This window comes from Antribacter soli, from assembly GCF_021568775.1.
Classification (GTDB): Bacteria; Actinomycetota; Actinomycetes; order Actinomycetales; family Cellulomonadaceae; genus Antribacter; species Antribacter soli.
The window spans coordinates 1-113895 of the sequence record NZ_JAKGSG010000022.1; the positions used below are offsets into that span (position 1 = coordinate 1).

The window sequence follows — 113895 nt, forward strand, 5'->3', positions numbered from 1 at the left end:
CGCGCCCCCCCCCGCCCCCCCGGCGGGGGGGCCCCCCCCCCCCCGGGCGCCCCCCCCCCGGGGGGGGCCCCCCGCTTCCCTGACGCTGTCAGCGGGCCGGGTCAGCCCTCGATGGTCTCCTGGCGCTTGGGAGAGCTCTCGATGGTCTGCGTGCCCTGGGTCGAGCCCGCGATCTGCGACATGGACCCGGAGTGCGACACCTCGATCTTGCGCGGCTTCGCCTCCTCGCTCACCGGGATCGTCAGCGAGAGCACGCCGTCCGCGTACGACGCCGAGATCTGGTCGAGCGCGAGGCCGCGACCCACGGTGAGCTGCCGGGCGAACGTGCCCGTCGGCCGCTCGCGCACCAGCCACTGCATGTCGCTGCTGGAGCGCTGCGTGCGCTCGGCTCGGATCGTGATGGTCTGGTCCTCGCAGGACACGTCGATCGTGCCCGGGTCCACTCCCGGCAGGTCGAGGGAGAGGACGTAGTGGTCGCCCGTCCGGAAGAGGTCCATCGGCATGGCGCCCGTCTCACGTGCGCTCATGGCCAGAGTGCTGAGCAGCCGATCCATCTCCTGGAACGGGTCCCAACGGGTAGCCATCGCGCATCACCTCCTTTGACGATGCAGCCCCGGCCTGTCCGAGGCCGTCGCGCTCGACGACGGCCGCGGCCGTCGTCCGGCTACATCTCTTTTCTAGCACTCGCGTCGCCCGAGTGCCACCTCCCGATCGCTCGCCGCGAACCCGTCCGACGGCGGACGTGGGGGAACGCGCGAGACCGTCTCCACATCGCTTTCGTGGTCGTTCGAGCGACCGGGAGACGGTCTCGCCTGATCCCTCGCCGGCAGGTGGCTGCGTGCGTCCGGCCGCCGGGGTCAGGCAGCCGTGCGGGCGAGGAGGCCGACGCCCTCGAGGAGGTCGAGTGCCGGCCGGTGCTTGTTGAACGTGTAGACGTGCAGGCCCGGGGCGCCCGCGTCGAGCACCTCGCGCGCGAGGCGTACCGAGTACGCGATGCCGTGCGCGTGCTGGGCTTCGGGGTCGTCCAGGTTGTCGAGCTCAGCCAGGAGCCGGGTCGGCGGCGTCACGCCCGTCAGCTCCTCGACCCGACGCAGGCGACGCGGCTCCGTCGTGGGAAGGACGCCGGCGAGGATCGGGATGGTCACCCCGGCGGCACGCGCGGCCGCGACGAAGTCCGTGTACGCGGACGCCTCGTAGAAGAGCTGGGTGATCGCGAAGCTCGCCCCCGCCTCCTGCTTCTCGACGAGGCGCCGCACCTCCTGCTCGCGCGTCGTCCCCGCGCCGGGGTTGCCGGTGGGGAACGTCGCGACCGCGATCGTCAGCGGGCGGGCCGCACCCCGCAGGGCAGCGCCGGGATCCGCCTCGCAGCGGGCGTTCTCGACCTGCCGCAGCAGCCGGACCAGCTCGATGCTCGAGTGGATGCCGTCCGACGCCGGCCGCCAGTCCGGCTGGTCCCGCGGCGGGTCTCCCCGCAGCGCGAGGAACGAGCGCACGCCCGACTCGAGGAAGTCGCCGATGACCTCGGAGACGTCCTCGCGCGACGCGCCCACGCAGGTCAGGTGGGCGACGGGCAGCACGGGCGTGCCGGCGAGGAGCGTGCTGAGCACCTGCTGGGACGTCGCCCGGTCGCCGCCGCCGGCGCCGTACGTCACCGAGACGAAGTCGGGCCGGGCAGCGACGAGCTTCTGTGCCGTCTCCCAGAAGTTCGGGGCCGCGTCGGGGCGACGCGGCGGCATGAGCTCGAACGAGACCGTCGGACGACGGTGCCCGTTGTGCCGGGGGTTCGGATGTGCCTCTGCGACCATGGTGTCTGCTCCATCGGACCTGGCGTTAGCACCTTTGTCCTCGGGAGGCTTCCGTCGGCGGGTTGCTGCGGTGTCGACGAGCCAGGACTCTCGACCGCTCTGGATGGTTGATCCGATCGTACAGCCGCCCACCATGCGGTCCAGATATCGTCCGCACGTCGAGACGACGCGATGTCGGCGCCGGCGGACCTGACCGGTCCCTGACGGTGCGGGCGTGCCGGTCCCGCCCGGACCTGCCGCCTCGCTACCGTGCGACCCATGAGCGAACCCATCGGGATCATCGGCGGTTCCGGGATGTACAGCCTGCTGACGGACGCGGAGACGGTGCCCGTCGAGACGCCGTACGGCCCGCCGTCGGAGGCGCCCGCGCGGGGCGTGCTCGGTGGTCGTGAGGTCGTGTTCCTCCCGCGGCACGGCGCCGACCACCGGTTCCCGCCGCACCTCGTCCCGGCCCGCGCGAACCTCTGGGCGCTGCGCGCGCTCGGCGTTCGGCAGCTGGTGACGACGTGCGCGGTCGGCGGGCTGGTTCCCGAGGCGCCTGCCGGGACGGTCGTGATCCCGGACCAGGTGATCGACCGGACGTGGGGCCGCGAGCACACCTACTTCGACACGCTCGGTCCGGTGGTGCACGTCCCGTTCGCCGACCCGTACTGCCCGCGGGGCCGTGTCGCGGCGCTCGCGGCCGCGCATGCGGGTCCGCTGCCGGTTGTCGACGGCGGCACCATCGTCGTCATGCAGGGGCCGAGGTTCTCGTCGCGGGCCGAGTCCGCCCGCAACGCCCGCGACGGCGGCACGATCGTCAACATGACAGCGATGCCGGAGACGGTCCTGGCCCGCGAGCTCGCCCTGTGCTGCACCACGCTCGCGCTGGTCACCGACGCGGACGCCGGGGTCGACGGCGGTGAGCACGTGACGCAGGAGGCCGTGTTCGCGGCGTTCGCCCGCAACGTGGCTGATCTCGCGAGGGTCGTCGAGTCAACCGTCGCGGCCCTGCCCGACGACGACTGCGACTGCCGTCACCTGCTCGACGGGCTCACGCTCCCGATCGAGCTGCCGTAGGAAACGCGACGGGGGCCGACCTCGTGCTGTCGCGGCTCAGGCGGCCGTCACGAGGTAGTCGTCCGCGGCGTCGTCCCAGGCCATGCTCACAGCTCCGGCGGCCTGCGCCGCCTTGCAGAACTGCAGGAACCCGCGGTAGCCCAGTGCTTTCTCGGAGAAGTCGGGTCGCTTCTTGCGGACCGCGTTCTTGAGCCCGGAGAGCACGGCGGACCCGCCCGACTCCTGCACGACCGCCCGCAGCAGCGCGAACGCCGCGTCGGTGCTGCCCTGCTCGGGCAGCGAGACCTCCGGGTCGCCGGCGGACGGCCCGGTGGCCAGCACGAGGAAGCCACGGTCCGCCAGGTAGCCGAGGAACTCGCCGAACGTGCGGAAGCCGTAGTCGGACTCGCTGAACGTGGGGTCCTTGCGGAGGAGGGTCCGCTTCAGGGCGGACGCGGTGACCGGCCCGCTGGTCGACCCCTGCAGGTCTGCGAGCGTCTGCGCGACGCGCACCTCCATCGTGGGCGGCTCGGCCTCAGCCGGCTCGACCTCCTCGGTTGCCTCCTGGACGACGCCGGCGGGCTCCTCGGGCGGCGGCGTCGCCTTGGCCCGGCGGCGCTTCGGCGCGGCGGCCGGCTCCTCCGCGGGCGCCGGCTCCGGTGCCGGCGCCGGCGTGGCGGGTGCTTGGGCGACCGCCTCGGCGGGTGCGGCCGGCGCGGCGGGGCCGCGCCGTCGGGCACCGCGCTTCGCGGTCGTGGCGCGTTCCCGGCCGGGCTCCTCGTCGGGCACGTCCACGCCCTCGAGGCGGTCGTAGAAGAGGAACTCGTCGCACGCCGGCGGCAGCAGGCGCGACGTGGACTTTTCCACACCCACGCCGATGACCCGCTTGTTCAGCTCGCGGAGCTTGTGGACGAGCGGCGAGAAGTCGCTGTCACCCGTGCACATGACGAACGTCGAGATGTAGTCGCGCTCGAACGCCATCTCGATCGCGTCCACGACCATCTTGATGTCCGCCGCGTTCTTGCGGGAGGCGCCCATGCGCTGCGGCATCTCGATCAGCTCGACCTGGTGCCGGGTCAGGGCGCGGCGGTCCTCGTCGAAGTACGACCAGTCCGCGTACGCGCGCCGCACCACGACCCGTCCGCGCACCGCGAGGGCGTCCGCGATCGGCCCGAAGTCGAACTGCATGCCGCCCAGGTGCTCCCGGGCGCCGAGCGCCAGGTTCTCGTAGTCGATGAAGACGGCGAGGCGCTCTTCGTTGTCCATGCCGCCACCCTACGGGGCGCCTCTGACAACCACCGACCCGTTCGGTTTGTCCGCTCTTGGCGTTTCAATGAGACATGTTCCACTCTCACGCCACGGGTGCCTGCAGTGCACAATGACCTCGTGACGTACCGCATCCTCAAGCTGTTGTTGTCGCTCGTGACTCTCGTGCTGCTCCGGCCGCGCATCACCGGGCTGCATCACATCCCGCTCCGCGGGCCCGTCATCATCGCCAGCAACCATCTGTCGTTCATCGACTCGCTGATCATCCCGATCGTCACGCCGCGGCACGTCACCTTCCTCGCGAAGGCCGAGTACTGGACAGGCACGGGGATCAAGGGCCGGGTGTCCCGCTGGTTCTTCACGACCATGGGTCACATCCCCGTCCAGCGCGACGACCCGCGTGCCGGTCAGCGCTCCCTGGAGGACGCGCTCGAGGTGCTGCAGCGCGGGGGAGCCTTCGGCATCTACCCCGAGGGCACGCGCTCGCGCGACGGCAAGCTCCACAAGGGGCACACCGGTGTCGCGTGGCTGTCGCTCGCCGGCGGCGTCCCGGTGGTGCCGCTCGCCCTGACGGGTACCGACAAGGTCAAGCCCGTCGGCAAGATGATCCGGTTCGCGCGCGTCGAGGTGAAGTTCGGACCGGCCATCGACCCGACGAGGCAGATCGCCACCGGGACCAAGCCCGCGCTCGCGCGCCGCGAGCTGACCGACGAGGTCATGGCCTCGATCCACGCGTTGAGCGGCCAGGAGCGCGCGGACAGCTGACGGCGCTCACCCTTCGCTGCACTTCGCGTCCAACCGGGGTTGGTGGCGCGCTTGGACGCTGCGTTCCGCTGCGGGCGAGTGCCTCGTTCCTCGGCCCTCACCCTTCGCTGCACTTCGCGTCCAACGCGTCGAGCCGCTCCTTCCAGAACGCACGCAGCGTGTTCGCGTCCTCCGACGACGTGAGTCCGGCGTGCGTGATCGCCACCCGGACCTTGCCGGCGGGCGCGCCCGTCACGTCGGTGGGCTGGAAGAACGTCACGACGACCCGGCCGGTGCGGTCGTCCGGGGCTCCGACGGCGCCGGTCGGCCACGCCAGCCGCACCGACTTCGACGGGGTCGAGGCCAGCACCTCGGACCGGTCGCCCGCACGGACCTCGAAGAGCGCGGGGTCGAGCCAGTCGGCGCGCTCGGCGTCGTCGGCGACGAGCTCGTAGGCGCGCACCAGCGTGCAGTCGAGCGACTTGGAGGGGCTCACCTCGAACGTGCCGTCCTCCCGCTGCCCCGGCTCGCGCCGGCCGCGGGCCTGCTCGTACGAGACCGTCAGCGACTGGGCCCACCAGCCGTCGACGCCCTGCGCGGAGAGGAGCCAGGTTGCGATGTCGCTGTGCGGCCACGTCATCGCGTCGTGGGCGTCGAGCAGCTCGAACCAGTAGGCGCGGGGCTGGCCGGTCGCTGCGACGACGGCGTCGTCGCCCACGGCCTCGTCGCTGGAGCGGACCATGCCACCAGCCTAGGTCGGTGGCGCTGCATCCGCCCGGTGCAGGCCGGAGGTTACGGCGCGCTCGAGGCCCTGCCCAGGACACGCTCCAGCGCGTGCGCCAGGGCCTGGCCGTCCGGGCCGGACACGGTCGGCACGTCCGGATCAGGGGACCCACCCTCGTCGGGCAGCGGCGCGGGTGCGCCGTGCGAGAGAACCTGCTGTGCCGCGGTGAGGCGGCGGATAGCGACGGCGAGGAACCGATCGGGGTGCCGCTGCACCGCGCGGCGGTAGATGTCGGGGTCGTGCTGGCCGTCGTCACCGACCAGGAGCCACGTGACCTGCGGGAACATCTCGACGAGCCGGTCGATCGACGCGTCCTTGTGGGCGGGGCCGCTGCGGAACCAGCCCGTGTTCGTCGGTCCCCAGTCGGTCAGCAGCAGCGGGCCGGAAGGGAAGCCGTGCCGGGCGAGGAATCGCCGGAGCACCGAGGAGGTGTTCCACGCGCCCGTCGACACGTACACGAACGGGGCCGCAGGGTGGCGAGCATGGATGTCGCGGTACAGCGCGGACATGCCGGGCACGGGGCGCCGCGAGCTGGTGCGCAGCAGGAAGGTGTTCCACACGGCGAGCAGCGGGCGGGGGACGGCGGTGACCATCACCGTGTCGTCGATGTCGCTCACGACGCCGAAGGTCGCCTCGTCATCGATCACGACCACGCTGCCCGACGTCGTACCGCCCACCTCGGGCGCGAACGTCACCTCCCGGACACCGGGTGCGAGCGCGACGTCGATCTCGGCGTCCACGTAGCCGGCGCGGTCCGCGACGACGTCCGCCGTCGTGCCGCCGATCGTGACCCGGACCGGCTCGCCGGGGGCCGGGATGCCCAGATAGTTGCGAAAGCCGCGCCGGTCCGCCTTCGGCGGGGCCCAGTTGCGCGGCGCGAGCAGGACGCGGGCCAGGACCCGTACCCGGGTGGTCGTGCCGTACCCGGTGTACGCGTCGACGTGCGGGGTCCAGCCGAAGCGGCGGAGCGGGGCGGCCAGCATGGCGAGCACGCGGTCCTCCACGACGGCCGCGACGTGCGGCCGCTGCGTGTCAGGGTGCTCCGGGGCTTCGGCACCGTCCGGGACGGGCGCGTGCTCGGGCGAGTTCTGCGATGACATCGGCTCCAGCCTGGCACATCGGTCGACGCCCGTCAGTCGTCCGACGGCAGCTCGGCGACGCGCGCCACGGCCGGCGCCACGGCGTCGCGCACCCAGGCGGCGAGCGGCGTTGCCGGCGGGCGCAGCATGACGGTGTCGACGCCGGCGGCGGCATAAGGCCGCATCTCCGCGACGAACGCGTCGACGTCGCCCGCGATCAGCGCGCCGCCGTTGTGCACCATGGTCACCCGGATCTCGGCGGGGTCGCGGCCGACGTCCTCGCAGTGCCCGTGCAGCACGTCGAGCTTGTGGCGCAGCACGTCGGGGCTGTTCGCGTACTGGTTGAGGTTGCATGCGTCGGCGTACTGCGCGACGAGGCGCAGGGTCTTCTTCTCTCCGGACCCGCCGATCATGATCTCGGGCCGCGAGAGCGGCATCGGCGAGCACACGGTCTCGGCGAGCCGGTAGTGCTTGCCCTCGTACGGGCCTGTGCGCTCCGGGTCGTACATCTGCTTCGCGATCTGCACGGCCTCCTCGAGCATCTCGAACCGCTCCCGCAGCGGCGGGAACGGCACGCCGAACGCCTCGTGCTCGCGGCCGTACCAGGCCGCGCCGAGGCCGAACGTCGCCCGACCCCCCGAGAGCACGTCGAGGGTGGCGACGATCTTGGCCAGGAGGCCGGGATATCGGTACGTCACGCCGGACACCAGGACCCCGAGCTGCACCGTCTCCGTGCGGCCGGCCAGGTAGCCGAGGGTGGTGTAGGCCTCCAGCATGGGGTCGTACGCCGGGAACCCGGCCGGTTCCATCTGGAACCAGTGATCCATGACGGACAGCCAGCCGAGCCCAGCCTCCTCGGCCGCGGAGGCGGTGTCCGCGAGCTCCTGGCGGAGCTGCGCGGGCTGGACGGAGTCGAAGCGCATGAGGTGGGCACCGAGTCGCATGGTTCGATCCTCCACCCCCGGTTGCCCCCGTCAATCTCAGGAGTTGATGCGCGTCTTCCCCGCAGCCGAGGGGCACGTCGCCAGGTGGTCGTCCACCACGCCGCACGCCTGCATCGCCGCGTACATCGTGGTGGGGCCGACGAACCGGAAGCCCGCCTTCTTGAGCGCCTTGCTCAGCGCGAGGGACTCGGGCGTGGTGGCCGGGACGTCCGTCCAGGTCGCGGGGCGGGCGGGACGGCTCGCTGGGTCGGGAGCGAAGGACCAGAACAGCTCGTCCAGGGTCTGCCCCGCGTCGCGGAGCGCGACGAGGGCGCGGGCGTTGTCGATCGTCGCCTCGATCTTGCGCCGGTTCCGGATGATCCGGGCGTCCTCCAGGAGCCGCGCCACGTCGGCCTCGCCGAAGGCCGCGACGGCCTCGGGCTCGAAGCTCGCGAAGACCTCGCGGAAGGCCGGTCTCTTGCGCAGCACGGTGATCCAGGCGAGCCCGGACTGGAAGCCCTCCAGCGCGATGCGCTCGAACAGCGCGCCGTCGCCGTGCACGGGCAGGCCCCACTCGGTGTCGTGGTACGCCTCGTACATCGGGTCGCCGTCGCCGAAGCAACGGGCGCCCGGCGCCGGTGCGCCCAGCGGCTTCGGCTCGCCCGCGCCCTCGGCCGGCGTGCTCGCGTCGATCGTCTCCGTCGTCATGGGACCACTGTGCCCCCTGCCACCGACACGCCGCGCCCGCCGTGCACCAGGCTGGGGACAAGTCCGTGGGCAGACAGCTTGTGGTCGGAACCCCGGCCGCCCGCCGGCGTCAGGAGTGCCGGTGCGGCTGCGGCCGGGAGCCTCACCGGGAGCCCTCGTCAGGATCGCGCTTGCGGGCGATGTAGGCCTCGATCCCGTCGAGGAGGATCCCGACGGAGAACCCGACATCGTCCACGAGGACGGGGTCGTCCTCGGTCGGGCGGGGCGCGCCGGCGTCGTTGAACAGGCGGAACACCGCCGGGTAGTCGGCGGGCCGGGCAACGCGGGCGAGCAGGGCGCCGAAGTCGGCGTACGGGTCGGCCGCGCGCACCGCATCGGGGTCGAGCTCCTCGTCGGGCGTGCCGTCGGGCACGTCGCCCGAGGCCCGGACGGATGCCAGGGCGGCAAGCCGCGTGGAGGTGCGGACGGCGCTGACGGCGCCGGCGAAGTCCGATGACCATGTCGGTGGCCCGCGGCAGACTGGCCGGCATGGACGACGACGCCGGACGGTACGACGAGAAGACGATCCTCAAGCGGTACCTGCAGCGGGCCCGCGAGGCGCTGCTGTGGAAGGTCGAGGGTCTGCCGGAGCGTGAGGCGCGGCTGCCGCGCACGCCCACCGGCACGAACCTGCTGGGCATCGTCAAGCACGCCGCGACCATCGAGATCGGGTACTTCGGCGACACGTTCGGCCGCGCCTGGCCCACGCCGGAGGAGATCCCTTGGTACGACAGTCTGGAGGAGGACCCCCAGGCTGACTGGTACGCCACCAAGGACCAGTCGATCGAGCAGATCACGGGTCTGTACCGGCGCGTGTGGGCGTTCGCCGATGCCACGATCGACGAGCTCCCGCTCGACGCCCGGGGCCACGTCCCGTGGTGGGGCGAGAACGGTGACGTGTCGCTGTTCTGGATCATCCTGCACGTCACCGCCGACCTGACGCAGCACGCCGGTCATGCCGACATCCTGCGGGAGCTCGCGGACGGCAGCGCCGGCCTGCGGGCGGACGCGTCGAACCTGCCCGGCTGGGACGAGGAGGAACGGCTCGCGTACCTGGGGAAGCTTCAGGGGATCGCGGAGGCGTTCCCCGGGCGCTGACCAGCGCACCCACCGCCGCGGTGACCCCCACGGACGCCGCCGCGGCAGCCTGACGAACGGCGTCATGGCGGGCGTCGTGGCAGGCGTCCTGACGGCCGACACGCCGGGCCGACCCGACCGGCGTGTCGGCGGTCCGCGTGCAGAGCGGTCCGCGGCAGACGAGACTGCCGGTTGTGATCTCCCAGGACACTGCTCGTCCGGGACCGTCGGATGCTTCCGCCACGGCCGGCGCCGGCGGACCGGCTCCGACGTCCACACCGGGCGAGCCCTCACCGCCTCGACGCGCGGCGCACCGTGGGTCCCGGCGTCCGGCACTGTCGGTCGTCACGCTGGTCGGCGCGCTCGTGCTCGGCCTCGTCGCCGTCGCAGCCGTGCGGGGTCTTCGAGAGCACCGGGCGAGCGAGCTGCGAGAGGCGCGCTCCGCTGTCGGGCAGATGCTTGACGAGGCGACCCGCGCGCAGGAGGCCCTGCGTGAGCAGGTGGCGGCCGGCGAGGAGCTCCTCGCGGCGTCGGAGGGCCACGTGGCCGACGACGCGGGCCGGGTCGCGCTGACCGTCGCCCTCGACGCGGCCGCGCCGTTCCGGGAGGCCGTGCCGCCCGCGGTCCCGGCGCCGGGCACCGACGAGGAGACCCTGGACGGCCTGCGCGAGGCCGCGGACGAAGTGTCCGCCTGGGCAGGCCAGGTGGCGTTGGCGACGAGGGACCTCGTCGCCGGCGTCGGCCGGGTCCGCGCTTCCCAGGAGGCGTGGCAGCTCGCCCGGTCCGTGGCGGCGCTCGACGCTGCGACCGCACGGCTCGACGGCTCCGTCGAGGGCGCGGGGTGGACGCTGCGGTGGGCGGACCGGGCCGGTGCGCCCGACGACGCCCGGGCCTCCCTCGCGGCCGCCATCGACTCGGGCGAGGCGCGCCTCGGCGAGGCCGTCGACCGGATCGACCGCGAGGCCGTCGACGCGGCGGTGAGCACCCTGACCGCGACGCGCGACGAGCTCGAGCGGGCCGCCTGGTCTGCTCGCGACACGCTCGCGACCGGCGGGAACGGGAGGTACGACCGCTCCGAGCTGTGCTCGCTGGGTCTGAACCAGGACGCGCAGGAGCAGTTCCTGCGGTGCGGTGCCGCCGAGGCGTGGGGGCGGATGTCGGAGGAGTTCGCGGAGGAGTTCGGGCACCCGATCCCGGTCGAGTTCGCCTACCGGCCGTACGACGTGCAGCTGTGGGCGTTCGCCGAGTACGGGGCGGGGCGGGCCGCCGAGCCCGCCACCTCGCAGCACGGCTGGGGCGCGGCGGTCGACCTGCCGGAGTACGGCGAGTACGACTACGGACAGCCGAAGCGCGAGTGGATCGCGGCGAACGGTCCGCGCTTCGGGTGGGACGCGCCCGGGTGGGCGCAGGAGGACGGCGGCCGCGAGGAGCCGTGGCACTTCGAGTTCACCGGGTGAAATCGACGGGAAGACCGCCCGCTTAACGTCTTGTAACACGCGGGTGTTGTTTACGTGACATCAGTACGGATACCTTCTGAGCGCTATGTGCCCATATTTCACAGTGTGGGCACACACCGATCTCATACGCGCCTCAGAAGGGCAATCCATGCGCTTGAGCAGACATCCCCTCACCCGGCTCGCGGCCGTCACCTCGTGCACCGCGCTCGCCCTGACCACTCTGGCCTCCACGGCTGCCGCGGCACCGTCGCCGCGCCCGACCGACTTCGCCGACGCGTCGGACGAGATCGTCTCGGTCACCGACGGCACCAAGTCGCCCACCAGCGCGTTGGCGCAGACGCCCGACAGCCTGCTGGGTCTGACCTCCGGCAACCCCGTCGACGTCATCGTCAAGTACGACTACGACGCCGTGGCATCGTACGAGGGCGGCGTCGCGGGCTACTCCGCGACGAGTCCCAAGGTCACCGGCAAGGAGCTCTCGACGAAGGACACCGCGACGAGGCGGTACGAGGCCTTCGTCAAGGGCCAGGAGAGGGACATCACGGCTGACGTCAAGGCCGCGGTGCCCGGCGTCACGGTGCACGAGAGCTTCACCACCGTCTACGGCGGCGTGGCCGCGACGGTCCCGGGCGACAAGATCGACGAGCTGCTCGCGGTGCCGGGCGTGGTCGCCGTCCAGGAGGACGTCCTCAACCAGCCGCTGACCGACTCGAGCATCGAGTTCATCAATGCACCCGCCGCGTACGAGGCGCTGGGCACGGACAGCCTCGCCGGTGCCGGTGTCGTGTACGCGAACCTGGACACCGGCCTGTGGCCCGAGCACCCGTCCTTCACGGACGACGGCGCGCTGCCGGACTACACCGGGCCGGCGATCCCCTGCGAGTTCGGGGACAACCCGCTCACGCCGGAGGCCGACCCCTTCGAGTGCAACGACAAGCTCATCGGCGGTCGCCACTTCACCGACTCGTACGACCGCGCCTACCCGCCGGGCACCCCGGAGGCGGACATGTACGCCGGTACGGCGCGTGACGGCGACGGCCACGGCTCGCACACCGCGTCGACGTCGTCCGGCGTGATCGTCGAGCACCCGCAGCCGTTCGGGCCCGACATCGCGAAGATCCAGGGTGTCGCCCCCGGCGCCCAGATCATCGAGTACAAGGTGTGCGGCCCGGAGGGCTGCCGCGGCGCCGACACGATGTCGGCCACGCAGCAGGCGATCCTCGACGGCGCCGACGTGCTCAACTACTCGATCTCGGGCGGCACCAGCCCGCTGACGGACCCGACCGAGCTCGCGTTCTTCGACGCCTACAACGCCGGCGTCTTCGTCGCGGCCTCGGCCGGCAACAACGGCCCGGCCGCGGCCACGGCGAACCACCTCTCGCCGTGGGTCACCACGGTGGCGGCCTCGACCCAGAAGCGCACGTTCACCTCGTCGTTCACGCTGACGGCCGACGACGGCACGACGTTCACCGGCACGGGCGCCTCGCTCACCGCCGGTGTCGAGACGCCTGCCCCCGTCGTGCTCGCGTCCTCGTTCGACGACCCGCTGTGCCAGAACCCGGCCCCGGCCGACGTCGTCGCCGGCAAGATCGTGCTGTGCCAGCGCGGCGTGAACGCCCGCGTGGCGAAGGGCTACAACGTCTCGCAGGGCGGTGCCGCCGGCATGATCCTGTTCAACGCGACCCTGGCCGACACCGCGCTGGACAACCACTACCTGCCGACGGTGCACGTCGCGGACGGCACGGAGCTCAAGGCGTGGGCGCTGGCCCACTCCGGCATCACGGGCTCGTTCACCGCGGGCGTCCAGGCGGAGGCCACGGGTGACGTCATGGCGGCGTTCTCCTCGCGCGGCCCGGCCGGCGCGTTCATCAAGCCGGACATCACCGCCCCGGGCGTGCAGATCCTCGCCGCGGCGACCCCGACGCCCCAGTCGACCGACGGCGGCCCCGCGGGGAACTACTACCAGGCCATCGGCGGTACCTCGATGTCGTCCCCGCACATCGCGGGCGTCGCCATCCTGCTCAAGGCCGTGCACCCGGACTGGACGCCCGGCGAGATCAAGTCGGCGATCATGACGCAGTCGACCACCGCGGTCGTCAAGGAGGACCTCGTCACGCCGGCCGACCCGTTCGACATGGGCGCGGGACGCGTGGACGTGGGCGCCGCCCTCGACGCGCCGATCACGATCTCGGACGACGCGCTGGACATGTTCCTCAAGACCGGCGACCCGGTGCACGCGGTCGACATCAACCTCCCGTCGATCAACGCTCCGCTCCTGCCGGGCCGCCTCACCACGGTCCGCACCCTGAAGAACATGACCGCGGACGAGATCGTGGTCCAGCCGAAGGCGACGGTGCCCGCGGGCTCGTCGATCACCTTCAACCGGAGGTCGTACACGATCCCCGCCGGCGGCACCGCCGACGTGGCGATCACGATCTCCACGTCGGCCGCCGAGGGCGTGCAGCAGTTCGGCCAGGTCGTGTTCCACACGAACAAGGGCGACTCGCACATCCCCGTCGCGTTCGTCCCCGGCCAGGGCGGCGTCACGCTCGACCAGAACTGCGACGCGACCGAGCTCCGCAGGGGCGCCACGACGACCTGCACGGTCACCGCGACGAACACGACGTTCACCGACCAGGAGGTCGACGTCGACACGTTCGTCAGCCGCGGGTCGGTCGCTGTGGGCGGCCAGACCTCCGCCTCGGGCGACCTGTCGGCCGCCGCGGAGGGCACCCCGTCGATGGTCGACACCGGCTCGCCGGCGTTCGTCGACCTCGGTGCGTTCGGCATCCCCGCGAACACGATCGGTGACGAGCAGTTCCTGAACTGGGACGTCCCGGCGTTCACGTTCAACGGTCAGACCTACACGCGCCTGTCGATCAACTCGAACGGCTACATCGTGGCGGGGCCGGCCGGGTCCACGGACAACAACTGCTGCAACCTGCCCGGCGGCCCGTCGCCGGACCGCCCGAACAGCGTGATGGCGCCGTTCTGGACGGACCTCGACGGCACCGGCGCGCCCGGCATCCGCATCGCGTCGTCCGGTCCGTACCGGATCGTCCAGTGGGAGGTCTTCGACTGGGGAACCCAGCACCTGCGCAAGTTCCAGGTGTGGGTCCTCACCGGGACGACCCAGGAGATCACGTACTCCTACTCCGAGCCGCAGGTGGCGTCGCTGGCCGGCGACTTCCTCGTCGGTGCGGAGAACGGTGCCGGCCTCGGCGACATGCGGGCGATCCTCCCGGCGAACGACATCCTCGTCGAGTCGAGCCCGGCGATCCCGGGCGGGTCCCTGACGTACTCGTTCACCCTGACGGGCATCAAGGCCGGAACGACGGCGACGGTGCGCACGGAGATGACGTCGCCGACGATCTCGGGCGTCACCGTGGTCCAGGACCGCATCCGCGTCGTGCGGTAGTCGTCGTGCGGTAGTCGCGACTCCGCCCGGGCGTGGCCCGGGCACCCGTAGCACCCCGGGCGCCGGGTCCTCCACGGAGGGCCCGGCGCCCGGGCTCGTCCCGGGCTGTCTCGGTGGCGGGTGCCATGCTGGAGCCGGAGGTGATGACCGTGCCCGTTCCCCGCATCCGCCAGGTCGTCCTCGACACGACGGACGCCCGCGCCCTCGCGGAGTTCTACCGCGAGCTCTTCGGTCTCTCCTACCGGCCCGGCGACGAGCCGCCGGCCCCTGGCGAGCCCGACCCGAACGGCGAGGACTGGCTCGTGCTGCGCAACGAGGACGGCATGCCGCTGGCGTTCCAGCAGGTCGAGAGGATCGCGCGGCCGACGTGGCCGGATCCCGCCGTGCCGCAGCAGCTCCATCTGGACACGACGGTGCCCGACGTCGCAGCCCTCGACGAGGCGCACGCGCGCGCCCTCGCCCTCGGCGCCACCCTGCTGCACGACCGGTCCGACGATCCCCAGGAGCCGCTGCGGGTCTACGCCGACCCGCAGGGCCACCCGTTCTGCATCTTCGTGGGCTGATAATCGACGGGTGCAGTGCCACCACTTCGACGCCGGCCGCTGCCACTCCTGCACCCTTCTGGAGATCGCCTACCCCACCCAGGTGCTCGACAAGGAGCGGCACGTCGCCGCACTCCTCGCCCCCTTTGCCGGCACCCTGACCTGGCTGCCGCCGGTCACGGGCGCGGAGTCGGCCTTCCGCAACAAGGCGAAGATGGTCGTGAGCGGCACCGTCGACGAGCCCGTGCTGGGCATCCTGGACAGGGAGGGCCCCACGGGCGGCCACGGCATCGACCTCACCGACTGCGGCCTCTACCCGCCGGCCCTGCAGGCCGCCTTCCCTGCCCTCGCCGCGTTCGTCACGCGGGCCCGCCTCGAGCCGTACACGGTCGCGGAGCCGCCGGCCGCCATGTCCCCGGTCGCGTCGGCCGAGCCCGGACGTCGGGCAGCAAAGGCGGCCCGCGCCGCGAAGCGTGGCGCACACCGCGGGGAGCTCAAGTACCTGCTGGTCACGCTGTCGCCCGACGGCGAGCTGATGGTGCGGTTCGTGCTGCGGTCCCAGGAGCCGGTGGCCCGGATGCGCAAGCACCTGCCGTGGCTGCAGGCGGAGCTGCCGCAGCTCGCGGTCGTGACGGCGAACATCCAGCCCGCCCACGCGGCGGTGCTGGAGGGCGACCTCGAGATCCCCCTCTCGGAGCGCACCGCCCTGCCGATGCGGCTCGACGGGATCACGCTCAACCTGCGCCCGCAGAGCTTCTTCCAGACCAACACCGAGGTCGCGGCCGCGCTGTACCGGCAGGCGCGCGAATGGGTCGACGCGGTGGACCCGGCGTCACTCTGGGACCTGTACTGCGGCGTGGGCGGGTTCGCGCTGCACTGCGCCGCGCCGGGCCGGTCCGTCACGGGTGTCGAGATCAGCGCCGAAGCGATCGCCGCGGCGTGGGAGTCGCGGGACGCGCTCGTCGCGTCGAGCCCCGAGGGCGCGGCCAGGTTCGGTGGTGTGCGCTTCGCCGCGGGCGACGCGACGGCGGTCGGGGCGCCGGCCCTTGCCGGTCACGACCCTGACATGGTCATCGTCAACCCGCCGCGGCGCGGGATCGGTGCGGACCTGAGCCGCCGGCTGGAGCACGCGACGGGGGTGCGGCACGTCCTGTACTCGAGCTGCAACGCGACGACGCTCGCGAAGGACCTCGCCGCGATGCCGTCGTTCGTGCCGCGCCAGGCTCGCGTCCTCGACATGTTCCCCCAGACCTCGCACTACGAGGTGCTGGTCCTCCTGGAACGTGCCTGACCCAGGGCCGAGGCTGCTAGCCCTGGCCCCGCAGCGTGCCCGCCAGCTCCGCCAGGGTGGTCGTGGTGCCGGTCAGCGTGCCGGTGAGGCCGTCGACGGTGTCACCGATCAGGCCGCCCAGGGGGCCGAGAAGGCCGGTCCATTCGGACGTCCCGTCGCCCGTGCTGCCCAGCAGGCTGGTGAGCAGCTCCGTGAGGGCGCCCTGTTCTTCCTGGGAGGCCGGGACGAGGTCCACGGATGCCTCGACGTCCACGGAGGCGCCCTGCGGGCTGAGCACCGTGACCGTGGCGCTCACGTCGATGGGCACCAGCGCGGTCGTCAGCGGGATGACGTAGAAATGGTCGTCGAGCCGGGTGATGGCCGCCAGCTCCTCGTCGACGGTGACGGCCGTGATCGTGATCTCGTCCGAGAGGGGCACGATCTTGTAGGCCGCCTCGAGCAGCGTGCCGCCCGCCGTGACGTTGACCTGCGCCTCGACGGCGCCGTCATCGAGCGAGAGGCCGACGCCGGCTCCGGCGTCCACGACGCCCGTCCCGAGGTCGGCCCTGAGGGACGCCCCGACCTCGGGCACGACGGCCTGGCCCGCCGGCAGTGCCACGCTCGGGGCGGCGAGCTCGGGCGATGAGAGAGACGTGTCAGCGGGGGCGTAGACCTGCGGCGCGGCCGACGTCTTCGCGACAGCCCGCGGCTCGGCCGACACCTCCACGGCGGGCTCCAGGAGCGGGAGGGCGCCCGCCTGGTACGCCACGCCCGTCGCGGCGGACGTCGCGACCAGGCCGCCCACCACTGCGGCGGTGAGGCTCAGCGGGTCCATGAGCAGCGAGCGGACGAGCACGGCGATCTTCTGACCGAGGCCGGCGACGGCCGAGCCGGCCGTGCTCGCGTGCGCAGCCGCAGCCCCGACGGCCGCGCCACCGGCCCCGGCCGCGACGAGGGCGGCCGCCTTTCCCCCGAGCACAGTGCCGAGCAGCAGGATCGGTGCGGCCGCGCGCAGCATCCAGTACGACTCGCGGACGTCCACGAACGCACGCGTGCAGCCGGCGCAGCTGAGCATGTGGTCCTCGAAGCGGCGCCGGTGGCGAGGCATGAGGTGGTGCCGGACGTAGTCGTGCATCGAGGCCCGCGTCGTGCGGCACACCTCGTCGACCGCGGCGGCGGCATGCACCTCGGCGAACCCGGACGCGAGCTGGTTCTCCGCACGGCGCAGCCGACGTCGGGCCGCGTACGGAAGGACGCCGATCTGGCCGGCGATCTGTGCCACGGGCGTGTCGTTCACGTGCCGGTCCCAGAGGAGCTGCTGCTCCTGGGTCGGCAGCTTCTCCATCGCGGTGTGCAGCCGCTCGAGGTCGAGCGCGCGCTGGACGGGCTCGGCGACGGGCGGCACCACGCCGGAGCGGGGCCGCGCGGTGGCCGCGTCCGCGGTGGCACGGGTTGAACCCGACGTCACGACGCCCACGAGCGCCGGGACAGCGGCCTGGGCCGTGCGGGCGTGCCGCGAGGTGGCCTCGCCGGCCATGGCGAGCGCGGCCCTCACGGCGGCGTCGCTCCAGAAGGCGACCGGCTCGTCGACGGCGCCGCGGGCGACGATCGCTCGGACCAGCGCCTCGAGCCCGCGGGCAGCGGCGAGCTCGGGATCAACCCCGGGGACACGTCGCGACACCGTGAAGACGACCGCGCGCCGATGTGCAGCCCACTCGCTGAGATCGGTGCTGAGTGCGGTCACCTGTCCTCCTCCTCGCGCGTGCGACGCCGCGTGATATGTCAGTAATTGGTGCCTCGGACATCTTTTCACTCGGTTCGGGCGCACGGAAGCACCGGACGAATCACGTCTGTGAATCTGGGCAGGCGCCCAGATGAGGTATGCGGACGCCCTCGGTGAGGGCGTCCGGAGGGCTGCTGTGGGTCAGTGCTTGGAGGCGTCCTTGAACGGCACGGGCGTGTCCCCACCCCCACGACCGAGCTCGTCGCCGGGGTTCCGCGCGCCGCCCACGCCACCGACAGCACCCGGTGTGCTCTTCACGATCTCAGCGGCCGAGCCTGCCGGGCCGGTCAGCGTCACGACGACGGAGGTGTCCGCAAAGGTCTCCTGCTCCGGCCGCCAGCGCGTGCTCGGGTAGGCGATCACGAACCACGAGCCGTTCTCCTCGTCGAAGATCACCAGGTCCTCGCTGCTCGACGACTGGACGCCGGTGACCGTGGCACCACCGCTCGGCACGATCTGGAAGACGGCGAGCGCGCTCGGCGCGCTTGCCGAGAGCGGGACCGTGAACTCCTGCGGCACGACCGGCGACGGTGTCGGTGTCGGTGCGAGCGGTGCCGGCGCGAGCGGATCCGGCAGCGAGGCGGGCTCCACCGGGCCGGCGATCACCGGTGCTTGTGGTGGCGTCGTCTCCTGCGTCGCCGGCTGGTCGACCTGCGCGGCCGCGTCCGGGAGCGCCGGGGGCTGCGCCGCCTGGGTAGGTGCCGCCTGGGTCGGCACAGGTGTGGCGGCGTGCACGGTGGGCGGGGTGTGCTCCCCGACGCCGATCTCCGGCCCGTTCAGCAAGAGCGCCACCGTGCCGCCGATGGCGGCGACGGAAGCGACCCTGCGGGCGGCGGTCACGGCGTGCCTGCCGGCCGACGTCGGCCTCCATACGGCGCGGAAGAGGGCGACGACCCCATGGGTCGCGGCACTCGTCGTCGCGGCGGCCGCCACGGCACCCGTCGCCAGGCCGGCGACGACGACGACCTGGCCGGCGTCGCGGAGCATCCACGAGACCTCGCGGACGTCGATGAACGCGCGGGTGCAGTCCGCGCAGCCGTCGAGGTGTGCCTCGAGGCGCTTCTGGCGGCGCGGCAGGAGCCGTCCCTTGAGGTAGTCGTGCATGGCGGCGCGCGTGGTGCGGCACTCGGGCGCGCTGACCTCGCGGGCGTGCGCGGCGGCGAACCCGGCGGCGAGCCGCTCCTCCGCCCGGCGCAGTCGCATCGTCACGGCGTGGGGGCGCACCCCGAGGTCGTCCGCGATCGCGCTGACCGCGCGGTCGTGCACGTGCCGGTCGAACAGCAGCCGGCGGTCGTCGTCGGCCAGGGCCGCGAGGGCCGACCGGAGCATCTTGACGTCCTCGGCGCGCTCCGCGGAGAGCTCGGCGCCGCCGACAGCGGGCGTCATCCGGGCGAGCGCCCGGTCCTCGACGGGGTGGGCACGGCCCGCCTCGCGCGTCATCGAGATGGCCTCGTTGACGGCGGCCCGGCGCCAGTAGGGGGCAGGATCGTCGATGGTCCCGCCCGCCGAGAACAGGCGGATCATCTTCTCGAGCGCGCGGCTGGCCGCCTCCTCGGCATCCACCCCCGGCACCCGAGCAGCGACCGAGCGCACGACGTTGGGTCGATGGATGACCCAGTCGCCGAGGTGCACGTCGGTCCGTGCCACCCGCGCCGCCCTCCCCGTGCTCGGTGGTGCGCCCATGTCCTCTGACTCGATGGTCCATGATTCAACCACGGTGTCTGGATTGTGCAAATCTCCCTCGTGGTTTGCAATGGCCGGCGCCCGCACGGTGGCCGTCACCTCCGTGAGCCGTCGAAGGCCTCGGACACGACGTCGAGACCACGGGGACCGGCCGTCGCATGAATGACGGCGAGGGCGACCTCACAGGCTGCTGCGCACAGATCGGCCGCTCCCCAGGCGTCCGCCAGACGGTACAGGTTGACGGCGTCGCCGTCCGCGTACGCGCGCAGGTACTGGGCGCCCAGTCGGACCAGTTCCGGATGCTCGGTGTGAGTCATGCCCCATAGACGCTCGAACCCGGCGGATGTCACACCACTTCGGGCACCTTTTTGGGGAGGTTCCGTCCGGTTCGCGTGGCCCGACGTCGGCGCCGCCCCACACTGCGCTGCACCTCGGGCTCAGGCGGCGTTTTCTTGTTCGCCTGAGCCTGCGGTTCCGCTCCGGGCGGGTGCCTCGTCCCTCGGCCCCCACCCTGCGCTGCACCTCCGGCTCAGGCGGCGTTTTCTTGTTCGCCTGAGCCTGCGGTTCCGCTCCGGGCGGGTGCCTCGTCCCTCGGCCCCCACCCTGCGCTGCACCTCCGGCTCAGGCGATCAGGTCGCGGGGCTCCTCGCGCAGCTCGGCGACCTCCGCCCGCAGGGCGCGCAGCTCGGCGAGGATCAGGTCGTCCTTCGTGCCCACGGCCTCCAGCTCGTCCTGGACCTGGTGCTCCATGCCGCTGACGATCACGGCGATGAACAGGTTCAGTACCGCGAAGCTGACGACGAGGATGTAGACGACGAAGAAGACCCACGCGCCGGGGTGGCTGTCCATGACCTCGGCCGCGATGTCGGGCCACGCCTCGCCCGTCATGGTCTGGAACAGGGTGAACAGGGTGGTGCCCAGGTTGCCGAAGCGGTCCGGCGACGTCGCGCCGAACAGGTTGGTCGCGATGACCGCCGACACGTAGATCACGAGCGCGAGGAGGGCCCCCACCGACGCCATGCCCGGGACGGCCGCGAGCAGACCGGCGACGACGCGCCGCAACGACGGCACGGCGGAGACGAGGCGCAGCACCCGCAGGATCCGCAGCGCGCGCAGCACGGCGAGCGGCCCGGCCGCCGGGAGCAGCGAGATCCCGACGACGACCAGGTCGAAGACGCTCCAGGGGTCGCGGAAGAACCGCGGCCCGTGCGCGTACAGGCGCAATACCAGCTCCACGACGAAGAACGCGAGCATCGCGTGGTCCAGGACGTGCAGGGTCGACCCGGTGGCGCTCATCAGAGACCGCGACGTCTCCAGCCCGAGCAGCGCCGCGTTCGCCACGATCACCCAGATGACGATCATCTGGAACCGCTCGTGCTCCACGAGCGTGCGAACCTGCCCCCGGAACCCCACAGAACCCTCCTTCGCGCGCCCGCTTGACGAACCGGCAGCGTAACGCGGGCTTCCGGAGGTGAGTGACGCAGATCGGTGCCAATGTAGGTCTTGTAAGTATCGGACAGATCCACCGGACAGGAGGAACAACCCCATGGGGTTCTTCGCCTTCATTCTGCTCGGCCTGATCGCGGGCGCCATCGCCCGCGCCATCCTGCCGGGCCGCCAGCCGGGGGGCTGGTTCGTCACCCTCATCCTCGGCGTCCTCGGAGCCTTCCTCGGGGGCTGGCTCGGCGGTCTGATCTTCGACGTCGACTTCGATGAGTTCTTCTCGATCACCACGTGGCTCTGGGCGATCATCGGCGCCCTGATCGTCGTCTTCGTCTATCAGGCGATCCGTAACCGGGCGAGGGCCTGAACCTCGCCCGACAAGGGCTCGTCTCATGCACCAGAGGTGCCGTTCCTTCGGGGACGGCACCTCTGGTGCTCTCACGCGCGGGCTCTCACGCGCCGCGTTCCCGCGTGACCGCGTCGCCCAGGTCCGCCGAGTGGCGCCGGCCCCAGGCGGCGAGCGGCTCGAGGGCCGCCATGAGCTCGGCGCCGGCAGGGGTGGGCCGGTAGAGGATCTGGACCGGCATCGTCGGCACCACCTCGCGCTCGATGTAGCCCTGCCGTTCAAGCTCCCGGAGCCGGGCGGTGAGCAGCTTGTCGGAGATGCCCGGCACCGCGCGCCGGTACTCGCCGAAGCGACGGGCGCCGGCGACGCCCGCGAACAGGATCGCGCCCGACCAGCGTCGCCCCACGCTCTCGAGGGTCCTCTGGAAGGTTGTGCACTCGTCGTGCGAGATGGGCTCGCTGGTCTCGGAAGTCACTTACCCATGGTGAGTTGCTCACCCGGCATTTGGCAAGGTGGACGGCGGGACCGGACACTTGCGCCGGGTCGCCCCGCCGGGGCCGGCCCCCCGTCACCCAGGCCACCCCGCCCAGCCCTTGGAGCTCCCGTGCTCGTCGCCTCCGTCGTCGTCTCCGCCCTGCTCGCCCTCGTCACGTTCGCGTCGGGCGGCAACAAGATCGTCCGCAACAAGACGTTCGTCACGCAGCTCACCGGGCTCGGTGTCCCCGAAAAGTACATCCCGGTGCTCGGGACGCTGCTCGTGGCCGGCGGCGCCGGACTGGTCCTGGGCATCTGGTGGGCGCCGCTCGGCATCGCCGCCGCGGCAGCGCTCGCCCTGTACTTCCTCGGCGCGGTCGTGACGCACCTGCGGGCGGGCGACACGAAGGGCGTCGTCCCCGTCGTCGTGCTGACGCTGCTCTCGGCCGCCGCCCTGGTGCTGCGGGTCCTGTCGCTCTGACCTGGCCTTCCGCCGGCGTGTCGGTGCCCGTCACTATGGTGACCTGGTCCCGACACACCGTCCCGGAGGTCCCGTGGCTGCCGCCACCCTGATCCTGCCCGTGCTGCTCGCCGTGATCACGCTCGGCTCCGGCCTGGCGATCCTGCGCGGTACGGACCCTGCGGGCACCTCCGGGCGGGAGCAGGTCCTCGGCGGGCTGCTTCTCGCCGGTGCAGCCGGGCTCGTGCTCGGCTTCGCCTGGCCGTGGATCGGTGTGGTCGCCGCCGCCGGCCTGGCCGCGTACTTCGTCACCACGGTCGTCGGCCGGGTGCGCCGAACGGCCGTCGGCGTCGGCCAGGCCGCCCTCGCCGCGGTCCTGGCGGTCGCGGTCCTCGCCCTGGGCGTCGCCGGCATCGCCCGCGCCGGCGGTGCGGCCGGCTCGGGCGTCGCGACGCCGGACGCGCCCGGTCCGGTCAGCACCCTCGGTCCGGTGCCCGACGACGTCCTGGCCGCCCTTCGCGTCGAGCTGCGCCAAGGCCGGACCCAGTACGCGGGCCGCGAGGCCGTCCTGCACATCACGAACGACTCCGCGGAGACCCTCACCCTTCTCGACGGCTCGCTCGACGCCGAAGGCTTCGGCCCGTCGACGCCCACGAAGCCGGGCCGCGAGCTCGTCCTGCGCCCGGGTGCGGGACGCGACGTCTACCTGCGGCTCGGCGACCCGGTCTGCGCTCCGGGCGACGGGGCAGCCGACGCGGGCGAGCCGGCTCCGAGCACCCCTCCGGCAGCCACGGTGACCGTGGCCCTGGGTGACGGGGAGGGCCGGGGCGACCCGACCGCCGTCGGGCACCCGGTGGACGACCCGAACGGTCACCTGGCCCGCAACCATGCCGTCGACTGCGCCGTGACCGCGCTGGCGGCCGGCGCCACCCTGACCGTCGCGGACACGGTGCGGACCGAGGTCGGCGCCGGGGAGCCGGTCGCCGTCGTGACGGTGGACGTCTCGCCCGTTCCCGGCGGGCCCGAGGTCAGGGTGACGCGCATCGCCGGGACGACGCTCATGTCGGCGCCCGGGGGCATCGCCGCGTGGGAGGGCGCCGCGCTCGCCGGGCAGGACGCGGGCCGGATCGAGCTGTCCGTGGTGCCGACGCGGTGCGACCAGCACGCCGTCGCGGAGGACAAGCGCGGCACGTTCGTGCCGGTGCACGCGACGGTCGGCGGGGTGGAGCAGCACGTCGTCTACCTGACGATGCCCGATTCGGCGCGCGGCGACCTGTACGACTTCATCGGCGTCGCCTGCGGCTGGCCGGCCGCAGGCTGACCGACGACGACGGCCGTTGGGGCGGCCCCCGGGGGGGGGGCGGGCCCCGCCCCCGACCGGGGGGGGGGCCCCCCGCCGGCCCCCCCCCCCCCCCCGGGCTGGCCCGCCCCGGGGGGGGGCGCCCCCCCAACGGCCGCTACGTGCGTGGAGAGATCAGGCGACCCGGACGAAGACCGGGTTGTCCTGCCACATCTCGGTGTACCGGACGGGCTTGCCGGCCTCGTACGCCTCGATGACCATGCCGTTGCCCGCGTAGAGCGCGACGTGACCGGGCGTCCACACGATGTCGCCGGCCCTGGGGGTGCTGACGACGGTGCCGGAGTAGCGGAGGTCTGACGACGAGTGCGGCAGCGAGACGCCGAGCTTGCCGTAGACGTACTTGATGAGGCCGGAGCAGTCGAAGCCCTCGGCCGGGGTGTCGCCGCCCAGCACGTAGATGATGCCGACGTACTGGAGGGCGATGCTCACGGCGCGGTTGCCGATCGGGACCACCGGCTTGGGGGCCGGGGCCGGCGTCACGCTGACGGCGGCCTGCTCCACCGAGAAGGTGGCGTCGGACGCGACGGTGATGATCGGTGCGGCAGCGACCGCGGTCCGGGCAGTGGACGAGATGGCGTCGAGGTCCATCATCGTGACGCGGGTCTTGACGTCGGTCGCCGGTGCGGCGTGCGCCGAGGTGGCGAGCGTCGAGACGAGGACACCTGCTCCGGCGGCGGCGATGGCGCCCTTGCGGGCGAGCGCCCCGGCGTTCTCGGCCGCGGCGCGAGCGACGATGGTGATGGGGGTCGTGATGGGTCGGTCCGCCCGATGGCGGCCTCGAGGGGTGGCAGTCGTCACCTGATTGTCTCCTGTGGCCGCCTGCGAGGTGAGCTGTCGGGTTCGGGTGGGAGATGCTGGCACCCGGCCGTACGGTCACTGGGGTTCCCGTCCGGCTTCACCCCGAGGACGCCGTCTCCGGCGCCCGGTGGTGGTTCCCCCGTCCCTGTCATGTCTTCCTGGTCGTGGGGCGGTGACAGGGCTCGGCGGCCGTCCCACGACTTCGCCGGGCGGCGAAGCGAGACCGAACGTACACTGTGCGGCTCGCATTGTCACGATCGGGTCACGGGGGGCGGCGCGGAGGGTGTACGTTCGGGCGCCATGGCCGACACCGAGTCCCGGATCCCCGCGTGGGGAGCCCTGCCGCTGTCCGCGCTCGCCTGGTGGGTGGGCGGGTTCCTGCCATGGCTCCTCCAGGAGGTGTACCGGCTGGAGGGCTTCGACCCGCTTCCGGTCGCGCCCGGTGCGGCGGTGGCCGGGGTGGCGTCGATGGGGCTGCTGGGCGGCGTTCTCGCCGGGGCGTGCGCCCGCCGGGCGGAGTCCCGGCTGTGGGGCACCGTGGCCGCGGCGGTCAGCACCGTGGTGACGTTCGCCGGCGTGACGTGGTGGCAGTCGGTCACGGTGGGAGTCGAGCGGGACGCGGTGCTCCTGGCCGGTACGGCGACGGCGGTCGGCCTGGCGCTCGGCCTGCTGGTGGCGACCGGCCCCGTGTGGCTGCGCGGCACGGCCCTCGCCCTGCCCGTGGTCCTGCTGGACGGGTGGGTCCGGGGTCTGGTCCCCGACGCCGCCGTGGAGCCGCACGGCACGTGGTGGGTGCTGGCGATCGGACTGGGCGTGGCGCTCGGCCTGACGGCGGGCACGCGGCCCCTGCAGATCCTGGGCTGGATCCCGGCCGCGCTCGCGGTGTGGGTTGCGCAGGCGTACGTCGCCGCGCTGCAGGACGCGCCGTTCCTCCTCACGGAGCCGGGCAGCGTGCTGGACGCGCTGGGTGGTCTCGTGCGGAACCTCGGCACCGACGGCGCGGAGCACCAGCTGCTCGGCTGGGTGGCGGGCCTGCTCCTGGCCGGGGCGATCGCGGCGCTGCGCCTCTCGCGGGGCGCAGCGCCGGAGACGGACGAGACGGAGGACTACCCGGCGTTCCGGGCGGAGGGCGTGAGCCTGTAGACCGCCGTCGGGCGGAGCTCGAAGCCGGCCCGGCGGTTGAGCACCTGCGCCTCGGTGCGGGACATCCGGGACGCGAGGTCGATGTCGTGGGCGCCCCGGGCGGCGGCGTGCCGGATCGCCGCCACGACGAGCACCTCGGCCACGTTCCGTCCTCGGGCGTCCTCGTCGACGACGAGATCCTCGATCCAGGCGCGGCGCCCGCTGGCGAGCGGGAAGACCGCGATGGTCACGGTCCCGACGATCACGCCGTCGACCTTCGCGAGGAGCATGGTCGTGGCGTCGGAGGTGACGATCTCCTTCAAGGTGGCCTCGGCGACCTCTTCGGGGGCGCCCGGGACGGCGACGGCGAGCTGGGGGGCGAGCCGTGCCCAGGCCGCGACGAGCTCGGGACCGACGGTCTCGGCGACTTCGACGGTGACCTCGGTCGATACTGCAGCAGCATCCATGGGCGCTGAGCGTAGTGGGCGAGATCGAGTCGTTCTGCACATGTCGCCCGGCGTGAGACGGCGGCCGGCTGCGGCCAGGCCCACCGCGTGGAGCGGACGGGCGCGAAGAACCTGCCGAAGCAGAACGGGCCGGGTGCGTCGCACCCGGCCCGGTCAACCGGCGCCAGGCGCCGGGATGTCTCAGTAGACGCGGAGGACCGTGTAGCTGTCCTGCCAGATCGGCGCGTAGCGCGAGGCCGTGCCCGCGTAGACCGCCTCGACCTGCATGCCGTCGCCGGCGTAGATCGCGATGTGGCCGGGCGACCAGAGGAGGTCGCCGGGGAGCATCTCGGACGCCGGGATCACGGTGCCCATGTCGCGGATCGCCGACGACGAGTGCGGCACGTAGATGCCGAGCTGTGCGTAGACGTAGCTCACGAGGCCGGAGCAGTCGAAGCCCTCCGCCGGCGAGGAGCCGCCGGAGACGTAGCGGATGCCGGTCAGCTGGAGAGCCACCGACACCGCGCGCGCCCCGATGGAGCCGTCCGTGGACACGGTCACGCTCGGGACCGCCGTGCGCTCGGTGGTGCGGGACGTGGCCTCGGTCCGCGACACCGTCTCCGCCGCGCCAGCCGGCGCCGTGACCTGCACGGCCGCCGACTCGACGGCGAACGGCGCATCGGACGCCACCGCGATGACGGGTGCCGCCGCGAGGGCCTCGCGGGCCTGGGAGGTCAGGGCGTCGAAGTCGACGGTGCTGATCTTCGCGGGTTCGCTGTGGGTGGCCGCCTGCGCGCCCGGTGCGAGCGCGGTGGCGACGAGGCCGGACGATGCGGCGGCGACGAGCACGCTCCTGCGAGCGGCGGCGCCTGCGGTCCGGGACAGCGTGGTGAGAGGGGTGATGGGCGCTCGGTCGGCGCGATGTCGTCCGCGTCCGTCGGTATAGCTCACCAAGGGTCTCCAGTCAGTTCCGGGGAACGTGGTCCCGGTCCGCCGAGGTGGCGTTCCGTGGCCGCGGCTGCGCTTTCCGGGGAGCGTAGCGAGACCGACGGTACAAGGACCATCGCCGGTTGTCACAATGTGATCACGGAAGGCACACACTATCTTTTTGCAGGCGCCTCGTGAAAATTCGTGACACCGCAGGTGGCGCGCGACGGAGGGCGGGCCGGGACGGAGTGTCGCACCCCGCCCCGGCCCACCCGTGTGTCAGCACCGGGTCAGTACCGGCCCGACCTTGGCATCGGACGTGACGCGGATCGTCACCGTCGTCGCAGCCGCCTCCACTGCCGCGTCGCCGAGGTACCGGACCTCGATCGCGACCGTGCCCTTCCGGAACGGCCCGACCCGCAGCTCGGCCGCGCCGTCGGCCAGCTCCGCCGAGTCCAGGACGACCCCGTTGACGACCGCCTCGACGGTGCCCGTCGGGACCAGGCCGGCGGCACCGACCGTGACGTCCAGCGTGGCGACGTCCTTCTTGTGCTTGATCGTGGCGGGCGCCTCGACCGCCAGCGTCGGGACCGCCTGCACGACCGTCACGGGCACGACCGTGCTGGTGCCCGTGGCAGCGCCGGTCAGGACCAGCTCGGCCGGGCCGACCGGCGTGCTCGCCGGGAGCACGACGTCCACGGAGGCAGTGCCGTAGTCGTCGAAGGTCGCGGTCCCGATCGTGGTGTCCACCGGGAAGGTGCCGAGCTCGGCGCCGCCGAGCGACACCGTGACCGCCGTGTCCTTGACGTCCGAGGCGCCCGACATCGTCCATGAGGACACCCCGAAGGCCACGTGCGCGCCCGGCGTGTAGGTCGCCGGAGCGCCCGCCGGGAACGACACGCCGACCGCGCGCTGCGTGTAGTCGACGGGCAGCGCCTTCAGACTGGCGAACTCGTCGAGGTAGTCCACCATCGCGGTCAGGTCGATCTTGCCGGTGTCGCGCTTGCCGGTGCCGCCCGCGAAGGCGCGGAAGTTGTCGCCACCCGACGCGAGGAACGAGTTCACCGTGACGGAGTACGACGCCGTGAGGTCGAGCGGGGCGCCGTCGAGCCACATGCCGGTGATGCGGTCACCCTCCGGCCGGGCGGCGTCGAACGTGTAGGTGAAGCCTTCGGACACACCCAGCCGCAGGAACGGACGCGTCGGCACGTTGCCGGCGCTGTCCCGCTGCCACTGCTGCTCCAGCGCGCTCTTGACCTGCGCCCCGGTCAGGGACATGTTCACCAGCGTGTTCGCGAACGGCTGGACCACGGCCGCCTGCTTGTAGGTCAGGGTGCGCGGGAACGGGCCCGTGCCGGTGCCCGCCATGTCGGCACGCAGGCCACCGGGGTTCATGAACGCGATCTGCGCCGCGCCCGACTCCGGGGCCGACGTCGCCCACTGCTGCACCTCGGCGACCAGGTTGCCCAGAGTGGACTCGCCGCCGCGGTTCTCGGAGCCGCTCGCGAGCTTCGCGCGGTCGAACGAGCCGGCGATCTGGCCCAGCGGCTGCGCGCCGAGCACGCCGGCCTGCGCCACGGCGTCGCTGACCAGCGACGTGACGGCCGGGTCCGCCGGGTACCGGCCGGCGAGCGCCAGCAGGGTCTGCGTCTTCCCGACGACCTCGCCGGTCTCCGGGTCGACCGAGAAGACGAGCTGGTTCAGGTTGTAGCCGTACTGGCCGGCCGAGACGACGGGACGCTCGGTGACCGCGCGGCCGGACCACCCGGCGACGGGGAACGCGCAGTTGTAGGCGAGGTGCGTGTGCCCGGACACGATCGCGTCCACGTCGGCGCTCGTGTCGTTGACGATGTCGGCGAACGCGCCGGAGTCGTCCATCGTGGCGCAGTCCGTGGAGGGGGCGCCTTCGTGCACGAGCAGCACGACGACGTCGGCGCCCTCCGCCTTCAGGATGCCGGCCTCCTCGTTCACCGAGGTCACGATGTCGGTGACCTCCAGCTCGGCGATCCCGGCCGGGCTGACGAGCGCCGGCAGCTCCTCGGTCACGGCGCCGACGAAGCCGACCTGGACGCCGCCCATCTCCTTGATCCAGGTGGCGGGCACGGCGTCGTCCCCGGTGGCGCGGAACTTCACGTTTGCGCCGATGTACTGCCACTGCGCGCCGCCGAACGGGTTCGTGACGGGGTCGTAGGGGGCCATGACGCGGTTCACGAGGTCCGCGTAGCCCTGGTCGAACTCGTGGTTGCCCACGGCCGAGACCTCGAGGCCCGCCGCGTTGAGGGCGTCGATCGTCGGCTTGTCCTGCTGGATGAAGGACTCGAACGTCGAGGCGCCGATGAGGTCGCCTGCGGCCGCGAAGACCGTGTTCGGGTTCGCGGCACGTAGCTGCTGCACGGCGCCGGCGAGGACGGCCGCGCCGGCCTCGGAGCCGCTGGCCTGGATGCGGCCGTGGAAGTCGTTCGTGGCCAGGACCTGGATATCGACGGCGTCGGCCGCCTGGGCCGGGGCCAGCGCGAGGCCGCTCAGGCCGCTCACCGTCAGGCCGAGGCAGACCGCCCCGGCGAGACGGGTACGAGCTGGGGACATGGTGGTGCTCCTACCGGGAAAGGGGAGGGAGATGAGGGGGTCGAGCGACCACACCGTACCGCCGGATTGTTGCGAATAGTCGCTCTTAGCGGGCGGAATTTGAGCCGTGTTCAGTAGATGTTCAGACCGGTGAGCCCGACTAGCCTCGGTGCCATGGCCACGATCCGGCTCACCCGGCAGGAGGCGCGGCGCATCGCGGTGCGCGGGCAGCTCCTGGACGCCCGGCGTCCGACGGACCTGATCGCCATGGTGGAGCACCTGACGTTCCTGCCGGTGGACCCGACGAACGCGATCGCGCCCGCCGTCGACCTGCTGTCCTGGTCCCGGATGGGTCGGGCGTACTGGCCGGGCGCCGTGGACGACGCCGTCTCCGACAGGATGCTGTACCAGCTCGTCGGGACGGTCCGCTCGATGGCAGACCTGCCGCTTTACCTCGCCGAGATGGCGGCCTGGCCGCCCCCGGAGCAGCCGCACGGGCAGCGCTGGCTGGCGGCGAACGACGCGTTCCGGCGGGACGTCCTCGCCCGCATCGCGGCCGAGGGGCCGCTGCTGTCCCGGGAGATCCCTGATACGGCAGCGGTGCCGTGGGAGTCGAGCGGGTGGACCGGCAACCGCAGCGTCAACCTCATGCTCGAGCTGCTGAGCGTGCGGGGTCTGGTGGCGATCTCCGGCCGCGCCAAGCGCGAGCGGCTCTGGGACCTCGCCGAGCGGGTGTACCCGCCGATGGAGGCCGTACCGCTGGAGGAGGCCAGGGCCGAGCGCGCCCGGCGCCGGATGCAGGCCCTGGGGATCTCGCGCCCGAAGATTCCGGCGAACGCGGCGGGCGAGGGCTGGTACGCCTTCCCTGCGGGCGCGCCGGCTGAGGTCGAGGGGGTCGACGGCGCCTGGGTGGTCGACCCGGACGCGGTCGCGGCCCTCGACGAGTACGAGCCCCGTACGGCGCTGATCTCTCCGTTCGACCGCCTCGTCCACGACCCGGCCCGTCGCGCCGACCTCTTCGACTTCGACTACGTCCTCGAGATGTACAAGCCGGCCGCGAAGCGCCGCTGGGGCTACTTCGCCCTGCCGATCGTGCACGGGGAGCGCTTCGTGGGGAAGGTGGACGCGACGGCCGACCGCAGGTCCGGCGTCCTGCGGGTCACGGCGATCCACGAGGACCTGCCGTTCTCGGCGGAGGTGGGCGACGCGGTCGACGCCGAGCTGGCGGACCTCGCGCGCTGGCTCCACCTCGACCTCGACCGATAGTCCGCCTCGAGAACACCGTCCGGTATCGCGGAGCTGGCCCGAGCGATGCCTGTTCTCGAGGCGGACCCAGCGTCACGGCACGAGGACGACCTTTCCGCCCGCGTGACCGCCGCCGACGAGGCGGTGCGCCTCGGCCGCCTCCGTGAACGGCAGCACGGCCGCGACGGGGACCGACACCTCGCCGCGGGCGACGCGGCCGAGCAGGTCGGCCAGGTCCGCGGCAGACGGCTCGCTGCGTTCATTGAACTCGACGCCCAGCTCGTGGGCGGCCGGGTCGGCGATGGTCAGGACGCGGTCGGTGCCGCCGCGCAGCGTGATGCTGTCCGGCAGCGCGCCGCGGCCTGCGGCGTCGAACACCGCGTCGACCCCCTGCGGGGCGAGGGCACGGACCCGCTCGACGAGGCCCTCGCCGTAGGTCGTGGGCGTGGCGCCGAACGCCGCCACGCGCGACTGGTTGCCCGCCGACGCCGTGCCGATCACGGTGACGCCGTCCGCGACGGCGAGCTGGGTCGCAACTCCGCCCACACCGCCGCTCGCTCCGTGCACGAGCAGCGTCTCGCCCGGTAACACCGCGAGGAGGCGCAGCGCACGGCGGGCGGCCTCACCCACCACGGGCAGCGCTGCCGCCTGGGAAGCGTCGAGGCCGTCAGGCACCGGTGCACACAGGTTCAGGAGCGCCAGCTCCGCATAGCCGCGGCTCGTCCACCCGGCGACGCGATCGCCCGGGGTGACGCCCTCGACGCCCTCGCCGACCTGGTCGACGACGCCCGCGACCTCTACCCCGAGGACTGCCGGGAGCTTCGTGCGGAACACGCCCTCCATGGCGCCCGACCGGACCTTCCCGTCGAAGCGATTGACCGCGGCGGCCTCGACCCGGACGCGGACCTGGCCGGGTCCGGCCTCCGGCTCCCGCACCTCGCCGACGTGCAGGACCTCCGGTCCGCCGAACTGGTCGATGACGACTGCTCGCATGGTGCCATCTCAGGCGTTCACTGGTTCGTGGTCAAGAGAGGGATGGTCGCCGTGGCCGCGCGGCCGCGTGCGAGTGGCGGCTCACGCTCCTAGCGTCAAGGGGACGTCGCTCCCGTTCCGGCGAACGACCCGATCCGGAGGTGAGTGATGAACACGAACGAGATGCTCAAGGCGTACCCGCACGAGGTAGAGACCGACGTGAATCTCGTCGCGCGAGTGGTCGACGCCCTCAACGAGTGCGCCGAGGCCTGTACGGCCTGCGCCGACGCGTGTCTTGCGGAGGTCTACATCGGCGACCTGCGCCTGTGTATCCGCACCGACCTCGACTGCGCCGACAGCTCCATGGCGCTCGCCCGCATGCTCACCCGCCGGCTCGGGTTCCCGGGTGCCGTGATCATGGCGCACCTGCAGGCCACCATCGTCGCGTCCAGCACCTGCGCGGTCCAGTGCGAGCAGCACGCCGAGATGCACGACCACTGCCGGCTCTGTGCCGAGGCGTGCCGCACGGCCGAGGCGGCGTGTCGCGAGCTGCTGTCCGCGATGGAGTCGGCCGCGAAGGTGGTGCCGGCCTGAGGCCCTCCCGGGTACCCGGCGGGCAACCGGGAGGGCGCCGGGTACCCGGCAGGTCAGCGTCCGGGGAGCGTGACGAAGGGCTCCAGGAAGGCCCGGGCCGACGGGCTGTCGAGGCGGTAGGCCACGTTGGTGGCGTAGCACGGAGTGTCGCCCGTGATGGTGGTGGCCGCGAGGACGAGCTCGCCGTCGAGCTCGACGAAGTTCGGGCCCCCCGAGTCGCCGTAGCAGGCGCCGCCGTTGCCCTGCGGTGCGGTCATCGCCAGGCGCACCCACGTCTTGTTGAGGGCGTCGAAGTCGACGGGCGCCTTGAGGCGCACGCCGCCGCCCGGGTGCGTCTGGCCGCCCGGCTGGCGCACCGCCTCCTGGGTGCCGTACCCGGCGACGGTCCACTCGGCCGCGTCGAGCGCGCGGCTGCCGAGCGCGTCCAGCGCGCCCGCGGCGGGAAGCGTGGCGGGCACGAAGTCCCAGACGTCGGCGGGCGTCACCGAGCGGGCCGCGAAGTCGATGACGCCGATGTCGTGGGAGTCGGACGCGGTGCCCGGGTAGGCGGCATCCTGGAACGTGTCGCCCTCGACCAGCTTCCCGGCGGCGAGGAGGGTCGCGGCCTGCTCGTCCGGCGTTCCCGACGTCGTGTCGAACAGGGCCTGGACGTCCTGCTCGAGCGAGACGAAGAAACGGGTCCCGGCAGGCCAGTCGTCGGTGCAGTGCGCGGCCGTGAGGTAGGTGTCGGCGTCGATCATCGTGCCGCTGCACACCCAGTCGAGGCGGTCGGCGACACCGTCGTCGGTCCGGTCCCAGAGGGCGACGAACGCGCCGGTCTCGGTGCGCTCCGGTGCCGGGGACGCGTTGTACGAGTTGATCGCGGAGGCCTGGCCCGCGGTGAGGGCGGTCGCGCCGAGGGCGACGGCCGTGCCGAGAAGGAGAGCTGCTGGACGGGGTGTGCGCATGGCTCGTGGCCTTTTGTCGGTTCCGGTGTGGTTGCCCGGATCCTAGGGGCGCGGGTGAAGCGGGCGGAAGGGCTGTGCCCGCGAGGCGCGCGCGTAGCGAGCGGCCAGCTCCCGGACGTGGTCGACGAGCTCCGGAGGTTCCTCGATCGTGAAGTCGAGGCCCAGCATGCTGGTCCAGACGGCGACGATCTCCAGGCTGTCCCCGCCTGTGACGAGCACGCAGCGGCCGTCGGGCAATGGCTCGACCGTGCCGACGGTGGGGTTGATGCGGGCGAGGACCTCGTCCGCCGCGGCGTCCAGCACGATGCGTGCGTGCACGGCCCACCCGGTCCGCGCCACCTCGCGCACCACGAACTCCGTCAGGTCACCGGGGAACGGCTGCGGCACGAACCGGCCGCCGCCGGGGGTCTTGAGCCGCAGCCAGTCGACCCGGTACGGCGCCCACTCGCCGGTGGTCCGGTCGCGACCCACGAGGTACCAGCGGCGCTGCCAGGCGACCACCTGGTACGGCTCGATCTCCGCGCGCTCCCCGCGGAAGTCGCAGCGGACCGTCTGGTGGTCGCGGATCGCCGCGGCCAGCTCGTTGAGGACCGCTGCCTCGACGACGGGGTCCTCCACGTTGGAGTCGGTGTTGACCGGGCCGGCGCTCGTCGCGTCGCGGAGCGCGGTCAGACGCCGGCGAAGCCGGTCGGGCAGCACCTGCTCCAGCTTCGTGAGGGCCCGGGTGCCGGTCTCCTCGAACCCCGCCATCCCCGTGGCGGCCCGCAGCCCGACCGCGACGGCGACCGCCTCGTCGTCATCCAGGAGCAGCGGAGGCAGCTTGGCGCCGGCGCCGAGCCGGTAGCGGCCGCCCGGCCCGCGCACGGCGTCCACCGGGTAGTCCAGGTCGCGCAGGCGCGCGACGTCGTTGCGGATCGTGCGGTCCGTGACACCGAGGCGTTCCGCGAGCTCGGCACCGGACCAGTCGGCGCGCGACTGCAGGAGCCCGAGCAGTGCGAGCAGACGCGCGGAGGTCGTCGACATTCGTCGAGAATAACGGAAAGAACCGTTCCTGAATGATTCGTAGCGTTGTTCTCAGCAGCCCGCACAGGAGCTGGTCCACAAGGAGGAGCACCATGAACGCCACGACCGACATCCGCCCGTTCACCGTCGCCGTCCCGCAGAGCGACCTGGACGACCTGCAGCGGCGCCTCGAGCAGACCCGTTTCGCCCCCGCAGCGCCCGGCGACTCGTGGGACTACGGCACGCCGGAGTCGTACCTGCGCGAGATGGTCGGCTACTGGAAGGACGGCTTCGACTGGCGCGCGCAGGAGGCGCGGATCGACGCGTTCCCGAACTTCCTCACCGAGATCGACGGGCAGACGATCCACTTCCTGCACGTGCGGTCCACGGTGCCCGGCGCCAGGGCCCTGGTGCTCACCCACAGCTACCCCGGTTCGATCATCGACTTCCTCGACGTGATCGGGCCGCTCACCGACCCCGTGGCGCACGGTGGCCGGGCGGAGGACGCCTTCGACGTCGTCGTCCCGTCGATCCCCGGGTTCGGCTTCAGCACCCCGCTGGCCGACGGCGGCTGGACCATCGCCCGCGTGGCGCGCACCTGGGACGTCCTGATGCGCCGTCTCGGATACGACTCCTACGGCGCTCACGGCAGCGACGCGGGCGCGATGGTCTCGCGCGAGCTCGCCGTGCTGGACCCCGAGGGCTTCCTCGGAGCGCACGTGCTGCAGCTCTTCTCGTTCCCGAACGGCACGCCGGGCGAGATGGACGGGTTCGGGCCGAAGGAGTTCGCGGCGCTGGGGCACCTGCAGTGGTTCCAGAGCGTGGGCGGCTACAACTCGATGAACGGCACCCGTCCGCAGACCGTCGCCGCCGGCCTCACCGACTCGCCAGTCGGCCAGCTCGCCTACAGCGAGCTGTTCGAGAACTTCGGCAACGGCACCAGCCTGGTCACCCGCGACCAGGTCCTCGCCCAGGTGAGCCTCTACTGGCTGACCAGCACGGCAGCGACGTCGGTGCGGTACCACTTCGAGGACCAGCGGTCCGGCGCGGAGCCGGTCGTGAGCACGGGGCGCATCGGCGTCGCGGTCTTCAAGGACGACTTCCAGACGATCCGGGCCTTCGCCGAGCGCGACAACGCCAACATCGTGCACTGGGCCGAGTACCCGAAGGGAGGGCACTACGCGGCCATGGAGGCGCCGGAGGACCTGGTCGCGGACCTGCGGGTGTTCTTCGCGGGGGTGTGACGACCGGAACGGACGACCACTGGCGACCATGGACGGGCCCACTACCTCGGCATCGAGATGGTGCCGAGGTAGTGGGCCCGTCGGACGGCACCCCTACCTCGCGGGCCCGGGCCGGCTGTGCCGGCGCACAGTCAATGAATCTCTTCATGGGCGCCCGTGGCGGTCCGCAGCTATTTCTCGGGGCAAGTCTCGACGTGGTCGCATTGATTTCGACGACGACGGCCCGTGATCCCAGGAAATGCTCCGGAGTGCGTCAAACACTTCCCCGTTGCGGGGTGTCTCACCAGTGCTTATGTTGGCGGGGCGCTGCCGATCCAGAAGCATCGGCAGGCATTCCGCCGCTATGCCACCGGGGGTCGGCGAGCGGAGATCCGTGGCAATTCCTGTCAGGGAAAGTGTATATCACAGGGGGTAATGTGAAGAGCGCGCTCACCCGTGCAATCATCGGCCGGGCCATTGCTGTCACGGCGGCTGCGGGGGCAGTCGTCCTGGCGGTCTCGCCGGCGACCGGGGTCGCGTTCGGCGACCCCGCGGCAGTCCCGTCGGGCGCCGCCGACGTCGTCTCCGCCGGGGTGGACGTCGCGGCGGCACCGCCCCTCGAAGCGGCCGGCGCCGGAGCACCCGGGGACGGTGCCTACACCGCGATCCTCGGCCTGCGGTACGCGGACCTGCCCGGCAACGCGGGCACCGTCGACCTCTTCGTGCCGACCGGCGTCCACGGCAAGGTGCCCGTCGTCGTGTGGTCGGCCGGCTCCGGCTTCATGGCCGACAACGGCAACCGGGGCGGCGAGCGGATCGCGCAGGAGCTCGCACCGCACGGCTACGCCGTCGCCGCCGTCGCCGTGCGGTCCAGCAGCCAGGCGGTGTTCCCGGCCCAGGTCAACGACGCGAAGGCCGCCGTGCGGTGGCTGCGCGCCAACGCCGTCGAGTACCGGCTCGACCCCGGCCGCTTCGCCGCGATGGGCAACTCCTCGGGCGGCTGGGTCGCCGCCATGCTCGGCGTCACCGGCAACGACCTCGGGCTGGAGGGCTCGGTCGGCGTGACCCGCGGCCGGAGCGACGTACAGGCCGTGGTCGACCTGTTCGCGCCGACCGACTTCCTCCAGCAGGACGCGCACATGCTGCCTGGCGGGTGCGACATCATCAACCGCATGGGCGGCGGGACCGACTGCCACGCCGACGCCCTGAGCCCCGAGTCGCGCCTGATCGGCATGCCGATCGAGGAGCAGCCGATGATCACAGCGCTCGCCGACCCGGTCTCGTACATCGACAAGCACACGCCGCCGTTCCTCGTCGCGCACGGGACGGACGACCTGCTCGTGCCGACGCACCAGAGCGAGCTGCTGTTCGAGGCGCTCAGCGCGGCGGGGGTGCCCGCGACGTACTCCGCCGTCGGCGGCTACGGCCACGACATGTCGTTCCTCGACCGGACCGGCTTCGACCCGACCGCCGCGGAGACCGTCCTGGTCAGCGACGGGCGCGGGGACGTCACCCCGCTCGACGGAGGGCACGTGACGTGGGAGTCGGTGGCGGACTTCCTCGACGCCGCGCTCGGGGCTCGGGCGAGCGGCGTCACGGGATCGTGAGCGCCTCCAGCTCGCCGAGAGCTCCCGCGAAGACGTTCAGGTCGATGTACTGCTCGGCGCCGTCGTAGCCGGGTAGCCGGTCGCGGTTCGAGTACTGCCAGAACGCCCACTCGCGGCCGTCGGGCAGCGACGGCGGCGTGGCGACAGACCGGATCCAGATCGGGTTGTCCGGGTAGGCGTCCCGCACGTAGGCGTCGTAGGCGTCCTCGGTGGTGTAGATGACCGGCGGCACTCCGTAGTGCTGCCCGAGGCCGACGAGGAGCGGGTCCAGGATGTCCCGCACGGTGTCCGCCGTCGGCGGGTCGTCGAAGTAGCCGCCGTAGTACTCCAGGTCGACGACCGGCGGCAGCGTCCCCGGCGTCGCCGGCACGTGGTCGACGACGCTCTGCGCCTGGGTCTCGCCCGAGCTCTCGAAGCTCATGAAGTGGTAGGCGCCGACGAGGAGCGACGTGCTCGTCGCGCCGGCCCAGTTCGCCTCGAACCGCTCGTCCACGTGCGAGGACCCCTCGGTCGCCTTGATGTAGGCGAACCCGATGTCCTGCTGGGCCAGGACGTCCCAGTCGATGGTGCCCTGGTACCTCGACACGTCGATCCCGCGGACCTCGTACCCGGCGGCCGCGAGCCGGTTGGGCCACAGGACACCTGACCAGACCAGCAGTGCGAGGACGGCGGCGGCGGCCGCGGCGCCGGCCGCCCACGGCCACCGGCGCCGGCGGGTCAGGCGGGGCGGCGGCTGCGGGCCGGTGGGAGGGGTCACGCGGGACAGTCTCCCGGACCCCGTGCGTCCCGACGCTCAGCGGCCCGACGTCAGTACCGCGGTGCGGCCCACCCAGCTGCCCGCGACGGCCGAGTCCAGGAGGAACGTGGCGACGTCGGCACGCGAGACCATCGGCACGCCAGGGAGGCGCTCCAGGTCGGTCAGGTCGATCGCGCGGGCGCCCGTGCCGGAACCGTTCTTCAGAAGGACCGGGTACGCGAGCGTCCAGTCGAGGCCGGACGCGGCCAGGACGCTCTCGCCGGCCGCCTTGTCGGCGAACGTCACCGTGCCGCCCTTGTACAGCTGCCGCGCGAGCCATGAGGCCTTGCGAGGGAGTCCCCGACCCCGAACGCCGACATGATCAGTACCCGCCGCACTCCCACCCTGCCGGCGGCGTCGACGATCGCGCGGGTGCTGTCGAGGATCAGGTCGTCCGGGTCCTTTGCCCTGCCCAGCCCCAGCGTGCTCACGACCGCGTCCACGCCGTCCATCGCCTTGGCGAGTCCGTCGGCGTCGCGCACGTCTCCTCCGACGGCGGTGACCCCCGGCCGTGGTGCGAGCCGATCGGGGTTGCGCGCGTAGGCGACCACGTCGTGGTCGTTCTCCAGGGCCTTGTCGATGAACAGCCCGCCGGTAGCGCCCGTGGCGCCCAGGACGAGGAACTTCATGGGATTCTCCGATCTCAGTGGAGCTGCGCCGTGCGGTCGGCGGCGTGTCCGACCGGATGCTGTCGCAGACGTTGCAGCGGCTGGAGGCCGACGGCCTCGTGTCACGGACGCAGCACGCGACGATCCCACCCCGGGTCGACTACGAGCTCACCGAGCTCGGGCGTCCGATCGCGGAGCGGATCGGCGACCTCATCGAGGCGATCTACGCCCAGCTGCCGGGCATCGTGGCCCACCAGCGGAAGCAGGGACGCTCGCGGGACGCGCAGTAGGCAACCGCCGCGCGCCCGACGAATTGCCGCCTGAAGTGCTGTGACATCCCGGCTCGTCGCTCGTCGGTGATGCATCCGCAGGTCGACGAGGCCGACGACCTCGCCCTCGGTGCGTCTCGCGTGGCCGACATGGACAAATCGGTCGGCGTTTTTCCGCTACCGTACGGATCGGTCCATCAGGGGGACACGCAGTGCTGTGCCCTGGCGCACAAGGAACGACGAGGTGGCCCCATGGTGATGGATGAACGGCAGGTCTCGCCGCAGGCGGTCGGGACCCCCCTCGCGCTGGTCGCGCTCGACATCGACGGGACGTTGCTGGGGCGGGACATGGTGATCCCGGCGGTGACGATCGAGGCCGTGATGCGGGTCCGCGCGGCCGGCCACCACGTCGTGCTCGCGTCGGGTCGGTCCCTGGTGGGGATCCTGCCGGTGGCCCGGCTGCTGGGGATCGACCGTGGGTGGGTCGTGGCCTCGAACGGAGCCGTCGTGGCGCGCGTGTCACAGGAGCTCCCCGGCGGGTATGCGCTCGTCGACGTGCGGACGTTCGACGTCGAGCCGGTCGTCCGCCTGGTGCGCGCGGCGATGCCCGGGGTGCTGATCGGCGTCGAGGAGATCGGGTGGGGCTACCGGGTCACCGAGCGCTTCGCCGACGGGCTGGTGAACGGCGAGCAGCGGGTGGTGCGTGACGAGGGGCTGTGGGGGATGCCGGTCTCCCGGGCGATCCTTCGCGGCGACGGCGTTCTGGACCTCCTGGGACCCCTGCGCTCGCTCGGGGTCACGGCCACGCCGGCGGGGCCGGACTGGATCGACGTCACGCCGGTGCACCTGAGCAAGGCCACCGTTCTCGAGCGGGTGCGCGTCCTGCTCGGAGTCGAGGCGGCCCGGACGGTTGCCGTGGGCGACGGCGTCAACGACCTGGAGATGATCGCCTGGTCCGCGCGCGGGGTCGCGATGGGGCACGCGCCGGCCGCGGTCCGCGACGCGGCCGACGAGGTGACGGGCACCATCGACGAGCACGGCGTCGTGAGCGTGCTGCACTCGCTCCTCTGAGCTGCGCCTCGCCTCATCGCAGGATCAGGGCCAGGTATGCGCGCACGTGAGCGGCCATGTCGACGCGCTCGGACCGCGGGCCGTCGAAGGACAGCAGCCATTGGACCTGCAGGCCGTCCATCAGGGCGATGATCGAGCGAGCGGCCTGTGCAGGCTCGACCCCGGGGGCGAGCCCGCCCCCGGCGGCCCGCTCGGTGAGCTGCTCGGTGCTCTCCCGCACGAGGCGGTCGTACCGACGGCTGAAGAACTCGTGCGCCGGGTGCTCCGGCGTCGTCGCCTCGGTCGACAACGCCGCGAAGAGCTCGACGAGCGGCCGGCGCACCTGGTTGCGCTCGACGATGCGCACGAGCGCCTCGAAGTAGTCGGTGCCGCGCGCGCGGTCCTCGCGGAACGCCTCGCCGTCGACGGTGTCGCGGTACTCGAGCACCGCCTCCAGGAGCGCGGCCTTGGTGGGGAAGTGGTGCAGCAGGCCCGGGTGCGAGATGCCGGCCCGGGCGGAGATGTCGCGCAGCGAGGCGCCGTGGTACCCCACCTCGGCGAATGCGAGGATCGCGGTCTCGATGATCTCCGACCGCTTGGCGCGGCCTTTCGCGTACCTGCCGCGTGCCGGCCCGACCGCGGGGCCGTTCACCGCCTCCGCCGTCGTCTTCGCGGGCATGGCGCCCCCTTACCTGGCCGCCGCGAGCAGGGCCGTCAGGCGCTCGTGGTCGAAGCCGGCCATGCCGAAGTCGGCGACGACCGCCAGCGGCATGTCGCCGATCATGCCGAGCATGTCGTCGGCCACGCCGCCGCCGTAGACGAACTCGCGCACATGCTCGCCCACGCGCGGGTCGTCGAGCGCCTCGGCCACGGTGGACAGCGGCTGCAGCGGCGAACGCACGTCCTCCCCCTCGACCTGCGCGGACACCGAGCCGCGCAGGTCGCGCGACGACGCGCCCACCGACACGATGAACTCCCCGCCCTCGACCGCCCAGCGGCGCAGCACGGGGTGCCAGTAGGCGAGGTCGCGGGCGTCGAGGTCGAACGCGACCTCGCGCGACTCGCCCGCCTCCAGGTGAACCTTGGCGAACGCCTTGAGCTCGCGCTCGGGGCGCTGCACCTGGGCCTGCGGGTCGGCCACGTACACCTGGACGACGTCGGCCCCCGCGCGCTCGCCCGTGTTGGTCACGCGGACGGTGACCCGCACGCCCGCCTCGGCGCCCGCACCGGTCACGACCGCGTCGACGTCGTCGTACGCGAACCGGGTGTACGACAGGCCGTGGCCGAAGGGGTAGGCGACCTCGACGCGACGGGCGTCGTACCAGCGGTAGCCGACCAGGACGCCCTCGCCGTAGCGCACGTGGCCGAGCTCGCCGGGGAAGTTGCCGTAGGACGGGTTGTCCTCGAGGCGCAGCGGGATCGTCTCCGCGAGGCGTCCGGACGGGTTGACGGTGCCGAGCAGCACGTCAGCGATGGCGGAACCGCCCGCCTGGCCGCCGAGCCAGCCCTCGACGATCGCGGGCGTGAGCTCCCGCCAGGGCGCGACGGCCACGGCCGAGCCGTTCGACAGGACCGCCACGACCCGCCGGTTCACGGCGGCGACGGCGTCGAGCAGGAGCACCTGCTCGGCGGGCAGGTCCAGGTGCTCGCGGTCGTAGCCCTCGGACTCGTACGACGCGGGCAGGCCCAGGAACACGACGACGGTCTGCGCGGCCTCGGCCACCTCGACGGCCTCGGCGCGCAGCGCCTCGGCGTCGGTGCCGGAGCCGTGGTCGGCGCCGTCGACGGTGTAGCCCGCCGCGAACGGGACGTCGGTGCCGGTGGCTTCGCGGAGCGCGGACAGCGCGTCGTCCAGCCGGGTGGGGTTGACCTGCGAGGAGCCTGCCCCCTGATAGCGGGGCGTGCGGGCGAGCTCGCCGATCACGGCGAGCCCGTCGCCGCCCGCGAGCGGCAGCAGCGGGGCACCGTCCACGGGCTCGTTGCGCAGCAGCACCGTTCCGGCCGCCGCCGCCTCGCGGGCAAGGGCGTGGTGGGCTTCGGCGTCGTACGAGCCGGGCTCGGCCAGGGCCGGCTGCGCCTGCGCGACCAGGCGCAGCACGCGGCGCGCGGCCTGGTCGACGACGGCCTCGTCGAGGCGGCTCTCGCGGACGGCGGCCATGACGTCCGCGTCCGAGCGTCCGCCGGTGGCGGGCATCTCGAGGTCGAGCCCGGCGGCGACGGCGGCGACACGGTCGCGGACGGCGCCCCAGTCCGAGACGACCATGCCTTCGAAGCCCCACTCGTCGCGCAGTACCTCGGTGAGCAGCCAGCGGTTCTGCGAGGCGTAGACGTCGTTCACCTTGTTGTACGAGCACATGACGGTCCACGGCTGTGCCTTGCGCACGACGCGCTCGAACCCGGCCAGGTAGATCTCGCGCAGGGTGCGCTCGTCGACGTCGGCCGAGACGCGCATGCGGTCGGCCTCCTGGTTGTTGGCCGCGTAGTGCTTGAGCGACGTGCCCACGCCCTGCGACTGGATGCCCTCGACCAGGGCGGCGCCGAGCTCGCCGGAGATCACCGGGTCCTCGGAGAGGTACTCGAAGTTGCGGCCGCACAGCGGCGACCGCTTGATGTTGATGCCCGGGCCCAGCAGGACGGCGACGTCGTTGGCGCGGGTCTCGCGGCCGAGCGCCTCGCCGACGCGGCGCAGCAGGTCCCGGTCCCAGGTGGAGCCGAGAGCGGCGGCCGTCGGGAAGCAGGTCGCGGGTACCGAGACGCCGAGACCCAGGTGGTCGGGCGTCTCGGCCTGCTTGCGCAGGCCGTGGGGGCCGTCGGTGACCATGACGCTCGGCACGAGCACGCGACGGTCGCGAACCACCGGCTGGGTGTTCCAGAAGTCCAGGCCAGAGAGCAGGGACGCCTTCTCCTCGAGCGTCAGCCCGGCGAGCAGGTGCTCGACGTCGGACGGCGGGACGGTGGCGGTGCCCTGGGCGGCGTCGGTTGTCGCCGCGTTGCTCACGGTGCTGGCCATGGTGACGCTCCTCGTCGCAAATACCTACCGAGTGGTAGGCGACAACGTACACCGGCCCGTGGCGGCAGGCCAGAGGTGCCGGCCGCCCCGGGAGGCGACCGGCACCGCGTCGTGGGAGATCAGCGCGTGCTCAGCACCTCGCGCACGAACCGCTCGGACCGCTCCTGCAGCCCGGCGATGCGCCGCTCGATGATCTGCGCGCGGACGGTGTCGTCCGTACCCGCCTCCGCGCGCGTCGGGGTGCGACGCACGTTCTGCGAGCACAGGAAGTCCGTGCAGATCAGGGTGCCGATCGTGTTGCCCGCCCGGCCCGCTGCGCCGCCGCGGCGGGCGACGTACAGCGAGACGTCCTCGGTGACGACGACGTCCTCGCACCAGGCGCACACGCCCTTGCGCCGGGCGCGGCCGGACCTGGCGTCGGCGGCGCGGAACAGCATGCCGGTGGGTTCGCCGTCGAGCAGGAGCACGACGTACGCGGACAGCGGCGCCTTGCGGTCGCGCCAGCCGATGTAGTCGAGCCGGTCCCAGGGGAGCGCGGCGAGGTCGGGGAGGGCCGCCTGCGTGGCCTCGCGCTTCGTGGCGTTGACGAAGGACGCGCGGATCTGCTTCTCGGTCAGGGGGTTCATGAGGATGCTCGGCTTCCGGTTCGTCGGGGGGCCGCCGGCCGGTGCGGGCCGCGTGCGCGGTGCACGACGACATACCGGTCGCCCGGGAGGTCGAGTCACGGGGCGGTTGGCGGCGGGGCAGGGGCGACTCCGCGCCCGCCCCTCCGACGCCCGGCTGCTTGGCGCACGACCACCGTCGCGGTGGTGCGGCCTGCTGCCGAGCTGGGTCAGAAGTGCGTGACGCGGTCCCAGGGACTGCCCGAGCAGGCCGAGACGGCCACCCCGCATCCCGCAGCGACGTCCTGCATCTGCTCGCTCCTCGTGTGCCCTGGTGAGCCGGCCGATGCGTCCCCGTGCGGTCGCCGACCGGCCGATGCTACGCCCGTCCGAGCCGGACGGTCAGCATGATTTCGGCGCCGCCTGCACCTACGGGGACGCCGGGAAGGCGCGGCGGGCCACCAGGACCACCCCCACGCCGGCCAGCACCAACGCCGCACCGACGAACGGCAACGACCCGAGCCCGGGCCCGGCGAGCACCGCGCCGCCGAGAGCCGCTCCCGCGCCGATGCCGACGTTCGCCGTGGAGTTCACGAGCGCGCCCACGACGTCGGGCGACGCGCCCCGCGTGCGGATCGCCGCCGTCTGGAAGACGGACGCGACGCCGCCGGCGCCGGCGCCCCACAGGGCTGCGGCGGCGAGCACCCCGCCCAGGGCGGGGAACGTCAGCCCGAGGGCGACGAGACCCAGCGCCAGGACCCCGAGCACCGTGAGGATGCTCGCCCGAGGGTGTCGGTCGAGCGACACCCCGGCGTACCACGTCCCCAGGAGACCCAGGCCTCCCAGGGCGAGAAGCACAGGACCCACGCATGACACCGAGAGGCCGGCGGCGAGGAGCACCACGGCAACGTAGGTGTAGACCGAGTACTGCCCCAGGTAGACGACGGCGTTCGTCACCGAGACCACGGCGAGGCGGGCGCCGGACGAGCCCCGCCCGGGGTCGTCCTGCCCCCCGCCACCGCCCGCGACCGCCGGCAGGAGCGCCGCCACGAGCACCGCCGTGAGGGCAGAGACAGCGGCGAGCACGCCGAACGCGGCGCGCCACCCCACCGCCGTCCCCAGCGACGTCGACAACGGCACGCCGAGGACGAAACCAGCGGACGCCCCGGCTGTCACGAGCGAGAGGGCGCGCCCCGTGAAGTGCGGCCGCACGAGGCGCGCTCCGTATCCGATGCACACCGAGAAGAACAGCGCGTGAGCGAGGCCGCCCACGGCCCGCCCCGCGGCGAGCGCGGCGAAGGCCGGTGCGACGGCGACGATGACGTTGCTCGCGGTGTAGGCGACGAGGGTCCCGACCAGCAGCCCCTTGCGGGGGAGGCGAGCCGTCCACACGGTCAACGGCACAGCGAGCGCGGCGACCATGAACGCGTACACGGTGACGAGCAGGCCCGTCGTCGACTCCGAGATGTCGAGCTCGGCCCCGATCAGTGGAAGCAGCCCGACCGGGAGCATCTCGGTGGTGACGGCGAGGAACGTCGCGAGCGACAGTGCGACGATCCCGCCGGCCGCGTCCCGCACGGTCCCGGGACACCAGCCCGACTTCGGCAGCCCGTCGTGCGGATCGCCCATGCAGGCAGGATGGCACGCGCCCGCCGCGCGGTCATGAGCGCGCGAACGTGATGAGCGCGCCGAGTGCGGTGACGTCTTCGGGGTTGCGGTCGATCTGGCGTAGCGCGGTGAGGTAAGCGTCCCGGTCCGGGTTGGTGGCCTGCAGGTCGCTGCCGCCGCCCCAGGTGAACGGTGGGCGGCCTGAGGCGCGGGCGAGCACGTCCGTGAACGCGCGTGCAAGTCGGCCGTTGCCGTTCGGGAACGGATGGATGGCGACGAGGCGGTGGTGGACCTTGCACAATGCTTCGTCCGGGCTGATCCATGTGACGCCGTCTGCAAACCAGTGGCGGGCGTTGTCCATGAGGTCTCGCACAGCCACGGGCACCTGGTACGGGTCTATACCGATGTTGCGTTCGGTCGTCCGGTACGTGCCGGCCCAAGCCCACACGTCGCCGAACATGCGCCGGTGCATGTCGCGCACGAACTTGTCGTCGAGCACCTGGTCCAGGCTGCGGGATCGACGCCGGAAGAGCAGCGTGGTGAGCGCGTCGGCGATGTTCGCCTGCTCGACGGTGTTCAGCTCCTCACGGGTGGCCACCCAGTCTGCGAGGAGTCCGTCACGCTCGTCGTCGGAAAGTGGAGTCGCACCTTCAGGGTCCGGCCCGAACATCAGGCAAGCTCCCGCCACAGATGCGGTGACGTGGTGAGAGCACGGACGCGTTCTGCGCGGAGCCGATCACGCTCGCGCGCGTCCTCGACGCGTTGGTCCTCCAGGGCCATGGTCGTCTCGACACGACGCAGCTGCTCGGCGGCGACCTTCTCGGCCTGGTCCCGCACGATCTCCTCGAGCGAGGCGCGAGGCACGAACGCGTAGACGAGATCGCACCCCATGGCGTCGGCGGCGCGTGCCAGCGTGTCCAAGCGCGCGGTGCCGGCACGCTCGGACGCCTCGAGCTTGCGGACGGCGACCGGAGTCACGCCGAGCCGGCGCGCGAGGTCGGTCGTACTCATGCCGAGTGCGGAACGGATCGCGCGGACCCACCCACCGGCCGGCCGCGCGGTCATGGCCCTGTTCTGACGCAGTGGGGCAAGCCTGCCATCGATGCTGCGCCGCATCATCTGCTGGTTCGACACCTTGAGGTTTCCTCTCGCGGCATTGTTCGATACCTGTAGGTTATCCTCAGGTGGGTCGCTTGGAAACCCTGGGGTTTCCAAACGGACCACGGTGGACGGACGGGACGGCTGTGCGTCCCGTCCGGCTGTGGGGCGTCAGGCCTGGTCGGTGGGCATGATCCACATCTCGGCGACCGACGCGTGGCGGGGCCGGGTGATCATGTAGGCCACGCCGTCGGCGATGTCCTCGGGGGCGAGGACCTCGGTCTGCTCGTAGAACGGCGTGGTCATCTGCTCCTGGATCTCGGGCGCGTTGTGCGAGGCCAGCTCGGTCGCGACCCCGCCCGGCTCGATCACGCCGACGCGCAGGTGCCGGCGCGTGACCTCCTGCCGCAGCGACTCGGTGAAGCCGTTGACGCCGAACTTGGTCAGGTTGTAGACGCCGTAGCCGCCCCACGCGACGCGGCCGGCGATCGAGCTGATGTTGACGATGTCCGCGACCTGTCGCGGGCTGTCGTCCGCGGCCTTGAGCAGGTGTGGCAGGGCGGCGTGCGTCGTATGGAGCAGGCCCCGGACGTTGACCGCGATCATGCGGTCCCACTCCGCGGGGTCCGCGCCGACGACGGGGCCCAGGAGCATCACGCCCGCGTTGTTGACCAGCGTGTCCAGTCGTCCGAACCGGTCGACGACCTGCTGGACGGCGGCCTCGGCCTGGTCTCGGTCGGTGATGTCCGCCTCGACGGCCAGCGCGGTACCGCCGGCCTGCTCGATCTCGGCGGCCAGCGACTCGAGGCGGTCGCCGCGCCGGGCGACGAGCGCGACGGACGCGCCGTGCTCGGCGAGCCGGCGAGCGGTGGCCGCGCCGATCCCGCTGCTCGCGCCGGTGATCAGTGCGATGGTGCCGGTCAGTGTCGTTGTCATGTACGGGTTCCTTCCCGGGATCAGGTGTGTCAGACGCCGTCGTGGGCGAGCGCGGCGGACAGGCTGCGGTGGGCGTCGGCCTGGGCGAGGAGCGCGTGGGCCTTGGCCTCGAAGGCCCCGACGGCGTCGGCGCCTGCGGCGAAGCGCACGGGCGGCTCGTCCAGGGCGGTCAGCTGGACCAGGGCCGCGGCGAGCTTGGCGGGGTCGCCGCCCTGCTGGCCGTCCATGCTCTGCCAGCCGGCGACCGTCTGCGCGGTGCGCTCGGCGTAGTCGGCGATCGAGGCGGCGGCGTACTGCGTGGACTGCGGCGTCAGGAGCTCGGTGCGGAAGAAGCCGGGCTCGACGAGCATCGTGCGGATGCCGAACGGCGCGACCTCGGGCGCCAGGGACTCCATCCAGCCCTCCACGCCGAACTTGGAGGCGGCGTACGCGGTGCAGAACGCCTGCCCGGAGATGCCCGCGGTCGAGGAGATCGTCACGACCAGGCCGGAGCGCTGGGCCCGCATGACGGGCAGCACGACGCGGGCGACGTTGATCGGGCCGAACAGGGTGGTCTCGATCTGTGCGCGGAAGTCCTCGGGGGTGATCTCCTCGAAGAAGCCGGCGTTGAAGTTGCCCGCGTTGTTGACCAGGACGTCGATCCGGCCGAACCGGTCCACCGCGGCCTGCACGGCGGCCTGCGCGTCGGCCGGGGAGGTGACGTCGAGCTGCACGGTCAGCAGGTTCTCGGTAGCGCCGACAGCGGCCGTCACCTTCTCGGGGTTGCGACCGGTCGCGACAACCGCATGGCCCGCGGCCAGGGCGGCGCGGGCGATGTCCACGCCCATGCCGCGGCTGGCACCGGTGACCAGCCAGACCTGCTTGTCTGTCGTGTACTGCGTCATGTCCTCACGTCCTTCGTCGGGTGGTGTGGCGGGTGCGGCGGATCGGTTCCTCGTCCACCACGTCCCTGCGACACCCACCCTGCGACCGTGCCTGGGCGTGAAGAAGTCACTGCTGGAGGGTGTACCGACAGCCCATCCCTCACGGCGCGAGGTCGGCCTAGCCTGGATGGATGAACAACCGTGACGAGGTCAGGGCCTTCCTCAGCTCCCGGCGGGCCAAGACCACGCCGGAGCAGGCGGGACTGGCCGCCTACGGCCGCAACCGGCGCGTGCCGGGACTGCGACGCAGCGAGGTCGCGGACCTGGCCGGGGTCAGCGTCGAGTACTACGCCCAGCTCGAACGCGGCAACCTCGCCGGAGTCTCCGAGAGCGTGCTCGACGCCCTGGCCCGCGCGCTGCGGCTCGACGACGCGGAACGCTCCCACCTGGCTGACCTCGCCCGCGCCGCCGGCCCCGCGTCCCGGGCCCGACGGCGCGCACCGGCACCTCGGGTCCGGCCCACCGTGCAGCGGCTGCTCGACCTGATGAGCGAGGTGCCCATCCTGATCAACGACGCGCGCCTGGACGTCGTCGGATCCAACCCCCTGGCCGAAGCGCTCTTCGCCCCCGTCTTCGACACCTCGGCCCGTCCGGTCAACCACGCCCGGTTCACGTTCCTCGACCCCCGCGCCCACGACTTCTGGATCCACTGGGAACGAGCCGCCGACGACGCCGTGGCTCAGCTGCGCACCGAGGCCGGCAGGGACCCGCACGACAAGCGGCTCAGCGACCTCGTCGGGGAGCTGTCCACCCGCAGCGAGGACTTCCGGGTCCGTTGGGCAGCGCACGACGTCCGCCTGCACCGCGCCGGGACCAAGCACATCCACCACCCCGGCGTCGGCGACCTCCACCTCGCCTACGACGTCCTCGAGCTCCCCGCCGACCCCGGCCTGTCCCTCGTCGCGTTCAGCGCACCCGCCGGGTCACCCGACGACGACGCCCTCCGCGTCCTGGCCAGCTGGGCCGCCACCCGACGCGCCGGCGCCCTCGCCTCGGCGGCCACGAGCGCGGACGCGGATCGCACCGGAGCGTGACCCGTCCATGCAGACCGTGGGCTGACCCCGGCCGGCGTCTTCAGACCTGGCGCGCGAGGGCCAGGCCGATGCGCTGAGCACCCGCCGGGAACGCACCGGGGTTGGGCCCCGAGTAGTTGAGCCGCATGAAGGGCCCGGCCGGTTCGGCGGGGAACCACTCGTTGCCGGGTGCGATCAGCACCCCCGCGGCCTCGCAGTCCCGGACGAGCTCGTGGAGGTCGGTCGCGTCCGGTAGGCCCACCCAGAGGTTGAGACCACCGGTCGGCACGCTGGTGATGTGGGCTTGCGGGGCGTGCTCGCGCAGGCTCGTGACGAGCAGGTCCCGCCGTGCCCGCAGCTGGTGGCGGAGGGTGCGGAGGTGGGTCTGCCAGCCGGGCTGGGTCACGACGTCCAGCGCCGCCGCTTGGAGCAGGCCGCTCACGTACATCGAGCTGGCACTGAGGTCGGCCGAGATCCGCTGCTTGGCGGGGCCGCGGGCGATGACGGCCGCGACGCGGACGGAGGGGGACACGCTCTTGGTCAGCGAGCGGAGGTAGACGACATGGCCGGTGTCGTCGAGCGCGACGAGAGGCCTGGGGTCGGAGTCGATGGCGAAGTCGTGCGCCCAGTCGTCCTCGACGAGGAACGCGCCGTAGGTGCGGATCACGTCCAGGACCTGGTGAGTGACCGCGCCGGACCACCGTGCGCCGGTGGGGTTGGCGAAGTTCGGCTGAGCGTAGAAGACGCGCGCGCCCGTCTCCTCGAAGGCTCGCGCCAGCTCGTCCGGGTCCGGACCCTCGGGTCCGCTCGGCACGGGGACGACCTGCACACCGGCCTGAGCCGCGGCGAGGATCGCACCCCAGTACGTCGGGGACTCCATGAGCAACGGCTGCCCGGTCATGACCAGGGCGCGGAAGATGGAGCTGAGCCCGCTCTGGCTGCCGGGCAGCACGAGGACGTCGCCGGCGGCGGGAGGCGTGACGCCCACGGGCGTCGAACCGCCGACCTCGCTCGCGAACCAGGACTGCAGCTCGGGCAGCCCGGCCGCTGGAGGCCGCGTGAGCGCCGCATCGCTGCGCGCAGCGCGTGCGAGTGCGGACCGGAGGAGACGTTGCGGCAGGAGCTCGCGATCGGGATAGCCGGCATGGAGGGCGATGGCGTCGCCCGGGCCCCCGCGCATCGTCGCTGACGAGGCAGGGATGCGACTGCGAGGAGATCGGAGGGCCGCGCTCTGCCAGCCGTGGTCGAGCGGCCGCGCCGTCCGCACAGCGCGAACGAAGGTCCCCGCGCCCGGCCTGCTCTCGATCAGTCCCTGAGCGGCAAGGGTGCGCATCGCCTTCTGGACCGTGACCGGGCTGGCCCCGTACTCGGCGACCAGTGACCGAGACGACGGCAGGCGCCCCCCGGGTGGAGCCTGGGCGATCCACTCGCGTAGTCCCGCGACGATCCTGGCACTGCTATCGTCGGTCATGTTGATGCACAGTAGCGCTACCGTCCGCCGTCCACCAGTGCTATCGGCTTCGACGGCTGGTCTCTGGTGGGGTCTGCTCGGCGTCGTGGCGTTCTCGTTCACCATGCCATTCACCCGCGTCGCCGTGGGCAGCCTGTCGCCGCTGTTCATCGGCTGCGGCCGAGCGGTCGTCGCCGCGGTGCTCGCGGCGGCCGCTCTGGCACTGACCAGGCAGCGCCTCCCCCAAGGAACCCACTGGGTTCGCCTTGCCGTCGTGGCCGGCGGAGTCGTGGTCGGCTTCCCCTTGCTGTCGTCCTTCGCGCTGACCACGGCGCCCGCAAGCCATGGCGCAGTCGTCGTCGCGCTGCTCCCGGCAGCGACCGCGGTCATGGCCGTCCTTCGCGGCAAGGACCGGCCCCCGCTGTCGTTCTGGACGATGGGCGGCGTCGGCGCTCTGGCCGCCGTCGTGTTCGCCTCGCTGCAGGGCGGCGGGCTCGGCCAGCTCCACCGGTCGGACCTGCTCCTCTTCGGCGCGGTCGTCTCGGCGGCGATCGGGTACGCAGAAGGCGGACTCCTCGCCCGCGAGCTCGGCGCATGGCAGACCGTGTCGTGGGCCTTGGTGCTGTCCTTTCCGCCGATGCTGGTCCTGACCGTCGTCGCGGCGATCCGTCAGCCGCCGTCGGGCACACCGACGGAGTGGGCCGCGTTCGCCTACCTCGCCGTCGTGAGCATGTTCCTCGGCTTCTTCGCCTGGTATCGAGGTCTCGCGCTCGGACCCATGGCGCAGGTCAGCCAGGTGCAGCTCGTCCAGCCCGTGCTGAGCATCTCCTGGGCAGGCCTGCTCCTGGGCGAAGACCTCACCTGGACCACGGTCGTCGGCGGCCTGGTCGTCGTGGTCTGCGCCGGGAGCGCGGTGCGGGCCCGGCTCGGCCGACGGGCCTGAGCGTTCATCGTGGGGCCGGTCGCGTCGGACGGAGTGACTACCTCGCCGGCTTCGTCTTGCCGAGGTAGCGACCCGTCCGAACGGCCTGACTACGGCGAACGCGTCTCGTTCCAGCTGTGAGCGACGGCCTCGCAGCGCTGTCGATCGGCATCCTTCACGACGAGGACCAGGTTGCCCGCATGGTCGCTGTACTGGACCAGGAGGTTCACGTCCGCGTCGCCCAGCAGGCGGGCCAGCGCGCCGAGCTGACCGGGGGTCTCCTGGTCCAGGCGTGCCATGACGATGTCGCGCGTCCGTGCCGGACCGATGCCCGCGGACCGCAGGGCGTCCAGTGCGCCCGCGCCGTCGTCGACCAGGTAGTGCGCGACGGCCGCACCTCGGTGCGTCACCACGCCGCCGCCCTCGAGGCTCACCCCGGCGCGACCGAGCGCCTGACCGAGGTCGGCGAGGGCGCCGGGACGATCCTCGAGCTCGACCTCGAGGTCCTGCAGGCGGGCGCTCACGACTCGCTCACCGTGACGTCGACCTCCACCGGCACGGACAGGCTGTTGGCGACGAAACACTTCCCGTGTGCCTCGTGGGCGAGCTCGCGCACCAGGTCCGGGTCGGTGCCGGGGGCCACCCGCACGGTGGCCGAAAGCCGGATCGCGCCGAGCCTGGCGGGCTTCGCGGCGAGGTCGAGGTGCGAGGTGGCCTCGTCGTCGTACCCGATCACGTCAACCCCGGCACGGGCCGCGATGCTCAGGAACGTCAGCATCTGGCAGGAGGACGCGGCCATGACCACGAGCTGCTCGGGGTTGAGCCGGTCGGGCGACCCGTGGAAGCCCGGGTCGGCAGTGAGATCGACCCCGGCGACGGCGGGCGGTGCGGTGGCGACGTGGTCGCGGGAGTAGCCGCGGACCCCGGCCGCGGTGCTGCCGTCCCAGTGGAGTCGGGTGTGATAGGCGTGATCGCTCATGCCCGGACCGTACGGCCGGGACGCTTCGGCCGCCGCCGAAACGTCGTCGCCGTAGTGTCGAGGCCATGAGCCGGGACCGGGACTTCTCCACGATCGGAAGAGCGCTCGCGACTCCCGCCCGGTCCGCCTTCCTCAACCTGCTCATGGACGGCACCAGCCGGCCGGCGGGCGAGCTCGCGCAGGCGGCCGGGGTGAGCGCGTCGACGGCGAGCGAGCACCTGGCGATCCTGGTCGAGGCCGGTCTGGTGACCTGCGCGGCGCAGGGCCGACGGCGGCTCTACCGGCTCGCGGACGCCTCGGTCGCCGAGGCGCTCGAGGCGCTGGGCGTGCTGGCCGATCCGACGCCCGTGACCGGGTACCGGCGCTCCCGCCAGGCCGAGCACCTGGCCGCGGCCCGGTTCTGCTACGACCACCTGGCCGGGCGCCTCGGGACCGCCCTGGCACGTGCGTGGGTCGAGGCCGGCTGGCTCGCCGGCCGCGACGTGCTCGCGCTCACCACGGCAGGTGAGGACGGGTTCCGTGCCCTCCGGGTCGACGTGGACGGCGCGTTGGTCGCGCGCCGTCCGACGACGCGGGCGTGCCCCGACTGGACCGAGCGTCGCCCGCACCTCGCCGGGGCGCTCGGCGCCGCCGTCGGACGGCGGTTCCTGGAGGCCGGGTGGGTGGTACGGCACCGTGCCGGGCGCGGGCTGGCAGTCACCGGGCCGGGGCTGGCGGAACTGCGAGAGCGATGGGGAGTCAGCCTGCGCGGTTAATCCGCTGGGCCCGATGGGGACCGCCTGACAGGATCGCGTCGTGGTTGCTGAGACTCTGACGCCAGAGACCTCCGGGATCGAGCTGGCGCGCACCTACTGGACCGACGTCGTGCGTCCGGTCCTCGACCGGGAGCTCCCCGGCCTGCCGCGCGCCGCCGGGCGGCTGGGCTCGGGCTCCGACGTGCTCGGCCTCGACGACGAGGTGTCGCGCGACCACGACTGGGGCCTGCGTCTGACGCTCCTGGTCCCGGAGGACCGGGTCGCCGACGTCGACCGGCTGCTGGCCGACCGGCTCCCGGAGACCTACCGCGAACTGCCGACCCGGTTCGCGACCACCTGGGACCCGCGCGTCACGCACAAGGTCGAGGTCGCGACGGCTTCCGGCTTCGCCCGGTCGCGGACCGGCGTCGACGCGAGCCGGGACCTGACGCCGGCCGAGTGGGTCGCGCTCACCGGCCAGTCGGTCCTGGAGGTCACCGCGGGACCGGTCTTCGAGGACGGGCCGGGTGAGATCACCGCCGTGCGGGATCGCCTCGCCTGGTACCCGCGCGACCTGTGGCTGCACGTCCTGGCCGCGGAGTGGCGGCGCGTGGGCCAGGAGCTGTACCTCGCGGGCCGAGCGGGGCACCGCGGCGACGACCTGGGCTCGCGCGTGATCGCGGCCCGGGTCGCGGGGAGCCTTGTCCGGCTCGGTTTCCTCCTGGAGCGGGCCTGGCCGCCGTACCCGAAGTGGTCCGGCACGCTGTTCGCCCGGCTGCCGGTCGCGGCCGCCGTCGGCCCGGCCCTCGCGGCGGCGCTGGCCGCGACGACATGGCCGGAGCGGGACGCCGCCCTGGGCGCCGCGTGCGACGCCGCCCACGACCGCCAGCGGGAGCTGGGGCTGCCGGCCCTGGATGGCCCTGCCGTGACGCAGTTCTACGACCGGCCGTACCGAGGGCTGCGGGGTGTCCCCGAGCTGCTCGCGGACGGGATCACCGACGAGGCCGTGCGGGCGCTGCCCCTCGAGGGTGCCGTGGAGCAGTGGGTCGACGGGGTGGGCGTCCTGATGGAACCGGCGCGCCGCCTGGCGGTGGCGCGACAGCTGCTGGCCTGAGCGGCGCTGCCCGGGTCTCACTGCTGCCGAGCTTTCGGATCCCTGTCCGGCGGGACCGTCTTCGGCGCGCTGCGTTGACCTCCCGGGTGCGGGTGGCGCAGGCTCGCCACCCGCACCCCGCCTCGGGTCGCGGCTACGTCGCGGCGTCGACCGTCGCCTCGGCGCGGTGGAGGCGTCGCAGCGCGAAGGCGAGCTGCAGCCGGAACCTTCCGTTCGGCGACGTGATCGACCACCCGAGCACGCGCTCCGCCCGCGACGCCCGCTCCTGGACGGTGGAGTGGTGCATGTGGAGCGAGGTGGCCGCGTCCCGCAGGCTGCTGGTGACGCTGATCGCGTGCAGCGTCTCGAGCAGGGGGGGCGCGGTCGTCGCCACCCGGTCGAGCGCGACGACGTCGTCGGACACGGGCGTGGTCGAAGTGATCGACCGTGCCAGGGCGAGGAGCCCGCCCGCCTCGGACGACAGGACCACCCGCTCCCCCGGGTCCGTCGAGGTTCCCTCGGCGGAGAGCCGCAACGCCAGCCGTGCCTCCTCCCAGGACCGCGGCAGCTCGAGCGCGGGGACCACCGGTCCGACGCCGGCACGACGGTCACCAGCAGATTGCCGCGCGAGATCCGCCGTCCGGAAGATCACCGGAGGCCCGTCGAGCATGGCGACCGCGCACGCCGTGCTCTTGTCGTTCAGGCCGAGGCGCTGCAACGCTCCGACCCTGGCCTCGGGCGACGCCTGAGGGTCGACGACGACGGTCGCCCACCGTCCCTCGTCCGCGCTGTCCGGAGCGGACGGCCGGGTCCGGTCCAGGGACTCGACCGCCAGTCGAGCCCGCTCGAGGATCAGCGTGTGCAGACCGGTGGGATCGTCACGGCACTCGATCCAGAGGACCGGTGACGACGATGGCGGGGTCGACAGCCACGCCGGGTCCGGACCGGCTTCCGCGGCGGCGCCAGAGGTGCCGTCGGGGAGGACACGGATGCGGAGGTGCCGGCGCTCGTCAGCCAGCCCGGCCGGGAACCCGCTGAGCACCGCCGCGCCGCGGACGACCGCCGACAGGCCCGCATGATGCTCGACGAGCGCGTCGAAGTACGAGATCACGCGCATGGCGTCCGCCGCGCCGGGGTCGAGCGCAGCGAGCCGGATCGTCAGGTCCCTCATGAGCGGCTCCTGCATCGACAGCGACACGACGCCTAGGCAAAGACAGGGTGGGTGGGGCATCTGCCCCACCCACCCCCATCATGCACCGAGCACGCGCCGCAACCAACGGCGTCGGGCCTCCTCGGTGTCCTGCGAGACGGCGGCCTGCGGGGCCACGACGTCGTACCCGTGCCAGCCGCCGGCCAAGACGTGCAGCTCGCACCGTCCGCCGGCCTGCCAGATCCGGCTGGCGTAGGTGACCGCCTCGTCGCGGAAGGTCTCGGCGGAGCCGACGTCGATGAACGTCGCGGGCAGACCGGACAGGTCCGTCGCGCGCGCGGGCGCGGCGTAGGGCGACACGTCGTCGGTCCCGCGTGCAGCACCGAGCAGGGCTGTCCAGCCAGTCTCGTTGGCAACGCGGTCCCAGAGGCCGCCCAGGCCCTCCATCTGGACCGACGACGGGGTCTCGTTGCGGTCGTCGAGCATCGGGCACATCAGGAGCTGGGCGAGCGGCTCAGGGCCCCGGCGGTCGCGAGACAGGAGCGTCGTGGCCGCGGCGAGCCCGCCTCCAGCGCTGGCGCCGGCGATCACGATACGGGCGGGATCGATGCCGAGCTCGTCGGCGTGGGCTGCCGTCCAGACGAGGCCGGCGTAGCAGTCCTCGACCGGCCCCGGGTGAGGGGTCTCCGGGGCCAGCCGGTACTCCACCGACACGACCGCCGCGTCGAACTCGGCAACCATCGCGATCACGCCCGAGAGGAACGTCGTTGCGTCACCGACGACCATCCCGCCGCCGTGGATGTGGTAGACGACCGGCACCGCCCGAGCCGCACCCACCGGACGGCAGATGACGAGCGAGATGTCCGGCGCCCCCGCGGGTCCCGGGACCGTGCGCTCCTCGACGGTGTACCTTCCGCCGAGGGTGATGTCGTCGTCCGGCGGGGCCATCTGGAACTCCCGGGCCGCGGGGATGCTCTCCAGGCTCTCGAACTTCGGGATCCCTGCGAGCATCGGCAGCACGGCGGCGAGCTCCGGGTCGAACGGGGGCGGCGGGCCGATCTGCGGCGTCGTCGCGGGGGTGGTGGTTGTCGTCACCATGACCTCCTGCATCGTCGAAGTGGTCGTGGCGCTCATCGTTGCACCGCCGGTGTTGGTCCGGACACAGCCAGGCGGCGGGGCTTTCCCGCCATCTGGCGGGGCCCGGACCTGTTGACCGTCACGACGACGAGGGCGGCGCACGGCACCCGGTGCGGGCCCTATTGAGGCCTGGTGCCTGCCGGCGCGGTCAGGTTGACGTCCGTCCACACCTCGGTCAGGTCGACGACGAGGTCGTTGCGCACGGTGATGAAGGTCGCCACCTCGAAGTGCTGCATCTCGCCATCGGTCATCCCCGTGACGTGGGCGCGGCCAACGGCGCGGTCGCGCTCGGCAACGCAGTCGACGAGCCGGAAGTTCTGGAAGCCGGGGTACTCCGCGTTGACGCGCACCCACGAGTCCCGGTCGAACGTCTCGCCAGTGTGCACGTAGTGGCAAGAGAACTCGGGATGGAGCAGTAGCGGGAGCTCGTCCCACCGGTGCGCGTCGATGACCTCTGCGAGCCGCTTCATCATCTCTCGTGCTGGCATCGACGCAGGATGCCAGACGTCAGGAGGGATTCGCCACGTCACGCGACCCGGGGGTGGACAGGATCCGCGCGTGACCGCTCGAAGAGAACCGTCGGGCCGTGTCTTCACCGCGTTCGGTCTTGGTGGTCGGTCGGATCGGTGAAGCCGGGTCACCACCGCCTCGACTGGCGGACCCTGCCATGCTTGCGGGGTGGAGCTGCGGTTCGGTGGTGAGGTCGTGTGGTGGCGCGGGCCGGCGCCGTTCCACTTCGTCGCGCTCCCCGAGCCCGAGGCGGCTCGCCTGCGCGCCGTCGCGTCGCGGGTCACCTACGGCTGGGGCTGCATCCCCGCGACCGTGACGCTGGGCGCGACCATGTTCACCACGTCGATCTTCCCGAAGGACGGCGGCTTCCTCGTCCCGGTCAAGACGGCCGCGCGCCGCGCGGAGGGCGTCGAGCTCGGGGACGACGTCCGCTTGGTCGTCGTCATCGCCGACCCGGACCGGCCCGAGGACGACGTCGACGACGACGCCCTACCGGTGGCCGTGGCCCGTCCGGCCGTCCCCCACCACGAGCCGGCGGACGACGACGACTATTACGACCCGGCGGTCGACCCGCCCATGGGCAGGCCGACGGCCGCCGGCTGACGGACGGCCTGCGGCCGCCGGTTCACCCCTGTGACGCGCGAGCGACGAAGGGCGCGGGCCGGGCGGGCACGCGTTCAGCGCCTGCGGCAGCGATGATTCTCCCGGCCCCCCGAGGTCTACGGTTCGTTCCCCTCCCGTCACTCGAACCAGGAGACATCGTGAAACTCCTTCTTACGTCGGCAGGCGTCAAGAACACGAGCATCCACGACGCGCTGCTCGGCCTCCTCGGCCGGCCGGTCGCCGACTGCGACGCCCTCTGCATCCCGACCGCGATGTACGGTCACCCCCAGGCCGGCCCGGGAGCCGAGGCCTGGAACTTCATCGCCGGACGCTCCGAAGCGCCCATGACCGAGCTGGGCTGGAAGTCCGTGGGGGTGCTGGAGCTGACCGCGCTGCCCACCATCGACGAGGAACACTGGGTCCCCCTGGTCCGGGACGCGGACGTCCTGCTGGTGTCCGGCGGCGACGCCCTGTACCTGAACTACTGGATGCGAGAGTCCGGGTTTGCGGATCTCCTGCCCTCGTTCACCGAGAAGGTCTACGTGGGGATGAGCGCGGGAAGCATGGTGATGACCCCCCGCATCGGGCAGTACTTCGTCGAGTGGGCGCCGCCGTCGGGCGACGACGCCACGCTGGGGGTCGTCGACTTCTCGATCTTCCCGCACGTCGGCCACCCGATGCTGCCGTACAACACGATGGCCGCCGCCGAGCGGTGGGCGGCCGGGATCGGCGGTCCGGCGTACGCGATCGACGACGACACGGCCATCGTGGTGGCCGACGGGGCCGTCGAGGTCGTCTCCGAGGGGAACTGGAAGCTCTTGGGCGGCTGAGGCGACTCATGGGCTGAAGCGCCAGCGACGCGATTCCCATGCGGCAAAGAGGTGGAGGATCTCGCGCCCTCAGACGGTCTCGGAGCGCTTCTTGCGGGCGAACCGTGCCGGCAGGTCTGGTCCGTCCCACACCTCGATCGCGCGCCAGATCGACGCTGCGATCGGCACGGCGAGCACGGCGCCGGTGATGCCGACGAGCACCGTCCCCGTGGTCAGGGCGAACAGGATGACGAGCGGGTGCAGGCGCAGGGTCCGGCCCATGACGATCGGCTGGAGGAAGTCGCCCTCGATCTGGTTCACGACGACGACGATCGCGACGACGATGAGCGCCTCGACCGGTCCGACGGCGACGAGCGTGACCAGGGCCGCGAGGATGCCGGCCAGGGTGGCGCCGACCAGGGGGATGAACGCGAGCAGGAAGACGAGCACGGAAAGCGGGATGACGAGCGGCACGCCCACGATCGCGAGTCCGATCCCGATGGCGACCGCGTCGACGATCGCCACGATCGCCGTCCCGCGCACGTAGCCGCCGAGCGTGCGGACGGTCGTGGCGCCGACGCGCCGACCTCGCTCGTACCGGTGCCCCTCGAACGGCCGCAGCAGGAACTCCCACATCGCCGGGCCGTCCTTCAGGAAGAAGAACAGGACGACGATCATGATGAAGAAGCCCGCGACGAAGTCGGCGGTCTGGGAGACGCCCGCGATCGCGCCGGAGCCCACGGCGTCGGACTGCAGCAGGCTCACGGCGGACTCGCGCACCGACTCGATCTGCTCGTCGGTGATGTCGAAGGGCAGGTCCTGGACGTAGTCCTGCAGGGCGTCGGAGCCCTCGAGCGCCTGGTCCCGCAGCTCGTCCCACTGGCCCACGACGGCCCGCACGACGAGCCACACGATCGCCGACAGCAGTGCGACCAGCGTCAGGAGCGAGATCCACGTCGCGAGCAGCGACGGCAGACCACGGCGACGCAGGAACGAGACCAGCGGGGAGATCGCCGCCGACAGCACGAGCGCGATGAGGACGGGGATCACGACGAGGGTCAGGCGCGTGCCCACGAACCCGAAGGCGGCGATGACCGCGACGACCGCGAGGATCTGCAGCGACCGCGTGCCGACGCGGCCGAAGCCGTCCGACCACAGCCGAGACGCCCCGCGATCGGCGGGTGCCACGTACTCGGCGGGCAGCCGCGCCTCGACGCGGGTCGCCTCGACGCTCGGGCGGGCGGGCGGCGGTGTGCGGCGGCCGAAGAGACCCATCCCCGGTCCTCCTTGTGCTGGGTCCGGCGGGAGCCGGACGTGCCGACGCTAATGCGGTCGGGCCCGGGTCGCGCGGCGACTTCAGGACCGCCAGCGGCCCATGTCCCGCCGGTAGGTGCGGGGGACGGTCGGGGACAGCAGCGTGGAGGCGGGCAGGTCGTGCGGCGGCGGGTCCGCGGGCAGGTGCGATCGTTGCCGCAGGGACTGTCAGAGACCCTTTGGCCCAGCCGCGATTGTTGCGGGGCGGGAGGATCTTGCAATCTAGGCTGCGCGGCGGCAGTGACGCCGCTAGACCTGCATGTCGACGAAGCGTTGGTAGTGCCCTTGGAACGCGACGGTGATCACGTCCGTCGGGCCGTTACGGTGCTTGGCGATGATGAAGTCGGCCTCGCCCGCGCGCGGGGACTCCTTCTCGTAGGCGTCCTCGCGGTGCAGAAGGATGACAACGTCGGCATCTTGCTCAATCGAGCCGGATTCACGCAAATCCGACATCTGCGGTTTTTTGTCTGTGCGCTGCTCCGGGCCACGGTTCAGCTGCGAGATCGCGATGACCGGGACCTCGAGCTCCTTCGCGAGGAGCTTCAGCGCACGGGAGAACTCGGAGACCTCTTGCTGACGCGACTCGACGCGCTTGCCTGACGACATGAGCTGGAGGTAGTCGATCACGACGAGCTTGAGGTCGTGGCGCTGCTTGAGCCGGCGGCACTTGGCTCGGATCTCCATGAGCGACATGTTCGGCGAGTCGTCGATGAACAGCGGGGCGTCGGACACCTTGCCCATCGTCGCAGCGAGCTTCTGCCAGTCGCCGTCGTCCATCTTCCCGGAGCGCATACGCGTGAGCGGAACTCGCGCCTCGGCCGCGAGCATACGCATCGTGATCTCGTTGCGGCTCATCTCAAGCGAAAAGATGACGGACGCCATGTTGTGGTGGATAGCGGCATGAGACGCCACATTGATGCCCAAAACGGACTTGCCGACTGCCGGTCGGGCAGCCACCACGATCATCTGGCCGGGGTGCAGGCCGTTCGTCAGGCGGTCGAAGTCCGAGTACCCGGTGGGCACGCCCGTCATGCCCTCGCCCCGGCCCTGCGCAGCGTCGATCTCGTCGAACGTGGGCCCGATGATCTCCGACAACGGCAGGTAGTCCTCCGACGCCCGCCGCTCGGTGACCGCGTACACCTCGGCCTGGGCGTTGTTGACGATGTCGTCGACCTCGCCGCCGTCGGTCGCATAGCCCATCTGCACGATGCGGGTACCGGCCTCGACGAGGCGCCGCAGCACCGCGCGCTCGCGCACGATCCGCGCGTAGTAGCCCGCGTTGGCCGCTGTCGGCACGCCCGCCATGAGGTCGTGGATGTAGGGCGCGCCGCCGATGCGGGCGAGCTCGCCGCGCCGCGCCAGCTCCGCCACGACGGTGATCGCGTCGGCCGGCTCTCCGCGGCCGTACAGGTCGATGATCGCGTCGTAGACCGCCTCGTGGGCAGGCCGGTAGAAGTCGTTCCCGCGGATCTGCTCGATGACGTCGGCGATCGCGTCCTTCGAGAGCAGCATGCCGCCCAGGACGCTCATCTCGGCCGCGATGTCCTGCGGCGGGGTGCGATCGAACCCGGACCCTCCCGTCGGGGCATAGCCCGACTCGAGTTCCTCGATCGACATCGCACCTCCTACTTTCTGCCGCCCGACGCCGGCCCTCTGCCCGGGCGCACCATGTCCCGCTGACTCAGTTGTACTCCGGGTCACCAACACGGCCGTGCACCCGCGCCCAGGCGGTCGGTCCGGCGATTCCGGACGCGCGCCCGTTGACGGTACGGCGGCGTGGTCAGGACTGCAACGACACCTGTGGACACCTCTGTGCACAGGAGTGTGGAAAGGTGGCACAGGGCTGTGCACGCCAGGTGGACAACCCTGTGCACAACTGGGGACAGAGCCTGTGTACAACGTCACATAGGGCATCTGACCTGCGCTGATAGTTCCCTCAGGCTGTGGAGGAAAGAAAGTTGGGCGAGTTCCGCCACACCCGCCGTACGGACTCCGGCAACCCGGGCGACACCGCCAGTTCAGACGGGCTCCCGACCGCCGAGCCCGGCACCCCGGCGCCGGCACAGGCTGTCCACAGGCGGGCCCTCGACCGAGAGATCCTCGCGCTCGCCGTCCCCGCCCTGGGTGCCCTCGTCGCGGAGCCGCTCTTCACGCTGGTCGACAGCGCGGTGGTGGGGCACCTCGGCACCCCAGAGCTCGCCGGCCTGTCCCTGGCGTCCACGCTGCTGATCACGCTCGTCGGCCTGTGCATCTTCCTCGCGTACGCCACCACGGCGCAGGTGGCGCGGCTCAGCGGCGCGGGTCGCGAGGCCGAGGCGATGAAGGCCGGCATCGACGGCCTGTGGCTGGCGCTCGCGCTGGGCGTCGTGCTCGCCGTCGCACTGGTGGCCACGGCCCCGCTGGCCGTGGACGCCTTGGGGGCGCAGGACGCCGTCGGGCAGCATGCCGTGACGTACCTGCGCTGGTCCGCGCCGGGCCTGCCCGGGATGCTGCTGGTCCTGGCCACGACGGGCGTGCTGCGCGGGCTGCAGGACACGCGGACCCCGCTCGTCGTCGCGACGGCCGGGGCTGTCCTCAACGCCGTACTGAATGTCGTGCTCGTCTACGGCGCGGGCCTGGGGATCGCGGGGTCCGGCCTGGGGACGGCGGTCACGCAGCTCCTCATGGGTGCGGTGCTGGTGGCCAGGGTCGCCCGCGGGGCGCGGGCGCGCGGGGCGAGCCTGCGCCCGCACGTGTCCGGCATCGGGGCGAGCGCACGGGCGGGCGCGCCCCTGCTGGTGCGCACCGTCTCCTTGCGCGCGGCGATCCTGCTGACCGTGCACGCCGCGACCGCGCTGGGCCCGGTGACGCTCGCCGGTCACCAGGTCGTCAACAGCCTGTGGGCGCTGGCGGCGTTCGCGCTGGACGCGCTGGCGATCGCGGCGCAGGCGCTGATCGGCCACGCGCTCGGGGCGGGCGACGTGGCGCGCGTCCGTGCGATCCTGCGCCGCACCGTGCAGTGGGGCGCCTGGGCCGGGGCGGCCGGGGGACTCGTTCTCGCCGCTGCCGGCTGGTGGCTCGCGCCCCTCTTCACCGCCGACCCCGGCGTGCGCGTCGCCGTCGCCCTCGCGATGCTCCCGTGCGGTCTGCTCATGCCGCTGACGGGCGTGGTCTGCGTGCTCGACGGGGTGCTCATCGGCGCGGGCGACGGTCGCTACCTCGCCTGGGTGGGCGTTGCGAACCTCGTCGCGTACGTCCCGTTCGTCCTCACGCTTCCGCTCTGGGTGCCCGACGGCGGCGCTCGCCTCGCGTGGTTGTGGCTCGCCTGGTCCGGGGTCTTCATGGGAGTCCGGACCCTGACGACCGCCCTGCGCGCCCGGGGTGCGGGCTGGCTGGTCACAGGGGCCTGACTGCGCGGGCTGCGCCCGCGCCGGGCGCTCCGCGCACTGGACGGGCTACACCGGGACCATGAGGCGGTAGCCGACCCCGCGGACCGAGGCGACCTCCAGGCCGCGGACGGGCCGCAGGCGCTTTCGTAAACGTTTGACGGCGGACGTCACCGGGTCTGGGTCGCCGAGGTAGCCGGTGCGCCACACGTGCGCGGTGAGCTCGGCGAAGGACCACACGCGGTCCACCTCCGAGGCGAGGGTCGCCAGCAGGTCGAACTCGCGCACGGAGAGGTGGACGTGCTGGCCGTGGACGGTGACCTCGCGCGTGGCGAGGTCCACGGAGAGGGGCCCTCGGACGAGCGGCGCCGGGCGGATCACGGGGATCGCCTCGGTCGCGGTGAGGACTCCGGCCCGGGCGCCCCGGGGCATCGCCTGCGCGGTGTACGCGGTCTGCGCCGCGTACGGCTGCGCCCCGTACGCCTGCGCCGGGTACGCCTGCGCCGCGGCCGCGGTCGCGGCCGCGGACGCTGCGGCGACGTGGCGGCCGGACGGCCGGGGCGGCGGTGCGGCGGGGACCACGCTCGCGGCGCTCGGGGCAGGCTCGCGGTACGGGCGCGCAGCGGGCGGCCCGAGGAGCGCGCGTGCGCCGTCGGTGTCGGCGGTGGCCAGCACGACCGACTGGCCGCGGAGCAGCCGGGCGATCTCGCTGACGAGATGTAGCGGCAGCCCGACGCAGACGACGTAGCTGCCGTCGGTTCCCACAACAGGTTCGCGCGCCATGGACCCACCCTCCTGAGGACCGGAACAACCTGGTGTGCGCGGCCCCCTCATCGCAGAGCCGATGGACAGTGTTATCACGAACGGTGCCGTTTGCATCACCGCCTCGTTACTCTTTCGTGACGAGGTGTAGTTGGCGTAAAGACGCCGGTGTCGGCATCGCGCCGGGCTGCGGGTGAAGTTCCGAAACCCCTGGCCTGGCGAGACGGCCGGGCGAAACATGTGGCCCACCGGGTTCCGGCCCGCACGACCGGACCTGGAGTGGACGGCCGGAGCGGCAGACCGTAAAGCGCCCGCAAATCGCCCGGCAACTGACCGCATCCTGACCGGGACGCAACCTTGTTGCCCAGGGCATCGGAAGCGACGGTGGAAACCGGCCCACGACCGTGGGCCACCGCACGCGTGCCCTGCCCACCGGTGGGCACGCCGGCAATGGAGGCCCCATGCACCGTCGCACCGCCCTCGCGCGGCGCGCGTCGATCGCTGTCTCAGCGATCGTCGCGCTCGCCGCGACATCGGCGGTGAGCGTCGTACCAGCGCTCGCCGCACCGGCACCAACGACCCTGCATACCGACGTCATCAGGGACGCCGCGGACAAGTTCACGTCAACGGCTCACGATCAGCTCGAGGCCGGCAAGGCCGACTTCTGGGTCAAGATGTCCGACACCGCCGATCTGGCCGCGGCGAAGGACATCGCCGACTGGGGCGAGCGCGGCCAGTACGTCCACGACGCGCTCACCACGACGGCCCAGGCCTCGCAGGCGAGCACCCTCGCGGAGCTGGAGGCCGCCGGCGTCGAGTACGAGCCGTACTGGATCAGCAACCGGGTCCTCGTCAAGAGCGGCACGCTCGAGCTCGCGACCTCCCTCGCGGCGAGCGTCGAGGTCGAGGAGATCCACGAGACCGTCACGCTCGAGATCCCGGAGCCGGTCGCCGTCGAGCCGTCCACCGCCGACGGCCCGAACGCGCCCGAATGGGGCCTTGAGGCGATCAACGCGCCCGAGGCGTGGGCGATGGGCGCCACCGGCGCGGGCATCGTCGTGTCGAACAACGACACCGGCGTGCAGGTCGACCACCCGGCGCTCGCCGCGCAGTACCGCGGGAAGCAGGCCGACGGCACCATCGACAACAACTACAGCTGGGGCGACACGTCGAGCGCCTGCGGCGGCGCCCCCTGCGACTCGAACGGTCACGGCACCCACACCATCGGCACGATGGTCGGTGACGACGGCGGCTCGAACCAGATCGGCGTCGCGCCGGACGCGAAGTGGATCGCCGTCAACGGTTGCGATACCTGCTCCGACGCCGACCTCCTCGAGGCGGGCGAGTGGATCGCCGCGCCGACGGACCTCGCCGGGCAGAACCCCGACGTGACCAAGCGTCCGCACGTCGTCAACAACTCCTGGGGCTACCGGGCCGCCGGGACCATCGACGACTGGTACTCGGACATCACGAGCGCCTGGGAGGCCGCGGGCATCTTCGGCGCGTGGTCGGCCGGCAACAGTGGCTCGGCCTGCACCACGACGTCGTCGCCGGGCGCCAACACGACCAGCTACTCGTCGGGCGCGTTCGACGCGAACGGCGCCATCGCGTCGTTCTCCTCGCGCGGTCCGGGCGAGGACGGGCTGACCAAGCCCAACATCGCCGCGCCGGGCGTCAGCGTCCGGTCGTCGATCCCGGGCAGCGGCTACGCCGCGTACAGCGGCACCTCGATGGCGGCTCCGCACCTCGCCGGAGCGGTCGCCCTGCTGTGGAGCTACGCGCCCTCGCTCGTCGGCGACATCGAGGAGACGAAGCGCCTGCTCGACGAGTCGGCCACCGACGTCGACAACACGACCTGCGGCGGCACCGCCGCGGACAACAACGTCTGGGGCGAGGGCAAGCTCGACGTCGTTGCCCTCCTGGAGCTCGCGCCGCTCGCGGCCGGTACCTTCTCCGGCACCGTGACGGGCGACGGCGGCCCCGTCGCGGGCGCGTCCGTCGCGTTCGACGGCCCCACCGACCGCACCGTGACCACGGGCGCCGACGGCGCGTTCACGGTGATGGTCGAGGCAGGCGACTACTCCGTCGCCGCGTCCGCGTTCGGCTTCGTCAGCGAGACGACGACGGCGACCGTCGCGGCGGAGGGCAGCACGACGGTCGACTTCGACCTCGTCGCGGCCCCGCGGTTCGCCGTCACCGGCACCGTGACCGAGTCCGTCACCGGCGGCGTCGTCGCGGGGACGGCCGTGACGCTGTCGCCGGGCGGCCTGAGCACGACCTCGGGCGCGGACGGCAGGTTCTCGTTCGCCGACGTGCCCGCCGGTACCTACACGATCGGGACACCGGCCACCGCGTGTGCCGAGGCGTCCAGCGCCCAGGTCGTCGTGGACGGCGCCGAGAACGTCCCGCTCAGCGTGACGTTCAAGTACGACGACGGCGGCTACTTCTGCGCCGTGGGAGCCGGCTCCTACCTCCAGGGCGACACGCTGGTGGCGCTCACCGGTGACGACAGGTTCACGTCGGTGGCCATCCCGTTCGCCTTCCCGCTCTACGGCGCGGACTACAGCACCGCCTACGTCTCGACGAACGGCTTCCTGAACTTCCTGGCCGGCACATCGTCGCTGAGCAACGGCGCGATCCCGAGCACGGCGGTCCCGAACGCCGCGCTGTACCCGTTCTGGGACGACCTCTACTTCGACGTGTCGGCGGGCCTCTACCAGGGCACCAGCACCATCGACGGCGTGCAGGCGTTCACGCTCGAGTGGCGCAACGTCCGCAAGTACAGCCCGTCGACCGACCGGCTGAACTTCTCGGTCACCCTGTTCGAGGACGGCAAGGTCGTCTACGGCTACGGGGACCTCACCGAGACCGCCACGGCCAAGGGCAGCTCGGCCACGGTGGGCCTCGAGAACGCGACCGGCACCGTCGCGTCGCAGTACTCGTACAACAGCGCGTCGCTGTCCGACGGCGTGTCGATCACCTACGACCTCGCCCCGATGGGCACGGTCACCGGCGTGGTCAAGGACTACAACACCAAGGCGGCGATCGCGGGCGCGTCCGTGACCGTGACCGCGGCCGACGGCGACGCCAAGGTGCTCACCACCGGGGCCGACGGGACGTACAGCGTCGATCTCGTGATCGGTCGCTACGGCGTCGTGTTCGAGGCCGACGACTACACCGCGATCTCCAAGGACGTGAACGTCACCGAGGGCGTCACGCTCACCACGAACGCCCAGCTCAAGGCCGGCCGGCTGGCCGTGAGCACCACGGCGGTCGGGGCCTCGCTGGCGATGGGCGGCTCCGTCTCCCGCAACATCAAGGTCACCAACACGGGCTCCGCCCCGGCCGTGGTGAACCTGTCCGCGGGCGACGGCGGCTTCGGGATGCTCGGCGCCACGAGCACGGAGACCGCCGTGATCAAGGGCGTCGAGGGCACGGCCACCGTGCCCGGGTCGTCGAAGCCGGAGGCCGGCAGCGGCCTGGCGGTGCAGGGCTCGGCCGGCCTGTCCGGGTCGGGCTCCGGCGTGGCCGGCACCTCGGTGATGCCCGAGGCCGCGGCCGTACCGCTCGGCGAGGAGACGATCACCCACTCGGCCTCGCAGGCGATCGTGGCGAACAACTCGGTGGCGTGCACCAGCGGCAGCCAGACGCAGGACAACGCCTATCTGCGTACGTTCACGCTCGCAGACTTCGGCATCGACGGGGCGTTCGACGTGTCGAGCGTGTCGTTCGGCGTCGAGGTGGCGGGCGTGGCGCAGCCGCTGACGGTGAAGCTCTACTCGCTCGACGGAGCACTGACCTACGCGAACATGACGCTGATCGGCAGCGCGGAGGCCACGGTCGCGGCCGGCACGTCGGCGGCGATCGTGAACGTGCCGGTCGTGGGTTCGGTCCCGCAGGGTGGCACGCTCGCCGTGGAGATCGACGTCCCGGCCGGCGGTCGGCTCTTCATCGGCTCCAACGACGCGGGCCAGACCGCACCGAGCTACCTGCGGTCCGAGGCGTGCAGCATCCCCGAGCCGACCGACACGGCCGACATCGGCTTCCCCGGCATGCACGTCGTCATGAACGTGTCGGGCAGCACCAGCGGCGGGGCGGGCGTCGAGTGGCTGGACGTCCAGCCGCCGACGTTCACCCTTGCGCCGGGCCAGGCCGTCACGGCGATCGCGACGATCACCGCCGCGGTGGACCAGCCGGGCACCTACACGGCCGCCATCGCCATCGGCAACGACACCCCGTACACCGTCGCCCCCGTCACCGCCACGATGACGGTCAAGGCGCCGGCCGGCTGGGGCAAGATCACCGGAACCGTCACGGGTGACGGCACGCCGCTCGACGGCGCGGTCGTCCACCTCGACGGCATCTCCTACGACGTGACGCTCCTGACCGACGCCGACGGTACGTACGCGTACTGGATGCAGAAGTCGAACGCGCCGCTCCAGGTCACGGTCGCCGCGCAGGGCTTCATCCCGAAGACCGCCAAGGCGCAGATCGTCGCCGGCCAGACGACGGTCTACAACTTCGACCTCGACCCGCTCCCGTAACCCGGTAGCCAGCCGACCAGCACGACGAAGGCCCGGACCCCGAGGGGATCCGGGCCTTCGTCGACGTGCTACGCGGTCAGGCTGCGTTCCGCACTCAGGCGGAGCCGTGACCGCCTGAGCACTGCACTCCGCTACGGCCGAAGGCCCCGGACGAAAAGCATGTCCGGGACCCTCGACCTACGTTGCGTTCCGCACTCAGGCGGAGACGACCTTCACCGCGATCTTCGCCGACACCTCAGGGTGCAGGCGGATCGAGACCTTGTAGTCGCCGGTCGTCTTGATGGACTGACCGATCTCGATCTTGCGCTTGTCGACCGACGGGCCGCCGGCCTCGGCGACCGCACCGGCGATGTCGCCGGTCGTCACCGCGCCGAACAGGCGGCCGGACTCGCCGGACTTGGCCTTCACGATCACCGTCTTGGCGGCGAGCGTGTCGGCGAGGGCCTTGGCCTCGTCCAGGGTGGCGATCTCGCGGGCCTTGCGGGCCTTGCGGATCGCGGTCACCTGGGACTCGGCACCCTTGGACCACGGGGTCGCGAGCGACCGCGGGACGAGGTAGTTACGGGCGTACCCGTCCTTCACCTCGACGACGTCGCCGGGCTCACCGAGGCCGGTCACCTCGTGGGTCAGGATCAGCTTTGCCATGATTCTCGATCCCTTCCTTCTCAGCGGGCCGACGACGAGTACGGCAGCAGGGCCATCTCGCGGGCGTTCTTCACGGCCTTCGCGATCTGACGCTGCTCCTGCACGGAGACGCCGGTCACGCGACGCGCGCGGATCTTCCCGCGGTCGGAGATGAACTTGCGCAGCAGAGCGGTGTCCTTGTAGTCGATCGCGTCGATCTTCACGGACTTGAGCGGGTTGGTCTTCTTCTTGGGCTTGCGCACCACAGGCTTCGCCATGGTGTTGCTCCTTCTTCAGGTGCCGCCCGGACCTCCGGCGCTCAGGGCGCCGGGCTCACGGACGAAGGTGATGAATCTGGGGTTGATGCCGGTCAGAACGGCGGCTCGTCCGAGAACGACCCACCGGACGACGCGGGGCCTGCCGTGGCCCACGGGTCGTCGTTGCTCTGGCCGCCACCGGACGAGCTGAAGCCTCCGCCGTAGCCGCCTCCGCCGCCGGCGTTACCGCTGCCGGCGCTGCCGCCACCGGAGAAGCCGCCACCGCCGTTGCCGCCGCCGAAGCCGCCGCCACCCTGACGCTGGGTCCGGGTGACCTTGGCCGACGCGTACCGCAGGGACGGACCGATCTCGTCCACCTGCAGCTCGACGACAGTGCGCTTCTCGCCCTCGCGGGTCTCGTAGGAGCGCTGGACCAGGCGGCCCTGCACGATGACGCGCGTGCCCTTCGTCAGGGACTCCGCGACGTTCTCGGCGGCCTCGCGCCAGAGCGAGCAGCGCATGAACAGGGTCTCCCCGTCCTTCCACTCGTTGCTCTGGCGGTCGAACGTGCGGGGCGTCGACGCCACCGTGAAGTTGGCCACCGCGGCACCCGCGGGGGTGAAGCGGAGCTCCGGGTCACCGGTCAGGTTCCCGACCACCGTGATGAGGGTCTCACCAGCCATGCCAATTCCTCGATTCTCGTCGTCGACGCTCGCTGTGCCTGTGGTTGCGTGAGGGAATCCCACCACGACCCACTGACACCCGCCCGGCCTGGAGCCGGTCAGCAGACCGGCGTGTGGGCCGGTGCTGCGGCGCGGGGGCTCAGCTCAGCAGTCTCAGCGGGCGTCCGTGCGGAGGATCTTCGTGCGCAGGACGACCTCGTTGAGGCCGAGCTGGCGGTCGAGCTCCTTGGCGGTGTCCGCGGTGGCGGTGAAGTCGACCACGGCGTAGATGCCCTCGGACTTCTTCATGATGTCGAAAGCCAGGCGGCGACGACCCCAGATGTCCACCTTGTCGACGGTGCCACCCTCGGTCGTGATGACCGACAGGTACTTGTCGAGCGACGGGGCGACGGTGCGCTCCTCGACCTCCGGGTCCAGGATCACCATCAGTTCGTACTGACGCATGTGTACACCCACCTCCTCTGGTCTCAGCGGCCACGGTCGTTCCGTGGCAGGAGGGTTACTTGCGTTCGCTGCGCCCGAGAGGGCACAGCAGCCCCTCATCCTACCGGACCCCTCCCAGACGTCGAGTGCGGGGTATCTGTCGGGTCGGACACGTCTGACCCGACAGATACCCCGCACTCGGCGGAGGGGCTCGCGGAAGGTGACCAGAGGTCAGCGCTCAGCGCCTTCTGGTCGCGGCAGACCTGCGCGCGCAAGCTCGCTACGGTCTACCGCTCCACGTCCCCGCGGATGAAGGCCTCGAGCTGCGCCCGGCCCGCGGTGTCCTCCATCTGAACCGGCGGCGACTTCATGAAGTAGGTCGACGCCGACAGGATCGGGCCGCCGATGCCTCGGTCCTTCGCGATCTTGGCGGCGCGGACGGCGTCGATGATGATGCCGGCCGAGTTCGGGGAGTCCCACACCTCCAGCTTGTACTCGAGGCTCAGCGGCACCTCGCCGAACGCGCGACCCTCGAGCCGCACGTAGGCCCACTTGCGGTCGTCGAGCCACTGCACGTAGTCCGACGGGCCGATGTGCACGTTGCGCGCACCGAGGTCGTGCTCGAGGTTGGACGTGACGGCCTGCGTCTTCGAGATCTTCTTCGACTCCAGGCGGTCGCGCTGCAGCATGTTCTTGAAGTCCATGTTGCCGCCGACGTTGAGCTGGTAGGTGCGGTCGAGGACGACACCGCGGTCCTCGAACAGCTTGGCCAGCACGCGGTGGGTGATCGTCGCGCCGACCTGGGACTTGATGTCGTCGCCGACGATCGGCACGCCGGCCTCCTCGAACTTCGCGGCCCACTCGGGGTCGGACGCGATGAACACGGGCAGCGCGTTGACGAACGCCACGCCGGCCTCGATGGCGCAGGTGGCGTAGAACTTGGCCGCCTCCTCGGAGCCGACCGGCAGGTAGCAGACGAGGACGTCGACCTGAGCGTCGCGCAGCGTGGCGACGACGTCCACCGCCTCGACGGGGGACTCCTCGATCGTCGCGCGGTAGTAGTCGCCGAGGCCGTCCAGCGTCGGCCCGCGGAGGACCGGGACACCGAGCAGCGGCACGTCCGCGATCTTGATCGTGTTGTTCTCGGAGGCGTTGATCGCCTCCGAGAGGTCGAAGCCGACCTTCTTCGCGTCGACGTCGAACGCCGCGACGAACTCGAGGCTCGACACGTGGTAGTCGCCGAACTGCACGTGCATGAGGCCCGGGACGGTGCCCGCCGGGTCGGCGTCACGGTAGTAGTGCACGCCCTGCACCAGGGACGATGCGCAGTTTCCTACGCCGACGATGGCGACGCGGATGGAGTTCATCCTCGCTCCTTACTCGTTTGGCCGGGATGGGGTGCACCCTCGGCGGGCTGTGATTCGAGGTCCTCGCCGGCCGGCCGGTCGCCGGTCGCGGGAGAGGTGGTGCCGGCCCGGGCGCGGGCGCGCACTCCGGCGCGTCCCCGCTCGGCGGTGATCAGGCCGTCGAGCCAGCGCACCTCGCGCTCGACCTTCTCCAGTCCGTAGCGGTGCAGCTCGAGCGTGTACTCGTCCAGGCGCGCGCGCGTCCGTGCCGCGGACTCCCTGACCGCCTCCAGCCGCTCGGTCAGCCGGGTGCGCCGGCCCTCGAGGATGCGGAGGCGGGTCTCGGCGTCCGTCTGCGCGAACAGCGCGAAGCGGACGTCGAAGTTGTCGTCCTCCCAGGCGGCCGGGCCCGAGCTGGCCAGCACGTCGTGGAGGTGGTCCTTGCCGTCGGCCGTGAGCTCGTAGACGATCCGGCCGCGCCGTCCTGCCAGCGGGGGCGCCTTCGGGGTGCCCGACGGCGTCTCGGGCGCCTCCGCGGTTGCGATCAGGTTCCGCGTCACGAGGCTCTTCAGGGCCGGGTACAGGCTTCCGTACGAGAAGGCGCGGAAGGAGCCAAGGAGGAGGTTGAGCCGCTTGCGCAGCTCGTACCCGTGCAGCGGCGACTCGTTGAGCAGGCCGAGGACTGCAGTCTCGAGGACGTCCGAGCGGCTTCGCACGGCGCACTCCCCTCGCTCCGGATACGGTCTGTTCACCCGCTGTTCGCGGGTATGACCTATCGAGTCGATACATCGTTAGGATATGACGACCCGAACGTCCGACGCAACGGCGCGCCGGGGAAGGCGCACGGCGCGCTGGTGGGAGAGGGGAGCGGCCGGCGTCGTCCGGGTCCGGGCGGCCCGCCGCCAGATGTGAAGAAATCGCGAAGCGCGGGCAGAAACCCTGCGCGGACCTGGCAGGAACGGCGCGAAGAACACTCTTGAGCGGCCACATCGCTGCTGCCCGCTCAGGACGACCCCCTATTGTTTCGGATGGTCCGCTGTGCCTGCGCGCCCCTTGTGCGCTGCGCGGCGACGCGCGGACCGACCGAGACCGAGGACAAGGAGAGGCAGGACGTGGCGAACTTCAGCGTTCCTTCGCTGTGGCCGACGGTCCCGCGCCGCCGCACGCGGTTCTGGAACTACCCCCGGCCGTACCGCACCGGATGGCGGGCGTGGGTCCCCTCGTGGCGCGTGGTCGTGGGCACGATGCTCACCGGGATCTCGCTGGCCGTCGGCCTGATCTACGCGGGCTATACGAGCTACGCGATCCCGGAGGAAGGCCAGGACGTCGGTAGCCAGACCACGACCGTGTACTACGCGGACGGCACGACGGTGATGGGCGAGTTCGCGGCCCTGGACCGTGTGATCGTCGACCCCGCCCAGATGCCGAACTGGGACCTCCTCACCGGCGCCCTTGTCGCGTCCGAGGACCAGACGTACTGGGAGAACAGCGGCATCGACCTCTGGGGCATCGGGCGCGCCGCCCTCAACAACGCGATGGGAAAGCCCCAGCAGGGTGGCTCGACGATCACGCAGCAGTACGTCGAGCAGTACTACGGGAGCGGGAAGACGTACAAGGACAAGCTCCGTGAGGTCTTCCTGGCCTACAAGGTGACGCAGGCCCAGGAGAAGGACGTCATCATCGAGCGGTACCTCAACGTCATCTACTTCGGCCGCAAGGCCTACGGCATCCAGGCCGGCGCACAGGCCTACTTCGGCGTCAACGCCGCCGACCTCGACTACAACCAGGTGGCGTTCCTCATCGGCACGATCCCGGGCCCCAACCGCTGGGACGGTACGAGAGACCCGGAGTGGAACCAGAACTGGGTGAAGGGACGCTGGGAGCGATCGATCGACTTCATGGCCGAGGCCGGCGTGATCACGCCGGAGCAGAAGGCCGCTGCGGTCTTCCCGGTTCCCGTGGTGGAACAGCAGGGCAATGCGAAGGCCGGCACCGCCGGTTACCTGCTCGACATGGTGAAGTCCGAGCTTGCCGACCCGGAGCGGGCAAACATCTCCGAGGCCGACCTGATGACCCAGGGCTACAAGATCATCACCACGATCGACCCGGCGTACATGGCGGCGGCTGAGGCGGCAATGGCTCTGCCCGCGGACGCCTCGCCGATCCTCCGGGCGTCGCTCACGTCGATCGACCCGGCAACGGGTGCCATCAAGGCGCTGTACGGCGGACCGGACTACCTGACGTACCCCACCAACGCCGCGACGTACGACACCGCGCAGGCCGGCTCGACATTCAAGCCCTTCACCCTGCTCGCCGGGCTCGAGTCCGGCGTCTCGATCCGTCAGCAGTTCGACGGCAACAACGGTCTGCTGATCGAGGGATATGCGAACAAGGACGGTGAGGAGGACCGCGGCGTCACCAACTTCGGCAACGCGAGCTTCGGCCAGGTCGACCTGATCAAGGCGACGCAGGACTCCATCAACACGGCGTACGTGCAGCTCAACAAGCAGATCGGCCCCGAGCTGACCTCCGCCATGGCGACCCGGCTCGGCATCCCGGAGACCTACGACGGGTCGACCCCGGTCGTCGAGGGCAACCTGGCCAACGTGCTCGGCTCGGCGTCGGTCCACAATCTCGACCTCGCGCACGCTTACGCCACGATCGCCGCGCAGGGGGTGGAGCACGAGCCGTACATCGTCCAGAAGGTGACCACCCTCAAGGACGATCCGAAATACGACGCGGAGATCATCCAGAACCAGGCCGTCCGCGCCGATCTCGCGGCCGCCGCGACGTACGCCATGACCCAGGTCGTGGAGAAGGGCTCCGGCACCCCGGCGAAGGCGCTCGGCCGCCCGGCGGCCGGCAAGACCGGTACGTCGACGTCGAACCAGTCTGCGTGGTTCGCGGGCTACGTGCCCCAGCTCACGACCGTGGTCGGCCTGTACCAGTTCAACAACGACCCGGCGCTGGGCCCGGTCGGCTATCAGCAGATTACGTCGTTCGGGAAGTGGAAGACTCAGGGCCGGGAGATCACCGGTGGTTCGTGGCCTGTCGAGGCCTGGACCGCTTACATGACCACGGTGATGAACGGGCAGGAAGTCCAGCAGTTCCCCGAGTACAAGGTGCCGAAGGCCTCCCCGTCGCCGTCGCCGTCTCCGACCATCACCGGCGTGGTGGTGCCCGGCAACCTCGTGGGTATGGACCTCCAAGAGGCGTCGAAGGCGCTCGCAGACCTCGGGCTGCAGGTCGCCTCGGAGCCCACACCGTCGACCCAGCAGAAGGGGACCGTGATCGAGGTCGCGTTCGCCGGCCAGACGGTGCCGGCCGGCTCGACCATCGCGCTGAAAGTCTCCACCGGCAATCCCCCGGAGTCGGAGCAGACCAGCGTCCCGCGGGTCGTGGGTGAGTCGCAGAACCAGGTGCAGCGCAAGCTGGATGCCGCCGGGCTCCAACCCGCCAACGGTGGCACGGAGCCGAGCGACACCGTCCCGATCGGCATGGCGATCCGCACCGACCCGCCAGAGGGAACGACGGTCGCCCGCGGCACCACGGTCACGGTCTACTACTCGTCCGGCCCGTCGATCGTCGGCGCCCCGACCCCGACCCCGACGCCGACCCCGACGGGCGGCTTCGGCGGCGGTGGCGGCGGTGGTGGTAACGGATAGTGCGTCCCGTCGACCACGTGACGTCCGTAGCGTGACGGCGCGGCGCTGACGACCAGAGGCCCGGTCCACCCTCGGGTGGGCCGGGCTCCGTCGTCGCCGGTTCGCGCGGCAGAGTCGCGCCACAGAGTCGCGCGAGCCGGTCGACGGTCCGCCTCCACGAGGGCGGCGGTCAGTGGTTGCGCAGGGCGTCGACCAGCTGGTCCTTGCGCATCTTCGACCGGCCCTCGATGCCGATCTCGGCGGCGCGCTTGCGCAGGTCGGTGACCTTCCAGTCGTCGTACGAGGGGGACTGCCCGCCCTGCGCGCCCACCTTCGAGCGACCACGGGCGGCGGCCGCGTTCGCGATCCGCGCTGCCTTCTCCTTGCTGTCGCCCTCCTCCCGCAGCTTCTCGTAGAGCTCGGGATCCTTGACCGACGGTCCCGGTGATCGCCGAGGCATGGCGGGGCTCTTTCCCTGTCGGTGTCCTTCCACCGTCACGCCGCGCCCGTCCGCACGCAACCGACCACGCTGTCCTACAGCCCCGCGAGGATGTCCTCCAGGCGGGCGATCTCGGCGGACTGCTCGGCGGCCGTGTCGGTGGCGATCTCGCCGGCGTACACGTCGCTCCCGGTCGTGATCTGCTCCTGCGCCATGTCGATCGCGCCCCGGTGGTGGCGGATCATCAGCTCGCAGAACAGGCGGTCGAAGTCTGCGCCGGTGGCGGCGCCGAGCCCGGCGAGCTCGTCCTCGGTCAGCATCCCGGGGTGCAGCTCGCCGTGGCCGTGCTCGTCGTCCGCGGCCGGGACGCGGGGGCCGGTGCCGTCCGCAGCCTCCGCCTCGACGGGCACCGGGAGCGTGCGCGCGTCGAGCCACGCGGCGAGCGCATGGATCTCGGCGGACTGGGCCGCGGTGATCCGGTCCGCCATGGTCTTGACCTGCTCGGACGCTGACCGGTCGGGGGCGAGCGCGGACATCTCCAGCGCCTGCGCGTGGTGGCCGATCATCGCGGTCACGAACTCGGCGTCCGCCTCGTTCCACTCGGCGTAGGGGTCGTCGGGCGCCTTGAAGTCCTCGGGCGCGATCGTGGTCGCCTGCTCACCCGGTCGCCCCGGCTGGACGACGACGGAGCTCGGCTCCGAGGTCACCTCGCCCCCCGCCGTGCACGACGCCGTGGCGGTGACGGCGAGCAGGAGCGCCGCGAGGCGCCACGGGCGACCCCACGAGGACGTACGGGTCAGGCGTGAGGCGAGCGTCCGACGTCGGGCAGAGAGGCGCATGGGGCGATCCTTGCGCACCAATTGCTACGTGCGTGTAAAACATCACCCACGACCCTGTTGTATGGGTTCGTCCCAGGCAAGACTCGGACAAACCAACCATGGAGGTGTGATGACCGTGCGTCGTCCGACCCTGAGATCCGGCACCGCTGCCGGCGCCCTCGCCACGAGCCTCGTCCTCGGCTCGCTGGCCCTCGCCGCGCCCGTGTTCGCCGAGCCTGGCGACGGGGCGGCTGGGACCGCCGCCGACTCCCTCGTCGCGCTGGACGACAGCGCGGTCTCCCCGCTGCTCGACCAGCCGGGAGACGTCGCGTCCGAGAACATGGACCTGCTCGCCACCATCCCCAAGAACGGCGCGTTCGCGCCCGAGGGGCAGCTCAGCTCGGACCTGGCGTTCCAGGGCGACTACGCGTTCGCCGGCAACTACGGCGGGTTCACGGTGTACGACATCAGCGACCCGACCGAGCCCGTCCAGGCCGTCCAGGTCGCGTGCCCGGGCTCGCAGAACGACGTCTCGGTCTACGAGGACCTGCTGATCCTGTCGACAGACTCCTCGCGCAGCGACGACTCCTGCGCCTCGACGGCGCAGACCGTGACGAACCCGGCGTCGTGGGAGGGCCTGAAGATCTTCGACATCTCCGACCCGCTCGACCCGGTCTACATCGCGTCGGTCGAGACGGACTGCGGCTCGCACACGCACACCCTCGCGCCCACGCGCGACGGCCGGACGCTGTACGCCTACGTGTCGTCGTACAACCCGCACGCGACCTACCCCGACTGCCAGCCGCCCCACGACCTCATCTCGATCGTCAAGATCCCGATGAACGAGCCCACGGCCGCCGAGGTCGTCGCCACGCCGGTCCTGTTCCCGGACGGCGGCCACCCGGGCGGCCTCAACGAGCAGGGCTTGAACACCGTCGGCACCGCAGGCTGCCACGACATCACCGCCTACCCGAAGAAGGACATCGCGGCCGGTGCCTGCATGGGTGACGGCATCCTGCTGGACATCTCCGACCGCGAGCACCCGGTCGTGACCTCGCAGGTACGCGACACCGCCAACTTCTACTTCTGGCACTCGGCGACGTTCAACAACGACGCCACCAAGGTCGTCTTCACGGACGAGCTGGGCGGCGGCGGGGCGGCGACCTGCAACCCGACGATCGGCTCCGACCGCGGCGCCGACGGCATCTACGACATCGTCTCCGGCGAGCTCACGTTCAAGAGCTACTACAAGATCGACCGGACCAACACGAACACCGAGAACTGCGTCGCCCACAACGGCTCGCTCATCCCGGTCAAGGGTCGCGACCTCATGGTCCAGGCCTGGTACCAGGGCGGCATCTCCGTGTTCGACTTCACCGACTCGGAGAACCCGGTCGAGCTCGCCTGGTTCGACCGCGGCCCCCTGTCGACCGAGCGCATGATCACCGGCGGCCCGTGGTCGGCGTACTACTACAACGGGTACGTGTTCTCGAACGACATCCAGCAGGGTTTCGAGGTGCTCGAGATCTCCGACGACGTCGTCGAGAAGCAGAAGCCGAACATGTGGAACCGCCAGTTCAACCCGCAGATGCAGCAGAAGTTCCACTTCTGACCGCTGGGCCGGCGGCCCTGGAGCTGCCTGCCGTGCCTCGGCCCACAGGTGACCGTCCGGACCACACGCGGGTCTTTCCACGGTCGTACTGCTGTGGAACGCTTCCCCGCGTGACGACACCGACCGGGCACGCCGAGCCGCCCGAGGCGAGCGATTCCCGGCCGGGCGTGCAAGGCGTGCCGGACGAGCCGACGCCGGCCCCGCCGGTGCCCGACCGTGGCTGGTGGCGGCAGCGGCTGCGCATCGCGCTCGCGGTGCTGTCCGTCGGCGTCGCGGTCAACCTGACGCTCTGGCTGTGGCTCGGGTGGAGCGTGCCGGCACGGCAGGCCGCGGCCGGGTACTCGGAGTCGGACTCGATCTTCGCGACCTTGATGGTGGAGCACCACGCCCAGGCGATCGAGGTGGCGTCGCTCGCCGCCGGGCGGGCGACGGATCCGGAGGTGCTCGCGACGACCGAGGCGATCTCGGCGTCGTCCGTCCAGCAGATCGAGGCGCACTCCGCGTGGCTGCGCGAACGCGGCATCCCCGTGCCGGCCGTGGGTGCCGAGGCGCTCGCCGTCGCGGCAGGGGACGCGAGCACGGCGGCCGACGACGGCTCCGGCCCGCGTGTTCCCGGCACGGACGGCCACGGCCACGGCGAGGGCTATCCGGACCACGGGATGCTCACCGTGGAGCAGGTAGACGTGATCGCCTCGCTGGAGGGCGTGCTCTTCGAGCTGCACCTGCTCGACGGGCTCGTCCGGCACCATGAGGGCGCACTGCAGCTCGCCGAGGACGAGGTCTATGCCGGCGAGGATGCCGACGCGGTGGAGCTTGCCCGTGAAGAGGCGGACATCACGACGGCCGAGCTGGCGACGCTGCGCGAGCTGCTCGGCCCCAAGATGGTGGCCCGATCTGCGGGGTGACCGCCCGGCGCGCGGCCGCCTGCGGGCTCGCTACCGCGGCGCGGTGACGAACACGTCGAACAGCTCGGGGTGGTGCCCGTGCACCAGCACGGCGAACACGACGACGTCGAACAGCAGGTGCACCGCCAGGACGTACGTGAGCGACTTGAACTTCGAGAAGATCCACCCCTGCACCAGCGCGAACGGCACCGTGATGAACGGCCCCCACTCCCGGTAGCCGAGCTCCCACAGGAACGACACGAACACGATCGCCTGCAGCACGTTCGCCGTCCACATCCCGAAGTGCTTCCGGTACAGCGCGAAGACGATGCACACGAAGAACAGCTCGTCCCAGGTGCCGACAGCGTTGACGCCCACGAGGAGCCGCCAGATGTCCTGGTCCGTCTCGAGCGTCGGCCAGTTCAGGTACGCGCCCGAGCCGAGGAAGTACCAGGGCAGCAGGAGGTACCCGACGACCACGACGACCACCAGGTAGACGATCTGGCCCCACGACCAGCGGTGCCCGGTCGCGACGGGGAACCGGATCGTGTCCTGCCCGAGCACGAACCGCGACAGCACCCACGGGACCAGCACCGCACCGCCGAGGGCGACCGCGAAGCGCACCATCCCGGCGTCCGTCAGGTCCGCCTGGAGGGGGATCGTCGAGATGATCCCGAGTCCCACGCCGACGAGCGCCAGATCCCGCCCGAGGGCCCGGTCCACGGCGAGCCCGAGCAGGATGCCGACGACCAGCGGCAGGTACGCCACCGGCCGCACGTGCACCGCGAACAGCAGCACCGCCGACGCGGACACGAGCCCCGCGGCCGTCAGGCGCAGCGCTGGCCGCAGGTCGGCTCGGAGCATGGTCACTTCGGTCACGGGAGCACCATCCCACATCCTTTACCCGCTCCTTGCCTCGTCCTACTGTGTCGGATGAAAGTTTTCTTCCGGACATCACCCCGGATGTCACCCCGGCAAGGAGGCCGTCGTGCGCTCACCCGAGCTTGTCCAGAAGGTCCGGAACGATCCGGGCCTGCCCCCGGTCGCGATCATCGACCGCCGACCCATGACCCCCGGCAAGAAGATCCTCTTCGCGGCCATCGGTCTCGTGGCGGCGATCGCGTGGGCGCTCGTCGCGTTCTTCCGGGGCGAGGACGTCAACGCCGCCTACTTCGTCCTCGCCGCGGTGGGCACCTACGTCATCGCGTACCGCTTCTACGCGCGCCTCGTCGAGTACAAGGTCGTGCGGCCCGACGACACCCGCGCCACGCCCGCCGAGCGGTACGAGAACGGCCGCGACTTCGCGCCGACGGACCGGCGCGTGCTCTTCGGCCACCACTTCGCCGCGATCGCCGGCGCCGGCCCGCTGGTCGGGCCCGTGCTCGCCGCGCAGATGGGATACCTGCCCGGCACCCTGTGGATCATCATCGGCGGCGTGCTCGCCGGCGCCGTCCAGGACTACCTGGTGCTGTGGCTGTCCACGCGGCGGCGGGGCCGCTCGCTCGGTCAGATGATCCGCGACGAGCTGGGCAGCGTCGGCGGCGCCGCGGGTCTCATCGGCGTCTTCGTCATCATGATCATCATCATCGCGGTGCTCGCGCTCGTGGTGGTCAACGCCCTCGCCGAGTCGCCGTGGGGCGTGTTCTCCGTCGGCTGCACCATCCCGATCGCGCTGTTCATGGGCGTGTACCTGCGGTTCCTCCGGCCCGGACGCGTCGCGGAGGTGTCGCTGATCGGCGTCGTGCTGCTGGTCCTGGCGATCGTCGCCGGCGGCTGGGTCGCGTCGACGTCGTGGGGCGTGGAGTGGTTCACGCTGGACAAGGTCACCCTCGCCTGGCTGATCACCGGGTACGGGTTCCTCGCCTCCGTGCTGCCGGTCTGGCTCCTGCTCGCCCCGCGCGACTACCTGTCCACCTTCATGAAGGTCGGCACCATCGTGCTGCTCGCGGTCGGCGTGATCGTGGCGCAGCCCGCCGTGCAGGCGCCCGCGGTGTCCTCGTTCGCGACGGCCGGGAACGGGCCAGCGTTCGCGGGCACCCTGTTCCCGTTCCTCTTCATCACCATCGCGTGCGGCGCCCTGTCGGGGTTCCACGCGCTCATCTCGTCGGGCACCTCCCCGAAGCTGGTGGAGAAGGAGAGCCAGCTGCGGCTCATCGGCTACGGCGGCATGCTCACCGAGTCGTTCGTCGCGATCATGGCCCTCGTCACCGCCGTGTCCATCGACCAGCACCTGTACTTCGCGCTCAACGCGCCCGCAGCACTCACCGGAGGGGAGGCCGGCACCGCGGCCGACTACGTCAACGGGCTCGGGCTGGGTGGCACGCCCGTCACCGGCGCCGACATCCAGGGCGCCGCGGACGGCGTCGGCGAGGAGTCGATCGTGTCCCGCACGGGCGGCGCGCCCACGCTGGCGTTCGGCATGGCGCAGATCCTCGGCTCGTTCCTCGGCGGCGCCGGGATGACGGCGTTCTGGTACCACTTTGCGATCATGTTCGAGGCGCTGTTCATCCTCACGACGGTGGACGCGGGGACCCGGGTCGCCCGGTTCATGCTGTCCGACACGCTCGGCAACCTCGGCGGGCCGCTCGCGAAGTTCCGCGACCCGTCGTGGCGCGTCGGTGCGTGGATCTGCTCGATCGTGGTGTGCGGGCTGTGGGGCGCGATCCTCCTCATGGGAGTCACCGACCCGCTCGGTGGCATCAACACGCTGTTCCCGCTGTTCGGTATCGCGAACCAGCTCCTCGCCGCCATGGCGCTCGCGCTCGTCACCACCGTGCTGATCAAGAAGGGCCTGCTCCGGTGGGCGTGGATCCCCGGCGTGCCGCTGGTCTGGGACCTCGCGGTGACCATGACCGCGTCGTTCCAGAAGATCTTCTCCGACGTGCCCGCCATCGGGTACTGGGCGAACCACAACGTGTTCCGCGAGGCGCGCGCGGCCGGAGAGACGTCTTTCGGGACCGCGACGACCCCCGAGGCGATGGACGCTGTCATCCGGAACACGTTCGTCCAGGGGACGCTGTCGATCGTGTTCGCCGCGCTCGTGCTCGTCGTTGCGCTCTCCGCAGTCTGGGTGTGGATCAAGGCGATTCGTGCGGGCGGCCTGCCCACCACGGAGGAGCCCGACTCGCCGTCGGCGCTCTTCGCCCCGTCCGGGCTGGTCACGACGGACGCCGAGAAGGAGGTCGCCGCTGAGTGGAAGGCGTACTACTCCGACAACCCGGACGCCGTCCGGACGGGGGCGCACGCGTGATGGGGGCCGGCGCCGGCGCCGCTGCCGGGGTGTCGCGTCTCGGCGGTGCGGCCCGTGCCTGGGGCGCCCTGACCTGGTACGTCAAGGGCGTGCTGGGTGAGAGCGACTACCAGCGGTACGTCGAGCACCTGCGGCGCGCGCACCCGGGCGACCCGGTGCCGACCGTGGGCGACTACTGGCGGGAGCGGTACGCGGAGCAGGACGTGAACCCGGGCGCTCGCTGCTGCTGACCCTCTCAGCGGGGGGAACGCACGAGACCACCTCCAGGTGGCTCAGGGAACTGTCTGAGCGACCTGGAGGTGGTCTCGTGCGTTCCCGACGTCGGGTGGGTTACGTCAGGTGGTCGAAGTCGCCGCGCGTCCAGGCCGCGTGGCGCTGCGCCGACCGGAGGACCGCCTCGCGGGCGTCGGCAGCGATGACGCCCCCGAGGTTGTTGTAGAGCCGCTCGAAGGGGAAGCGGGCCACGTGCTCCGCGACCCGCAGGGTGACCGCGCCGGACAGCGGGATCCGGTTCGGGTACGAGCGCATGAAGCTGACCGACGTGCGGTCCGGGTTCGCGAAGATCGTGTCGCCCGACAGGAGCACGCCCCGGCCCTCGGCCCCGGCCGCCCAGTGCACCACCGCGCTGCCCGGGAAGTGCCCGCCGGGCTGGGTGAGGGTGACGCCGGGCAGGATCTCCCGGTCCTCCTTCCAGGTCTCGACCGTCGGGCCGGTGCGGGCCAGCCAGCCGGCGTCCGCCTCGCTGACCAGGACGGGGACGTCCCCGAGCCGCCGGCTCCACTCGACCTGCACGCCGAACATGTGCGGGTGGCTCGCGATCACCGCCACGACGTCGCCGAGCTCGCGGACCGCCTCGACGGCGGCGTCGTCGAGGTAGCTGACCGGGTCCCACAGGAGGTTCCCCGCCGGGGTGCGGACCAGCTTGGCCTGCTGGCCGATGCCGATCACGGGCGGCTGCACGGTCAGCGCGAACAGGTCGGGCTCGAGCTCCGACATCTCGACGGCGACGCCCTCCCTGCCCAGCTCCTCGAGCGTGGTCCACAGCTGGCCCTCCGCGGGGACCCACTGGCGCTCGTCGGCGCACAACGCGCACACCTCCGGCCGGTCCGCGTGCTCCACGCCGCACGTGCGGCAGATCCAGAACGTCATCGCTGCTCCTCGGTGAGTCGGACGGGCCTGGGGTGTTGACCCCTGTCTCGGTCGCAACTCATCGTCACGACCAGGTATCTGTTCACCGTATGACCGACGGAGCGTGAACAACCACCTGGTCGCCGACCACCGGGTCGTGGAGCCGCCGACTCCGTCGCGAGGGGGAGGCCGGAGGCCGCCGTCGGTCAATACGCTGGGTGGATGCGCCACTCCACCGAGCAGCGACCCCGGGACCTCGCCGCGAGAGCAGCCGAGTGGTTCGGCGTCGACTCCGGCTGGGAGCGCGTGCCCGCGGACCCGCGCGCGGCGTACCGCAACGACATCTACCTCGCGGTCTTCTTCACCGCGGTCGCGGTGCTCGCCGCGGAGCTGGCCCGCAGCTTCGGCCAGTTCGAGGACGTGGACCAGCCGGCCTGGCTCCTGTACCTGCTGTCCGGGGTGGCGGGGGTGTCGCTGGCGTGGCGCCGCCGCCGGCCGCTCCTGACGGTCTGCCTGGTCTACGCCCAGTTCCTCGCGGTGGGCCTGACCGTCCCGATGGTCACGGCGCTCGCGCCGCTCCAGGTCCTGTACTTCGTCGCCCTCTACACCGCGGTCGCGTGGGCGCGGGACCGGCGCGCGATGCTCCTGGTGGCCGGGCTCGTGGTTCTCGCGATGCTCGCGTGGCTCGCGTGGCAGCTCGCGGTCGGGTCGGGGATCGACGACTGGCTCGACGAGGTCGGCACGGGCGACCGGCGGCCCGGCCTGTTGCCGCCGGTCACGGCCTACGTGATCTCCATGTGGCTCGTGAACCTGGCGTACTTCAGCGGGGCGGTCGTCGCGGGCCAGCTCATGTGGCACGCGGCCCGGCGCCGCGAGCAGCTGGCGGAGCAGGCCGCCACGATCGAGCGGCAGGCGGAGGAGCTCCAGCGTCAGGCGGTCGTGGCGGAGCGGCTGCGGATCGCGCGCGAGCTGCACGACGTCGTCGCGCACCACGTCTCCGTCATAGGCATCCAGGCGGCCGCGGCCCGTCGGGTGCTCACCCGCGACCCGGCGGCGGCCACCGCGCCGCTCGCCACCATCGAGGGGGCGTCGCGCGACGCCGTCACGCAGATGCGCAGCCTGCTCGGCACCTTGCGCGACGTCGACCGGGGGCTCGCGGGCGGCCGCGCGTCCGCGCAGGTGGACCACCGCGCGCCGGAGCCCGGGCTCGCCGAGATCACCGGGCTCGCCGACGAGCCCGGCGTCGACGTCACCTACCGCCTCGTGGAGGACCCGGCGGGCGCGTCCGCCGAGGTCCCGGAGACGGTCGGCCTGAGCCTGTACCGCACCACCCAGGAGGCGCTCGCCAACGTGCGGCGGCACTCGACGGCCCGTGGCGCGAGCGTCGTCGTGCGCGTGGAGCGCCGCCCCGGCGCGGTCCCGGGCGATCCCCGGTTCCGGCACGGCTTCGCCGAGGTCGAGGTGCTCGACGACGGCAGGTCCCGCCCCGGCACGTCCGGCACCGGGCTCGGCATGCTGGGCATCCGGGAGCGGGTGGCGGCGCACGGAGGCGTCGCCGAGATCGGCCCGCGCGCGACGGGCGGCTACCGTGTCCGCGTGCGACTTCCCCTGCCCGAGGAGTGCCTGTGAACAGGCCGGACGCCGTGCGTGTCCTCCTCGTGGACGACCAGCAGCTGGTCCGGTCGGGCTTCGCCCTCATCCTGTCGGTGGAGGACGGCCTCGAGGTGGTCGGTGAGGCGGCCGACGGCGCCGCAGCGGTCGACCTGGCGCGGAAGCTCCGGCCCGACGTCGTCCTCATGGACGTGCAGATGCCCGTCATGGACGGCATCGAGGCCACGCGCCGGATCGTCGCCGACGACCTGGCGAAGGTGCTGGTCCTGACGACGTTCGACCACGACGAGTACGTCTTCGACGGTCTCGCGGCCGGCGCCTCCGGCTTCCTGCTGAAGAACTCGGACGCCGAGCACCTCGTCGAGGCCGTGCGGACCGTGGCGGCCGGGCACGCCCTCCTCGCGCCGCAGGTCACGCGGCGCGTGATCCAGCAGATGGTGGCCGGCGGGTCCGGCGCGGGGGGCGGCACGCCGCCCGACGCCGGACGCCCGCCCGTGCACGACCCTCGCCTCGGGGACCTCACCCCGCGCGAGCGGGAGGTGCTCGTGCTTGTCGGGACGGGCCTGTCGAACGCGGAGGTCGCAGCCGAGCTGTTCCTCGGCGAGGCGACGGTCAAGACGCACGTCTCGAACATCCTGTCGAAGCTGCAGGTCCGGGACCGCGTCCAGGCGGTGGTCCTCGCCCACCGCTGGGGCCTCGTCTGAGCGTTCGCCGGACGGAGTCGTGCGCGGGCAATGATCGTGTCCGGCCGGCGGGGGAGGCCCCGGATCAGCCGTGCGGGTGATCCGCCCCGTTCGTCCCCCGCCTAGCGTGGAGCACATGAGTCCTCAGCACACAGACGGCCCGGACCTGGAGGTCCGCGACCTCACCCGGGTCTTCGGCGCCGGTCCGGTCCGAGCGGTCGACGGCGTCTCGTTCACGGCGCCGTCCGGCCTGCTCACCGGGTTCGTCGGCGCCAACGGCGCCGGCAAGACGACGACCATGCGCATGATCATGGGCGTCCTCGCGATCACGTCCGGCGAGGTCCGCTTCGGTGGTCGTCCCGCCACCACGCAGGACCGTCGCACGTTCGGCTACATGCCGGAGGAGCGCGGGCTCTACCCGAAGCAGGCGGTCCTGGACCAGCTCGTCTACCTCGCGCGGCTCCGCGGCATTGATGCGACCGCCGCCCGCGCCGAGGTGCTGGACCACCTCGACCGCCTCGGCCTGGCGGGGCGCGCGAGGGATCACGTGGAGAAGCTGTCGCTCGGCAACCAGCAGCGCGTGCAGATCATCGCCGCGCTCATGGGGGCGCCCCGCGCGCTGATCCTCGACGAGCCGTTCAGCGGCCTCGACCCGGCGGCGGTCGAAGGCATGGTCGACCTCCTGCGCGAGCACACTGCGCGCGGCGTCCCGGTGCTCTTCAGCTCGCACCAGCTCGACCTCGTGGAACGGCTCTGCGAACGGCTCGTCGTCCTCAAGCAGGGGCGTGTCGTCGCCGACGGAGCACCGGCCGATCTGCAGAGCACCGGCACCGTGCGGCACCGGCTCGTCGTCTCGGGCGACGCCGGGTGGGCGCGCGGCGTCCCGGGGATCCACGCCATCGACGTGGACGGCCCGACAGCACTCGTCGAGGCCGTCGACGACACAGCGGTCCAGCGGCTCCTGACCACCGCGCTCGAGCGCGGCGCCGTGCACGAGCTCACTCCCGTCCGGCCCACCCTGGCCCAGATCTACCGTGAGGTGACCGCATGACCCGCTCCGACGTCGGACGCGACACCAGCAGCGCCTGGCTGCTCGTGACCCAGCGCGAGGTCGTGGTGCGCGCGCTGAACAAGTCGTTCGTCGTCGGCCTGCTCGTGTCGCTCGGGCTGATCGCCGGCCTGATGGCGTTCTTCACCTGGCAGGGCAGCCGTGCAGAGACGTTCACGGTGGCCGTCGAGGCGAGCGACACTGCCGCGGCCGCCACCGTGGCGGCCGCCGCCGCCGCGGCCAGGGCGGCCGCCGACGAGGCCGAGGAGTCGGGCGGGCCCGGCGCCGAGCGCGTCGAGGTGATGGTCCTCGAGGTGACCGGCGACGACGCGGCCCGTGCCGCGCTCGAGGACGAGACCGCGGACGCCTGGCTGAGCGGCGGGGACGCCGGGTGGACCCTCACGACGCTGCGGCAGCCCGACCTGGAGCTCGTCGGGCTCCTGACCGCCACCGTGCGCGAGGAGGTCGTCGCGGAGAACGCGACGGCCGCGGGTACGAGTCCGGAGGAGCTGACGGCCGGGAGCGAGCTTGCCACCGAGAGCCTGGACGGCGACGCGCTGGACCCGGGCCTGATCTACCTGACGAGCTTCGTCCTCGCGTTCCTGTTCTTCATGGGCGCGGTCGGGTCGGGCGCGATGATCGCGGGCAGCGTCATCGAGGAGAAGCAGTCGCGGCTCGTGGAGATCATCGCGACGGCGGTCCCGCTGAGGCACGTCCTCGCCGGCAAGATCCTCGGCAGCTCGGTGATCGCGCTGGCGCAGAACCTCCTGTTCGGAGTGGTCGGTCTCGCCGGGATCTCGTTCACGCCCTGGGCGCAGGCCCTGCCCGCGCTGTCGGCGTCGATGGTGTGGTTCGTCGTCTTCTTCACCGTCGGCTTCGTCGCCGTCGCGGCCCTGTACGCGGTGGCGGGCGCGCTCGCGTCCCGCACGGAGGACCTCCAGGCGACGACGACGCCGTTGATGCTGCTGCTCATGGGCATCTACGTGATCACGTTCAGCGCCGACGGCGTGCTGGAGCGCGTCCTGTCGTTCGTGCCGGTCGCATCGATCGTGTCGATGCCCGTCCGGGTGCTGTCCGGCGACGCCCAGTGGTGGGAGCCCGTGGTCTCGCTGCTGCTGCTGGTGGCGTTCGCCGTCGGGGCCGTGCTCGTGTCCGAGCGCGCGTACCGCGGGGCGCTCCTGCAGACCGGCGGACGGCTCACGTGGCGGCAGGCGCTGCGGGCCGAGGCCTGACGTCGCGGGCGCCGGGGCGCGTGGCCGCCCCGGCGCTCAGCGGCCCGTCGTCGAGAAGTGCTGGTAGTCCTTCGGCGCGTCCCACGACCCGCCCCAGGACCAGCCGGCCGCGGCGAACGCCCGGACCACGGCGTCGTCGGGCAGGATGACGGCCGGCTCGACGGGACGCGCCACGTACGCGGCACCGGCGGGCGGTTGCACGGTGCTGCCCGACACCCACGGGTTCTCGATCGGGTTCACGTCGATCGCACGCCCGTACGCGTGCTCGCTCCACCGGCGCGTGCCCGCGACGACGCGGCAGTTGAACGCCGACGTGTTGCCCGCCGCCATGGAGGCGTCGTCGCTCGCGCCGAAGTCGTCGACCAGGCGCATGGAGCGGATCGGGTAACCGGCGTCGAACAGCGCGCGGAGCACGCCGACGAGGCCGTCCGCCACGTCGGCGTGCACCACGAGCTCGCCCTGGGCGGTTCCGCCGTCGACGGTGCGGTGCATGGCCGCCAGGTACCGCAGGTCCGACAGGGGGACGGGACACCCCTCCTGCCAGGAGACGCCCACCATGCGGGCCGCGACCTGGTCCGGGATCGGGGAGACGGAGGCGGTGAACACCGGGCCGTCCGACGGCGGGTCGGGTTCGGCGGTGGCGTCGCCCGGTGCGGGGGCGGGTGTACCGGCCGAGGGCGGCCCGGCCGGTGGCGACCCGGCCGCGGGGTCCGGCGGGGCCGGAGAGGCCGTGCGCGAGGGTGAGGCGGAGGGCGACGCGTCCGGCGTCGTGCACCCGGCGAGGATCGCCCCGGTGAGCGCCGCCCCGGTGAGCGCGGCGACGGCTCTCTCCGCGACCCGCGCCCGCCACGTTCTCCGCATCACCCCAGTCTTCCGAGGCCGGGGCGAGCGCGCAGCCCCGGCGCGACCCGCCGGGTGCTTTCTGGCGGAGTTTCGCGCCGGAGTCGTGCACCCGCCGGAGCGGGCGAAACGGTCACGCACGTGTCCCATCGCGGCAACACCCAGGAAACTCCTTGGCGGAACCATGAAAGACATGGTGTCCGCGCCCGGGACGCCCCGTCCGGCTGGAGGACCCCATGGACGCTTCGTTCGCCCCCGTTCCCGCGCCCGCCGCTCCCGCTGAGCAGCGGCGCACCAACCCGGGAGACGAGCTGACCGTCGACCCCATCGACCGCAAGCGCCGCGCGAACGCCGCGCTCCTGGAGCTGGCGATGGTCCAGGCGGCCCGCCGCGCGAGCTGACGCCCGGCTCTCGCGGCGCTCACCCCGGCCGCGTCCGCCCGGCCGACCAGGATGTGGGTTGCGGAATGAGCTCCGATTCCGCAACCTGCGTCCTGGTCGGCGGGACTCGCTCCCGGTGCGCAGCGCGCCCGCTAGCCTGCGCGGATGAGGTCACGCCGTAGCGGTGCGATGCACACGTTCGACCTGGTCGACGACGGCGAGGACGCCCGCGACGAGCCGGGTGCGGGCGTCGGCGGACGGACTGCTGTCGGGGACGGCGCCGGACGGGCGGGCAAGGGCGGCGGTGCCGACGCGATGGATGGTGCGGCTGCCGACCCCGAGCCCGCCCCGGAACCGTCCGCCCTCGACGTCGCCGTCCTCTGCGTCGGGCGTTCCCTCCGGCGGGTCGCCCGGGACCCGCGGCGGTTCCTGCCGCGCTCGCGCGCGGCACGCGTTGCGCTCGCGGGCGGGCTGGTCTCTGTCGTCGCGGCGGTGTCGGCAGGTATGACCGTGCACCGCCTGGCCGAGCAGGACGCGCGGCACGCCCTGCTGGCGACGGCGCCGGGCGGAGTGGTCAGCCTGGAACGTCCGCCGGTCAGCCGCTGGAGCGCCGGTACGTACGCCGCCGAAGACCTCCCGGTCGTGGTGCCGGGCGCGATCGTGACGGTGAACGGGGGCATGGTCACCGCGATCGACGTCGCGACCGGGAACCCGCGCTGGGAGGCCGAGGTGCCGGAGGGAACCGAGTGCGGTCCGGCTCCCGACGCCGGCGCGGGCCCCTCGGCCCAGGTCGAGGCGGCTCTCCCGCTCGACCGGATCGTGTGCGTGACCGGCGGTCCGGAGCCGTCGGTGACGGTGCTGGCCCCGGACGGGACGGTGGTCGCGATCCGTGACCTGGACCCCTGGCCGGGGACGTATCACCCCGCCGCGGACGGCGGGCTGCTGTATGTGGATCGGGTCGAGCCGGCGCTCGAGCCGCTGATCGTCGCGGGCACCACGGCCGGGGACGTCTGGGACGGGTTCGTCCAGCTCGAGGACTGGTCGGTGCTCCCACCAGGGTGGGCCGGCCAGGCAGGAACCCGCCCCAGGGTCAGCGTGGCCATGCTCGACGCGGTCACGGGCGACACACGCTGGGAGTACGAGCTGATGAACCGGGGCTGGGACCCCGCCTTCTGCGCGGACGTGACCGTGCAGGGCGACACCCTGTCCGTCGACGTCGGAGTCGTGACGGTGACCTCGACGCCGACCCTCGTCAGCGTCATGACCTGCGGTGCCGGCGCGGTCGTCACGCCCGACGGTACGCCGCTCGACAGGTACGACTACCCGCTCGCACGGCCCGACCGGGCCGGCATCGGACAGCAGATGTTCGGCGCGCAGACCCTCGAGCCCTACGCCGACGGCGGTTACGTGCGTCGCATCCCGGACGCCGAGACCCTCCTCGACATCGACGGCAACGAGGTCCTCACCGCCTGGAGCGGTGCCACGCTGCTCAACCCGCTCTCGACGGACGGCGACCATCGCGACCTGATCCTCACCTCCGGAGGGATCACGCTGATCGGGCAGGACGCGGCAGGGGCGGAGCACTGGCGCGTGCGGGCGGGGGACGTGCTGGTCGTCGCGCGCACCGCCGACGCGATCGTCACCGCGCTCCCCACCGGGGAGCTCGCCGCCTACGACCCGGCGACGGGCGCATCGCTCTGGAAGGGCATTCGTGTGTCCGGTACCTGGGCGCAGGCCTTCCACAGGAGCATCGTCTCCGCGGCCACGGACGGCGAGACGGTGCTGCTCGCGCTGGGCCTCGAACCGACTCAGGTGCTTCAGCCGTACAACCTGCCCGCCGCCACGGCCTGGGACCGCGCGGCACCGTGACGCGACCGGCCGGCGTGCGGCTCGTCGCCGTCGACGTGAGCTCGGGGCGGATCCTCTGGGAGGCCGAGCGGGACAGCGGCCTCGCGCCGTGGCTCGTCGGCGTGGACGGGCACCTCGTCGAGATCACTCGCCTCGAGGATCTCGACGAGACGATCGGCGCCGACGGCGAGCGGGTCACCGTGCGGCCCGGCATGGTGGTCGGCCTCGGCTGAGAGGCCCCGATAGCCTCTCCCCGTGACCTCGCCCCGCGACACCGACCGAGTGCACTCGTTCGACCTGGTTGAGGAGGACGGCTCCGACAGCCCTGACGGCACCGGCTCCTCCCTCGCGCCGGACGGCGCGTCGGTCCCGGACGCCCCGGCCGCGCCCGGGACCGACGACGGCATGATCGTCGGCGTGCCCGAGTTCGGCGAGAAGTCCGCCGACGACCAGGGCGAGGCGGTGCAGCGGGCTGAGCGTCCGGCGTCGGGCAGCGGGTTCCTGGCGGGTGCCGGCGAGCGGGTGTCAGGTGCCCTCGCCACCGTCCGCGACCGCGCCGCGACGGGCGCCCGCGCCGGAGCCACGGCCGTGCGCGACCGCATCCCGCGCAGCCGCCGGGGACGGGCGCTGCTCGCTGCCGGCACCGCCGCGGTGCTGGTCGCGGGCGCGGCGGGCGGCGTCGCGATCGACCGCCTCGTGGACGCGGCGCACCTGCGCGCCGCCCCGGGCGGCGTGACGACGCTGGCGCTCGAGCCCGCGCAGAGGTGGTCGGTCGAGGTGACGTCGCCGCTGAGCGCGCACCTGGTGCGGATGCCAGGCGTGGTCGGCGTGGTCACGACGGACCGCGTGCTGGGCCTCGACCCGGCGACGGGTGCGGAGCGGTGGTCGGTGCCGCTGGGCGCGAACGCCTCGTGCGGGCCGCTGCCGGCCGTGCGGTCCGAGGCGGCGCTCGTGCTGGACGAGCTCGTGTGCATCTCCTCGGACGAGGCGACGGAGGCGAGCGATGGCGCCCCGGACCCCGAGTCCGAGCGGACCGTGACCGTCGTCGACGCGGACGGCACCACGCAGGAGCGGACGCTCGAGCCCGGCGCGACCGCGGTGCCGGCGGCCGACGGCGGCCTGTTCGTCGTCGAGCGCACGGGCGACGCCCCCGACGAGGCCGCTGCCATGGCCGGTCTGGAGATCGTTCGTGACGCCGAGGGCAACGAGATCTCCCTCGGCGGCACGCTCCAGGACGGCTGGGACCTCGAGGTCCGCCTCGAGGACGCCGCGACGGGCGAGACCCGCTGGGAGCGCGGCCTGCCGTTCGTGCCGGTGGACGCGTCGTTCTGCGTGACCTGGGCCGACCGCGAGCCGGAGCTCGACCTCGACGGTCCGATCTCGGCGGTCGCCACGCCGAGCGCGCTCGCCGTCGGCGCCTGCGGCGTGCAGGGCGTCTTCACGCCGGAGGGCGATCCTGTCGAGACGCTCGGGGAGCTGACGAGCGCCGGATGGGAGCCGAGTCCCGCGGACCAGGCGTCGCTACAGGTCTTCGTCCAGGACGGCGTGCCGAACGTCCAGCACGGCCTCGGCAGCCTGCCCGGGACGCGCTACCCGCTCGCGGGCGGAGGCTACGCCCGGTTGGACGGCCTCGTCGTGACCCCGGACGGCGAGCGCGTCCGCACGGACGGGACCGTCCTCGACCCGTTCACGACCGACGGTGGCGACGGCCCCCTCCTCGTCCAGCGGGACGGTGCGCTGGTCGCCCTCGACATCGACGGCACGACGTTGTGGACGTCCGAGCTGGTCGCCTACGGGGTGCTCGCCCGCACAGCGGACCTCGCCGTGGTCGCCGGGGTGCGTGGCGCGCTCCAGGGCGTGGATCTCGCCTCGGGCGAGGTCGTGTGGTCGGCCGACCCCGAGCTGCTCGTGCCCGGCATCACCTGGACCGGGCTCGACGCGCTGGTCTTCGCCGCGTTCACCGACGGCGACACGCTGCTGCTCGCGGTGAACGACGACCCCACGGACGCCGCGAACATCAACGCCCAGCCTGGCGAGGCCACCGCGCCAGTCACGAGCGGCCTGCGGCTCCTCGCCCTCGACCTCGACTCGGGCGAGGTTCGGTGGGAGCAGCGGCAGGAGACCCCCTACACGCAGCTCCTCAGCGTCGACGGGCACCTCGTGCAGATCACCGAGCAGGGGATCGCCGGCCTCGGGTGACGTGTCCTCCCGGAGGGGGTGAGCGGGAGGGCTGGGAGATACGCTCGCGCCATGGCTCGCAAGCGCCGCGACGACGCAGCCGCATACACGTTCGACCTGGTCGGCGACGACGCGGAGGACTTCGACGCGGGCCGGGCGCTCGTGACGCAGGCTGCGGCCCAGGCCGGCCGGCCCGGGGTTCCGGTGCCCGACGCCGGTGGTCCCGCCGTCGGCTCACCCGGCGGCGGCCTCACCACGAAGGACGGACCCGCCGCCCCGCCCTCGGGGTGGCGGGCGTGGCGGTCTCGCGCCACGACGTCGACCCAGGCCCAGGACGGCGCCACCTACCGCTTCGAGCTCGTCACGGACGAAGACGACGACGGTGACGTCGTCGCGGAGGTGCGCGACCGGGTGGCTGCGAACCGCCGGATTCTCGTCCCCGCCGTCGGGGCGCTCGCGGCGCTCACGATCGTCGGCGCCACCGTGGGCACGGTGCGTGAGCACCAGCGGGCGGAGCGCCTGCGGGTCGCGGCCGGTGGCGTCCTGTCGCTCGACGACGCGCCCGAAGAGCGGTGGCGGGCGCAGGTGCCGACGATGAACCTCGGGTTCCTGGACGGCGACCTCTTCGCCGCGGACGCCGAGGGGGTGCACGGGATCGACCCGCAGACCGGGGACGAGGCCTGGTCGGTGGCCCTCGACGACGCGCAGTGCGGTTCCATCGACGGCCAGTGGTGGTCGTCGATGCCCGACCTCGGGCAGCTGGTGTGCGTTCAGGGGACGGGCGACGACCGGACCCTCGTCGTCGTCGGGCCGGACGGCGCCGTCTCCGAGCCCCGGAGGCTCGACCCGGAGGCAGGTGTGCCCCACCCCGGACCACGCGGGACGGTCGTGCTGGTGCGGCGCGTCGGCGAGCCCGGGGATCCGGGGGACGCCGCGGTCGACTGCCTGCCGGACAGCTCGTGCAGCACGACGGGGCAGGTTGCCAGCGCCCGCGACATCGAGGTCCGGGTCGAGGACGCGGTCACCGGCGAGCTCCGATGGGAAAGCGCCGTCGACGCTGAGGTCGGTGGGGACACGTGGGAGTGCGTGAGCTGGAGCGAGACACGGACGAGTCTTGACCTCGAGGCGGTCCGGGTGGGCGGTGGCCCCACGCTCGTCACCATGGACGGCTGCGGCGTGCACGCGGCCTGGACGGCGGACGGGGCGACCCTCGGGGCCCGGCCCGTCGACGCGCCCGGGCCCTTCGGGCCCTCCTACACGGAACCGGTGCCCGGCGGCTACGTGCAGCGCAGCGTGCAGGTCGGGTCCGGGTTCAAGGACCGCTTCTACGGGCCGGACGGAACGGTCGAGCAGGAGGTCGACGGTTCCGTGCTGATCCCGCAGTCGAGCGACGGCACGGCGGACGGGTTTCACTTCGTCGGAGGCATCCCGACGTTGACGGCGTACGACGCCGGCTGGGGCACGCTGTGGAAGGCGTCGCTCCTCGTGGACAGGGTGCTCGCGGTGGCGGACGGCATCGTCGTGGTCGGGGGCACCTCGTCGACCAAGGTGATCGCCCTCGACCTCGCCACGGGCGGGGAACTGTGGGACTGGACCGTGCCGCCCGAGACGGTGTCCGACGACGGGAGCGTCGTCACCACCGGCGGTGGATGGATCAACCAGGCGTTCACCGACGGCCGGATCGTGGTGGTCGCGATGCAGGCCAGCTCGGGCATTGAGATGCCCCCGGTGATCTCCTACGGGCTCGACCTCGTGACGGGCGAGGTGGTGTGGACCGACGCGGCGCCCGGAGAAGCCACTCTGCTCAGCGCGGGCGGCCGCCTCTACCGGCTCGAGTTCACGCCGTCCCAGGACACGGAATTCGAGTGGAGTGCTGAGCTCGTGGGGCTGGGATGACCCCGCACCGGCACGCCGACGACGCATGGCGGATCGAGCTGGACGAGGGTGACCCCGAGTCTCAGCCCGCACCGCCCGACGGTGGGCCGGTGCAGCGGGACGAGCGCCCGGCGTCGGGCAACGAGGTGAGGGCGTGGCGCCGGCCGCACGAGCTGGTGGCCACGGCAGGCGTGCTGGCGCTCGTGTTCTGCGGCGGGCTCGTCGCGTCGACGCTGCGCGACCGCGCGTACGTCGAGCGGCTCCGCGGCGCACCCGGCGGCGTGCTCACGCTTCAGCACGAGCCGGCCGAGGCGTGGGCGCTGCCCGCTGACGTCGGGGCGGTGCTGACGGTGCCGGGCGCGGTCGTGCTCCCCTCGGCCGCCTCGCTCGTGGCCCTCGACCCAGTGAGCGGCGCGACCCTGTGGACGGTCGCGACCGGCCTCGACGCCGTGTGCGGGCCGGTCGACGTGGACGGCGCCGTCTCCCGCGTGGTCGACCCGGTGGTATGTGTGCACGGCGTCGGTGAGCGGGTCGCGACCGTCGTGGCCGCGACCGGTGAGGTCGTTGCCGAGCGGCCGGTTGCCGCCGGGACGCGCCCCGGGTCCCTGGGGACGGTCGTCCGTGCGCGCCGGGTCGGGGACCCCGTGCCGGCCGATCACGACGCGTCGGCGGCGTGCATCGAGACCGTGTGCACGTTCGAGGGGTCCATCGACCGTGGCCGGGACGTCGAGGTGCGCGCCGAGGACGCCGTCACCGGCGACGAGCGCTGGACGTGGCGGGTGCCCTTCTGGCCCGCCGTCGTGCCGGACTGCATCGACCGGCTCGCCGACGGACGGGTCGGGGTCGACGCCGAGCTCACCCGGGTCGAGGGCGCCCCCGCGTTCGTGCGCGTCGCCGGGTGCGGCGTCCATGCCGTCTTCGCCGACGACGGGCGGCGGCTCGACCCCGCCGGCGCCGGCCACTTCGTCGACGTCCACGCGCTGCCCGGGGGCGGATACGTCGCGCGGGGGCCGCAGCACGACATGCTGGTGGACGGCGACGTCCCGGCTGCCGCTCCCGGTACGGGGAGCGACGGCGAGGCGCCGCCGGCGGAGGGGCGGGAGCTGCCCGGCCGCCTGCTGCTGCCGCGTGCGACGGACGGGACCGACCCGGGCGTGCTGCTGGTCGACCTGGGCACCCGCGTCCGTGCCGAGGACCGGGACGGACGCGAGCTGTGGACGGCACAGGCGCCCGCCGCCCGCCTCCTCGTGCAGGCGGCGGGCGTGGCCCTCCTCGACGACGGTGCGGGCAACGTCGGCGCGGTCGACCTCGGCACCGGCGAGGAGCTGTGGCGGCAGAACCGCCTCGACGACGCCGCCGGCCTGGACGGCACGGTGTGGGCGCCCACGGTCGAGCAGGCGTTCACCGACGGACGCCGCGCGCTCGTCACGATGCGGGGCATGCCAGGTGACTGGCCTCAGGAGCTGTACGCCGTCGCCGTCGACCTGCGCACCGGGCGGATCGAGTGGGGCGCGAGGCTCGTCGGCCTGCGCTGGCTGGTCGCCGTGGACGGGGAGCTGGTGGGGGTGGGCGAGGGCCGCCTGGTGGGCCTGACGCCGTGACCCGCCCGCTCGGCCGGTGCGTCGGCTTGGTCGGTCCCGCTCGGGCGGTGGCGTGTCGGTGGGTCGGCCTAGGGTGGGTCGCATGAAGATCGGTGCGCACGTGGGCCAGGAGGACGCCGTCGCCGAGGCGAAGGCGATCGGGGCCGATCAGGTGCAGGTGTTCCTCGGAGATCCACAGGGCTGGAAGGGCCCCGAGTTCGGCTACCCGGGCGGTGCGGAAGCGCTGCGGGCCGACGCCGAGGCGGCCGGCCTCGACCTGTACGTCCACGCGCCGTACGTCATCAACGTGGCGTCCACGAACAACCGCATCCGCATCCCCAGCCGCAAGCTCCTGCAGCAGACGGTGCAGGGTGCGGCGCTGATCGGGGCCAAGGGCGTCGTGGTGCACGGTGGCCACGTCTCCGCGAAGGACGAGCCGGCCGTGGGGTTCGACAACTGGCGCAAGGCGATCGACTCCCTCGAGACCGAGGTGCCGGTGCTGATCGAGAACACCGCGGGCGGCGACTTCTCGATGGCGCGGCGGCTGGAGCGGATCGAGCAGCTCTGGGCGGCGGTGTCCTCCGCGAACGGGGCCGAGATGGTGGGCTTCTGCCTCGACACCTGCCACGCGTGGGCCGGGGGGATCGACCTCGCGACGGCCGTGGAGCAGGTGCGGAGCATCACCGGCCGCATCGACCTCGTGCATGCCAACGACTCGCGTGACGCCGCGGGCTCGGGCGCCGACCGGCACGCCCACTTCGGCGAGGGTTCCATCCCCGGCGAGCTGGTGGCCGGCGTCGTCGCGGCCGCGGGTGCGCCGGTGATCTGCGAGACGCACGGCGACATGGGCCCGGACATCGCATGGCTGCGCGAGCGCGTGGGCTGAGGCCAAAGCGCAGCGCAGGGTGGGGGCCGAGGAACGAGGCACGCGCCCGGAGCGAAGCGCCGGCCGCAGCCCACAATGGTGCAGCCTGAGGCCAAAGCGCAGCGCAGGGTGGGGGCCGAGGAACGAGGCACGCGCCCGGAGCGAAGCGCCGGCCGCAGCCCACAATGGTGCAGCCTGAGGCCAAACCGCCGGAGGGCGTGCACGTGGGGCAGGATCGGGGCATGACTCGAGTCGTCGTCACCGGATCGAGCGGCAAGCTGGGCCGCTTCGTCGTCGAGCACCTGGTCGAGAGCGGGTACGAGGTCGTGGCCACGGACCGCGTCGCGCCGCCGCCCGGCAGCGGGGGGCGGTTCACCGTGGCCGACCTGACGGACCTCGGCCAGGTCGTCGAGCTGCTGACCGGCGTCGACGAGGGCCGCCCCGCGGACGCGGTGGTGCACCTCTCCGCGATCCCCGCCCCCGGCCTGGCCACCAACGCCGCGACGTTCCGCAACAACGTGCCCGGCACGTACAACGTGCTGCGGGCCGCGCAGGTCGCGGGGATCCGGAACGTCGTCACCGCCTCGTCGGAGACGGTGCTCGGCCTGCCGTTCGACGTCCCGCCGCCGTACCTGCCGGTCGACGAGGAGTACGACCCGCTCCCGCAGAGCACCTACTCCCTCGGCAAGGTGCTCGAGGAGGAGATGGCGCGGCACTTCACGCGCTGGGACCCGCAGCTCAAGATCGCCGCGCTGCGGTTCTCCAACGTCATGCGGCCGGAGGACTACGCGCAGTTCGCCTCGTGGCAGGACGACGCGTCCGCGCGCCGGTGGAACCTGTGGGGCTACATCGACGGTCGCGACGGCGCGCAGGCCGTGCGCCTCGCGCTGGAGGCCGGCTTCACGGGCTTCGAGGCGTTCGTCATCGCGAACGCGGACACGGTGATGACGCGGCCGTCGGCCGACCTCGCGGCCGAGATCTTCCCCGGCGTGCCGCTCAAGCGGCCGCTCGAAGGTCGCGAGACGCTCCTGTCGATCGAGAAGGCCCGCCGGGTGCTCGGATACGCGCCGCGGTTCGGGTGGCAGGACGAGCTCTGACACCGGCCGGGCGGGTGAACGACCCCTGAACTCTGTCCGGCTTGTCCGGCAGATCCGGTCTCGTCCTGCGAGGCTGACCCCGTGACCGGCTACGACACCTCGTTCCTCGGCCCCGACCTCGCCGTGCCCCTGCCGGGCGCCAAGCAGGACGTGCGCCCCCTCGACTACACGCACTTCACCGTCCTGCTCGACCGGGCGCGCCGCCTCGCCGCCGCCACGGCCTGCACGATTGACGGCGCGACCCTCGTCAACCTGCCCCGATCGGGCACGTGGCGCCTCGACCCGCGCGTGCCGGCGGACGAGCAGGCCGGGCCCGAGCTCTACAAGAGCAACCCGCTGGACCGGGGTCACCTCGTCCGCCGCCTCGACCCCGTCTGGGGTGCGGCGGACGAGGCCCGCCGTGCCAACGCCGACACCTTCGTCTACACGAACGCCGCGCCGCAGGTCGGGCGCTTCAACCAGTCGAAGCAGCTCTGGAACGGCCTCGAGGACCACGTCCTGCAGTACGCCGCCACGCACGACCACCGCCTCGTGGTCCACACCGGCCCCGTGTTCGGCGACGACGACCCGGTCTATCGCGGGGTCGCCATCCCCCGGCTCTTCTGGAAGGTCGTCGGCTGGGCCGGCGCGCCGCCCGACTCTCAGGCTGACGAAGCCGGCCCCTCGCCCTCGGCAGGCGGGGTCGCCACGGTCCTCGCGGCCACGGCGTTCGTGCTCGACCAGACCCCGCAGCTCGACGAGGTCCAGCTCGAGCTCATCACCGCGCAGGCGCTCGCGGCCGACGAGATCCCGCCGCTCGGCCCGTTCCGCACCTACCAGGTGCCGGTCGCCGACGTCGCGGCGCTGACCGGCCTGGATCTGGGCCCCCTGGGGGAGGCGGACGTCCTCGCCGGACGCGAGCGGCCGGCGTCGGGCGCCGAACGGCCGAGCGAGATCATGATCCAGCGCGTGCCGCGGGCGCGCCGGTGGGCGCAGCTGCGATCGGCGGACCAGATCGTGCTCGGTGCCACACGGCCCACGGTGCGGACGCAATGAACAACCCAACCCAAGTTCGGCATAGTCTCTAGTCCCGTGAGCGACACCACCCAGACGGTCCGCGGTTCCGCACGCCACGAGGTGCCGGACCCGCTGCGGGACGACGTCCGACTGCTCGGCGGGCTCCTTGGCACCATCCTGCGGGAAGCGGGAGGCCAGGATCTGCTCGACGACGTCGAGCGCCTGCGCGAGCTGACGATCCGTGCCTACGGCGACGGCGACGCCGCGGCGCTGGACGAGGCCGCGGAGCTCGTCGAAGGCTTCACGCTGGACCGCGCCGAGCAGGTGGCGCGTGCCTTCACGTGCTACTTCCACCTCGCGAACCTGGCCGAGGAGTACCACCGAGTGCGCGTGCTGCGGGCACGCGAGGCGGAGATCAGGCGGGGCCCGGCCGTGCTCCCGGACACGCTGCCCGAGGCGTTCGCGCAGCTCACCGAGGAGGTCGGGCGGCCCGAGGCGCTGCGCCGGCTGAGCGAGCTCGAGTTCCGGCCGGTGCTCACCGCCCACCCGACGGAGGCCCGTCGCCGGGCGGTGTCCGGCGCCATCCGACGGATCGCGGACCTGCTGGACGAGCGGGACGAGCGCCGCCCCGGCGGCGTGTCGCTCGCCGAGAACGATCGCCTCCTGCTCGCCGAGATCGACACCATGTGGCGCACGTCGCCCATCCGGACCTCGAAGCCCAGCGTGCTCGACGAGGTCAAGACCGTCATGGGCGTGTTCGACGCCGTCCTGTTCGATGTCTTCCCCGCCGTCTACCGCCGCCTCGACGACTGGCTGCTGGCCGGCGATGCCGGGCGTGCCGCGCCCGTCGCCCGACCGTTCGTGCGGCTCGGCTCCTGGATCGGCGGAGACCGGGACGGCAACCCGAACGTGACCGCCGAGATCACTCGTCAGGCTGCCACCCTCGCCGCCGAGCACGCCCTGTCCGCGCTGGAGGCAGCGACCCGCCAGGCGGGCCGGAAGTTCACGCTCGACCAGGACGGGACCCCGCCGTCGGCCGGGCTGAACGCGCTGTGGCAGCGCACGCGCCAGCTCTCGGAGGAGGTCGCGCAGCGCGCCGCGGTGGCCTCGCCGCACGAGCCCCACCGTGCCGCCCTGCTCGCGATCGCCGACCGCATCGCGGCGACGCGCCTGCGCGACGCCGACCTCGCGTACACCGACGCCGAGCAGCTCGAGGCAGACCTGCGCGTGGTACAGGACTCGCTCGTCGAGGCGGGCGCGTCGCGCGCCGCGTACGGCGACCTGCAGCGGCTCGTGTGGCAGGTGCAGACCTTCGGCTTCCACCTCGCCGAGCTGGAGGTGCGCCAGCACTCGCAGGTGCACGCCGCGGCGCTGGCGGAGATCGCCGAGCACGGCGTGGGCGGGCCGCTGTCGGAGCGCACCGTCGAGGTCCTCGACACCTTCCGGGCGATCGGTGCCGTGCAGCGGCGCTTCGGCGAGCGGGCGGCGCGGCGCTACATCGTGTCGTTCACGCAGTCGCCCGAGCACCTGGCCGCGGTGTACGAGCTCGCCGCGCGGGCCTTCCCCGACCCGGCCGACGCCCCGGTCATCGACGCGATCCCGCTGTTCGAGACCTTCGCCGACCTGCAGAACAGCGTGCCGATCCTCGAGGCGATGCTCGAGCTTCCGCAGGTGAAGTCGCGGCTCGCCGCGAACGGCCGGCGCGTCGAGGTGATGCTCGGGTACTCGGACTCGTCGAAGGACGTCGGGCCGGTCTCCGCGACCCTCGCCCTGCACGATGCTCAGTCCCGGATCGCCGACTGGGCACGCCAGAACGACCTCACGCTCACCCTGTTCCACGGGCGCGGCGGCGCGCTCGGGCGCGGGGGCGGCCCCGCCAACCGGGCTGTGCTGGCGCAGCCGCCGCACTCCGTCGACGGCCGGTTCAAGCTCACAGAGCAGGGCGAGGTCATCCTTGCCCGGTACGGCGACCCGACGATCGCCGCCCGGCACATCGAGCAGGTCGCCGCGGCGACGCTGCTGGCCTCTGCGCCCTCCACCGAGAAGCTGAACGCCTCCGCGGCGGCACGGTGGGCCGACCTGGCCACCGCGCTCGACGCGGCGTCGCGCGAGCGGTTCCACGCGCTCGTGCGCGCGGACGGGTTCCCGCAGTGGTTCGCGCAGGTCACGCCTCTCGAAGAGGTGGGCCTCCTGCCGATCGGGTCTCGCCCGGCGCGCCGCGGCCTGTCCGTGTCGTCGCTCGACGACCTGCGCGCCATCCCCTGGGTGTTCTCCTGGTCGCAGGCCCGCATCAACCTCGCCGGCTGGTTCGGCCTCGGGACCGCGCTCGCCGCGTACGGCGACCTGGCGTCGCTGCAGGCCGCCCGCGCCGAGTGGCCGCTGTTCGCCACCCTGCTCGACAACGTCGAGATGTCGCTCGCCAAGACCGACGAGCGCATCGCCGCGAAGTACCTGGCGCTGGGCGACCGCGACGACCTCGCCGCGATGGTCCTCGACGAGCTTCGGCTCACCCGCGAGTGGGTGCTGCGCATCTCGGGCAACGCGTGGCCGCTCGCGAACCGCCGGGTGCTCGGCCGCGCGGTCCAGCTCCGGTCGCCGTACGTCGACGCGCTCTCGCTGCTGCAGGTCCGGGCGCTGCGCGGCCTGCGGACCGGGGTCGACGGCGAGTCGGCGGTGGACGGCGACTACGCGGCGCGCCTGCAGCACCTGCTGCTGCTGACCGTCAACGGTGTCTCGGCCGGCCTGCAGAACACGGGCTGACCGGGTCTCGATGCTTGCGAGCGGCTCTGTTCGGCCGGAGGAGATGATTCACGTGGAACCAGTGCTGGTCGGTACGTCGCACGGCACCGACGACCCCGCCGGGCAGGCCGCCGTGCGTGCCCTGCTCGACGGCGTGCGTGCGGCGCGTCCAGGGCTCGACGTCCGCGAGGCGTTCGTCGACGTCCAGCAGCCCGAGCTCGGGAAGGTGCTCGCAGGCGCCGTCGCGGACGCCGGGTCCGCCGTCGTCGTCCCGCTCCTCCTGTCCACCGGGTATCACGTGCAGGTGGACATCGCCGAAGCCGTCGCGGCGGTGAACGCGTCGGGCAGCCTGGCCGTCGCGGCCGAGCCGATGGGACCCGACCCTCGCCTCGTCGACCTGCTCGCCGAGCGCCTCGCGGCTGTCGGGCCGCGCCCTGAGGACGAGCTCGTGCTCGCGGCGGCGGGCTCGTCCGTCGCAGCGGCGGCCGTCGCGGTGGAGGAGGTCACGCGCGGCCTCGCCGAGCGGCTCGGCCGCCCGGTCGCGGCGTCGTACGGCGCCGGAGCGCGCCCCCGGGTGCCCGACGCCGTCGCCGCCGCCCGCGCGTCCCTCGCCGAGCGCGCGGGTCCCGCGGGGTCTGGGGCGGGCGGGGCCGGGCGGGTGGTGGTCGCGTCGTACCTGCTCGCGCCCGGGTACTTCCAGGACCGCGTGCTCGAGGCCGGCGCCGACGTGGTGAGCGAGCCGCTCGCGCTGCCCGGTGCGGCGGACCCGCGACTGGTCGCGCTGGTGCTGGACCGCTACGACGAGGCGGCGGCCCGCCTGCCGCGGTAGAAGTCAGATCGAGATGATCTTGAACTGCGTCCCGTGCGGGTCCGCGATCGTCGCCATCCTGCCGTAGGGCGTGTCGATCGGCGGCTCCAGGACGGTCCCGCCGAGCTGCGTCGCGAGCTTCGCCGTGGCGTCCGGGTCGTCCGAGCCGAGGTAGACCGTCCAGAAGGACGGGACGCCGTCGGGCAGGTCGTGGGTCGCGTCGAAGATGCCGGCGAGGGCGTCGTCCCCCGCGCCGAAGGTCGCGTACCGGAAGTCCTCGGTGTCGCTCATCGTATGGACGTCCCACCCGGCGACGGCGGCGTAGAAGTCGACGGCTGCCTCGTAGTCACGTGTGTGCAGCTCGTGCCAGGCGGCGGTGCCGTGCTCGCCGTACAGCCCGTACCCGGTGTGCGCCATCGGCTCCCAGAACCCGACGGCGGCCCCCGACGGGTCGATCACGGTCACGAACCTGCCCTGGCCGGGCACCTCGTCCGGACCGTACGCGACGGTGCCGCCATGCTCCGCCGCCGCGACGGCCGTCGCTGCTACGTCGAACGACTTGAGGTACGTCCCCCAGACGGCCGGCTGACCGGGGAGGGCCAGCGGCCCGACCCCGGCGATCGCCTGACCGCTCTTCGAGAACTGGCCGTAGTCGCCGAACTCCGGCCCGAAGCTCGTGTACGTCCAGCCGAACAGGCCGGTGTAGAACGCGACGGTCGCCTCGAGGTCGGGCGTCCCGAGGTCGATCCAGATCGGGGCGCCGTCGGGCAGGGCGGGCGTTGCGGGCATTCTGTCCTCCTGTGGCGGGTGGTTCCTCACGCTCGCACGGATCGACGGCCGCGTCGCGCGGAGCGTGGCGCCGTTCGCCGGAGCTCAGCGGGGCGCGGCCAGGGCCGCAAGGACGCGGTCCACGCTCGACCGCAGGCCCCATCGCTCGGCGAGGGCGTCCAGCCCCATGGGGTCGTGCGGGGCGCTCGGGACGGCGTCGGCGAACTCCCCGACGGGCGCGTCGCGTGCCACCTGCACCACCAGCGGCGCGACCTTCAGGTAGTCGTCCGCCTCCGTCAGGCGCTTGCGGAGCGTCGCGGTGAGGCCGGGGTCGCCCGCGTCACGCGCGGCCAGGATCCCCGCGAGGTCGCCGTACCGCTCCAGAAGCTTCGCGGCAGTCTTCTCGCCGATGCCCGGGACGCCGGGCAGGCCGTCGCTCGGGTCGCCGCGGAGCAGCGCGAGGTCGGCGTACGCCGCGCCCGACCGCACCCCGTACTTCGTGGCGAGCAGCGCCTGGTCCACGACGTCCGGGTCGCGCACCCCGCGCGCCGGGTACAGCACGCGGACGCCTGCGGCGTCGTCCACGAGCTGGAACAGGTCCCGGTCGCCGGTCACGATGTCGACGCGGTGCGCACCGTGCCCGACGCCGGACGGGTCGCCCGCCTGCACCGGCTCGCCCGGGTGCGTCCCGCCGAGGATGGTGGTGCCGACCGGTCCGGCCTCCGCCGTCGGTCCGACCTCGCGGGTGGTGAGGGTGCCGATGACGTCGTCCGCCTCGTAGCCGGGGGCGCCGATGCGGGTGATGCCCAGCGCGGCGAGGACGTCGACGATGACCGGGATCTGCGCGGTGAGGACGTCCGGGACCACCTCGACGTCCGGGCTGGTGCCGTCGCCCGGGACGGCCACGCGATGCGCCTTGTAGGAGGGGATCGCGGCGACGCGGAACGCGGGGCGCCAGTCGTCGTCCCAGCACGCGACCATGCGGTCGGGACGGTGCTGCGTGAGGAGCCACGCGATCGTGTCGAGCAGGCCGCGGACCGCGTTGACCGGCTGCCCGTCGGGGGAGCGGAGGGTGTCGGGCACGCCGAAGTAGGCGCGGAAGTAGAGGCTGGCGGAGTCCAGGAGCATCAGGCTCATGCGCGCCAGCCTGCCACTGTCGGGCGCCCCTCGCCGCCGCCCGCGCCGGGTGGCCGGCCGCCGCCCGCGCCGGGTGGCCGGCCGCCGCCCGCGCCGGGTGGCCGGCCGCCGCCCGTCACAGCACGGCGGTGGTCAGCGCCAGACTCGCAGCGACCGCGCCGACAGTCACCACCAGGGTGCCGAGCGCGTTGGCGATGGCGAGCCGCACCCGCCCCGACTGTGCCAGTCGGACGGTTTCCACAGTGGCTGTGGAGAACGTGGTGAACCCGCCGCAGAGCCCTGTGGCGAGCGCGAGCCGCCAGGGGTCGAGCGCCTGCGCCCCTGCCCCGGCGGCCAGGATCACGCCTGCGACCACGCCGATCACCAGGGAGCCCAGCACGTTCACCGTGAACGTGCCCCACGGGAAGCCGCCGGTCGTGCGGGCTCGGATCTCGCCGTCGAGCACGAAGCGGGCGGCGGCGCCGACGCCTCCGCCGAGGGCGACGAGGAGGAGCGCGATCACGGGCGCCTCGCCCGCGAACGTGCGGCGTTCGAGCGCCGGGCAGCGGGGCGGCGGGCGCCGAGCGCGATCCCCGTCACGCACGCGGCCGTCCCGACGACCAGCGTCACCGCGACGTAGCCGAGCGCCGCACCCGTCGCGCCTCCGGCGAGCAGCCGCTCCGTCTCGAGGGCGAGAGACGAGTACGTGGTGAACCCGCCGAGCACCCCGGTGCCGATCCCGAGTCGCAGCCGCCGGAGGCGGGACGTCTCGGGCCCGCGCCGTCCGAGCGCCTCGAGCAGCCAGCCGAGGACGAACGCGCCGACCACGTTCACGGCGAGCGTGGCGAGCGGCCACCCGCCGGTCCGCGCCGCGTCGGGCAGAGCAAGAGCGACGCCGTAGCGGGCGGCGGAACCGACCGCGCCGCCGAGAGCGACGAGGCCGGTCAGCGCCGGGTACCGGTGCGGCGGTCGCGTCACACGTACCTCCCGGTCTGTGCGTGGAGTCTGTGTGGTCGAGGCTCCGGAGGCGACAAGTATCCCCGACTCAGTGATCGAGAGCGGGTGGGAGGACGACGACGGGGCGACGCTGGTCGTGGGACAGGCGCCCCGCGACCGTACCGCCGACCAGGTGTGACGCCCAGCCGCGCAGACCGGTGCGCCGCGCGCCCACCACGATCATGGCGGCCCCTACCTCGTCCGCCACGCGGGCCAGCTCGCGCGCCGGGTCGCCCACCGCGCGGACCGCGCTCCACGGCAGCCCCACGTCGCGCATCGACCGTTCGAGGCCGAGCAGCGGGTCGGCGCCGTACGCGTCGTCGGACACGACGATGTCCGGGTCCACCGACACGGCGAAGCCACCCGACGCCACCGACGTCTCGTCGACCCATACGCACACCAGCTCGACGAGGCTCCCGCCCAGCGCCTGGACCAGCCCGGCGGCACGGCGCGGCAGGTCGGGGCAGCTGTGGTCAACACCGACCACGACCGATCGCACGCTCACGCGACGAGCGTACGGCCCGGAGGTCAGCGGGCCCACCCTTCGCTGCACCTCCGGCTCAGTCCGGGTACTTGTTCGCCTGAGCCTGCGGTTCCGCTCCGGGCGGGTCCCTTGCTTCGCTGCGGGCCCACCCTTCGCTGCACCTCCGGCTCAGTCCGGGTACTTGTTCGCCTGAGCCTGCGGTTCCGCTCCGGGCGGGTCCCTTGCTTCGCTGCAGGCCCACCCTTCGCTGCACCTCCGGCTCAGTCGAGCCGTTCCGGCAGCCCGAAGCGGCCGAACCAGGTCGCCGTGTCCAGAAACGTCGTGATGCCGGTGACCTGCTCCCCGTCGTCGTCCAGCACGACCAGGCCCCACGGCACGTGGCCCCCGGCGGGGTCGGGCCGGTACTGCCCGAACGCGAGCGATCCGTTCGCCTGCACCGGCACGCAGCGCGATCCCTCGCACCCGGCGCCCGGCCCGGTCATCCACGCCCGGATCCGCTCGGGACCCTGAACCCACATGGTGTACGGCGGCATGTTGAGCACTGCGTCGTCGTGCAGGAGCCGGACCAGCGCGTCCATGTCGTACCGCTCGAAGGCGTCCACGTACTGCTCGAGCAGGAGGTTGTCCTCGCTGCCCGACGCCGGGCCCTCGCCGCGGGCGCGCGCCTCACCCCGATCCGGCGCCCGCTCGGCGAGCGTGGCACGGGCTCGCTGCAGGGCGCTGTTCACCGATGCGACCGTCGTGTCGAGCAACGTCGCGACCTCCGCCGCGGGCCACCGCAGGACCTCGCGCAGGATGAGCACCGCCCGCTGCCGGGCCGGCAGGTGCTGCAGGGCGGCCACGAACGCGAGCCGGACGGACTCGCGCGCCACCGCTGTGTCGGCCGGGTCGCCCGGGCCCGGCAGCACCTGGTTGTCCGGTACGGGTTCCACCCACGCCTCCTCGGGCAGGCTGTCCCCGAAGTTCTCCTCCACCGGCGCCGACGACGGCCCGAGCCCCATCGGCCGCTCCCGCCGGGCGCGGCTCGACCCCAGCTGGTCGAAGCACACGTTCGTCGCGATGCGGTAGAGCCAGGTGCGCAGGGACGACCGGCCCTCGAACCGGTCGTACGACCGCCACGCCCTGAGCATCGTCTCCTGCACCGCGTCATCCGCGTCGAAGGCGCCGCCGAGCAGCCGGTAACAGAAGCCGGTGAGCTCGCGCCGATGGGCCTCGAGAGCGGACGTCAGCTCGTCACCCGCAGCGGGGGCGACGGGGCGCGCATCGGCACTCGCGTTGGCTAGCTGTGTCATGCCTCACACCGTACGCGCCGCCACCGACACGGTCGCGGGAGGGGCCGAGGCCGGATGACCGGCCTGGTGACAGGCCCCCTACCTCGCCTCAGGACGGTCCATCTCGAACCACACCGTCTTGCCCGGGTGGCGCGCGCGCCGGGAACCGCGCGCCGCGGCGTCGTGATGCCGCTCCACCCCCCAGCGGGAGGCGAGGCGATCCAGGAACTGCACGCCGCGCCCGCCGAGGTCGCTCACGGCGGGATCGCGCAGCTCCGGCTGGGCGGGCGATGAGTCTCGCACCCCGATCCGCACGCGCCGCGCGTCCACCTCGACCGTTGCCGTGAACGGCGCCTCGCCGTGGTCGAGGGCGTTGGTGAGCACCTCGCTGGTCAGGAGCATCAGCGTCCGCCGCTGGTCGAGCGGGACGCCGCAGCTCTCCAGGACGTCGTCGACCCACACGCGTGCGGGTGCCAGGTCACCGCGGGAGTCAGCCACCTTGCGCTCGGCGAGGGCGGGCCCGCTGGGCGACGGCGGCCCGGTCGGGGCCGGGACCCGGACACGCACGGCGAGCACGGCGACGTCGTCCCGCTGCCGGTCGCCGACGAGCTTGCGCACCAGCGTCACGGGCAGGGCAGCCGTGGCCGTGGTCCGAAGCTTGGCGAAGGCCGCCTCGAGATCGCCGAGCCACTCGTCGGGGTTGGTGCAGCGCTGCTCCACGAGCCCGTCGGTGTAGAGCAGCAGGGTCTCGCCGGGCCGCAGGACCGTGACGTGGTCGGTGCGTGCCGTCGTGGGGACCACGCCCAGCATGAGGTCGGGCCGGCCGGCCAGCCGCTCGACGCGACCGTCGGCGCGCAGCACCATCGGCGGTGGGTGGCCGGCGTTGGACCAGGTCAGCTCGTACGCCCCGGCGTCTGGCCCCTTCGCACCCCGTCCGTGCCCGCGGTGGCGCTCGAGCCGCGCCACGACGGCGGTGCCGCTGGCCCGCAGGCTCAGCCCGTCGTTCGCCTTGTCGAGCAGCGTGAGCAGCGCCGACGGCGACTCGTCGTGGCTCCACGCGAGGGCGCGCAGCAGGGACCGGAGCTGGCCCATCTCCGCGGCGGCCCGCATGTCGTGGCCGGTGACGTCTCCGATCATGACCATCACGGCGTCGTCGTCGAGCGGCACGGCGTCGTACCAGTCACCACCGACCTGGTCGGAGCGCGTGGCCGGCGAGTAGGTGGTCGCGAGGTCGAGGTGCGCGACGTCCGGGAGCTTGGAGAGCATCGCGCTCTGCAGCGTCTTGGCGGTGTCGCGCCGCTCCTCGAGGAGCCGGGCCCGCTCGAGCGCGTGCGCCGTGTAGTGCGCGAGGGCCGATTCCAGGGCGAACGTGTCCTTGTCGGGCTCGCGGTCCTGCTCCCACACGAACGCGATGACCGCGACCACCACGCCGCCCGACAGCACCGGCAGGAACGACCGCGCGCCGAGCGCAGAGTTGATGTAGCCCACCACCGTCGGGAACGCCTTCGTCAGCTCCTCGGTGGACCGGAAGAACAGCGGCTCGCCCGTCCGCGCGACGGCCGCCGACGGCCGGTCGTCCTCGATCCGCGCTCGGATGCCCTCGCTCGGGAACTCGGGCTCCGCGTGCGTCAGGCTGAGATAGGTGAGTCCTCGCCGGTCCTGGTCCGTGACCGCGATGGCGCAGTAGCGAGCGCCGATCCCGGTGGTCCCGACGTCGGCGATCACCGCCTCGATCTCCTCGATCGTGTTGGCGTTGGCGAACGCCTCGCTCAGGGAGAGCAGGAAGCGGCTGCGGCGGTTGGCCTGGACCGCGGCCTTCTGGATCCGCCGCGCTCGCTCGCTCTCGGCCCGCATCCGCAGCTCGGCCGAGCATGCGGCGGCGAGGTCGGCGAGCGACGCGAGGTCGTCGGCGGACCAGGTGCGCGGCTGGCCGTCAACGGCGCACAGGGCGCCGACGGCGCGGCCGCGCAGGTCGAAGATCGGGTAGCCGGCGTACGCGACGAGGCCCATCTCCCGCACCACGACGGTGTCGCGCACTCGTTCGTCGAGGCGCGCGTCGCTGAGCACGAGGGGCTTTCCGTCCACGACGACCTGACGGGTGAGCGGGCCGTTCATGGCGAGCCTGCGTTGCGTCTGCAACGGCTCCGGCAGGCCTTCCGCGCCGGGGTAGACCTGGCCCTCGGGGAGCACGAACGAGACCATCGCGGCGGGGACGGAAAGCTGCCGGCGCACGAGGCGGGCGAACCGGTCGAAGGCTTCGTCGGCGACGGGGGTGCCCAGGCCGACATGCGCGAGATCGCGCACAGCCTGGAGGTCCGTCGGCATCTGCCCAGTATTGCCGGAGGACCTACGGCACGCGACTGGTGCCCGGAAGCCTTGCGGCGGTCCCCCGGGCGGCGACGTCCCGGTGCGCGCCCGGCGACGAGGCGTCAGACCTCGAGCAGTCCCCGCTGGTGGGCCAGGTTGACGGCTTCTGCCCGGCCCGACGCGCCGAGCTTCGCCAGGACGTTCGAGACGTGGACGCTGACCGTCTTCGTGGAGATGAACAGCCGCTCCCCGATCTGCCGGTTCGACAGTCCCTGCGCCACGAGGGTCAGCACCTCTTCCTCGCGCTCGGTCAGCGTCGAGGTGGTCGGCTGCCGCACCCCCGGCAGGTCGAGGCGACCGCGGCGGGCGAGCGAGCGGACGGCCTCCGCGAGCGGCGCGGCCCCCATGGCCTCCGCCTCGGACAGCGCCTCCGCCGCCTCGAGCTCCGCCGTCTCCCGCTCGCCGGCCCCCAGCAGGGCTTCCGCCCACCGATGGCGCGAGCGTGCCAGCTCGTAGCGGTACCCGAAGTCGAACGCGTTCACCGTCTCCTGCCACAGGCTGGCGGTGGCGCGCCAGGCTCCGGCAGGGTCCGTCCCGCTGCCCGACGCCGGACCCGCAGCCGGGTGCACCGTGCCGGCCTCGCCCGGGCCCGGGCCGGCCAGGGGTGACGCGGTCCCGGGGATGCCCGCGATCGCGTGCAGGCGTGCGTTCTCCGCGGCGACGCGCAGCAGCCAGGCGCGGCCCTCCGGCCCGAGGACTCCGCCGCGCGGCCGGCCACGCTGGGCGGTCTCGTGTGCCACGGCGAGCAGGGCGTCCCCTCTGGCGACGCGCGACGGGTCGCCGCGGCCGGGCCCGAGGTCCGCGGCAGCGGCGTCGGCCAGCGCGGCGGTCGCGAGCGCCGAGAGCCAGATCCGGCCGAGGAAGAACTCCGACCAGACCGCGCCGAGGTGGGCCGTCAGCTCCTCCGCGAGGGTGACCGCCTCCTCGTACCGGCCCGCCCAGGTCAGGGCGTCGACGAGGCAGCCGCCGGCCACGAGGGCGATCATGCCGTCCCTGTCCCAGCCCGCGCGCAGCGCCTGGCCGCGCTCGATCGCGTCGGCGTCGCCGCGTGCCACCGTCGCGTACATGCGCGAGCTCGCAAGCCACTGCTCGGCCCCCGGCGACACGTCGCCGATCGGGCGGTCGGCGAGGTCGCCCGAGAGGTAACGCCGGATCTCGTCGACGACCCGCAGCTCCAGCCCGGCGCTGCTCCATCCGAGCCCCAGCTCCTCCGCCCGGGCGAGGGCCTTCTCGAGCACCTCGCCGGCGGCGTCGAGGTGTCCGGCGTAGAAGCGGTTGGTGCCGATGTTGAACCAGCAGCGCAGCTCGGTGAACACCTCGCCCGCGTCAGCGGCGCGCCCCCGTGCCGATTCGAGCAGGCGCGCCGACTCGTCTGCGTCGTCGACGAGGAGGACCGCCAGCGTCGTCAGGGCGTCCGCCTCGGCTCCCGGGTCCGGGACGGCGCGGGCCACCTCGACCGCTCGCTCGGCCAGCAGACGCGCCTCCTCGTCCCGGTCGACGGCCGCGGTGCTCAGGTACATCGTGGCCCGCGCCCGTACTGCGAGGGTCCAGGCGTAGGCGGACGACGGCGTGTCCGGCAGCACGTCGAGCGCGGACTTCGTCAGGTCCGCCGCCTCCTGGGTCGCGTCGAGGTTGTCCACCTCCAGGAGCCGGCGCGCCAGCACGTACTGCAGGGTGGCCTGCCGGGCCGGGTCGTGCGCGAGGGCGTCGACCGCGCGGCGGGTGAGCCGGATCGCGCGCGTCGGGTGGCCGGCGCGCACTGCCGCCTCGCCGGCGGCAAGGGCCAGGTCCACCCGGTCCTCGCCGAGCAGCTCCTCGGCGTGCGGCACCGACTCCCACAGAGTGAGCACCTGCTCGAGGTGCCGGAGCTGCTCCTCCGGTGCGAGGAGGCGGCCTGCCCGCCGGGCCGCGTCGCGGGACGCCACGAGCGCCGCCGGCAGGTCGTGCGCCTGCAGGGCGTGGTGGGCGCGCTCCGCGGCCGAGCCCAGCGTCATCGCGTCGGGACCCTCCTGTCCCATGGCGGCGAGATACGCGCGGTGCGCGGCCGTCCGCTCGCCCGGAAGGAGGTCGAGGTAGAGCGCCTCGGCGAGGAGCGCGTGCCGGAACGCCAGGTATCCGTCTTCCACGACGAGCACCTGCCGGCCGACGGCTTCCCTCAGGGCGGCGTCGATCCGGGCCGCCGCCCCGGCGAGCGACGCACCGGCGAAGTCTGGGCCGGTGGCGGGCGCGACGTCGTCGGGCGCACCCGGTGCGCGCAGGTGGGCCGCCGCTGCGCGGAGCACGTCCTCGCGGACCCGGCGGCCCGCGACCGAGGCAAGTCGCACAACCTGCTGCACGTCTGGTGCGAGCTGCTCGAGGCGTGAGTGGAGGACGTCCGCGAGCGACCACGGCAGGCCGCCTTCGAGGCCGGCGTTGAGCAGCTCCTCCGCGAAGAACGCGTTGCCCTCCGAGCGGCTGCGGACCTCCTCGAACGCGCCCGCGCCCAGCGGGTCGCCAGCGAGAGCCGTCGTGAAGTCCCGTAGCTCGTCCGTGGTGAACGGCGCGAGGTCCATGCGCTCCGTGCTCGGGTCTCGGTGCAGCTCGGCCAGGAGCCGGCGCAGCGGGTGCCGGCGGTCCACGTCGTCCGAGCGGTACGACACCACCACCAGCACGTGCTGCGAGCGGAGCCGGGACACGACGAAGCGCAGCGCATCCCGGGACGACGCGTCGGCCCAGTGCGCGTCCTCGATCACCAGGACGAGCGGGCGGCCCGGCTCGCCCGCCGCGGCGAGGCTCCGCGCGATCCCGTCGAAGAGCTGGAGCCGCTCGTCGTGCGCGGCCTCTGTGCCACCACCCGGTTCGAGCAGGCGCCACAGCGCGGGCCGCTCCGCGACGAGCGCGGCGACCCGGGCGCCCACCTCGGTCGAGGCGCCGCCGCCCTGAAGCTGGGTCAGCGCCTCGGTGAACGGCAGGTACGGGATGCCCACCTCGCCGAGGTCCACGCAGTGCGCCACCACGACCGTGGCGCCGTCCTGCCGGGCCTGCTCGGCGACGTGCGCGATCAGGCGGGACTTACCGACTCCCGCGTCACCACCGATCAGGACCATCCCCGGAAGACCCGACGCGGCACGGCCGACTGCCGCCAGGAGAGAAGCGACCTCCTCCTGGCGGGCGACCAGCGGAACCCCGGCAGACCTGCGCACGCTGTCATCGTGCCACCAGACACCGACACTCTCCGCCGAGCCGCTCGCGATGGACGCCGTCGTGGCCGGGGACGGCGAAGGTGCCGTCCCCGCAGCCCGGGGTCCGGCACCTTCTCCGCTCACCGCGACGGGACCGCCGCTCATGCGAACCGGTGTCCGCGCGCTTCGCGAGGGCGCATCCCCTCGATGCCCTTCGCGATCTCCTCCGCCCGGCGGCGGGCGGCCTCCTTGCAGTCCTCGTTCTTCTGTGCGGCGCCGCGGGCCACCCGGACCAGGGCACGACCTGCCCGGCCGGCCGCGTGGCCGATCTCTTCCGCCACGTGCGACGCCGAGCGGGCCGCGTCACCCCGGTGCCCCGCACCGAGGCTCCACGCGTCGCGGACCCTCTCCT

105 protein-coding genes and 2 riboswitches (1 of these 107 only partly in view) are annotated in these 113895 nt (G+C 72.6%); of the genes, 45 read left to right on the top strand and 60 right to left on the bottom strand.

The genetic code is table 11. From position 1 onward, the window contains the following. Positions 1–101: 101 nt before the first annotated feature. Complete coding sequence (locus L1785_RS05895; RefSeq protein ID WP_236088278.1) at positions 102–584, bottom strand: Hsp20/alpha crystallin family protein; 483 nt, start codon at positions 582–584, stop codon at positions 102–104. A 273-nt stretch (positions 585–857) separates the two neighbouring features. Further along, on the bottom strand, positions 858–1805 hold the full coding sequence (locus L1785_RS05900; protein WP_236088279.1) for a methylenetetrahydrofolate reductase: 948 nt from the start codon (positions 1803–1805) through the stop codon (positions 858–860). Further along, a riboswitch (SAM riboswitch) is annotated at positions 1799–1915 on the bottom strand. Its footprint overlaps the gene before it by 7 nt. 148 nt (positions 1916–2063) lie before the next feature. Here L1785_RS05900 and L1785_RS05905 point away from each other — a divergent pair. After that, entirely contained in the window at positions 2064–2864 is an 801-nt protein-coding gene (locus L1785_RS05905) for an S-methyl-5'-thioadenosine phosphorylase (RefSeq protein ID WP_236088280.1), read from the top strand. A gap of 36 nt (positions 2865–2900) precedes the next feature. On the opposite strand, the gene L1785_RS05910 is transcribed toward L1785_RS05905, so the two are convergent. Further along, positions 2901–4109 carry an NYN domain-containing protein gene (locus tag L1785_RS05910; protein WP_236088281.1) on the bottom strand — a complete coding sequence of 403 codons (1209 nt, stop codon included), beginning with the start codon at positions 4107–4109 and terminating at the stop codon, positions 2901–2903. A 120-nt stretch (positions 4110–4229) separates the two neighbouring features. Between L1785_RS05910 and L1785_RS05915 the strand changes: the two genes are divergently transcribed. Next, on the top strand, positions 4230–4874 hold the full coding sequence (locus L1785_RS05915; protein WP_236088282.1) for a lysophospholipid acyltransferase family protein: 645 nt from the start codon (positions 4230–4232) through the stop codon (positions 4872–4874). Positions 4875–4971: 97 nt separating this feature from the next. Here the strand turns inward: L1785_RS05915 and L1785_RS05920 are convergent, their stop codons facing one another. From L1785_RS05920 to L1785_RS05940, 5 genes are all read right to left on the bottom strand, one after another. Then, positions 4972–5595, bottom strand: a complete 624-nt coding sequence (locus L1785_RS05920) for a hypothetical protein (protein ID WP_236088283.1) — start codon at positions 5593–5595, stop codon at positions 4972–4974. 50 nt (positions 5596–5645) lie between these two features. Further along, the gene (locus tag L1785_RS05925; RefSeq protein ID WP_236088284.1) at positions 5646–6737 is read right to left on the bottom strand and encodes an App1 family protein phosphatidate phosphatase; all 1092 of its coding nucleotides are present in this window, start codon (positions 6735–6737) and stop codon (positions 5646–5648) included. A gap of 32 nt (positions 6738–6769) precedes the next feature. Beyond that, positions 6770–7660 (bottom strand): LLM class F420-dependent oxidoreductase, encoded by an 891-nt coding sequence (locus tag L1785_RS05930; RefSeq protein WP_236088285.1) that lies wholly within the window; start codon positions 7658–7660, stop codon positions 6770–6772. A 36-nt stretch (positions 7661–7696) separates the two neighbouring features. Beyond that, complete coding sequence (locus tag L1785_RS05935) at positions 7697–8347, bottom strand: DNA-3-methyladenine glycosylase I (RefSeq protein WP_372461802.1); 651 nt, start codon at positions 8345–8347, stop codon at positions 7697–7699. Positions 8348–8489: 142 nt separating this feature from the next. Next, positions 8490–8759 (bottom strand): hypothetical protein, encoded by a 270-nt coding sequence (locus L1785_RS05940; protein WP_236088286.1) that lies wholly within the window; start codon positions 8757–8759, stop codon positions 8490–8492. A 116-nt stretch (positions 8760–8875) separates the two neighbouring features. On the opposite strand from L1785_RS05940, the gene L1785_RS05945 reads away from it, so the two are divergent. The 5 genes from L1785_RS05945 to rlmC all read left to right on the top strand — a co-directional run bounded on the left by L1785_RS05945 (position 8876) and on the right by rlmC (position 16171). Beyond that, positions 8876–9484, top strand: a complete 609-nt coding sequence (locus L1785_RS05945; protein WP_236088287.1) for a DinB family protein — start codon at positions 8876–8878, stop codon at positions 9482–9484. Between the two features lie 173 nt (positions 9485–9657). Next, a complete protein-coding gene (locus L1785_RS05950) occupies positions 9658–10920 on the top strand; it encodes a D-alanyl-D-alanine carboxypeptidase family protein (protein WP_236088288.1) in 1263 nt (420 codons plus the stop codon). Between the two features lie 148 nt (positions 10921–11068). Then, a complete protein-coding gene (locus L1785_RS05955) occupies positions 11069–14338 on the top strand; it encodes a S8 family serine peptidase (RefSeq protein ID WP_236088289.1) in 3270 nt (1089 codons plus the stop codon). Positions 14339–14463: 125 nt separating this feature from the next. Continuing rightward, on the top strand, positions 14464–14901 hold the full coding sequence (locus tag L1785_RS05960; RefSeq protein ID WP_236088290.1) for a VOC family protein: 438 nt from the start codon (positions 14464–14466) through the stop codon (positions 14899–14901). A 10-nt stretch (positions 14902–14911) separates the two neighbouring features. After that, entirely contained in the window at positions 14912–16171 is a 1260-nt protein-coding gene (rlmC, locus tag L1785_RS05965; RefSeq protein ID WP_236088291.1) for a 23S rRNA (uracil(747)-C(5))-methyltransferase RlmC, read from the top strand. Between the two features lie 16 nt (positions 16172–16187). Here rlmC and L1785_RS05970 read toward each other — a convergent pair whose 3' ends face one another. From L1785_RS05970 to L1785_RS05985, 4 genes are all read right to left on the bottom strand, one after another. Then, positions 16188–17894, bottom strand: a complete 1707-nt coding sequence (locus L1785_RS05970) for a sigma factor-like helix-turn-helix DNA-binding protein (protein ID WP_236088292.1) — start codon at positions 17892–17894, stop codon at positions 16188–16190. Positions 17895–18074: 180 nt separating this feature from the next. Next, entirely contained in the window at positions 18075–19580 is a 1506-nt protein-coding gene (locus L1785_RS05975) for a zf-HC2 domain-containing protein (protein WP_236088293.1), read from the bottom strand. 131 nt (positions 19581–19711) lie between these two features. Beyond that, positions 19712–19933 (bottom strand): hypothetical protein, encoded by a 222-nt coding sequence (locus L1785_RS05980; RefSeq protein WP_236088294.1) that lies wholly within the window; start codon positions 19931–19933, stop codon positions 19712–19714. Positions 19934–20237: 304 nt separating this feature from the next. Next, positions 20238–21029 carry an ion transporter gene (locus L1785_RS05985; protein ID WP_236088295.1) on the bottom strand — a complete coding sequence of 264 codons (792 nt, stop codon included), beginning with the start codon at positions 21027–21029 and terminating at the stop codon, positions 20238–20240. 133 nt (positions 21030–21162) lie between these two features. On the opposite strand from L1785_RS05985, the gene L1785_RS05990 reads away from it, so the two are divergent. Further along, positions 21163–21426: a GlsB/YeaQ/YmgE family stress response membrane protein gene (locus tag L1785_RS05990; RefSeq protein ID WP_236088296.1), complete on the top strand. Its 264-nt coding sequence runs from the start codon at positions 21163–21165 to the stop codon at positions 21424–21426. 85 nt (positions 21427–21511) lie between these two features. Here L1785_RS05990 and L1785_RS05995 read toward each other — a convergent pair whose 3' ends face one another. Then, positions 21512–21880 carry a winged helix-turn-helix transcriptional regulator gene (locus L1785_RS05995; protein ID WP_236088297.1) on the bottom strand — a complete coding sequence of 123 codons (369 nt, stop codon included), beginning with the start codon at positions 21878–21880 and terminating at the stop codon, positions 21512–21514. 129 nt (positions 21881–22009) lie between these two features. On the opposite strand from L1785_RS05995, the gene L1785_RS06000 reads away from it, so the two are divergent. Further along, positions 22010–22360: a DoxX family protein gene (locus tag L1785_RS06000; RefSeq protein ID WP_236088298.1), complete on the top strand. Its 351-nt coding sequence runs from the start codon at positions 22010–22012 to the stop codon at positions 22358–22360. 73 nt (positions 22361–22433) lie between these two features. Continuing rightward, the gene (locus L1785_RS06005) at positions 22434–23660 is read left to right on the top strand and encodes a hypothetical protein (protein ID WP_236088299.1); all 1227 of its coding nucleotides are present in this window, start codon (positions 22434–22436) and stop codon (positions 23658–23660) included. A gap of 153 nt (positions 23661–23813) precedes the next feature. Here the strand turns inward: L1785_RS06005 and L1785_RS06010 are convergent, their stop codons facing one another. After that, complete coding sequence (locus L1785_RS06010) at positions 23814–24497, bottom strand: C40 family peptidase (RefSeq protein WP_236088300.1); 684 nt, start codon at positions 24495–24497, stop codon at positions 23814–23816. 3 nt (positions 24498–24500) lie between these two features. Further along, a riboswitch (cyclic di-AMP (ydaO/yuaA leader) is annotated at positions 24501–24679 on the bottom strand. A 118-nt stretch (positions 24680–24797) separates the two neighbouring features. Between L1785_RS06010 and L1785_RS06015 the strand changes: the two genes are divergently transcribed. After that, the gene (locus L1785_RS06015) at positions 24798–25640 is read left to right on the top strand and encodes a hypothetical protein (protein WP_236088301.1); all 843 of its coding nucleotides are present in this window, start codon (positions 24798–24800) and stop codon (positions 25638–25640) included. Here L1785_RS06015 and L1785_RS06020 read toward each other — a convergent pair. From L1785_RS06020 to L1785_RS06030, 3 genes are all read right to left on the bottom strand, one after another. Next, complete coding sequence (locus L1785_RS06020; protein WP_236088302.1) at positions 25604–26086, bottom strand: GNAT family N-acetyltransferase; 483 nt, start codon at positions 26084–26086, stop codon at positions 25604–25606. The two genes, L1785_RS06015 and L1785_RS06020, sit on opposite strands and share 37 nt — an antisense overlap. 180 nt (positions 26087–26266) lie before the next feature. Next, positions 26267–27016 (bottom strand): C40 family peptidase, encoded by a 750-nt coding sequence (locus L1785_RS23055; protein ID WP_308113271.1) that lies wholly within the window; start codon positions 27014–27016, stop codon positions 26267–26269. A gap of 255 nt (positions 27017–27271) precedes the next feature. Then, entirely contained in the window at positions 27272–29578 is a 2307-nt protein-coding gene (locus L1785_RS06030) for a bifunctional metallophosphatase/5'-nucleotidase (protein WP_236088303.1), read from the bottom strand. 153 nt (positions 29579–29731) lie between these two features. Here L1785_RS06030 and L1785_RS06035 point away from each other — a divergent pair, with 153 nt between their 5' ends. Beyond that, a complete protein-coding gene (locus L1785_RS06035; RefSeq protein ID WP_236088304.1) occupies positions 29732–30823 on the top strand; it encodes a DNA glycosylase AlkZ-like family protein in 1092 nt (363 codons plus the stop codon). A gap of 72 nt (positions 30824–30895) precedes the next feature. Here L1785_RS06035 and L1785_RS06040 read toward each other — a convergent pair whose 3' ends face one another. Continuing rightward, on the bottom strand, positions 30896–31795 hold the full coding sequence (locus L1785_RS06040) for an NADP-dependent oxidoreductase (protein ID WP_236088305.1): 900 nt from the start codon (positions 31793–31795) through the stop codon (positions 30896–30898). A gap of 147 nt (positions 31796–31942) precedes the next feature. Between L1785_RS06040 and L1785_RS06045 the strand changes: the two genes are divergently transcribed. Next, entirely contained in the window at positions 31943–32368 is a 426-nt protein-coding gene (locus tag L1785_RS06045; protein ID WP_236088306.1) for a four-helix bundle copper-binding protein, read from the top strand. Between the two features lie 53 nt (positions 32369–32421). On the opposite strand, the gene L1785_RS06050 is transcribed toward L1785_RS06045, so the two are convergent. Then, a complete protein-coding gene (locus tag L1785_RS06050) occupies positions 32422–33315 on the bottom strand; it encodes a trypsin-like serine protease (protein ID WP_236088307.1) in 894 nt (297 codons plus the stop codon). A gap of 42 nt (positions 33316–33357) precedes the next feature. Then, positions 33358–34338, bottom strand: a complete 981-nt coding sequence (locus tag L1785_RS06055) for a helix-turn-helix transcriptional regulator (RefSeq protein ID WP_236088308.1) — start codon at positions 34336–34338, stop codon at positions 33358–33360. Positions 34339–34430: 92 nt separating this feature from the next. Between L1785_RS06055 and L1785_RS06060 the strand changes: the two genes are divergently transcribed. Next, on the top strand, positions 34431–35561 hold the full coding sequence (locus L1785_RS06060; protein WP_236088309.1) for an epoxide hydrolase family protein: 1131 nt from the start codon (positions 34431–34433) through the stop codon (positions 35559–35561). Between the two features lie 416 nt (positions 35562–35977). Next, complete coding sequence (locus tag L1785_RS06065; protein WP_236088310.1) at positions 35978–37147, top strand: alpha/beta hydrolase; 1170 nt, start codon at positions 35978–35980, stop codon at positions 37145–37147. On the opposite strand, the gene L1785_RS06070 is transcribed toward L1785_RS06065, so the two are convergent. Genes L1785_RS06070 through L1785_RS06080 form a run of 3 tightly spaced genes read right to left on the bottom strand, consistent with a single transcriptional unit; the run spans position 37134 to position 38572 of the window. Then, positions 37134–37904 (bottom strand): GH25 family lysozyme, encoded by a 771-nt coding sequence (locus tag L1785_RS06070; RefSeq protein ID WP_236088311.1) that lies wholly within the window; start codon positions 37902–37904, stop codon positions 37134–37136. The two genes, L1785_RS06065 and L1785_RS06070, sit on opposite strands and share 14 nt — an antisense overlap. A 36-nt stretch (positions 37905–37940) precedes the next feature. After that, on the bottom strand, positions 37941–38189 hold the full coding sequence (locus tag L1785_RS06075; protein ID WP_236088312.1) for an NAD(P)H-binding protein: 249 nt from the start codon (positions 38187–38189) through the stop codon (positions 37941–37943). After that, positions 38186–38572, bottom strand: a complete 387-nt coding sequence (locus tag L1785_RS06080) for an NAD(P)-dependent oxidoreductase (protein WP_236088313.1) — start codon at positions 38570–38572, stop codon at positions 38186–38188. Before L1785_RS06080 ends, L1785_RS06075 begins: the two co-directional genes overlap by 4 nt. Before the next feature lie 17 nt (positions 38573–38589). Between L1785_RS06080 and L1785_RS06085 the strand changes: the two genes are divergently transcribed. Together L1785_RS06085 and L1785_RS06090 are read left to right on the top strand one after the other, a co-directional pair. Next, positions 38590–38841, top strand: a complete 252-nt coding sequence (locus L1785_RS06085) for a winged helix-turn-helix transcriptional regulator (protein WP_236088314.1) — start codon at positions 38590–38592, stop codon at positions 38839–38841. A 231-nt stretch (positions 38842–39072) separates the two neighbouring features. Beyond that, the gene (locus tag L1785_RS06090) at positions 39073–39891 is read left to right on the top strand and encodes an HAD family hydrolase (RefSeq protein ID WP_236088315.1); all 819 of its coding nucleotides are present in this window, start codon (positions 39073–39075) and stop codon (positions 39889–39891) included. Positions 39892–39904: 13 nt separating this feature from the next. Here L1785_RS06090 and L1785_RS06095 read toward each other — a convergent pair whose 3' ends face one another. The 8 genes from L1785_RS06095 to L1785_RS06130 form a co-directional block, all read right to left on the bottom strand. After that, the gene (locus L1785_RS06095) at positions 39905–40549 is read right to left on the bottom strand and encodes a TetR/AcrR family transcriptional regulator (RefSeq protein ID WP_236088316.1); all 645 of its coding nucleotides are present in this window, start codon (positions 40547–40549) and stop codon (positions 39905–39907) included. A 9-nt stretch (positions 40550–40558) separates the two neighbouring features. Then, positions 40559–42880, bottom strand: coding sequence for a glycoside hydrolase family 3 C-terminal domain-containing protein (locus tag L1785_RS06100; protein ID WP_236088317.1), 2322 nt, complete (start codon positions 42878–42880; stop codon positions 40559–40561). Between the two features lie 119 nt (positions 42881–42999). Continuing rightward, a complete protein-coding gene (locus tag L1785_RS06105) occupies positions 43000–43506 on the bottom strand; it encodes an FBP domain-containing protein (protein ID WP_236088318.1) in 507 nt (168 codons plus the stop codon). Between the two features lie 405 nt (positions 43507–43911). Beyond that, positions 43912–45111 carry an MFS transporter gene (locus L1785_RS06110; RefSeq protein WP_236088319.1) on the bottom strand — a complete coding sequence of 400 codons (1200 nt, stop codon included), beginning with the start codon at positions 45109–45111 and terminating at the stop codon, positions 43912–43914. A gap of 31 nt (positions 45112–45142) precedes the next feature. Further along, entirely contained in the window at positions 45143–45760 is a 618-nt protein-coding gene (locus tag L1785_RS06115; protein ID WP_268914912.1) for a mobile mystery protein B, read from the bottom strand. Then, a complete protein-coding gene (locus tag L1785_RS06120) occupies positions 45760–46209 on the bottom strand; it encodes a mobile mystery protein A (protein ID WP_308113278.1) in 450 nt (149 codons plus the stop codon). The genes L1785_RS06115 and L1785_RS06120 overlap by 1 nt, the downstream gene beginning before the upstream one ends. Before the next feature lie 150 nt (positions 46210–46359). Next, on the bottom strand, positions 46360–47124 hold the full coding sequence (locus tag L1785_RS06125; RefSeq protein ID WP_236088322.1) for an SDR family NAD(P)-dependent oxidoreductase: 765 nt from the start codon (positions 47122–47124) through the stop codon (positions 46360–46362). Positions 47125–47153: 29 nt separating this feature from the next. Next, positions 47154–48008, bottom strand: a complete 855-nt coding sequence (locus tag L1785_RS06130; RefSeq protein WP_236088323.1) for an SDR family oxidoreductase — start codon at positions 48006–48008, stop codon at positions 47154–47156. A gap of 170 nt (positions 48009–48178) precedes the next feature. On the opposite strand from L1785_RS06130, the gene L1785_RS06135 reads away from it, so the two are divergent. Continuing rightward, on the top strand, positions 48179–49081 hold the full coding sequence (locus tag L1785_RS06135) for a helix-turn-helix domain-containing protein (RefSeq protein ID WP_236088324.1): 903 nt from the start codon (positions 48179–48181) through the stop codon (positions 49079–49081). Positions 49082–49121: 40 nt separating this feature from the next. On the opposite strand, the gene L1785_RS06140 is transcribed toward L1785_RS06135, so the two are convergent. Beyond that, positions 49122–50531, bottom strand: a complete 1410-nt coding sequence (locus L1785_RS06140; RefSeq protein ID WP_236088325.1) for an aminotransferase-like domain-containing protein — start codon at positions 50529–50531, stop codon at positions 49122–49124. Between L1785_RS06140 and L1785_RS06145 the strand changes: the two genes are divergently transcribed. After that, complete coding sequence (locus L1785_RS06145; protein WP_236088326.1) at positions 50530–51453, top strand: DMT family transporter; 924 nt, start codon at positions 50530–50532, stop codon at positions 51451–51453. The genes L1785_RS06140 and L1785_RS06145 overlap by 2 nt on opposite strands. An 89-nt stretch (positions 51454–51542) precedes the next feature. On the opposite strand, the gene L1785_RS06150 is transcribed toward L1785_RS06145, so the two are convergent. Beyond that, positions 51543–51956 carry an ACT domain-containing protein gene (locus L1785_RS06150; protein ID WP_236088327.1) on the bottom strand — a complete coding sequence of 138 codons (414 nt, stop codon included), beginning with the start codon at positions 51954–51956 and terminating at the stop codon, positions 51543–51545. Then, positions 51953–52411, bottom strand: a complete 459-nt coding sequence (locus tag L1785_RS06155; protein ID WP_236088328.1) for an OsmC family protein — start codon at positions 52409–52411, stop codon at positions 51953–51955. Before L1785_RS06155 ends, L1785_RS06150 begins: the two co-directional genes overlap by 4 nt. A 65-nt stretch (positions 52412–52476) precedes the next feature. Here L1785_RS06155 and L1785_RS06160 point away from each other — a divergent pair, with 65 nt between their 5' ends. Next, entirely contained in the window at positions 52477–53166 is a 690-nt protein-coding gene (locus tag L1785_RS06160; RefSeq protein WP_236088329.1) for an ArsR/SmtB family transcription factor, read from the top strand. 40 nt (positions 53167–53206) lie between these two features. Next, positions 53207–54259, top strand: coding sequence for a DUF4037 domain-containing protein (locus L1785_RS06165; protein ID WP_236088330.1), 1053 nt, complete (start codon positions 53207–53209; stop codon positions 54257–54259). 133 nt (positions 54260–54392) lie between these two features. Here L1785_RS06165 and L1785_RS06170 read toward each other — a convergent pair whose 3' ends face one another. From L1785_RS06170 to L1785_RS06180, 3 genes are all read right to left on the bottom strand, one after another. Beyond that, complete coding sequence (locus L1785_RS06170) at positions 54393–55409, bottom strand: helix-turn-helix domain-containing protein (RefSeq protein WP_236088331.1); 1017 nt, start codon at positions 55407–55409, stop codon at positions 54393–54395. 78 nt (positions 55410–55487) lie between these two features. Next, the gene (locus L1785_RS06175; protein WP_236088332.1) at positions 55488–56522 is read right to left on the bottom strand and encodes an alpha/beta hydrolase; all 1035 of its coding nucleotides are present in this window, start codon (positions 56520–56522) and stop codon (positions 55488–55490) included. Between the two features lie 122 nt (positions 56523–56644). After that, a complete protein-coding gene (locus tag L1785_RS06180; protein ID WP_236088333.1) occupies positions 56645–57013 on the bottom strand; it encodes a nuclear transport factor 2 family protein in 369 nt (122 codons plus the stop codon). 190 nt (positions 57014–57203) lie between these two features. Between L1785_RS06180 and L1785_RS23175 the strand changes: the two genes are divergently transcribed. Continuing rightward, positions 57204–57638, top strand: coding sequence for a DUF1905 domain-containing protein (locus tag L1785_RS23175; RefSeq protein WP_308113272.1), 435 nt, complete (start codon positions 57204–57206; stop codon positions 57636–57638). 158 nt (positions 57639–57796) lie between these two features. After that, complete coding sequence (locus tag L1785_RS06190; protein WP_236088334.1) at positions 57797–58468, top strand: Type 1 glutamine amidotransferase-like domain-containing protein; 672 nt, start codon at positions 57797–57799, stop codon at positions 58466–58468. A 69-nt stretch (positions 58469–58537) separates the two neighbouring features. On the opposite strand, the gene L1785_RS06195 is transcribed toward L1785_RS06190, so the two are convergent. Next, positions 58538–59722, bottom strand: a complete 1185-nt coding sequence (locus L1785_RS06195) for an AI-2E family transporter (protein WP_236088335.1) — start codon at positions 59720–59722, stop codon at positions 58538–58540. Between the two features lie 288 nt (positions 59723–60010). Next, on the bottom strand, positions 60011–61378 hold the full coding sequence (gene dnaB / locus L1785_RS06200) for a replicative DNA helicase (RefSeq protein ID WP_236088336.1): 1368 nt from the start codon (positions 61376–61378) through the stop codon (positions 60011–60013). Between the two features lie 479 nt (positions 61379–61857). On the opposite strand from dnaB, the gene L1785_RS06205 reads away from it, so the two are divergent. Further along, positions 61858–63150 (top strand): MATE family efflux transporter, encoded by a 1293-nt coding sequence (locus L1785_RS06205; RefSeq protein ID WP_236088481.1) that lies wholly within the window; start codon positions 61858–61860, stop codon positions 63148–63150. Between the two features lie 45 nt (positions 63151–63195). Here the strand turns inward: L1785_RS06205 and L1785_RS06210 are convergent, their stop codons facing one another. Further along, a complete protein-coding gene (locus L1785_RS06210; RefSeq protein WP_236088337.1) occupies positions 63196–63909 on the bottom strand; it encodes a winged helix-turn-helix domain-containing protein in 714 nt (237 codons plus the stop codon). Positions 63910–64349: 440 nt separating this feature from the next. Between L1785_RS06210 and L1785_RS06215 the strand changes: the two genes are divergently transcribed. Then, positions 64350–68432 (top strand): S8 family serine peptidase, encoded by a 4083-nt coding sequence (locus L1785_RS06215; RefSeq protein ID WP_236088338.1) that lies wholly within the window; start codon positions 64350–64352, stop codon positions 68430–68432. 195 nt (positions 68433–68627) lie between these two features. Here the strand turns inward: L1785_RS06215 and rplI are convergent, their stop codons facing one another. The 6 genes from rplI to L1785_RS06245 all read right to left on the bottom strand — a co-directional run bounded on the left by rplI (position 68628) and on the right by L1785_RS06245 (position 72481). Continuing rightward, positions 68628–69077, bottom strand: a complete 450-nt coding sequence (gene rplI / locus L1785_RS06220; protein WP_236088339.1) for a 50S ribosomal protein L9 — start codon at positions 69075–69077, stop codon at positions 68628–68630. Positions 69078–69097: 20 nt separating this feature from the next. Continuing rightward, positions 69098–69334: a 30S ribosomal protein S18 gene (rpsR, locus tag L1785_RS06225; protein ID WP_236088340.1), complete on the bottom strand. Its 237-nt coding sequence runs from the start codon at positions 69332–69334 to the stop codon at positions 69098–69100. 92 nt (positions 69335–69426) lie between these two features. Continuing rightward, a complete protein-coding gene (locus L1785_RS06230; RefSeq protein ID WP_236088341.1) occupies positions 69427–69996 on the bottom strand; it encodes a single-stranded DNA-binding protein in 570 nt (189 codons plus the stop codon). A gap of 153 nt (positions 69997–70149) precedes the next feature. Then, positions 70150–70440 carry a 30S ribosomal protein S6 gene (gene rpsF, locus L1785_RS06235; protein WP_236088342.1) on the bottom strand — a complete coding sequence of 97 codons (291 nt, stop codon included), beginning with the start codon at positions 70438–70440 and terminating at the stop codon, positions 70150–70152. A 266-nt stretch (positions 70441–70706) separates the two neighbouring features. Next, the gene (locus L1785_RS06240; protein WP_236088343.1) at positions 70707–71786 is read right to left on the bottom strand and encodes an inositol-3-phosphate synthase; all 1080 of its coding nucleotides are present in this window, start codon (positions 71784–71786) and stop codon (positions 70707–70709) included. Beyond that, positions 71783–72481: a PadR family transcriptional regulator gene (locus L1785_RS06245; protein ID WP_236088344.1), complete on the bottom strand. Its 699-nt coding sequence runs from the start codon at positions 72479–72481 to the stop codon at positions 71783–71785. The genes L1785_RS06240 and L1785_RS06245 overlap by 4 nt, the downstream gene beginning before the upstream one ends. Before the next feature lie 396 nt (positions 72482–72877). Here L1785_RS06245 and L1785_RS06250 point away from each other — a divergent pair, with 396 nt between their 5' ends. Continuing rightward, positions 72878–75430: a transglycosylase domain-containing protein gene (locus tag L1785_RS06250; protein ID WP_236088345.1), complete on the top strand. Its 2553-nt coding sequence runs from the start codon at positions 72878–72880 to the stop codon at positions 75428–75430. Positions 75431–75599: 169 nt separating this feature from the next. Here L1785_RS06250 and L1785_RS06255 read toward each other — a convergent pair whose 3' ends face one another. After that, positions 75600–75869 carry a DUF7218 family protein gene (locus tag L1785_RS06255; RefSeq protein WP_236088346.1) on the bottom strand — a complete coding sequence of 90 codons (270 nt, stop codon included), beginning with the start codon at positions 75867–75869 and terminating at the stop codon, positions 75600–75602. Between the two features lie 74 nt (positions 75870–75943). Then, the gene (locus L1785_RS06260) at positions 75944–76687 is read right to left on the bottom strand and encodes a DUF305 domain-containing protein (RefSeq protein WP_236088347.1); all 744 of its coding nucleotides are present in this window, start codon (positions 76685–76687) and stop codon (positions 75944–75946) included. Positions 76688–76796: 109 nt separating this feature from the next. On the opposite strand from L1785_RS06260, the gene L1785_RS06265 reads away from it, so the two are divergent. Next, positions 76797–78278 (top strand): LVIVD repeat-containing protein, encoded by a 1482-nt coding sequence (locus L1785_RS06265; protein ID WP_236088348.1) that lies wholly within the window; start codon positions 76797–76799, stop codon positions 78276–78278. A 110-nt stretch (positions 78279–78388) separates the two neighbouring features. Then, positions 78389–79183, top strand: a complete 795-nt coding sequence (locus L1785_RS06270; RefSeq protein ID WP_236088349.1) for a DUF305 domain-containing protein — start codon at positions 78389–78391, stop codon at positions 79181–79183. Between the two features lie 30 nt (positions 79184–79213). Here L1785_RS06270 and L1785_RS06275 read toward each other — a convergent pair whose 3' ends face one another. Next, positions 79214–80026: a CPBP family intramembrane glutamic endopeptidase gene (locus L1785_RS06275; protein WP_236088482.1), complete on the bottom strand. Its 813-nt coding sequence runs from the start codon at positions 80024–80026 to the stop codon at positions 79214–79216. Positions 80027–80150: 124 nt separating this feature from the next. Between L1785_RS06275 and L1785_RS06280 the strand changes: the two genes are divergently transcribed. Both L1785_RS06280 and L1785_RS06285 read left to right on the top strand, forming a co-directional pair. Then, positions 80151–82412: a carbon starvation CstA family protein gene (locus L1785_RS06280; protein WP_372461808.1), complete on the top strand. Its 2262-nt coding sequence runs from the start codon at positions 80151–80153 to the stop codon at positions 82410–82412. Next, positions 82412–82642 (top strand): YbdD/YjiX family protein, encoded by a 231-nt coding sequence (locus L1785_RS06285; protein WP_236088484.1) that lies wholly within the window; start codon positions 82412–82414, stop codon positions 82640–82642. The genes L1785_RS06280 and L1785_RS06285 overlap by 1 nt, the downstream gene beginning before the upstream one ends. Before the next feature lie 100 nt (positions 82643–82742). On the opposite strand, the gene L1785_RS06290 is transcribed toward L1785_RS06285, so the two are convergent. Beyond that, complete coding sequence (locus L1785_RS06290) at positions 82743–83561, bottom strand: MBL fold metallo-hydrolase (protein WP_236088350.1); 819 nt, start codon at positions 83559–83561, stop codon at positions 82743–82745. A gap of 201 nt (positions 83562–83762) precedes the next feature. Here L1785_RS06290 and L1785_RS06295 point away from each other — a divergent pair, with 201 nt between their 5' ends. From L1785_RS06295 to L1785_RS06310, 4 genes are all read left to right on the top strand, one after another. Continuing rightward, positions 83763–85169: a sensor histidine kinase gene (locus L1785_RS06295; protein WP_236088351.1), complete on the top strand. Its 1407-nt coding sequence runs from the start codon at positions 83763–83765 to the stop codon at positions 85167–85169. After that, positions 85166–85855, top strand: a complete 690-nt coding sequence (locus tag L1785_RS06300; RefSeq protein ID WP_236088352.1) for a response regulator — start codon at positions 85166–85168, stop codon at positions 85853–85855. The genes L1785_RS06295 and L1785_RS06300 overlap by 4 nt, the downstream gene beginning before the upstream one ends. Before the next feature lie 115 nt (positions 85856–85970). Continuing rightward, positions 85971–86885 (top strand): ABC transporter ATP-binding protein, encoded by a 915-nt coding sequence (locus L1785_RS06305; protein ID WP_236088353.1) that lies wholly within the window; start codon positions 85971–85973, stop codon positions 86883–86885. After that, on the top strand, positions 86882–88114 hold the full coding sequence (locus tag L1785_RS06310; protein WP_236088354.1) for an ABC transporter permease: 1233 nt from the start codon (positions 86882–86884) through the stop codon (positions 88112–88114). The genes L1785_RS06305 and L1785_RS06310 overlap by 4 nt, the downstream gene beginning before the upstream one ends. 36 nt (positions 88115–88150) lie before the next feature. Here L1785_RS06310 and L1785_RS06315 read toward each other — a convergent pair whose 3' ends face one another. Further along, positions 88151–88975 carry a M15 family metallopeptidase gene (locus L1785_RS06315; RefSeq protein ID WP_236088355.1) on the bottom strand — a complete coding sequence of 275 codons (825 nt, stop codon included), beginning with the start codon at positions 88973–88975 and terminating at the stop codon, positions 88151–88153. A gap of 215 nt (positions 88976–89190) precedes the next feature. Between L1785_RS06315 and L1785_RS06320 the strand changes: the two genes are divergently transcribed. From L1785_RS06320 to L1785_RS06370, 11 genes are all read left to right on the top strand, one after another. Beyond that, positions 89191–89355, top strand: a complete 165-nt coding sequence (locus L1785_RS06320; protein ID WP_236088356.1) for a hypothetical protein — start codon at positions 89191–89193, stop codon at positions 89353–89355. A 144-nt stretch (positions 89356–89499) separates the two neighbouring features. Next, a complete protein-coding gene (locus L1785_RS06325; protein WP_236088357.1) occupies positions 89500–91203 on the top strand; it encodes a hypothetical protein in 1704 nt (567 codons plus the stop codon). Then, a complete protein-coding gene (locus L1785_RS06330) occupies positions 91200–91415 on the top strand; it encodes a hypothetical protein (RefSeq protein ID WP_236088358.1) in 216 nt (71 codons plus the stop codon). Before L1785_RS06325 ends, L1785_RS06330 begins: the two co-directional genes overlap by 4 nt. Before the next feature lie 22 nt (positions 91416–91437). After that, a complete protein-coding gene (locus L1785_RS06335) occupies positions 91438–93381 on the top strand; it encodes an outer membrane protein assembly factor BamB family protein (protein WP_236088359.1) in 1944 nt (647 codons plus the stop codon). Positions 93382–93432: 51 nt separating this feature from the next. Beyond that, positions 93433–95256 carry an outer membrane protein assembly factor BamB family protein gene (locus L1785_RS06340; RefSeq protein ID WP_236088360.1) on the top strand — a complete coding sequence of 608 codons (1824 nt, stop codon included), beginning with the start codon at positions 93433–93435 and terminating at the stop codon, positions 95254–95256. Next, positions 95253–96836 carry an outer membrane protein assembly factor BamB family protein gene (locus L1785_RS06345; protein ID WP_236088361.1) on the top strand — a complete coding sequence of 528 codons (1584 nt, stop codon included), beginning with the start codon at positions 95253–95255 and terminating at the stop codon, positions 96834–96836. The genes L1785_RS06340 and L1785_RS06345 overlap by 4 nt, the downstream gene beginning before the upstream one ends. 82 nt (positions 96837–96918) lie before the next feature. Further along, complete coding sequence (locus tag L1785_RS06350; RefSeq protein WP_236088362.1) at positions 96919–97701, top strand: deoxyribonuclease IV; 783 nt, start codon at positions 96919–96921, stop codon at positions 97699–97701. Between the two features lie 221 nt (positions 97702–97922). After that, a complete protein-coding gene (locus L1785_RS06355; RefSeq protein ID WP_236088363.1) occupies positions 97923–98777 on the top strand; it encodes an NAD-dependent epimerase/dehydratase family protein in 855 nt (284 codons plus the stop codon). A gap of 81 nt (positions 98778–98858) precedes the next feature. Continuing rightward, positions 98859–99812 carry a DNA/RNA non-specific endonuclease gene (locus tag L1785_RS06360; RefSeq protein WP_236088364.1) on the top strand — a complete coding sequence of 318 codons (954 nt, stop codon included), beginning with the start codon at positions 98859–98861 and terminating at the stop codon, positions 99810–99812. Between the two features lie 36 nt (positions 99813–99848). Next, positions 99849–102533 carry a phosphoenolpyruvate carboxylase gene (locus L1785_RS06365; RefSeq protein WP_236088365.1) on the top strand — a complete coding sequence of 895 codons (2685 nt, stop codon included), beginning with the start codon at positions 99849–99851 and terminating at the stop codon, positions 102531–102533. 43 nt (positions 102534–102576) lie between these two features. Beyond that, complete coding sequence (locus tag L1785_RS06370) at positions 102577–103341, top strand: sirohydrochlorin chelatase (protein ID WP_372461809.1); 765 nt, start codon at positions 102577–102579, stop codon at positions 103339–103341. Between the two features lie 3 nt (positions 103342–103344). On the opposite strand, the gene L1785_RS06375 is transcribed toward L1785_RS06370, so the two are convergent. The 9 genes from L1785_RS06375 to L1785_RS06415 all read right to left on the bottom strand — a co-directional run. Then, positions 103345–104109: a VOC family protein gene (locus tag L1785_RS06375; protein WP_236088367.1), complete on the bottom strand. Its 765-nt coding sequence runs from the start codon at positions 104107–104109 to the stop codon at positions 103345–103347. A gap of 84 nt (positions 104110–104193) precedes the next feature. Further along, a complete protein-coding gene (locus L1785_RS06380; RefSeq protein ID WP_236088368.1) occupies positions 104194–105225 on the bottom strand; it encodes a 5'-3' exonuclease in 1032 nt (343 codons plus the stop codon). Between the two features lie 115 nt (positions 105226–105340). Beyond that, positions 105341–105727 (bottom strand): fluoride efflux transporter CrcB, encoded by a 387-nt coding sequence (gene crcB, locus L1785_RS06385; RefSeq protein ID WP_236088369.1) that lies wholly within the window; start codon positions 105725–105727, stop codon positions 105341–105343. After that, positions 105724–106182: a fluoride efflux transporter FluC gene (locus tag L1785_RS06390; protein ID WP_236088370.1), complete on the bottom strand. Its 459-nt coding sequence runs from the start codon at positions 106180–106182 to the stop codon at positions 105724–105726. The genes crcB and L1785_RS06390 overlap by 4 nt, the downstream gene beginning before the upstream one ends. 67 nt (positions 106183–106249) lie before the next feature. Then, positions 106250–106705 (bottom strand): universal stress protein, encoded by a 456-nt coding sequence (locus tag L1785_RS06395; RefSeq protein ID WP_236088371.1) that lies wholly within the window; start codon positions 106703–106705, stop codon positions 106250–106252. Positions 106706–106944: 239 nt separating this feature from the next. Further along, positions 106945–107976 (bottom strand): sigma-70 family RNA polymerase sigma factor, encoded by a 1032-nt coding sequence (locus L1785_RS06400; protein ID WP_236088372.1) that lies wholly within the window; start codon positions 107974–107976, stop codon positions 106945–106947. Between the two features lie 78 nt (positions 107977–108054). After that, entirely contained in the window at positions 108055–110280 is a 2226-nt protein-coding gene (locus L1785_RS06405) for a SpoIIE family protein phosphatase (protein WP_236088373.1), read from the bottom strand. Positions 110281–110384: 104 nt separating this feature from the next. Then, positions 110385–113504 carry a helix-turn-helix transcriptional regulator gene (locus L1785_RS06410; protein ID WP_236088374.1) on the bottom strand — a complete coding sequence of 1040 codons (3120 nt, stop codon included), beginning with the start codon at positions 113502–113504 and terminating at the stop codon, positions 110385–110387. 140 nt (positions 113505–113644) lie between these two features. Beyond that, a protein-coding gene (locus tag L1785_RS06415) for a hypothetical protein (RefSeq protein ID WP_236088375.1) crosses the window boundary here: on the bottom strand, positions 113645–113895 show its 3' portion. Its footprint extends 49 nt past the window's final position; only the last 251 of its 300 coding nucleotides appear in the window; the start codon falls outside the window, past its right edge; it ends in the stop codon at positions 113645–113647.

What these genes read in the sequence shown, in the direction of transcription:
- L1785_RS05895 (WP_236088278.1), bottom strand. Translation starts at nt 584, where the DNA reads ATGGCTACCCGTTGGGACCCGTTCCAGGAGATGGATCGGCTGCTCAGC.
- L1785_RS05900 (WP_236088279.1), bottom strand. Translation starts at nt 1,805, where the DNA reads ATGGTCGCAGAGGCACATCCGAACCCCCGGCACAACGGGCACCGTCGT.
- L1785_RS05905 (WP_236088280.1), top strand. Translation starts at nt 2,064, where the DNA reads ATGAGCGAACCCATCGGGATCATCGGCGGTTCCGGGATGTACAGCCTG.
- L1785_RS05910 (WP_236088281.1), bottom strand. Translation starts at nt 4,109, where the DNA reads ATGGACAACGAAGAGCGCCTCGCCGTCTTCATCGACTACGAGAACCTG.
- L1785_RS05920 (WP_236088283.1), bottom strand. Translation starts at nt 5,595, where the DNA reads ATGGTCCGCTCCAGCGACGAGGCCGTGGGCGACGACGCCGTCGTCGCA.
- L1785_RS05925 (WP_236088284.1), bottom strand. Translation starts at nt 6,737, where the DNA reads ATGTCATCGCAGAACTCGCCCGAGCACGCGCCCGTCCCGGACGGTGCC.
- L1785_RS05930 (WP_236088285.1), bottom strand. Translation starts at nt 7,660, where the DNA reads ATGCGACTCGGTGCCCACCTCATGCGCTTCGACTCCGTCCAGCCCGCG.
- L1785_RS05935 (WP_372461802.1), bottom strand. Translation starts at nt 8,347, where the DNA reads ATGACGACGGAGACGATCGACGCGAGCACGCCGGCCGAGGGCGCGGGC.
- L1785_RS05945 (WP_236088287.1), top strand. Translation starts at nt 8,876, where the DNA reads ATGGACGACGACGCCGGACGGTACGACGAGAAGACGATCCTCAAGCGG.
- L1785_RS05955 (WP_236088289.1), top strand. Translation starts at nt 11,069, where the DNA reads ATGCGCTTGAGCAGACATCCCCTCACCCGGCTCGCGGCCGTCACCTCG.
- L1785_RS05960 (WP_236088290.1), top strand. Translation starts at nt 14,464, where the DNA reads ATGCTGGAGCCGGAGGTGATGACCGTGCCCGTTCCCCGCATCCGCCAG.
- L1785_RS05980 (WP_236088294.1), bottom strand. Translation starts at nt 19,933, where the DNA reads ATGACTCACACCGAGCATCCGGAACTGGTCCGACTGGGCGCCCAGTAC.
- L1785_RS05990 (WP_236088296.1), top strand. Translation starts at nt 21,163, where the DNA reads ATGGGGTTCTTCGCCTTCATTCTGCTCGGCCTGATCGCGGGCGCCATC.
- L1785_RS06015 (WP_236088301.1), top strand. Translation starts at nt 24,798, where the DNA reads ATGGCCGACACCGAGTCCCGGATCCCCGCGTGGGGAGCCCTGCCGCTG.
- L1785_RS06020 (WP_236088302.1), bottom strand. Translation starts at nt 26,086, where the DNA reads ATGGATGCTGCTGCAGTATCGACCGAGGTCACCGTCGAAGTCGCCGAG.
- L1785_RS06030 (WP_236088303.1), bottom strand. Translation starts at nt 29,578, where the DNA reads ATGTCCCCAGCTCGTACCCGTCTCGCCGGGGCGGTCTGCCTCGGCCTG.
- L1785_RS06035 (WP_236088304.1), top strand. Translation starts at nt 29,732, where the DNA reads ATGGCCACGATCCGGCTCACCCGGCAGGAGGCGCGGCGCATCGCGGTG.
- L1785_RS06040 (WP_236088305.1), bottom strand. Translation starts at nt 31,795, where the DNA reads ATGCGAGCAGTCGTCATCGACCAGTTCGGCGGACCGGAGGTCCTGCAC.
- L1785_RS06045 (WP_236088306.1), top strand. Translation starts at nt 31,943, where the DNA reads ATGAACACGAACGAGATGCTCAAGGCGTACCCGCACGAGGTAGAGACC.
- L1785_RS06050 (WP_236088307.1), bottom strand. Translation starts at nt 33,315, where the DNA reads ATGCGCACACCCCGTCCAGCAGCTCTCCTTCTCGGCACGGCCGTCGCC.
- L1785_RS06055 (WP_236088308.1), bottom strand. Translation starts at nt 34,338, where the DNA reads ATGTCGACGACCTCCGCGCGTCTGCTCGCACTGCTCGGGCTCCTGCAG.
- L1785_RS06060 (WP_236088309.1), top strand. Translation starts at nt 34,431, where the DNA reads ATGAACGCCACGACCGACATCCGCCCGTTCACCGTCGCCGTCCCGCAG.
- L1785_RS06080 (WP_236088313.1), bottom strand. Translation starts at nt 38,572, where the DNA reads ATGAAGTTCCTCGTCCTGGGCGCCACGGGCGCTACCGGCGGGCTGTTC.
- L1785_RS06090 (WP_236088315.1), top strand. Translation starts at nt 39,073, where the DNA reads ATGGTGATGGATGAACGGCAGGTCTCGCCGCAGGCGGTCGGGACCCCC.
- L1785_RS06095 (WP_236088316.1), bottom strand. Translation starts at nt 40,549, where the DNA reads ATGCCCGCGAAGACGACGGCGGAGGCGGTGAACGGCCCCGCGGTCGGG.
- L1785_RS06100 (WP_236088317.1), bottom strand. Translation starts at nt 42,880, where the DNA reads ATGGCCAGCACCGTGAGCAACGCGGCGACAACCGACGCCGCCCAGGGC.
- L1785_RS06105 (WP_236088318.1), bottom strand. Translation starts at nt 43,506, where the DNA reads ATGAACCCCCTGACCGAGAAGCAGATCCGCGCGTCCTTCGTCAACGCC.
- L1785_RS06110 (WP_236088319.1), bottom strand. Translation starts at nt 45,111, where the DNA reads ATGGGCGATCCGCACGACGGGCTGCCGAAGTCGGGCTGGTGTCCCGGG.
- L1785_RS06115 (WP_268914912.1), bottom strand. Translation starts at nt 45,760, where the DNA reads ATGTTCGGGCCGGACCCTGAAGGTGCGACTCCACTTTCCGACGACGAG.
- L1785_RS06120 (WP_308113278.1), bottom strand. Translation starts at nt 46,209, where the DNA reads ATGATGCGGCGCAGCATCGATGGCAGGCTTGCCCCACTGCGTCAGAAC.
- L1785_RS06125 (WP_236088322.1), bottom strand. Translation starts at nt 47,124, where the DNA reads ATGACAACGACACTGACCGGCACCATCGCACTGATCACCGGCGCGAGC.
- L1785_RS06130 (WP_236088323.1), bottom strand. Translation starts at nt 48,008, where the DNA reads ATGACGCAGTACACGACAGACAAGCAGGTCTGGCTGGTCACCGGTGCC.
- L1785_RS06135 (WP_236088324.1), top strand. Translation starts at nt 48,179, where the DNA reads ATGAACAACCGTGACGAGGTCAGGGCCTTCCTCAGCTCCCGGCGGGCC.
- L1785_RS06145 (WP_236088326.1), top strand. Translation starts at nt 50,530, where the DNA reads ATGTTGATGCACAGTAGCGCTACCGTCCGCCGTCCACCAGTGCTATCG.
- L1785_RS06140 (WP_236088325.1), bottom strand. Translation starts at nt 50,531, where the DNA reads ATGACCGACGATAGCAGTGCCAGGATCGTCGCGGGACTACGCGAGTGG.
- L1785_RS06155 (WP_236088328.1), bottom strand. Translation starts at nt 52,411, where the DNA reads ATGAGCGATCACGCCTATCACACCCGACTCCACTGGGACGGCAGCACC.
- L1785_RS06160 (WP_236088329.1), top strand. Translation starts at nt 52,477, where the DNA reads ATGAGCCGGGACCGGGACTTCTCCACGATCGGAAGAGCGCTCGCGACT.
- L1785_RS06170 (WP_236088331.1), bottom strand. Translation starts at nt 55,409, where the DNA reads ATGAGGGACCTGACGATCCGGCTCGCTGCGCTCGACCCCGGCGCGGCG.
- L1785_RS06175 (WP_236088332.1), bottom strand. Translation starts at nt 56,522, where the DNA reads ATGAGCGCCACGACCACTTCGACGATGCAGGAGGTCATGGTGACGACA.
- L1785_RS06180 (WP_236088333.1), bottom strand. Translation starts at nt 57,013, where the DNA reads ATGCCAGCACGAGAGATGATGAAGCGGCTCGCAGAGGTCATCGACGCG.
- L1785_RS06195 (WP_236088335.1), bottom strand. Translation starts at nt 59,722, where the DNA reads ATGGGTCTCTTCGGCCGCCGCACACCGCCGCCCGCCCGCCCGAGCGTC.
- dnaB (WP_236088336.1), bottom strand. Translation starts at nt 61,378, where the DNA reads ATGTCGATCGAGGAACTCGAGTCGGGCTATGCCCCGACGGGAGGGTCC.
- L1785_RS06210 (WP_236088337.1), bottom strand. Translation starts at nt 63,909, where the DNA reads ATGGCGCGCGAACCTGTTGTGGGAACCGACGGCAGCTACGTCGTCTGC.
- L1785_RS06215 (WP_236088338.1), top strand. Translation starts at nt 64,350, where the DNA reads ATGCACCGTCGCACCGCCCTCGCGCGGCGCGCGTCGATCGCTGTCTCA.
- rplI (WP_236088339.1), bottom strand. Translation starts at nt 69,077, where the DNA reads ATGGCAAAGCTGATCCTGACCCACGAGGTGACCGGCCTCGGTGAGCCC.
- rpsR (WP_236088340.1), bottom strand. Translation starts at nt 69,334, where the DNA reads ATGGCGAAGCCTGTGGTGCGCAAGCCCAAGAAGAAGACCAACCCGCTC.
- L1785_RS06230 (WP_236088341.1), bottom strand. Translation starts at nt 69,996, where the DNA reads ATGGCTGGTGAGACCCTCATCACGGTGGTCGGGAACCTGACCGGTGAC.
- rpsF (WP_236088342.1), bottom strand. Translation starts at nt 70,440, where the DNA reads ATGCGTCAGTACGAACTGATGGTGATCCTGGACCCGGAGGTCGAGGAG.
- L1785_RS06240 (WP_236088343.1), bottom strand. Translation starts at nt 71,786, where the DNA reads ATGAACTCCATCCGCGTCGCCATCGTCGGCGTAGGAAACTGCGCATCG.
- L1785_RS06255 (WP_236088346.1), bottom strand. Translation starts at nt 75,869, where the DNA reads ATGCCTCGGCGATCACCGGGACCGTCGGTCAAGGATCCCGAGCTCTAC.
- L1785_RS06260 (WP_236088347.1), bottom strand. Translation starts at nt 76,687, where the DNA reads ATGCGCCTCTCTGCCCGACGTCGGACGCTCGCCTCACGCCTGACCCGT.
- L1785_RS06265 (WP_236088348.1), top strand. Translation starts at nt 76,797, where the DNA reads ATGACCGTGCGTCGTCCGACCCTGAGATCCGGCACCGCTGCCGGCGCC.
- L1785_RS06275 (WP_236088482.1), bottom strand. Translation starts at nt 80,026, where the DNA reads ATGCTCCGAGCCGACCTGCGGCCAGCGCTGCGCCTGACGGCCGCGGGG.
- L1785_RS06285 (WP_236088484.1), top strand. Translation starts at nt 82,412, where the DNA reads ATGGGGGCCGGCGCCGGCGCCGCTGCCGGGGTGTCGCGTCTCGGCGGT.
- L1785_RS06290 (WP_236088350.1), bottom strand. Translation starts at nt 83,561, where the DNA reads ATGACGTTCTGGATCTGCCGCACGTGCGGCGTGGAGCACGCGGACCGG.
- L1785_RS06295 (WP_236088351.1), top strand. Translation starts at nt 83,763, where the DNA reads ATGCGCCACTCCACCGAGCAGCGACCCCGGGACCTCGCCGCGAGAGCA.
- L1785_RS06305 (WP_236088353.1), top strand. Translation starts at nt 85,971, where the DNA reads ATGAGTCCTCAGCACACAGACGGCCCGGACCTGGAGGTCCGCGACCTC.
- L1785_RS06310 (WP_236088354.1), top strand. Translation starts at nt 86,882, where the DNA reads ATGACCCGCTCCGACGTCGGACGCGACACCAGCAGCGCCTGGCTGCTC.
- L1785_RS06315 (WP_236088355.1), bottom strand. Translation starts at nt 88,975, where the DNA reads ATGCGGAGAACGTGGCGGGCGCGGGTCGCGGAGAGAGCCGTCGCCGCG.
- L1785_RS06320 (WP_236088356.1), top strand. Translation starts at nt 89,191, where the DNA reads ATGGACGCTTCGTTCGCCCCCGTTCCCGCGCCCGCCGCTCCCGCTGAG.
- L1785_RS06325 (WP_236088357.1), top strand. Translation starts at nt 89,500, where the DNA reads ATGAGGTCACGCCGTAGCGGTGCGATGCACACGTTCGACCTGGTCGAC.
- L1785_RS06340 (WP_236088360.1), top strand. Translation starts at nt 93,433, where the DNA reads ATGGCTCGCAAGCGCCGCGACGACGCAGCCGCATACACGTTCGACCTG.
- L1785_RS06345 (WP_236088361.1), top strand. Translation starts at nt 95,253, where the DNA reads ATGACCCCGCACCGGCACGCCGACGACGCATGGCGGATCGAGCTGGAC.
- L1785_RS06350 (WP_236088362.1), top strand. Translation starts at nt 96,919, where the DNA reads ATGAAGATCGGTGCGCACGTGGGCCAGGAGGACGCCGTCGCCGAGGCG.
- L1785_RS06355 (WP_236088363.1), top strand. Translation starts at nt 97,923, where the DNA reads ATGACTCGAGTCGTCGTCACCGGATCGAGCGGCAAGCTGGGCCGCTTC.
- L1785_RS06370 (WP_372461809.1), top strand. Translation starts at nt 102,577, where the DNA reads ATGATTCACGTGGAACCAGTGCTGGTCGGTACGTCGCACGGCACCGAC.
- L1785_RS06375 (WP_236088367.1), bottom strand. Translation starts at nt 104,109, where the DNA reads ATGCCCGCAACGCCCGCCCTGCCCGACGGCGCCCCGATCTGGATCGAC.
- L1785_RS06380 (WP_236088368.1), bottom strand. Translation starts at nt 105,225, where the DNA reads ATGAGCCTGATGCTCCTGGACTCCGCCAGCCTCTACTTCCGCGCCTAC.
- L1785_RS06400 (WP_236088372.1), bottom strand. Translation starts at nt 107,976, where the DNA reads ATGACACAGCTAGCCAACGCGAGTGCCGATGCGCGCCCCGTCGCCCCC.
- L1785_RS06405 (WP_236088373.1), bottom strand. Translation starts at nt 110,280, where the DNA reads ATGCCGACGGACCTCCAGGCTGTGCGCGATCTCGCGCATGTCGGCCTG.